The sequence below is a fragment of the Hydrogenovibrio halophilus DSM 15072 genome, from assembly GCF_000384235.1.
Lineage (GTDB): Bacteria > Pseudomonadota > Gammaproteobacteria > Thiomicrospirales > Thiomicrospiraceae > Hydrogenovibrio > Hydrogenovibrio halophilus.
In genome coordinates, this window is sequence record NZ_KB913033.1 from 576,714 (window position 1) to 685,729 (window position 109,016).

Annotated in this window: 98 protein-coding genes, 2 tRNA genes and 2 rRNA genes (1 of these 102 only partly in view); 32 read left to right on the forward strand and 70 right to left on the reverse strand. The window is 56.0% G+C overall.

What is annotated here, in order from left to right:
* A protein-coding gene (locus A377_RS12640; protein ID WP_051083136.1) for a diguanylate cyclase domain-containing protein crosses the window boundary here: on the forward strand, nt 1-646 show its 3' end. The gene continues 1,253 nt to the left of window position 1, outside the view; the window shows 646 of its 1,899 coding nt (coding positions 1,254-1,899); its start codon lies off the left edge, out of view; it ends in the stop codon at nt 644-646.
* A gap of 1 nt (nt 647) precedes the next feature.
* On the opposite strand, the gene hrpB is transcribed toward A377_RS12640, so the two are convergent.
* A complete protein-coding gene (hrpB, locus tag A377_RS0102775; protein WP_019894622.1) occupies nt 648-3,221 on the reverse strand; it encodes an ATP-dependent helicase HrpB in 2,574 nt (857 codons plus the stop codon).
* Nucleotides 3,222-3,295: 74 nt separating this feature from the next.
* Between hrpB and A377_RS0102780 the strand changes: the two genes are divergently transcribed.
* Nucleotides 3,296-3,371: transfer RNA gene (locus A377_RS0102780), tRNA-Arg, on the forward strand.
* Nucleotides 3,372-3,400: 29 nt separating this feature from the next.
* A complete protein-coding gene (locus tag A377_RS0102785; protein ID WP_157760702.1) occupies nt 3,401-4,186 on the forward strand; it encodes a hypothetical protein in 786 nt (261 codons plus the stop codon).
* Between the two features lie 31 nt (nt 4,187-4,217).
* Here the strand turns inward: A377_RS0102785 and A377_RS0102790 are convergent, their stop codons facing one another.
* The 8 genes from A377_RS0102790 to ectA all read right to left on the reverse strand — a co-directional run bounded on the left by A377_RS0102790 (nt 4,218) and on the right by ectA (nt 11,566).
* Nucleotides 4,218-4,727 (reverse strand): efflux RND transporter periplasmic adaptor subunit, encoded by a 510-nt coding sequence (locus A377_RS0102790; RefSeq protein ID WP_019894624.1) that lies wholly within the window; start codon nt 4,725-4,727, stop codon nt 4,218-4,220.
* A 22-nt stretch (nt 4,728-4,749) separates the two neighbouring features.
* Nucleotides 4,750-6,138: a TolC family protein gene (locus A377_RS0102795; RefSeq protein WP_019894625.1), complete on the reverse strand. Its 1,389-nt coding sequence runs from the start codon at nt 6,136-6,138 to the stop codon at nt 4,750-4,752.
* A 12-nt stretch (nt 6,139-6,150) separates the two neighbouring features.
* Nucleotides 6,151-6,660 carry a thioredoxin family protein gene (locus tag A377_RS0102800; RefSeq protein ID WP_019894626.1) on the reverse strand — a complete coding sequence of 170 codons (510 nt, stop codon included), beginning with the start codon at nt 6,658-6,660 and terminating at the stop codon, nt 6,151-6,153.
* 178 nt (nt 6,661-6,838) lie between these two features.
* The gene (locus tag A377_RS0102805; protein ID WP_157760704.1) at nt 6,839-7,744 is read right to left on the reverse strand and encodes a tetratricopeptide repeat protein; all 906 of its coding nucleotides are present in this window, start codon (nt 7,742-7,744) and stop codon (nt 6,839-6,841) included.
* A complete protein-coding gene (locus A377_RS0102810) occupies nt 7,732-9,177 on the reverse strand; it encodes an aspartate kinase (protein ID WP_019894629.1) in 1,446 nt (481 codons plus the stop codon). Before A377_RS0102810 ends, A377_RS0102805 begins: the two co-directional genes overlap by 13 nt.
* Before the next feature lie 93 nt (nt 9,178-9,270).
* Complete coding sequence (locus A377_RS0102815) at nt 9,271-9,669, reverse strand: ectoine synthase (RefSeq protein WP_019894632.1); 399 nt, start codon at nt 9,667-9,669, stop codon at nt 9,271-9,273.
* Between the two features lie 86 nt (nt 9,670-9,755).
* The gene (gene ectB / locus A377_RS0102820; RefSeq protein WP_019894633.1) at nt 9,756-11,015 is read right to left on the reverse strand and encodes a diaminobutyrate--2-oxoglutarate transaminase; all 1,260 of its coding nucleotides are present in this window, start codon (nt 11,013-11,015) and stop codon (nt 9,756-9,758) included.
* A gap of 20 nt (nt 11,016-11,035) precedes the next feature.
* The gene (ectA, locus tag A377_RS11690; RefSeq protein WP_019894634.1) at nt 11,036-11,566 is read right to left on the reverse strand and encodes a diaminobutyrate acetyltransferase; all 531 of its coding nucleotides are present in this window, start codon (nt 11,564-11,566) and stop codon (nt 11,036-11,038) included.
* On the opposite strand from ectA, the gene A377_RS13085 reads away from it, so the two are divergent.
* Nucleotides 11,556-11,738: a hypothetical protein gene (locus tag A377_RS13085; RefSeq protein ID WP_157760706.1), complete on the forward strand. Its 183-nt coding sequence runs from the start codon at nt 11,556-11,558 to the stop codon at nt 11,736-11,738. The two genes, ectA and A377_RS13085, sit on opposite strands and share 11 nt — an antisense overlap.
* A gap of 210 nt (nt 11,739-11,948) precedes the next feature.
* Here A377_RS13085 and A377_RS0102835 read toward each other — a convergent pair whose 3' ends face one another.
* The 13 genes from A377_RS0102835 to hldE form a co-directional block, all read right to left on the reverse strand.
* Entirely contained in the window at nt 11,949-12,230 is a 282-nt protein-coding gene (locus A377_RS0102835) for a hypothetical protein (RefSeq protein ID WP_019894636.1), read from the reverse strand.
* Nucleotides 12,230-12,901, reverse strand: coding sequence for an LPP20 family lipoprotein (locus A377_RS0102840; RefSeq protein ID WP_019894637.1), 672 nt, complete (start codon nt 12,899-12,901; stop codon nt 12,230-12,232). Before A377_RS0102840 ends, A377_RS0102835 begins: the two co-directional genes overlap by 1 nt.
* 45 nt (nt 12,902-12,946) lie before the next feature.
* Nucleotides 12,947-13,477, reverse strand: coding sequence for a GreA/GreB family elongation factor (locus tag A377_RS0102845; protein ID WP_019894638.1), 531 nt, complete (start codon nt 13,475-13,477; stop codon nt 12,947-12,949).
* Entirely contained in the window at nt 13,477-13,821 is a 345-nt protein-coding gene (locus A377_RS0102850; protein WP_019894639.1) for a DUF3392 family protein, read from the reverse strand. The genes A377_RS0102845 and A377_RS0102850 overlap by 1 nt, the downstream gene beginning before the upstream one ends.
* Nucleotides 13,822-13,911: 90 nt before the next feature.
* Entirely contained in the window at nt 13,912-16,431 is a 2,520-nt protein-coding gene (locus A377_RS0102855; RefSeq protein WP_019894640.1) for a glycogen/starch/alpha-glucan phosphorylase, read from the reverse strand.
* 162 nt (nt 16,432-16,593) lie between these two features.
* Nucleotides 16,594-18,069: a glycogen synthase GlgA gene (glgA, locus tag A377_RS0102860; RefSeq protein ID WP_019894641.1), complete on the reverse strand. Its 1,476-nt coding sequence runs from the start codon at nt 18,067-18,069 to the stop codon at nt 16,594-16,596.
* A 1-nt stretch (nt 18,070) separates the two neighbouring features.
* The gene (gene glgB, locus A377_RS0102865; protein ID WP_157760708.1) at nt 18,071-20,320 is read right to left on the reverse strand and encodes a 1,4-alpha-glucan branching protein GlgB; all 2,250 of its coding nucleotides are present in this window, start codon (nt 20,318-20,320) and stop codon (nt 18,071-18,073) included.
* Between the two features lie 4 nt (nt 20,321-20,324).
* Entirely contained in the window at nt 20,325-21,728 is a 1,404-nt protein-coding gene (gene malQ / locus A377_RS0102870; RefSeq protein WP_019894645.1) for a 4-alpha-glucanotransferase, read from the reverse strand.
* 44 nt (nt 21,729-21,772) lie between these two features.
* Nucleotides 21,773-23,500, reverse strand: coding sequence for a glycoside hydrolase family 57 protein (locus A377_RS0102875; protein ID WP_019894646.1), 1,728 nt, complete (start codon nt 23,498-23,500; stop codon nt 21,773-21,775).
* A gap of 34 nt (nt 23,501-23,534) precedes the next feature.
* Nucleotides 23,535-24,803, reverse strand: a complete 1,269-nt coding sequence (gene glgC / locus A377_RS0102880; RefSeq protein ID WP_019894648.1) for a glucose-1-phosphate adenylyltransferase — start codon at nt 24,801-24,803, stop codon at nt 23,535-23,537.
* Nucleotides 24,804-24,884: 81 nt separating this feature from the next.
* Nucleotides 24,885-25,844, reverse strand: a complete 960-nt coding sequence (gene glk / locus A377_RS0102885) for a glucokinase (protein WP_019894649.1) — start codon at nt 25,842-25,844, stop codon at nt 24,885-24,887.
* Nucleotides 25,845-25,892: 48 nt separating this feature from the next.
* Nucleotides 25,893-26,459, reverse strand: coding sequence for a D-sedoheptulose-7-phosphate isomerase (locus A377_RS0102890; protein ID WP_019894650.1), 567 nt, complete (start codon nt 26,457-26,459; stop codon nt 25,893-25,895).
* Nucleotides 26,446-27,879: a bifunctional D-glycero-beta-D-manno-heptose-7-phosphate kinase/D-glycero-beta-D-manno-heptose 1-phosphate adenylyltransferase HldE gene (gene hldE, locus A377_RS0102895; protein ID WP_019894651.1), complete on the reverse strand. Its 1,434-nt coding sequence runs from the start codon at nt 27,877-27,879 to the stop codon at nt 26,446-26,448. The genes A377_RS0102890 and hldE overlap by 14 nt, the downstream gene beginning before the upstream one ends.
* A gap of 103 nt (nt 27,880-27,982) precedes the next feature.
* Between hldE and A377_RS0102900 the strand changes: the two genes are divergently transcribed.
* From A377_RS0102900 to A377_RS11695, 3 genes are read left to right on the forward strand one after another with little or no spacing between them, the layout of a single operon-like run.
* The gene (locus A377_RS0102900; protein WP_019894652.1) at nt 27,983-28,639 is read left to right on the forward strand and encodes an acyloxyacyl hydrolase; all 657 of its coding nucleotides are present in this window, start codon (nt 27,983-27,985) and stop codon (nt 28,637-28,639) included.
* A 16-nt stretch (nt 28,640-28,655) separates the two neighbouring features.
* A complete protein-coding gene (locus A377_RS0102905; protein WP_019894654.1) occupies nt 28,656-29,612 on the forward strand; it encodes a KpsF/GutQ family sugar-phosphate isomerase in 957 nt (318 codons plus the stop codon).
* A gap of 21 nt (nt 29,613-29,633) precedes the next feature.
* A complete protein-coding gene (locus A377_RS11695; RefSeq protein WP_019894655.1) occupies nt 29,634-30,977 on the forward strand; it encodes a 3-deoxy-D-manno-octulosonic acid transferase in 1,344 nt (447 codons plus the stop codon).
* Here A377_RS11695 and lnt read toward each other — a convergent pair.
* The 7 genes from lnt to A377_RS0102945 all read right to left on the reverse strand — a co-directional run bounded on the left by lnt (nt 30,897) and on the right by A377_RS0102945 (nt 38,708).
* Nucleotides 30,897-32,444: an apolipoprotein N-acyltransferase gene (gene lnt / locus A377_RS0102915; RefSeq protein WP_019894656.1), complete on the reverse strand. Its 1,548-nt coding sequence runs from the start codon at nt 32,442-32,444 to the stop codon at nt 30,897-30,899. The two genes, A377_RS11695 and lnt, sit on opposite strands and share 81 nt — an antisense overlap.
* 14 nt (nt 32,445-32,458) lie before the next feature.
* A complete protein-coding gene (locus A377_RS0102920; protein WP_019894658.1) occupies nt 32,459-33,430 on the reverse strand; it encodes an HlyC/CorC family transporter in 972 nt (323 codons plus the stop codon).
* Complete coding sequence (gene ybeY / locus A377_RS0102925; protein ID WP_019894660.1) at nt 33,423-33,938, reverse strand: rRNA maturation RNase YbeY; 516 nt, start codon at nt 33,936-33,938, stop codon at nt 33,423-33,425. Before ybeY ends, A377_RS0102920 begins: the two co-directional genes overlap by 8 nt.
* The gene (locus tag A377_RS0102930) at nt 33,935-34,915 is read right to left on the reverse strand and encodes a PhoH family protein (RefSeq protein WP_019894662.1); all 981 of its coding nucleotides are present in this window, start codon (nt 34,913-34,915) and stop codon (nt 33,935-33,937) included. The genes ybeY and A377_RS0102930 overlap by 4 nt, the downstream gene beginning before the upstream one ends.
* A 90-nt stretch (nt 34,916-35,005) precedes the next feature.
* Nucleotides 35,006-36,436 (reverse strand): tRNA (N6-isopentenyl adenosine(37)-C2)-methylthiotransferase MiaB, encoded by a 1,431-nt coding sequence (miaB, locus tag A377_RS11700; protein WP_019894663.1) that lies wholly within the window; start codon nt 36,434-36,436, stop codon nt 35,006-35,008.
* Nucleotides 36,437-36,589: 153 nt separating this feature from the next.
* Nucleotides 36,590-37,972 (reverse strand): oxygen-independent coproporphyrinogen III oxidase, encoded by a 1,383-nt coding sequence (hemN, locus tag A377_RS0102940; protein ID WP_019894664.1) that lies wholly within the window; start codon nt 37,970-37,972, stop codon nt 36,590-36,592.
* A 124-nt stretch (nt 37,973-38,096) separates the two neighbouring features.
* Nucleotides 38,097-38,708, reverse strand: a complete 612-nt coding sequence (locus A377_RS0102945; protein ID WP_019894665.1) for a flavin reductase family protein — start codon at nt 38,706-38,708, stop codon at nt 38,097-38,099.
* A 221-nt stretch (nt 38,709-38,929) separates the two neighbouring features.
* Here A377_RS0102945 and amt point away from each other — a divergent pair, with 221 nt between their 5' ends.
* A complete protein-coding gene (gene amt / locus A377_RS0102950) occupies nt 38,930-40,747 on the forward strand; it encodes an ammonium transporter (RefSeq protein ID WP_019894666.1) in 1,818 nt (605 codons plus the stop codon).
* 18 nt (nt 40,748-40,765) lie between these two features.
* Here the strand turns inward: amt and A377_RS0102955 are convergent, their stop codons facing one another.
* Nucleotides 40,766-42,871 (reverse strand): methyl-accepting chemotaxis protein, encoded by a 2,106-nt coding sequence (locus tag A377_RS0102955; protein WP_019894667.1) that lies wholly within the window; start codon nt 42,869-42,871, stop codon nt 40,766-40,768.
* A 257-nt stretch (nt 42,872-43,128) separates the two neighbouring features.
* On the opposite strand from A377_RS0102955, the gene A377_RS0102960 reads away from it, so the two are divergent.
* Entirely contained in the window at nt 43,129-45,213 is a 2,085-nt protein-coding gene (locus A377_RS0102960; protein WP_019894669.1) for a HAMP domain-containing methyl-accepting chemotaxis protein, read from the forward strand.
* 167 nt (nt 45,214-45,380) lie between these two features.
* Here the strand turns inward: A377_RS0102960 and rlmKL are convergent, their stop codons facing one another.
* Nucleotides 45,381-47,597, reverse strand: coding sequence for a bifunctional 23S rRNA (guanine(2069)-N(7))-methyltransferase RlmK/23S rRNA (guanine(2445)-N(2))-methyltransferase RlmL (gene rlmKL / locus A377_RS0102965; RefSeq protein WP_019894670.1), 2,217 nt, complete (start codon nt 47,595-47,597; stop codon nt 45,381-45,383).
* A gap of 97 nt (nt 47,598-47,694) precedes the next feature.
* On the opposite strand from rlmKL, the gene A377_RS0102970 reads away from it, so the two are divergent.
* The 5 genes from A377_RS0102970 (at nt 47,695) to A377_RS0102990 (ending at nt 52,990) form a co-directional block, all read left to right on the forward strand.
* Nucleotides 47,695-48,921 (forward strand): lytic murein transglycosylase, encoded by a 1,227-nt coding sequence (locus A377_RS0102970; RefSeq protein WP_019894671.1) that lies wholly within the window; start codon nt 47,695-47,697, stop codon nt 48,919-48,921.
* A 4-nt stretch (nt 48,922-48,925) separates the two neighbouring features.
* A complete protein-coding gene (locus A377_RS13090; RefSeq protein WP_157760710.1) occupies nt 48,926-49,099 on the forward strand; it encodes a hypothetical protein in 174 nt (57 codons plus the stop codon).
* Nucleotides 49,100-49,625: 526 nt separating this feature from the next.
* A complete protein-coding gene (locus tag A377_RS0102980) occupies nt 49,626-51,014 on the forward strand; it encodes a CHASE2 domain-containing protein (RefSeq protein ID WP_019894673.1) in 1,389 nt (462 codons plus the stop codon).
* A 6-nt stretch (nt 51,015-51,020) separates the two neighbouring features.
* The gene (locus A377_RS0102985; RefSeq protein WP_019894675.1) at nt 51,021-51,377 is read left to right on the forward strand and encodes a hypothetical protein; all 357 of its coding nucleotides are present in this window, start codon (nt 51,021-51,023) and stop codon (nt 51,375-51,377) included.
* Between the two features lie 17 nt (nt 51,378-51,394).
* Entirely contained in the window at nt 51,395-52,990 is a 1,596-nt protein-coding gene (locus A377_RS0102990) for a M48 family metalloprotease (RefSeq protein WP_019894676.1), read from the forward strand.
* 201 nt (nt 52,991-53,191) lie between these two features.
* Here the strand turns inward: A377_RS0102990 and lspA are convergent, their stop codons facing one another.
* Genes lspA through nadD form a run of 5 tightly spaced genes read right to left on the reverse strand, consistent with a single transcriptional unit; the run spans nt 53,192 to nt 56,690 of the window.
* Complete coding sequence (lspA, locus tag A377_RS0102995) at nt 53,192-53,725, reverse strand: signal peptidase II (protein ID WP_019894677.1); 534 nt, start codon at nt 53,723-53,725, stop codon at nt 53,192-53,194.
* Nucleotides 53,726-53,736: 11 nt separating this feature from the next.
* On the reverse strand, nt 53,737-55,113 hold the full coding sequence (locus A377_RS0103000) for a GGDEF domain-containing protein (protein WP_019894678.1): 1,377 nt from the start codon (nt 55,111-55,113) through the stop codon (nt 53,737-53,739).
* Nucleotides 55,114-55,166: 53 nt separating this feature from the next.
* The gene (rlmH, locus tag A377_RS0103005) at nt 55,167-55,637 is read right to left on the reverse strand and encodes a 23S rRNA (pseudouridine(1915)-N(3))-methyltransferase RlmH (protein ID WP_019894679.1); all 471 of its coding nucleotides are present in this window, start codon (nt 55,635-55,637) and stop codon (nt 55,167-55,169) included.
* Nucleotides 55,638-56,003 carry a ribosome silencing factor gene (gene rsfS / locus A377_RS0103010; RefSeq protein ID WP_019894680.1) on the reverse strand — a complete coding sequence of 122 codons (366 nt, stop codon included), beginning with the start codon at nt 56,001-56,003 and terminating at the stop codon, nt 55,638-55,640. It lies immediately after the preceding gene.
* A 24-nt stretch (nt 56,004-56,027) separates the two neighbouring features.
* A complete protein-coding gene (nadD, locus tag A377_RS0103015) occupies nt 56,028-56,690 on the reverse strand; it encodes a nicotinate-nucleotide adenylyltransferase (RefSeq protein ID WP_245546762.1) in 663 nt (220 codons plus the stop codon).
* An 87-nt stretch (nt 56,691-56,777) separates the two neighbouring features.
* Between nadD and A377_RS0103020 the strand changes: the two genes are divergently transcribed.
* Complete coding sequence (locus A377_RS0103020; RefSeq protein ID WP_019894682.1) at nt 56,778-57,416, forward strand: DNA-J related domain-containing protein; 639 nt, start codon at nt 56,778-56,780, stop codon at nt 57,414-57,416.
* Nucleotides 57,417-57,421: 5 nt separating this feature from the next.
* On the opposite strand, the gene recQ is transcribed toward A377_RS0103020, so the two are convergent.
* The 4 genes from recQ to A377_RS0103040 all read right to left on the reverse strand — a co-directional run bounded on the left by recQ (nt 57,422) and on the right by A377_RS0103040 (nt 64,660).
* The gene (recQ, locus tag A377_RS0103025) at nt 57,422-59,266 is read right to left on the reverse strand and encodes a DNA helicase RecQ (protein ID WP_019894683.1); all 1,845 of its coding nucleotides are present in this window, start codon (nt 59,264-59,266) and stop codon (nt 57,422-57,424) included.
* A gap of 55 nt (nt 59,267-59,321) precedes the next feature.
* On the reverse strand, nt 59,322-62,462 hold the full coding sequence (locus tag A377_RS0103030) for an efflux RND transporter permease subunit (protein WP_019894684.1): 3,141 nt from the start codon (nt 62,460-62,462) through the stop codon (nt 59,322-59,324).
* Nucleotides 62,462-63,574, reverse strand: a complete 1,113-nt coding sequence (locus A377_RS11705; RefSeq protein ID WP_157760716.1) for an efflux RND transporter periplasmic adaptor subunit — start codon at nt 63,572-63,574, stop codon at nt 62,462-62,464. The genes A377_RS0103030 and A377_RS11705 overlap by 1 nt, the downstream gene beginning before the upstream one ends.
* Nucleotides 63,575-63,754: 180 nt before the next feature.
* Entirely contained in the window at nt 63,755-64,660 is a 906-nt protein-coding gene (locus tag A377_RS0103040) for a LysR family transcriptional regulator (RefSeq protein ID WP_019894686.1), read from the reverse strand.
* 128 nt (nt 64,661-64,788) lie between these two features.
* Between A377_RS0103040 and A377_RS0103045 the strand changes: the two genes are divergently transcribed.
* Nucleotides 64,789-65,622 carry a pirin family protein gene (locus tag A377_RS0103045; RefSeq protein ID WP_028485218.1) on the forward strand — a complete coding sequence of 278 codons (834 nt, stop codon included), beginning with the start codon at nt 64,789-64,791 and terminating at the stop codon, nt 65,620-65,622.
* Nucleotides 65,623-65,763: 141 nt separating this feature from the next.
* On the opposite strand, the gene coaBC is transcribed toward A377_RS0103045, so the two are convergent.
* Both coaBC and A377_RS0103055 read right to left on the reverse strand, forming a co-directional pair.
* Nucleotides 65,764-67,020, reverse strand: coding sequence for a bifunctional phosphopantothenoylcysteine decarboxylase/phosphopantothenate--cysteine ligase CoaBC (gene coaBC, locus A377_RS0103050; protein WP_019894688.1), 1,257 nt, complete (start codon nt 67,018-67,020; stop codon nt 65,764-65,766).
* A complete protein-coding gene (locus A377_RS0103055; protein WP_019894689.1) occupies nt 67,017-67,412 on the reverse strand; it encodes an acyl-CoA thioesterase in 396 nt (131 codons plus the stop codon). Before A377_RS0103055 ends, coaBC begins: the two co-directional genes overlap by 4 nt.
* A gap of 62 nt (nt 67,413-67,474) precedes the next feature.
* Between A377_RS0103055 and radC the strand changes: the two genes are divergently transcribed.
* From radC to rpmG, 4 genes are all read left to right on the forward strand, one after another.
* On the forward strand, nt 67,475-68,152 hold the full coding sequence (gene radC, locus A377_RS0103060) for a RadC family protein (protein WP_019894690.1): 678 nt from the start codon (nt 67,475-67,477) through the stop codon (nt 68,150-68,152).
* Nucleotides 68,149-68,898, forward strand: coding sequence for a lipoprotein intramolecular transacylase Lit (locus A377_RS11710; protein ID WP_019894691.1), 750 nt, complete (start codon nt 68,149-68,151; stop codon nt 68,896-68,898). Before radC ends, A377_RS11710 begins: the two co-directional genes overlap by 4 nt.
* Before the next feature lie 239 nt (nt 68,899-69,137).
* Nucleotides 69,138-69,374, forward strand: coding sequence for a 50S ribosomal protein L28 (gene rpmB / locus A377_RS12935; protein WP_083919083.1), 237 nt, complete (start codon nt 69,138-69,140; stop codon nt 69,372-69,374).
* An 11-nt stretch (nt 69,375-69,385) separates the two neighbouring features.
* Nucleotides 69,386-69,538 carry a 50S ribosomal protein L33 gene (gene rpmG, locus A377_RS0103075; protein ID WP_019894692.1) on the forward strand — a complete coding sequence of 51 codons (153 nt, stop codon included), beginning with the start codon at nt 69,386-69,388 and terminating at the stop codon, nt 69,536-69,538.
* Between the two features lie 98 nt (nt 69,539-69,636).
* On the opposite strand, the gene A377_RS0103080 is transcribed toward rpmG, so the two are convergent.
* The 9 genes from A377_RS0103080 to A377_RS0103120 all read right to left on the reverse strand — a co-directional run bounded on the left by A377_RS0103080 (nt 69,637) and on the right by A377_RS0103120 (nt 82,405).
* On the reverse strand, nt 69,637-72,264 hold the full coding sequence (locus tag A377_RS0103080) for a transporter substrate-binding domain-containing diguanylate cyclase (protein ID WP_169338005.1): 2,628 nt from the start codon (nt 72,262-72,264) through the stop codon (nt 69,637-69,639).
* Nucleotides 72,265-72,461: 197 nt separating this feature from the next.
* Nucleotides 72,462-72,794, reverse strand: coding sequence for an STAS domain-containing protein (locus tag A377_RS11715; RefSeq protein WP_019894694.1), 333 nt, complete (start codon nt 72,792-72,794; stop codon nt 72,462-72,464).
* A gap of 45 nt (nt 72,795-72,839) precedes the next feature.
* Nucleotides 72,840-73,274 carry an ATP-binding protein gene (locus A377_RS0103090; protein WP_019894695.1) on the reverse strand — a complete coding sequence of 145 codons (435 nt, stop codon included), beginning with the start codon at nt 73,272-73,274 and terminating at the stop codon, nt 72,840-72,842.
* Nucleotides 73,261-75,240 (reverse strand): PP2C family protein-serine/threonine phosphatase, encoded by a 1,980-nt coding sequence (locus tag A377_RS0103095; RefSeq protein ID WP_019894696.1) that lies wholly within the window; start codon nt 75,238-75,240, stop codon nt 73,261-73,263. The genes A377_RS0103090 and A377_RS0103095 overlap by 14 nt, the downstream gene beginning before the upstream one ends.
* A complete protein-coding gene (locus A377_RS0103100; RefSeq protein WP_019894698.1) occupies nt 75,241-76,959 on the reverse strand; it encodes a GNAT family N-acetyltransferase in 1,719 nt (572 codons plus the stop codon).
* Nucleotides 76,959-78,284, reverse strand: a complete 1,326-nt coding sequence (locus A377_RS0103105) for a phenylacetate--CoA ligase family protein (RefSeq protein WP_019894699.1) — start codon at nt 78,282-78,284, stop codon at nt 76,959-76,961. Before A377_RS0103105 ends, A377_RS0103100 begins: the two co-directional genes overlap by 1 nt.
* Before the next feature lie 9 nt (nt 78,285-78,293).
* Nucleotides 78,294-80,813, reverse strand: a complete 2,520-nt coding sequence (locus A377_RS11720) for an aldehyde dehydrogenase family protein (RefSeq protein WP_019894700.1) — start codon at nt 80,811-80,813, stop codon at nt 78,294-78,296.
* 81 nt (nt 80,814-80,894) lie between these two features.
* A complete protein-coding gene (locus A377_RS0103115; RefSeq protein ID WP_019894701.1) occupies nt 80,895-82,055 on the reverse strand; it encodes a LuxE/PaaK family acyltransferase in 1,161 nt (386 codons plus the stop codon).
* A 137-nt stretch (nt 82,056-82,192) separates the two neighbouring features.
* Complete coding sequence (locus A377_RS0103120; RefSeq protein WP_019894703.1) at nt 82,193-82,405, reverse strand: hypothetical protein; 213 nt, start codon at nt 82,403-82,405, stop codon at nt 82,193-82,195.
* 130 nt (nt 82,406-82,535) lie between these two features.
* Between A377_RS0103120 and mutM the strand changes: the two genes are divergently transcribed.
* The 5 genes from mutM (at nt 82,536) to A377_RS0103145 (ending at nt 87,601) form a co-directional block, all read left to right on the forward strand.
* Entirely contained in the window at nt 82,536-83,378 is an 843-nt protein-coding gene (gene mutM, locus A377_RS0103125; RefSeq protein WP_019894704.1) for a bifunctional DNA-formamidopyrimidine glycosylase/DNA-(apurinic or apyrimidinic site) lyase, read from the forward strand.
* A 69-nt stretch (nt 83,379-83,447) separates the two neighbouring features.
* A complete protein-coding gene (locus A377_RS0103130) occupies nt 83,448-84,005 on the forward strand; it encodes a hypothetical protein (RefSeq protein ID WP_157760720.1) in 558 nt (185 codons plus the stop codon).
* Nucleotides 84,006-84,032: 27 nt separating this feature from the next.
* On the forward strand, nt 84,033-86,726 hold the full coding sequence (locus A377_RS0103135) for a cation-translocating P-type ATPase (RefSeq protein ID WP_019894706.1): 2,694 nt from the start codon (nt 84,033-84,035) through the stop codon (nt 86,724-86,726).
* Nucleotides 86,727-86,836: 110 nt separating this feature from the next.
* The gene (locus tag A377_RS0103140) at nt 86,837-87,082 is read left to right on the forward strand and encodes a hypothetical protein (RefSeq protein ID WP_019894707.1); all 246 of its coding nucleotides are present in this window, start codon (nt 86,837-86,839) and stop codon (nt 87,080-87,082) included.
* 69 nt (nt 87,083-87,151) lie between these two features.
* A complete protein-coding gene (locus tag A377_RS0103145; protein ID WP_019894708.1) occupies nt 87,152-87,601 on the forward strand; it encodes a methyltransferase family protein in 450 nt (149 codons plus the stop codon).
* 79 nt (nt 87,602-87,680) lie between these two features.
* On the opposite strand, the gene A377_RS0103150 is transcribed toward A377_RS0103145, so the two are convergent.
* The 6 genes from A377_RS0103150 to A377_RS0103175 form a co-directional block, all read right to left on the reverse strand.
* Nucleotides 87,681-87,971 carry a type II toxin-antitoxin system RelE/ParE family toxin gene (locus A377_RS0103150; RefSeq protein WP_019894709.1) on the reverse strand — a complete coding sequence of 97 codons (291 nt, stop codon included), beginning with the start codon at nt 87,969-87,971 and terminating at the stop codon, nt 87,681-87,683.
* Nucleotides 87,968-88,240, reverse strand: coding sequence for a CopG family ribbon-helix-helix protein (locus A377_RS0103155; RefSeq protein ID WP_019894710.1), 273 nt, complete (start codon nt 88,238-88,240; stop codon nt 87,968-87,970). The genes A377_RS0103150 and A377_RS0103155 overlap by 4 nt, the downstream gene beginning before the upstream one ends.
* Before the next feature lie 91 nt (nt 88,241-88,331).
* Nucleotides 88,332-89,423 carry a molybdenum ABC transporter ATP-binding protein gene (gene modC / locus A377_RS0103160; RefSeq protein WP_019894712.1) on the reverse strand — a complete coding sequence of 364 codons (1,092 nt, stop codon included), beginning with the start codon at nt 89,421-89,423 and terminating at the stop codon, nt 88,332-88,334.
* 3 nt (nt 89,424-89,426) lie between these two features.
* Nucleotides 89,427-90,119 (reverse strand): molybdate ABC transporter permease subunit, encoded by a 693-nt coding sequence (gene modB / locus A377_RS0103165; RefSeq protein WP_019894713.1) that lies wholly within the window; start codon nt 90,117-90,119, stop codon nt 89,427-89,429.
* Nucleotides 90,120-90,143: 24 nt separating this feature from the next.
* Nucleotides 90,144-90,917, reverse strand: coding sequence for a molybdate ABC transporter substrate-binding protein (gene modA, locus A377_RS0103170; protein ID WP_019894714.1), 774 nt, complete (start codon nt 90,915-90,917; stop codon nt 90,144-90,146).
* Between the two features lie 68 nt (nt 90,918-90,985).
* Entirely contained in the window at nt 90,986-91,792 is an 807-nt protein-coding gene (locus A377_RS0103175) for a TOBE domain-containing protein (protein ID WP_019894715.1), read from the reverse strand.
* Nucleotides 91,793-91,949: 157 nt separating this feature from the next.
* Here A377_RS0103175 and A377_RS0103180 point away from each other — a divergent pair, with 157 nt between their 5' ends.
* Both A377_RS0103180 and A377_RS0103185 read left to right on the forward strand, forming a co-directional pair.
* Nucleotides 91,950-92,234, forward strand: coding sequence for a BrnT family toxin (locus A377_RS0103180; protein ID WP_019894716.1), 285 nt, complete (start codon nt 91,950-91,952; stop codon nt 92,232-92,234).
* Complete coding sequence (locus tag A377_RS0103185) at nt 92,221-92,457, forward strand: BrnA antitoxin family protein (RefSeq protein ID WP_019894717.1); 237 nt, start codon at nt 92,221-92,223, stop codon at nt 92,455-92,457. The genes A377_RS0103180 and A377_RS0103185 overlap by 14 nt, the downstream gene beginning before the upstream one ends.
* Before the next feature lie 27 nt (nt 92,458-92,484).
* On the opposite strand, the gene coaD is transcribed toward A377_RS0103185, so the two are convergent.
* The 4 genes from coaD to A377_RS0103210 are packed head-to-tail and all read right to left on the reverse strand — an operon-like array spanning nt 92,485 to nt 94,758.
* A complete protein-coding gene (coaD, locus tag A377_RS0103190; protein WP_019894718.1) occupies nt 92,485-92,961 on the reverse strand; it encodes a pantetheine-phosphate adenylyltransferase in 477 nt (158 codons plus the stop codon).
* A 1-nt stretch (nt 92,962) separates the two neighbouring features.
* A complete protein-coding gene (gene rsmD / locus A377_RS11725; protein WP_019894719.1) occupies nt 92,963-93,637 on the reverse strand; it encodes a 16S rRNA (guanine(966)-N(2))-methyltransferase RsmD in 675 nt (224 codons plus the stop codon).
* Nucleotides 93,638-93,664: 27 nt separating this feature from the next.
* A complete protein-coding gene (locus A377_RS0103205; RefSeq protein ID WP_019894720.1) occupies nt 93,665-94,390 on the reverse strand; it encodes an LrgB family protein in 726 nt (241 codons plus the stop codon).
* Nucleotides 94,390-94,758: a CidA/LrgA family protein gene (locus tag A377_RS0103210; protein WP_028485222.1), complete on the reverse strand. Its 369-nt coding sequence runs from the start codon at nt 94,756-94,758 to the stop codon at nt 94,390-94,392. Before A377_RS0103210 ends, A377_RS0103205 begins: the two co-directional genes overlap by 1 nt.
* A gap of 108 nt (nt 94,759-94,866) precedes the next feature.
* Between A377_RS0103210 and A377_RS0103215 the strand changes: the two genes are divergently transcribed.
* A complete protein-coding gene (locus A377_RS0103215; protein WP_019894722.1) occupies nt 94,867-96,216 on the forward strand; it encodes an APC family permease in 1,350 nt (449 codons plus the stop codon).
* Here the strand turns inward: A377_RS0103215 and A377_RS0103220 are convergent, their stop codons facing one another.
* Together A377_RS0103220 and A377_RS0103225 are read right to left on the reverse strand one after the other, a co-directional pair.
* A complete protein-coding gene (locus A377_RS0103220; protein WP_019894723.1) occupies nt 96,217-97,554 on the reverse strand; it encodes a M16 family metallopeptidase in 1,338 nt (445 codons plus the stop codon).
* The gene (locus tag A377_RS0103225; RefSeq protein ID WP_019894724.1) at nt 97,554-98,939 is read right to left on the reverse strand and encodes a M16 family metallopeptidase; all 1,386 of its coding nucleotides are present in this window, start codon (nt 98,937-98,939) and stop codon (nt 97,554-97,556) included. Before A377_RS0103225 ends, A377_RS0103220 begins: the two co-directional genes overlap by 1 nt.
* Before the next feature lie 357 nt (nt 98,940-99,296).
* Between A377_RS0103225 and ftsY the strand changes: the two genes are divergently transcribed.
* Both ftsY and A377_RS0103235 read left to right on the forward strand, forming a co-directional pair.
* A complete protein-coding gene (gene ftsY / locus A377_RS0103230; RefSeq protein ID WP_019894725.1) occupies nt 99,297-100,445 on the forward strand; it encodes a signal recognition particle-docking protein FtsY in 1,149 nt (382 codons plus the stop codon).
* Nucleotides 100,445-101,380 carry a DUF2914 domain-containing protein gene (locus A377_RS0103235; RefSeq protein ID WP_019894726.1) on the forward strand — a complete coding sequence of 312 codons (936 nt, stop codon included), beginning with the start codon at nt 100,445-100,447 and terminating at the stop codon, nt 101,378-101,380. The genes ftsY and A377_RS0103235 overlap by 1 nt, the downstream gene beginning before the upstream one ends.
* Before the next feature lie 60 nt (nt 101,381-101,440).
* Here A377_RS0103235 and fabB read toward each other — a convergent pair whose 3' ends face one another.
* Nucleotides 101,441-102,661 carry a beta-ketoacyl-ACP synthase I gene (fabB, locus tag A377_RS0103240; protein WP_019894727.1) on the reverse strand — a complete coding sequence of 407 codons (1,221 nt, stop codon included), beginning with the start codon at nt 102,659-102,661 and terminating at the stop codon, nt 101,441-101,443.
* 1 nt (nt 102,662) lies between these two features.
* Nucleotides 102,663-103,178 carry a 3-hydroxyacyl-[acyl-carrier-protein] dehydratase FabA gene (gene fabA / locus A377_RS0103245; protein WP_019894728.1) on the reverse strand — a complete coding sequence of 172 codons (516 nt, stop codon included), beginning with the start codon at nt 103,176-103,178 and terminating at the stop codon, nt 102,663-102,665.
* Between the two features lie 297 nt (nt 103,179-103,475).
* Here fabA and A377_RS12940 point away from each other — a divergent pair, with 297 nt between their 5' ends.
* Both A377_RS12940 and A377_RS12945 read left to right on the forward strand, forming a co-directional pair.
* A complete protein-coding gene (locus A377_RS12940) occupies nt 103,476-104,303 on the forward strand; it encodes a DUF2726 domain-containing protein (RefSeq protein ID WP_083919087.1) in 828 nt (275 codons plus the stop codon).
* A 24-nt stretch (nt 104,304-104,327) separates the two neighbouring features.
* On the forward strand, nt 104,328-104,513 hold the full coding sequence (locus A377_RS12945) for a tyrosine-type recombinase/integrase (RefSeq protein WP_083919088.1): 186 nt from the start codon (nt 104,328-104,330) through the stop codon (nt 104,511-104,513).
* 77 nt (nt 104,514-104,590) lie between these two features.
* Here the strand turns inward: A377_RS12945 and A377_RS0103265 are convergent.
* From A377_RS0103265 to A377_RS0103280, 5 genes are all read right to left on the reverse strand, one after another.
* Nucleotides 104,591-104,666 (reverse strand) — tRNA-Thr (locus A377_RS0103265).
* 104 nt (nt 104,667-104,770) lie between these two features.
* Complete coding sequence (locus tag A377_RS0103270; RefSeq protein WP_019894731.1) at nt 104,771-105,529, reverse strand: type III pantothenate kinase; 759 nt, start codon at nt 105,527-105,529, stop codon at nt 104,771-104,773.
* An 89-nt stretch (nt 105,530-105,618) separates the two neighbouring features.
* A complete protein-coding gene (locus tag A377_RS13095) occupies nt 105,619-105,762 on the reverse strand; it encodes a hypothetical protein (protein WP_157760722.1) in 144 nt (47 codons plus the stop codon).
* 44 nt (nt 105,763-105,806) lie between these two features.
* Nucleotides 105,807-105,921 (reverse strand): 5S ribosomal RNA (gene rrf, locus A377_RS0103275).
* A 174-nt stretch (nt 105,922-106,095) separates the two neighbouring features.
* A 23S ribosomal RNA gene (locus A377_RS0103280) occupies nt 106,096-108,959 on the reverse strand.
* Nucleotides 108,960-109,016: the final 57 nt, after the last annotated feature.

A 109,016-nucleotide genomic window follows, 5' to 3' on the forward strand; every position in this document is an offset into this window, starting at 1 on the left:
CCAGACGCCTTCAGGGGAAAAACTGCCCGCCTTGCAGACCATCAGCGCGGTTCGGGACAAACAGACCGAACAGATTGAGCAGCTGATTCACATTTTCAATGACATCAGTCAGCACAAAGCCAAAGAAAACCACATGAAGCATCTGGCGCACTTCGACAGCCTGACCCAGCTGCCCAACCGCGCCTCGACCATGCAGGAACTGGAGCGCCGACTGGACTCGCTGAAAAAAGGAGAAAGTCTGGCGGTGCTGTTTCTGGATCTGGACCGATTCAAGCCCATCAACGACACCTATGGCCACGAATGCGGCGATGAAATCCTCAGAGACGTAGCCAAACGTTTGAACAACCATGTGCGGCCCGAAGACTGGGTCGGGCGTCTGGGCGGTGACGAGTTTCTGATTCTGCTGACCGGCACCGACATGGCCCGCCATGCCCGGACCATTGCCCTCAAACTGGTCGAAATCCTGGAAGTGCCGTTTTCAACCAAAGAACACCAACTAAGCCTGAGTGGATCCATCGGCATCGCACTGGCCCCGCAGAACGGGAATCAAGTACGGGCACTGCTCAAACTGGCCGATCAGGCCATGTACCAGACCAAATCCAACCAGAATTCCCCGGTGGGACTGGCCGACGATCTGCAAAACTAGACTAACGTTTGATCGAACGGCCCGGCAGCGCCTGCATCGGATCTTCCGGCCAGCGATGCTTGGGATAACGTCCCCGCATCTCTTTGGCCACCTCGTGATAAGAGCTCTGCCAGAAGCCTGCCAGATCCGAAGTCACCTGAATCGGCCGACGCGCCGGTGACAGCAGTTCAAAACGCAAAGCCACCTGCCCTCCTGCCAGACGCGGGGCCTCGCGCATCCCGAACAATGCCTGCAAAGGCACCGAGACCGTCGGTGGCGACTGGGCACTGGGGTCGTAGCCAATCGGTACCGCACGCCCGGCAGGCGGTTCAAACACAGGCGGAGCCAATGCGGCCAATTGCCGGCTGGCGTCATAGCCCAGTTGCGTCTGCCAGATCGATACCCAGTCCAGCCGTGCCAAGTTTTTCAAATCCTTTGTGTCCCCCAGAAACGGGGCCAGCCACTGGTCCAGCGTCTGCATCAGGGGCTCAGCTTCAAACCCGGCAAAGCCGTCACGGTAATGACTGAGCCAGCGCACCCGATCCAACCAGGCCTGCGCCTTGTCGGGCCAACGCAATAATTCGGGCTGTTTTTGCAGGGCCTGCAGCAAGCAGGCCTGGCACTTTTCAACCGACCAGTGCGCTTGCGCCAAAGGCTGCTGACGCAAAACAATCGCCCCCAGCCGCTCCTCTTCATACGCCCGGACCCGCTCCGCCCCGGCATCAAACCGATAAACCGTCCGGGTGCGAAAGGCCTCGTCCAGAACCGCTCTCAACGCCGACTCGGTCACCGACACAGCCAGACGCATGCGCCCGGATTCGCCCGCGATTTCCGCAGCGACCAGCCATTCGGCATTGCGCAGTGGCGCATTTTCCGGCAGGCTTGCCCGTCCCCCTTGCGCCAATTGATAGCCGGTCCCATCGGGCGTCATCCGCCGGGCCACACGTTCGGGATAGGCCAGAGCCAGCAAAGCCGACAGCGCTTCGCGGTCGCCGGGGTCATCCGATGACGCCTGACGGGATAAACCCAGCGCCGAACGCAACGCCATTGTCGTTTTTTGCCAACGCCTGTGGGCCGGATGCCCTGCCACCTCACTCTGATGCCAGCCGGTCCAGTGGGTCAGAAAATCCACATCGCCACGTTTCGCACTTTGCGCGGCCAGACCTTCGGTCAAAAACGCCGCCAGTGACGCCGCCAGCGCCTGTTGCGATGCCGGTGCCCGCAACAGCATCGCTGCCAGCCTGGGAGACACGGGCAGCTTGAGCGCTTTTTGTCCCCACTCAGTCATGGCCCCTTTCGTATCCAACAAGTCCCAATCCTGCAAATGACGTTGTGCGGCCGCAAAATGCCCGGCCGGTGGTGGGGTCAGCCAGTGCAATTCGGCTGGATCCACCACGCCCCATTGCGCCAGTTCCAGACACAGGCGCGACAAATCCACCCGCTGAATTTCCGGCGCATCCGAAGCAGAAAGACGCGCCTGATCGGCTTCTCGCCAGAGGCGGTAGCAATGACCGGCTTGCAGGCGTCCAGCACGGCCGCGGCGCTGCTCCGCCGAGGCTTGAGAAAGGCATTGGGTCTGCAGGTGATCGAGGCCGGTATTGGGATCGTACAGCATCTGTTTTTGCCAGCCACTGTCGACCACGGCGGTAATGCCTTCAATGGTCAGACTGGTTTCGGCAATATTGGTTGCGAGCACCACTTTGCGCTCCCCGGCCGGACAGGGCGCAATCGCCGCCGACTGTTCCGCCGGAGGCAAACGCCCATACAGCGCGCGAATCCGGATGTGCGGTTCGTGCGCAAGCATCTCGTTCAGCCGCCCTGTCAGACGGTGAATCGCGCCTTCTCCCGGCAAAAACACCAGCACATCCCCATCGGAGTCCGTGAGTGCCCGTCGGATCAGTGCCGGCACCTGTGGCAACCAATCCGAATGCGGGGAATGGGACGAAGACAGGTAATGCGTGGCCACCGGAAACTGGCGACCACTGGCCTGACTGATGGAGACGGGTTGCTGGTAAGCGCCCAGCCATTGGGCCATGGATTCCGCCGCCAGCGTCGCCGACATCACCAGAATCCGCAGGTCCGGGCGCAAAGCGCTCTGCACCTCCAACAACAGTGTCAGCGCCAGATCCGCATGCAAAGAGCGCTCATGAAACTCGTCAAAAATCACCAGACCGATCCCGGCCAGTTCCGGGTCGGACTGTAACCGCCGGGTCAGAATACCCTCGGTCAGGATTTCCAGGCGCGTGGCCTGACTGATCCGGCGTTCGTGACGCACTTGATAACCGATGCTCTGCCCCACTGGCTGCTGATGGCAGCGGGCCAGATAAGTCGCCAGGGATTTGACCGCCAGCCGACGCGGTTCCAGCATCAGGATTTTCTGGCCGGCCAGCCAGTCTCTCGACAGGAGATAACTCGGTACCGCAGTGGATTTACCGGCACCCGGATCGGCCTGCAGCACCACATTGTCGCCCCGGGTCAGGGCGGCATCGATCTCCGGCAACTGCGCCGCAATCGGCAGCGACGCATCCCATGTCGTGTCACAAGACGTGCGCTCAATCATGGCGTCGCACTCCGTGTGTACGCCGACACAGGCCATGGAAACCACCAGGCCTGGTGGATTTTGGGGTAGAAATTTGCATAATAGCAAGTGTAGTGCATTCGCAAGCGTTGGTGCCATTCGATTAACAGGATAAATCCCGGGCCTCCTAAGCCCGAGCTGCTGGTTCGAGTCCAGCATGGCACACCATTCTCTCCTTCTTTGCAAAGGCGCGCGTCATGCCCCCATTATTCCGTTGCCACCGATGGCTCTCTCCTCTGATCGCACTGATGTGCCTGACCCCTGCCAACGCGGTTCTGGCCGAGATCGAATTCAGCGACGACCTGTCGGACCTGACCCCGGCGGAACGGGCCTGGCTGGAAGGAGAAGGGCCGCGCCCGGACCTGGCCGACACAGCGGACCCGGACGCCTCACAATCGGCAGAGGACGACTTCCCCACCCGCTTTGAAAACCACCAGATCAAATGGTTGAAACCCGAGGCGGTGCCCGATGCGTCCTATTATCTGGTCAATCGGCTGACCGTGACGTCGGATTCGTTGCGCAACGGCTGGGTGAGGTTTGAGCAGTGCCATCATCAACTGGACGCCATCAATAAAATCGAAGTGGTTTACAACAGCGAGACCACACGGGCGCTGGAAGTCACGCACACACAGGGCATTGGTCGCACCCAGACCCAGTCGGCCAGCGTGATTTTGCAAGCGGTGAGCCGCGGTGCCAGCGTCTGCATTCAAGGCCAGAGCCAGACCCTGGTGGCCATTGATGACCGGCGCTGGCAGCTCAGACGCGGTCCTTACATGCGCAAATTTTTCAATGGCTACTACCCCATGCACCTGCAGGAAACACTAAACTGGTCACAGACAGAACTGACGCTGACGCACCCCGAATCCGGGCAGCCTCTGGGACGGGACTTTGATCTCAATCCGCAGGCCAAACGCCTCAGCGCCCGCTACTGGTTTGAAGGCGAACTGCGCCCCGTCTACCAATTCCGGCAGAGGACGCCATAGTGTAAACCAGAGAAAACCGGTCCTGACCCGCTTAATCCCGCGTCAGTTCCAGCATGGGCGTGTGTTCCTTGAACACCGTGGCCCCGACCGGGGTTTTGATCGCACTGACGGTGGCGTCCACCGGAGCCTTGACCCGATAATACCCCGCCCAGCCCTGATAATAGCGCACATCGGCCCGGGCTTTCAGGTAGCTCTGTTCGGCCACATCATGCGCCACCTGAGCGGCGTCCAGTGTGCGCTTGGCGGTGACGGTCCGGTCGAACAGATCCAGCGCCTGCTCCAGTTCGATTTTGGCGTCGTCGAAACGGGCCTTGGCCGCCGCCGCTTGCGCCTTGGCCCCTTCCAGCTTGGCCCAGAAAGGCGGATGATCAATGCGCAGCAACAGCTGGCCCTTTTCGACCGTATCGCCTTCTGCGACCAGCACTTCCTCCACCTGACCGGTGACCAGTGCGCCGATCTGAATGGTCTGGGCGGCGCCCGCATTCAAGCTCAGCCAGCACAACCCCAATGTCACAACTGTTTTCCATCCCATTGTTTTCATCGCAACGTCCTTTAGTGAATCCTTATTGATACTGACTGACGGCCAGTGATTGACCGGTCAGATGATCGAGCCGTGCCCAGTCCAGCGTTTCTTCAAACCGCTGGCGCATAATGTTGTACGTGGATTGCGACAGCTTCACCATCGAATCCCCCAGATCGGTCTGCATTTCGTTTTCGTACATGCCGCGACTGAACTCGAAATACAATTCGGCGTAATCGCTGTAGCGCTCATTCTGTCGGGCCTGCGCCTTCGCCAGCTGCAAGTCGAAATACACCTCTGCCACCTGATCACGCAGCGTCTGTTCCGTCAAACGGCGCTCTGCCTGCAATGATTTGATTTCGGCCCGAACCGATTGCATCCGTGCTTTTCGGGTGCCGCCATCGTACAAGGGATAGTGCATCGACAACCCGAACTCCCAGTTGCCGTGACGCTCGTCCGGGTAGCTGGACAGCTTACCGCCCCAGGCATCGGCCCGGAAGGTCGGGGTATCGGCCGCCGATTCGCTCTGCAAACGGTGCTGCAATGCCTCGATTTCGGTACGCAGGCGTCGGATTTCCAGATTGTCTTCCACTGCGGCCTGCTGATACGCTTCAAGACTTTTCAGGGAACGTTCCGCCAGAAACGCCAGTTCCGGCATCCGCACCTTGTCCGGCAATTGCCCCGGCTGACCGGCGAGATTGGCGAGGTGTTCGCGCGTGCGCCGCTGCTCGTATTCGGAGCGGGTTCGCCGGGTCAACACTTTCTCGTACTCGGCTTCCAGTCGCAGAAATTCCACGTCCGAAATCCGACTCAATTCATGGCGATCGCGGGCCTTGTCAAAATCGATGTAGGCAACGGCCATGGCTTCGTTGTCAATCCGATACTGGAAATCGGCCAGAATGATGTCGAAGTAGGCTTTCATCGCCCGAACCCGAAATTGCCACAAACGATCCTGATAACGCAGATCCTCGGCTCCCATCAGGGTATCCTCGGCCAAAGCCGCCTGCTCCGTGCGGCCGAAATCGTACAACTCCTTGCCCAGATGCAGAGCCAGCCGGTGATGGTCCTGAGTTTCGTTCTGATAATCGCGCCACCCCAGGCGGCCTTCGATTCCGACGTCCACGCCGTTGTCGGCCTGCCTTTCATCCCGCCGACTGGCGCGCAGTGCTTTGCGGGCCTGAGCCTGAACCACCGCCGGACTCACCCGGTCCGGCAGAGACAGGACGGCAGACAACGTCAAGGGAGCAGGCAGCGTCGGAGTGGGGTCTTTCGCCGCGGCGGCAGGATTCTCCGACCCCGTCTGTGCTGCGTCAGCATCGGCCTTTTCCGCGCCCGCCTCTTGCGCTTGCGCAGGCAAAAAGCTGAGCGCGGCACACAACGCCAATGTCTCGGGTCGCCACAAACGTTTCAGGGCATGCAGTCTGGCTTTCATAGTCTGGCCTCTTTACTTCTGTGAACGCTTGTAACGGGTAAACGACATGTCTTTGTAGACGCCGTCCACCACATACTGTCCCAACAGCAGAAACGCTTCTTTGCTGCGGGTCGGACCGGTGTACCGCACCAGCGGCTTGCCTTCCAGGTCAAACACAATCATCACTGGTGTCGCCCGCACCCGATAGATTTTTTCCGACAATTCCTGAGAGGTGCCTTCGCGGCCATCAAAATTGACCATGTGATTGGACCCTTCAATGTCCATCTGATAGGTCAGGAAATGTTCGCGGAAATAGTCGATCACTTCCGGCTGATTGAGGATGGTGTTTTTCATACGGTCACAGAACGGGCATTCTTCCATATGAAAGAAAATAAAAATGCCCTTCTTTCCGGCCTCTCTGGCAATCTCAAGTTCTTCCTGCAAATCGCCAAAGGTCTCATCAAAAAAGTCCTGTGCCTGAACCGGCAGGACCAGAAAGAGAGCCAGAAAACTCCCCCAAATCCATTGCTGCGCTTTGTGCATGACAACCCTCCCGAGAAGCATTCGCTGTTAACATGGGCATTTTTTCATAAATGGACAAAAATAACTATGGATAAATCTTGCAACCCCCTTTTGTGAGGCCTTTGCGAACAAAAACACGCAGACACAAAAAAAGCGCAGACACTGCGCTTTCAATGACGTCGGGACGTTCACAGCACGGTCAGGACGTTTTTTTGTCTGACGTCCCGTCAGCGCCCTCGGCAATCAACTGCTGGAATTCGGCATTGTCCCGCAATTCGGCAAAGACCGGATCATTTTTGACCTGATCCTTGTAGCCTTCGGTGCCTTCCAGCGCCACTTTCAGATACTCCATCGCCTCGGACGCTTTGTCCAGCTGGGCGTAGGCACCGGCCAGCTGATAAAAGGCGTGTTTGTTTTCCGGGTCCATGCGCAGGGCCTGATTACACAGATTGATGGCCCATTGCGGCTCGTTCATTTCCAGCGCGGCATCGGCCTTGTAGGTCATGGCTTCCACATTGTCCGGGTCCATTTCCAGAATCTGGTCATAAATGGTCATGCGATTGCTCAGAATCTGTTCCTGGCCGGCTTTCAGCCACAGACTGTGAATGTCCTGATGTTGGGAAAGACGCTTCTGGGCACTGGTGATGCCGCGTGACTTGCGCTGCAATTCTTCTTCCAGTTTCTTCAGCCGTTCTTCGTAGGTGGCAATCACTTTGCTGACCTTGGTATCGGCCATGTCGTGCACTTTTACCTTGATGTCACGAATCGAGGTCCAGCCGACCAGCAGCAACACCGACGAAATCCCGGCAATCAGGTAGAAGAAGTAGGTAACCGTATCGGTGGCGTAACCGACCGCGCGACTGGTCGCAGTCAGTTCGCGGTTGACCACCTCTTTGGTCATTTCCACATGCATGTCGTTCATGTCCACCCGCAGTTGACGCAGTTCGTCCATCACATAGCGTTCGACAAACGGGTTGTACATGGGCTTTTCCAGCTGCTCGACGTCCTGAGTTTCCTTGTCGTGTGGCGTTGCCGCCTGCACAAGCGGTGCCCAGAAAACCAGCACCAGCAGACAAGTACCCAAACGCGCCATCAGTGTTCGCATATTGCCTTACCGTGATCGTGCACTTCAATCAGGGTGCTGTGCATAGCCTTGACCGCCTTTTCGTAATCGCTTTCGTTGACGAAAAACTGCATTTCCACCTGACGGGTATTCTGGTGAATGGCTTCCACATTGATCGCCTGATCGAAAAGCGTCTGCACCGCTTTGGCCAGCAGACCCTTGATCCGCATGTCACTGCCCATGGCCGAGACCAGCGAAACCTTGGCTGTGCTGATCGCGGCGGTCTCATAGACCGACTCCAGCTGCTCGGCCAGACGCTTGGCTTTTTTCAGTGAGGAATCCAGATACAGGGTGATGGTGTTGGCATTGAAATCTTTGGTGACCACATCGATTTTGAGGCGATCACAGACTTCCACCAGATGCTTTTCATATTTACCCTGCTGTCCCATCATCTCCTGATCGAACACTTCCAGCGCAATCAGACGCGACATGCCGGCAATGATTTCCACCTGCGGGTATTCGCTGACGTAATCCTCGGTAAAAATCGTGCCGTGGTGTGCCGGGTCAAAGGTGTTTTTGATCCGCAGGGGAATCTGGGCCTGACGAAGGCCCTGTGCGGCTTTGGGATGCACCGCTTCCATTCCCAGGTTGGCAAGCTGATCGGCGATGTCGTAATTGGTTTTGCCAATCGGCACCACATTATCCTCCCCCACCAGTGTGGGATCGGCACTGCTCAGGTGGTATTCCTTGTGAATCACCGCTTCCGTGGCCTGCAGCATCACCGCAATGCGGCTGAACGTCATTTCGCTGTAACCGCGGTCAAAGGTGTGCATCAGGTTTTCCTGACAGTGAGCGTAGCCAGTCACGATCGGCAGTTCTTTGGAAAAATCGATTTCGCCCATGTGCATCCGGATCATGTCGTCCAGCGCCAAGGTTTCGTCTGCCTGCCAGCCGGTCAGATCCACAAACCGGGCATTCACGCCTTCGGTCTGCAACAGATGCGCCAGGTTCCAGGCACTGTGAGCTTCGCCCAGACTGGCCAGCAACTCTCGCACTGTCAGCAAATGTTTCTCCAGCGAAAAGTGGCCGTGGCTGCACAGATCCTGCAGGTGGTTGAGCAACTGTTTGGTTTCCGCAATGCGCTCGTCAATGAACGCATTGGCCTGAATGCGCAACTCGTCGTTGGCAAACAGATCGGCGTTGATCTTGTTCATTTTCAGGCTGAGTTGATCCAGGGCAATGCGCCAATCGTCGTCCACATCGTCGTTGGCAAACAGCCCGTAAACGCCGGGCTGATCGGTTTTTTTGTGCTCCAGAAGATCGTTGGTGATGCCGCCATAGGCCGACACCACAAAAGCCCGCCCATAACGTTCTTCAGGGAACAGAATGATGTTGTCGCGCACGGCCGCGTAATCACTCATGGAGGTGCCGCCGATTTTTTCTACACTGAGCGTTTGCGTGTTTGTCTGTGACATGTTTCTCTACTGTTTGTCTTGGATGGTTCCCCTGAAAACGGGGCATTCATTCCAAAGTCACCGGGCTGCTAGCCTAGTGACTTTGGACTTACGTCATTCCTGATCAGGCAGTTTGTAGGAGCCGTCTTCGTCGTGAGTTTCACGTCCGGTCACCGGTGGGTTGAACACACAGACCATGCGCATGTCCACGCCTTTGTTGGCGCTGAGAATGTGCTGATCGTGCTCGTTCAGCGCGTAGATCGTGCCTTCGCGAATTTCATGCACGGTGCCGTCTTTTTTCTCGGTGATCTGGCCTTCACCGGCGATGCAATAGACCGCTTCCAAATGGTTTTTGTACCACAGGTGCAGGTCTTCGCCCGCTTTGATGATGGTGTCGTGCACGGAAAAACCCATGCCTTCATGAGCCAGCAGCAAACGGCGGCTGTTCCACTGTTTGGAATCCACATCGGCGTCGGTGCCGATCACATCGTCATACAAATTCTTAACAATCATTTTCAATTCCTTGTTATCAGAGGTGTCCCGGATAAAACACAAGCCTGTATTACCAGGCCTGGTCAATTCTCCTGTCGGAGGGCGAATTACTTGAAGATTTTGGTCAAGGCGTTGTCCAGAATGTCAAAGCCTTCGTTGATCTGGTCTTCGGTAATCACCAACGGCCCCAGGAATTTCAGCACTTCGTCGTCGGCGCCCGCAGACTCAATGATCAGACCATCCTGGAAACACTGAGCGGCCGCATCGGAGGCTTTGGCCGGGTCCTTGAACTCACAGCCCCAGATCATGCCGTAACCGCGCACATCAATGATGTGATCCGGGTATTTTTCCATGATCTGACGCATCCGTTTTTCCACCAGCGGCGCTTTTTTCTCTTTGATCTCGGTCGAGAAGCTGTCGTCGGACCAATACTTGTTGATCGCGGCCGTAGACGCCACAAACGCGTAGTTGTTGCCACGGAAGGTCCCGGTATGCTCGCCCGGACTCCACTTGTCCAGTTCTTCCTTCAGCAGCACCATCGCCATCGGATGGCCCGCGCCAATGGACTTGGACAGGGTGATGATGTCCGGCTCAATGCCCGCACGTTCAAAGCTGAAGAAGTTACCGGAACGGCCGTTGCCGACCTGAATGTCGTCCACAATCATCAGAATGTCGAAGTCGTCACAGATCTGACGCAGATCGCGCAGCCATTGCTCGCCCGAGACATTGATGCCGCCTTCGGCCTGAATGGTTTCGAGCACAATCGCCGCCGGCAACTCGGTCCCACTGGAATCGTCTTCAATGATTTTGCGCAAATAGGCGATGGTGTCGACCTTGTCGCCCAGATACTTGTGGAAAGGCACCTGATAGGTATAGCCCGGCACACCGTAGCTGGCGTCGTGGTAATACTGGTTGCCGGTGATGCTCAACGAGCCCATGGACATGCCGTGGAAACCGTTGGTGAATGACATCACCTGCTTGCGGCCCTTGACCTTGCGCGCGATTTTCAGTGCGGTTTCAATGGCGTTGGTACCGGTCGGCCCGACAAACTGCAGTTTGTAGTCCAGGTCACGGGGCTTAAGCACCTTGTTGACAAAGGCTTCAATGAAATCGCGCTTGGCCACGGTGCCCATGTCCAGCGCGTGGCCAATGCCGTCACGCTGCAGGTATTCAATCACCGCCTGATTGATCACATCGTTGTTGTGACCGTAGTTCAGGGCGCCGGCACCGGCAAAAAAATCGACGTAGCGCTTGCCGTCTGTGTCCCAGACTTCCGCCATTTTGGAGCGGTCGAACAACACGGGAAAAGCGCGGATGTAACCGCGAACGGCGGATTCGTATTTATCAAAGGTTTCGAGTGATGACATAGTATTGGTGTCCTTTGTGATCAAGTGAAAAGGGGTTTCGTCAGGTCCGAATGATCCGGTGCCTCAACGGTGTATAAATCTTCGGCCTCGTGGCCTTCGCCGCCGAAATCGGCTTCGCGAATGAACGGATCGCAGCTCAGTGTCCAGCCATATTGCTCGGCAAATGAGCGGAACAGAGCTTGCGACGCCTCGTTAGACGGGCTGATGGTACAGGTCACGCGTTGGACTCCGTGAGCGGCCTGGTTGACCACCAGCTGGCGCAACATTTTCTTGGCCAGTCCCAGCCCGCGCGCCGCTTTGGAGACCACCACCTGCCAGACAAACAGGGTGTCGGTGGCATCCGGTTGAAAATAGGCCGACACAAAGCCCAGCAACTGGCCGTCGTGCTCGACCACCAGACAGGTGTCGGCAAAATGCGACGCCTGCAGAAAATACAGGTAGCTGGAGTTCACATCCAGCGGCGGCGATGCCTTTACCAGTTCATAAATCGCATAACCGTCCTGCAGAGTCGGTTTGCGAAACGTTAATGAGTCAATCGCAATGTCAGTCATGGCATCAATCTTTGGTTGGTTGGAAAAAAGTGGCAAACGCGTCGGGCTGGCGGCCACCGGGGCCATCGACCAAAACAGATCTGCGCGCGGGGCTCACAGGAGAAAGAAAAGCGAAAAAATTCCGAGTCAGACCGGCAAGGCGAACACATTCCAGAAAGGGAAAAAGGTCTGATTGAAGAAGGCGTGACAACGCCGAAGACTGTGTCAAAACAACAGTGTTGGAAGTAATAACGTAACCTGCTTGGGCTATGAACGTAGGCATTATTATAATGAACCCTCCGCTGATTTCAAGGCCCCCATGCCAAACCGGGTCGGATGAGAGGCGGTTCTCCCGCTCCCCATCCGCGGTTTTGACCAGGCCTGGTGCCAGCCATTTGTCCGATCAGAATCGGTCTGCGCCGAACTGCCGCATTTTGTAATAATACTTCACTTTGTAGGGGTCTGGCCCCTCTTTGGCCAACATGCGCTCCATGTCTTCAAACAGCCCCGGAAACAACAGCTCGTAAACCTGTTGCAGGGTTTCCAGATCGTCGTCGGCCACCGGCACCTCAATGATGCGCAGCTTGGGACAGGAAAACGCGGTGATGTCCATGGATTCCAGATTCATACGATCCACTTCAAAATCGTAATCGTCCTCGTACATGTCTTTGATGATCCAGCCCATTATTCCTCCGAGACCGTCAAGTCACCGGAGACCGAACGATTCGCCAGATCCGATGCCATTTCTTCAAAACTCTGCTCTGCCTTGAAGGTTTGCCAGAGCGCCTGGTGCTTATTCATCGAGTTCAAGGCGGTTTGCTCGACCACCTGAGCGTAATTCACCGGGTCCAGACCCACCAGCGCATAAAGCCGTCCGTTTGGACCGGTGCGGGTTTGATACACGCGCGAACCAATCAGTTCCTGACGCACCAGAGTTTTGGTGGTCACACTGGCCACGGCATCGATGGTCTCGCTTTCACCGCGTCCGGTGCTGCCCAGATACTGTTTGACCATCTGATCGACTTGCACCTGCATTTGCGCCGCCAGCCGCCCCCGACCGTCGGCTGCCGCCAGCGTTTTCATAAAGCTGATGCCGCCGGCACTGGGTTCGGCAATGCCCACGGTGGACAGCGCCAACCCTTCCACCGGCTGGTCACAGACCCAGCCCGGGGCCGGCACATCCGATCCCGGATACACACAGGCCTGCGGGTCCACGGTCACCGATTCCACCACCGGCTCACTGACGGGGTCCTGAGCCTTCTGCGCCTCGGCTTCGGCCTCTTTGGTTTCCTGGCCGCTGCAACCGGCCAAAAGCAACAGCGACAGTGCCATCCACAAAAATGGTTTGACAGTCATTCAGACCTCCTGAAGGCGTGGTTGGAATGCACAAGCGACGCAAGCTTACTCAGGCGTTGCGCGTTTCTCCGCATCTCGATAGGATTGATTATAATAGCGAATTCGCGTGATTTCATGGTTTTTCTTCTGCCCGAGATGATCCGTCAGGGGCAATTCATCTCCCAACGACCGTCCCAGCAAGCGTTTGGCCAGTGGCGCGTCCACCGAAATCTCACCCGCATCCAGCCGGGCTTCCAGACCGCCGACCAGACGATACACCCGCACATCCCCGGCCTGATGGCTCGCGTCCGTCGGGGTCAGTGTCACCTCGGCCCCAAAAAAAACCCGCGACTGGTCTTTGGGATTGTCACGCACGACCTTGGCTCGGCTCAATCCGGCCTCCAGCTGGCGGATTTTGCGATCGGTTTCGCGCAGCTCTTTTTTGCGGTAAATGTATTCGGCGTTCTCGGAACGGTCGCCTTCGGCCGCCGCCGTCTGCAACGCCTTGACAATGTGAGGCCGTTTGCGCTGCCAGAGCTGAGCCAACTCGTCATTGAGCCGCTGAAAACCGGCCAGGGTCAGATATTGCGCCGCCATCAGAGCAGACCCTTTTTCTGAGCCAGCCAGCCGATGCCATAAAACGCCGCCACCACGACCAACCCCAGCCAGCGACGATCCAACTGGTCCAACAACGCGGTCAAAAGCGGCGCGAAAAAGCTGGTCAGCAAGCCAAAACCGACGGCACAGAACAGCACAAACAGGGTCACTTTCAGAAACCAGGCCAGAGACCCCAGCTGCTGTTTCAGCAACGCCATCAGGTCATTGCCGAAAATCACCAGCAAACTGGCCACCATGGCCAACACCAGCTGCCCCAGATAAGGGCGCAGCCACAGGGAAAAGGCGATCAATTGCTCGCTCAACCAGCCGATTGTTGCTTCCATGGGTCACCTGTCTGTTTCGCAAATGCCCCCATTTTAGCCGCCCGACCGCCAAACGCAAAGCGTGTTGACTCCTGGCAGTCAGCTGCTAGGTCAATCCTTGACCGTGATCGGCGTCAGATGCCAGATGTCTTCGTTGTATTGCTGCATGGTGCGGTCGGTCGAGAAGATGCCACTGCGCGCGCTGTTGATGATGCTCATGGTGTTCCAGCGCTCATGATCCTGATAGGCTTCGGCCACATTGGCCTGGGCATCGACATACTCACGGAAATCGGCCAAGGTCATCCAGGGATCGTGCGGGCTTTTCAGATTCTGCAGAATCTGGTCGAATAGCCCCGGTTCAAACTGACTGAAATGCCCGGACTCCAGCAGTCCGAACACGGCCTGCAGATCGTGATCACGATCAATGCAGCCTTGCGGGTCATAGTGGTGACGCAACTCACTGACCTCTTCGGTGCGCAGCCCGAACAGGAAGAAATTCTCCGGTCCGACCGCATCGTGTATTTCCACATTGGCCCCGTCATAGGTGCCGATGGTCACCGCGCCGTTCATCATGAACTTCATATTGCCGGTGCCGGAGGCTTCCTTGCCGGCGGTCGAAATCTGCTCGGACAGATCGGTGCCGGGCGCGATGATTTCCATGGCCGACACATTGTAATCGGGGATAAACACCAGCTTGAGCTTGTCGCCCACATCCGGATCGTCGTTGACCACACTGGCCACATTATTGATCAGTTTGATGATGTTTTTGGCCACCGCATAGCCAGGGGCCGCCTTGCCGCCGATGATCACCGCCCGGTTGGTCCAGTTATCGGTGTCGCCGCGTTTGATCCGTGAATACAGATGGATCACGTGCAACACGTTCAACAGCTGACGCTTGTATTCGTGTACCCGTTTGACCTGCACATCGAACAGACTGGTCACGTCCAGGGTCACGCCGGTTTTGCGCTGGATCATGTCCGCCAGGCGCTGTTTGTTTTCGCGCTTGACCGCCATCCAGTTCTGACGAAACGCCTTGTCTTTCACCAGCGGTTCGATCTGCGCCAACTGGCTCAGGTCGGTGATCCAGTCTTCGCCGATCTGTTCTTTCAATAACCGACGCAAACCGGGATTGGCACTGGCCATCCAGCGACGCTGGGTGACGCCGTTGGTTTTGTTATTGAACTTGTGCGGCCAGAGCTGGTAAAAATCGTGAAACAGGCCTTCTTTCAACAGACGCGAATGCAGTGCCGCCACACCATTGACGGAAAAACTGCCGACAATGGCCAGATACGCCATGCTCACCTGATCGTCGCCGTCAATGATCGACATCCGCTGCTGGCGAGCGGTGTCGCCCGGCCATTTCATCGCCACCTGGCGCAGGAAGCGGGCATTGATTTCGTAAATGATCTCCAGCAGACGCGGCAGCAATTTTTCAAACAGCGCCACCGGCCATTTTTCCAGGGCTTCCGGCAGGAGCGTGTGATTGGTATAGGCCATGCAACGGCTCACAATTGACCAGGCCTGGTCCCAATCCAACCGATGTTCGTCAACCAGCAAACGCATCAGCTCCGCCACCGCCAGGCTGGGGTGGGTGTCGTTCAACTGGAACACATTCTGTTCATGGAATCGGTCGAATTCACGCCCATTACGCTCCACCCACTGGGCGACCACATCCTGCAACGAGGCCGAGACCAGAAAATACTGCTGGCGCAAACGCAGTTCCTTGCCGTTTTCGCTGGCGTCATTGGGGTAAAGCACCATGGTGATGTTTTCGGCTTCGCTTTTTTTGGCCACCGCTTCAAAATAAGAGCCCTGATTGAATTCGGCCAGATCGAATTCTTCGGGCGAAGAGGCCGACCACAAACGCAGGGTGTTGACGGTGTTGTTCTTGAAACCAGGAATCGGGACGTCAAACGGCACCGCCAGCACTTCTTCTGCGTCTTCCCAGTGCACAATGAACTCCCCGGTTTCCGGGTCTTTGTAAGGGCGGGTGTAGCCGCCGAAACGCACCATCCTCGTGTATTCGGCACGCTGGATTTCCCAGGGATAGGAGCCATAGGCCAACCAGTGATCCGGCTCTTCGATCTGAAAACCGTTTTGAATCAGCTGCTTGAACATGCCGTATTCGTAACGCAGACCGTAGCCCAGCACCGGCAATTTCAGCGTGGCGCAGGAATCCATAAAGCAGGCCGCCAATCGGCCCAGCCCGCCGTTGCCCAGCCCGGCATCCCGTTCGGCCTGCTCGATTTCCTCGATCGACAGTCCCAGGTTGTAAAGTGCCTGATCGGTCTTGTTTTCAATGCCGAGATTGAGCATGTTGTTGGAGAGGGAGCGTCCGATCAGAAACTCCATCGACAGGTAATAGGCTTTTTTGGTATTGCAGCTCTGGTAAGCCTGCCAGGTCTGCTTCCAGTGAGTCATGATCCGATCGCGCACCGTGAAAGACAGCGCATTGAATTGATACCAGGCATCGGAACGCATACTGCGGCCAAAGGTGTTGTAGAGGTAATTGATAAAATCCTCTTCAATGTCTTCGACCTCCAGCCCGGTCTGCTTGAGCAGTTCGGCAATGCGCTGTTCCTGTTCCGGGGTCAGATTGGGACGAGCTTGCTCTGTGTGTCGTGCGGTCATGTTCCGATTCTCCATTAGAATGTGATGATCGTCGTTTGGGGTTTTGCCACAAGATTCATTAAAACCTTTATTGCAACGCAAAACGCCTGAATTGTGGGTGACAGCTGGATGACATTCGACCCGGTTTCAAGATCAGAAAACCCGTTTTTTACCAGGCCTGCTTTATTCAGGCACGCTTTGGAAAAGCTGCAGGTATTTCTGAGCGCTCTTCTCCCAGCTGTAGTCCTGTTGCATTGCGGTTTTCTGCAGTTTCTGCCAGGTGCGTTTGCGCCCGTACAAATACAGCGCATGCATCAAGGTGGACTTAAGCGCATGGCGACTGGGGTCAAAAAACACAAACCCGGTGGCTTTGCCTTCGGCCAGATTTTCATCGGTGGCATTGACCACCGTGTCGGCCAGCCCGCCGGTGGCGTGCACCACCGGCAAGGTGCCATAAGCCAGACTGTAGAGCTGATTGAGGCCACAGGGTTCGAACCGCGAAGGCATCAGAAACAGGTCCGCACCGGCTTCCACCCGGTGCGCCAGCTTTTCCGAGTAGCCGATGTACACCATCACTCGGTCCGGGTAATGGTGCGCCAGTTCGTTCAGCGCGTATTCAAAATGGCGCTCGCCGCTGCCGACGATCACAAACCGGGCGTCGGTCTGTTCCAGCAACTCCGGAAGCACTTCCAGCACCAGATCGATGCCCTTCTGCGCCACCAGACGCCCTACCAAACCGATCACCGGTGCTTCGGATTCGAGCACGTCTTTGGGCAGATCCCAGAAATCAAGCATGGCCGCCTTGTTGACTTTTTTGGCGGCGACCCGCCCTTTTTCCACCGAATAATGGCGTTTGATCAAAGGGTCCGTGGCCGGGTTCCAAACCGTGGTGTCAATCCCATTGAGAATGCCCAACAGTCGCCCTTCGCGTTCGCGCTGCAACAGCACGCCTTCCAGACCATAAGCGTATTCCGGGAAAGTGATTTCGCGGGCATAACTGGGACTGACGGTGCTGACCCAATCGGCCATCACAATGCCGGCCTTGAGCATGGAAAGGTGGCCGTGAAACTCCACGCCCTGCAGGCCCCACCAGTGCCAGGGCAACCAGAGGCTGTCAAACAGGGACTTGGGAAACAAACCGGCGTAGGCCATATTGTGAATGGTAAACAGTGTCCGTGGCGGAGCCACTTCCTCACTCAGCAAAGCCGGCACCAATCCGGTCTGCCAGTCGTTGGCATGCACCCAGTCCGGCTGCCAGTCCAGTCCGGCCCGGTTCATGGCCACTTCGGCCACCACCTTGGCAAAGACGCCGAAGCGTTCGCCATTGTCCCACCAGTCTTCACCGTCTGCGGCCATGTAAGGGTTGCCGGAGCGTTTGAACAGCTCCGGAATGTCCACCAGCCACACCGGCACATCAATGCCCGCGACCTTCGCCTTGAGAATCCGAGCATGCAGTTGGCGATCACAGGCCCCGACCGTGAGATCGGCGACCTCTTTGACGTGGTCGAGCTTTTCCATCACATCGCCATAGGCCGGCATGATCAAACGCACCTTCTGTTTGAGATGCGCGTAGGCATTGGGCAAACTGCCCGACACGTCGGCCAGACCGCCCGTTTTGATCAGAGGGTGGGCTTCAGAGGTGGCAAACAGTATTTTCATGTTACGAGGTCTCTCCCGAGTCTTGTGTTTGTGTTGAGCTGTGTTTGAGCACCAGTGCGCCCAGTGGGGGCAGGGTGATTTCCGCTGACACCGCGCGGTTCATCCATTCAACGGCCTGGGTTTCAATGCCCGCGCCGTTGCCCAGATTGCCGCCGCCATACATCGCAGCGTCGCTGTTGATCAATTCTTCGTAGCGCCCGGGCTCGGGCAGACCGATGCGATACCCTTCCCGCGGCACCGGAGTAAAGTTGAACACACAAATCACGGTCTCATTCTGATGGTGGCCGTCTGCGTCCACCCAACTGGCTTTGCGTTCAAAACTGATGATGGACTGTTGGTAATCGTGGCAATCGATCCAGGCAAAGCCTTCGGATTCGAAATCCTTCTGATGCAATGCCGTCTGATCCCGGTAAAGCTTGAGACCGTCTTTGAGAAAGGTCTGCACGCCCCGGTGCATGGGTTGGTCACACAAATGCCAGTCCAGGCCGATTTCTTCGTTCCATTCCCGCCACTGGGCGAATTCCGACCCCATAAACAACAGTTTCTTGCCCGGATGGCACAACTGATAGGCCAGCAGCAGACGCAGGTTGGCCATTTTCTGCCACAGGTCGCCGGGCATCTTGTCCACCAGAGAGTGTTTCAAATGCACCACTTCGTCATGCGACAGCGGCAACACAAAATTTTCGGTGTAGGCATACATCTGGGTAAACGTCAGCTGATCATGATGATAGGGCCGATAAATCGGGTCCTGCTCGAAATAGGCCAGGGTGTCGTTCATCCAGCCCATGTTCCATTTCATCGAAAAGCCGAGTCCGCCCATCCAGGTCGGGCGCGACACCATGGGCCAGGAAGTGGATTCCTCGGCCATCACCACCGTGCCCGGACACTGGGCATGCACCTGTTCGTTGAGCTGGCGCATAAAACCGATGGCGGCCAGGTTTTCCGGTCCGCCGTGTTCGTTGGGAATCCACTCGCCCTCTTCGCGCGAATAATTCAGATACAGCATCGAGGCCACGGCGTCCACCCGCAAGCCGTCCAGATGGAATTCCTTGAGCCAGTAGAGGGCATTGGCAATCAGAAAGTTGCGGACTTCATTGCGCCCGTAATTGAAAATGTAGGTGCCCCAATCCTGATGCTCACCCTGACGCGGGTCTTCGTGCTCAAACAGGGCGGTGCCATCGAACCGGGCCAGCGCAAATTCGTCTTTGGGAAAATGCGCCGGGACCCAGTCCAGATAAATGCCGATGCCATGCCGGTGCATCACATCAACAAAATAACGGAAGTCGTCCGGGGTGCCGTGACGGCTGGTGGGCGCGTAGTAGCCATGCGTCTGGTAGCCCCAGGACATGTCCAGCCCGTGTTCGGTAATCGGCAAAAGCTCGATGTGGGTAAAGCCCATCCAGTTCACATACTCGGCCAGACGGTGCGCAATCTCCCGATAATTGAGAAATTCGCCTTGATCGCCCTGCTGCCACGAACCAAGGTGCACCTCGTAAATGCTGATGGGCTCACGCTGCCAGTCAAAATCGGGCCGGGCGTCCATCCAGTCGTTATCCTGCCACTGATATTGACTCTGAAACACCATCGAGCCGGTGGCCGGGCGCATTTCCATGGCCTGGGCAAACGGATCGGTTTTGACCAGACAGTGACCGGTCTGGTAGTTGCGAATTTCAAATTTGTACAGATCCCCCGGATGCAGGCCCGGAATGAACAGTTCCCAGACACCGGAGGTGCCATTGGTGCGCATCGGGTGACGCAAACCGTGCCAGCCATTGAAGTCCCCAATCACCGAAACTCTGGCCGCAGCCGGTGCCCAGACCGCAAACTGCACGCCTTCCACGCCGTCCACGGTTTTTAGCTGCGAGCCCAAATGCTCATACAGATGCCAGTGCTGACCTTCGGCAAACAGATGCAAATCCAGTTCGCCCAACTGCGGCCAGAAAGTCCAGGGGGAAATGCCCTGATACGAACGCCCGGCTTCCTCCCACTGGACGCGGTAATGTTCCGGCAGACGCGCTTTTTGCTTGGCATCCAGCGTGGCTTCGAACACAAACGACTTGCCCACTCGTTCCAGAGGCACAAGTTCGTCCCCTTCCAGACACACCGATGCGCTTTCCGCCGTTGGCAACCAGGCTCGCACCGCCCATTGTCTGGCCGATTCCGTGAGCGGATGGCATCCCAGATACAGGAAAGGGTCGTGATGGGTGCCCGTCATCAGACGGTCGAGGTGCATTTGTGACGTCATAGTCATCCTTTTAAATTTGGGTGCGGTCGGCGGCCTGCAGATGCTGGCGGATGGTAGCGGCCAGCTCGGCATTCACATCCGACCAGTCAAACTGCCAATCCCAGTTGCTGTCCACCGTGCCTGGCACATTCATCCGGTGGCGGGCATCCAGTGCCAGAAAATCCTGCAATGGCACCACGGCGAGCCTAGCCGGTGAGGCCAGCGCCGCGTCGATGATCGGCCAGGGCATGGGGGCCTGCGCATCGATGTTGGGCGAATACTCCGCCAGCTGCGACAGAATCCACTGTTTCTGGCCTTCGTCGGTCAGCGATTGCCACCAGCCCAGGGTGGTGTCATTGTCGTGAGTGCCGGTATACACCACAGAATTCGCGACCTGGGATGCCAGCGCATGTGGGTTGTCCGGCAGGCCATTGAAGCCAAATTGCAACACCGCCATGCCCGGCAGGCCAAACGCCTCTTTCAGCGCGACCACTTCCGGGGTAATGATGCCCAGGTCCTCGGCCACCAGTTTCAAATCCGGCACTTCTCGGCGTACAGCCTGGAGCAACGCCTTGCCCGGTCCCAGCACCCAATGACCGTTCATCGCCGTTTCCTCGTGGGCGTCGATTTCCCAACTGGCTTCCAGTCCGCGAAAGTGATCGATCCGCACCCGGTCAAACAGCAGCGCCATTTCCTGCATGCGCTGACGCCACCACTGAAAATCGTCCTGCTCCATCACGTCCCAGTCATAATGCGGGTTGCCCCAACGCTGACCGGTTTCGGAAAAGTAATCCGGCGGCACCCCTGTGACCACTTCCGGCTGACCTTTGGCATCCAGCTTGAACTGATCCGGGTTGGCCCAGACATCGGCGCTGTCATAGGCCACAAAAATAGGCACATCGCCGAACAGTTCAATCCCGCGGGCGTTGGCATCGGCTTTGAGCCGCTGCCACAGGGTCCGCAGCTGAAATTGCTGGCGTTTGATCTGTTCGATTTCCGCGGCATGCGCGCGGGCAAACTCCGCCAGCGCGGCCGGTTCCCGATCCCGAAAAGGCACGGGCCAGTCCGCCCAGGACGCCTGCTGATGCGCATCCCGCAGGGCGCGGAACAGGGCATAATCCTCCAGCCAGTGCGGCGGCGACTGGCAAAAGGCCTCAAACGCCGACGCATCCACCTCGGCTTCCCAGTTTTGCGGCAACAGCGCCGGATTCAGTGCAAAGGCCGACACACTCTGATAAGGCGACAACCCCTGAACCGGTTCGCTTAGCGGCAAAACCTGCCAGACCGTCAGACCCGCCTGTTCCAGCCAGTCCACAAACTGCCAGGCCTGGTGATCCAGGCGTCCCGAAGGCAGCGAGGTCGGATGCAGCAACACCCCACCCAGACGCTCATTGGCGTCTTGCACCCGATCCGTCTCTGAAGCCGTGTGTGCCATAAAACTCCTTTTTTACCAGGCCTGGTTAATAATTGCACAGGTCTTTAATTACGACGCATGGTTCCGGCGTTTGCCATGTTGCCACCGCCCTGTGACAAAGGCTGCGACAGCGCGGCCGGTACCGGCTCACCCAGCGCTTCATACAGGCGTCGCAGATGGCGTCGGTACAAACGGTCGAAGTCGCGCACACTGTCGGAAGGGTTGTAATCCCCGAACCACCAGAACCAGTCCGAACCTTCGCAAATGGCGAGTTGTTCGGCCGCTTCCTTGGCCTGAACCTCATTCAGACGCCCGGTAGCAATGACTTGATCATACGCGCTTTTCGCCTCGACCAACAGATCCCAGGCCGCATTTTTGTCGGCCTCACCGATCCAGGTGGAAAAGGACCCGAACACCCAGCTCCCGGCCTTAAGCGTGGACAGGTGGCGCGGCCGAATCGGCGTCGCCAGCGCATCGGAAAAGGTGGTCATTTCGATCGATGAATGCTGGCTCAAGGTGTCATACAGACATTGCAGAAATTTCCAGGCATTGTCCGGGTAATATTCCCAGGCGTTTTCGCCGTCCAGAATCACCGACACCACATGGTCTTCCACGTCTTCGCCCAGACCGCGGGCAATGTTCTGCAAATGGTGGGCGAAGTTGCTGGCCGCGTCCTGCGGACCCCAGTCCTTGTACTGGAAACCGATCAGATCGGACAGGCCGTCATCACGGAAAAACAGGGCGCAATGCTGGGTTGCATGCTGCAAAGGCTGATACAGCGCTTTTTTGGACGCCACATCGTGCTGATCCATGTGCGAAGCTTCGCAGGAATGACGCCAGACGCCCTCGCCAGACGCCGTCCATTCGATCTCGTAATGGTCCAGCAAGCCGATGGCCGCCGAACTGATGGCCCCTTCCGACAGCCAGACCCCTTTGGGACGGCGTTCAAAATAATGCTGGTAGACCTCAATGCCTTTGTCCATGTGCCACTTGGCACGCTCGAACCCGTCCGGATACACCGGTGAAACCGGCATGGGCGCATGAGGCTGAGCATCGCGCATCGACTGAAAATCGATCATCAACGGCACAATCGGATGGCCGTAAGGGGTCATGGAAATTTCAATCTGACCCCGATCCTGACAGGCCTTGTAACGCGGGATCAATTGCCCGATCACATCGGCCATCACCTGCATCAGCTGTTCCCGGTCGGCCTCGGAAAAATGGCCACCGGCCTCGCCTTTCGCGATCAGTTTCCGGACACGCTTGTCACTGCGGCGCACGCTCTGCCCCATCCAGGCCAGGTGATACCACACCATCAGATCCACAAAAAACTGGTCATTGAAATAGGCCAGGCACGCCGCCTCTTCCAGCGTGGTTTTCTGATCGCAATTGGCCATGTCCAGCAATTTCTGGAAAGGCGCAAACGGGTGAATCATGGTCGGGGCAAACGCTTTCTGACACGACTGAATGATGTCATAGCGCTGTTTGATCTCGTCACCGATTGGCTCGGCCCCAGCCAGAAGATTGAGCAGACCGTCCTGCATCGGTGTCCGGTTTTCGAGCCAGTCCCGCATCTGGTCGGCGTAATCGCTGAGCTGCTCCAACAGCACCGGGGCAAAATTCACCACCACCCGTGCCTGAGGACAGGCTTCCAGATGCGCCACCATGTCGGAATAATCCTTGATCCCGTGCAGATACACCCACGGCAAACGGAAGGCGCCGTTCACGCCATCGCGGTAATGTGGTTGGTGCATGTGCCAGCACAGGACCAGCTTGATTTTGTTTTCGCTCATAAACCTCTTCCGTTTACGCGGATGGCGGTGGCCATCAGCGTGTCATATGAATGCTTTGACCCAGCATGTCCGGCGTCACCAGCACAATGCCCGATTGCGGTTCCACGTAATAACGCTCGGCATCGGCTTTGGGGTCTTCGCCAATAATGGTGCCCGGCAGAATGGTACACCCTTTGTCGATCACCGCATTCTGAATGCGGCAATTGCGGCCCACTTCCACCCGGGGCAGCAACACCGAGTCCTTGATCAGACTGTAGCTGTGCACACGACCGCCACTGGAAATGACCGAACGCTTGATCCGCGCGCCGGACACAATGCAGCCACCGGCCACCATCGAATCGATCGCCTCGCCACGACGGCCTTCGTCATCAAAAATGAATTTGGCTGGCGGCATCTGAGCCTGATAGGTCCAGATCGGCCAGTCCTCATTGTAAAGGTTCAGGTCGGGCGTGATCGAACACAGATCCAGACTGGCTTTCCAGTAGGATTCGATCGTCCCCACATCCCGCCAGTAAACCGGGGCACCGTCATCGTCCACAAACGGGTAGGCCTGAACCTTGTGGTCTTCGATCACCGACGGAATGATGTCTTTGCCGAAATCCTTGGACGACTCCGGATTGTCGTGATCCTCGATCAGTTTCTGAAACAGAAACTCACGTGAAAACACATAAATGCCCATGGACGCCAGCGCCCGATCCGGCTTGCCGGGCATCGCATCCGGGTTGGCCGGTTTCTCGGTAAAGTGGGTGATCTCCAGATCGTCATTGACAGACATCACGCCAAAACCGGTGGCTTCTTCGCGCGGCACTTCAATGCAGCCGATGGTCACATCGGCCCCGGACTCGGCATGGTCATACAGCATTTTGCTGTAGTCCATGGAATAAATGTGGTCTCCGCCCAGCACCAGCACATATTCCGGGGTATGGCGGCGCATAATGTCTAGGTTCTGATAAAGCGCATCGGCCGTGCCCTGATACCAGCCCTTGTCAATGCGCTGCTGCGCGGGCAACAGCTCGACAAATTCGCCCACTTCGTAACGCATGAACGACCAGGCCCGTTGCACGTGTCGAATCAGGGAGTGAGACTTGTACTGGGTCAGGACGCCAATTTTCCGAATCCCGGAATTGACGCAGTTGGACAGCACAAAATCGATGATGCGGTATTTGCCACCAAACGGCACCGCCGGTTTGGCCCGCCATTTGGTCAGATCTTTCAGGCGGCTGCCTTCGCCCCCGGCCAGCACCAGCGCCAGCGTCTGGCGCGTCAGGTCGGTGGCGGTTTTGGTTTCGCAATAATTCTTCATGCTCTCTCTCCTCTTGTCGCTTACAGGACGACTGATATGTATTTGCTTTGCCTGCTGCGGTCTGGCTCGAAGGCTCAGACCTTATTCTTTCGCCAGCTGCTCGGCTTCGGCCAGAGCTCCCAGCAATCCCACCGATTCGTTGACCACCAGCTTCACTGGAAACTGAGCCACCAGTGAACGCATGCGCCCCTTGCTCAACATCCCTTCCATAAAGCGCTTTGACCGCATCCAGTCCTGAATTTTCGGTGCAATGCCACCGGCCAGAAACACACCGGCCCGGGCCTCCCATATCAGGGCCGCATTGCCGACATAAGCGCCATAGACCTCGACAAAGGTCTCCAGTGTGCTCTGGGCAATCGCATCCCCCGCTTGAGCACTGTCAAGCATTTCTGCGGCCCGGATGCGCTTGCGCCCATGTCCGTGGGATTGCTGACTGTAGAAGTGGTACAGGGTTTCCAGGCCTTCGCCTGACAGCAGCCGCTCATAGGACACGTGCGACCATTTCTGACGCAGCCAGGTCAAAATCCTCATCTGGGCGTCATTGACGGGCGCAAAATCGATGTGCCCCCCCTCGGAAGACTGCGGAATGAAGCGCCCGTCGCAGTTTTTGACCGGCGCCACCCCCAGCCCGGAACCGGCCCCAATCACCAGGCGGTTACCCTGCGGGTCGATCTGACCTTCCTGCAGTGTGATCCAGTCATCCTCATGAAGTTCATCGACCCCGCGGGCGGCAGCATAAAAATCATTGACCAGCTTAACACGGGAAAAACCACAGGCGTTTTCCAGTTCGTCGGCCTCGACCCGCCAGGGCAGATTGGTCAAATCAACCAAACGGCCATTGACCGGCCCCGGAACGCCAAAGACGGCGGCGTCCATGACGGGCAAGGGGTAATCATTCTGAAACTGCTTGACCAGCGCCACCAGAGACGGAAACCCCTTGCTCAAATAACGGGCTTCGGCCAGAACCTCTTTGCTGGCGGTATCGCGGGCCTGCAACAACACTTTGGTCGCGCCCGCATCGGCGGCAAGAACAACGGACATTGGCTCTCCTCGACCTGCTTCGATTTGCCCGACCGCTTTCAAAGGCGTTCAGGCAAAATGGGTGTCCAGGCCTTCACAAATTAAATGGCTGATAAAAGTATGCGCTTCCTGAATGCGGGCGGTCTCGTGTGAGTCCACCTGAAACACACAGTGGGCCATTCGACTCAGGGGCGATTCGGCCTGACCGGTGAGGACCACACAGTAACACCCCTTTTTCATGGCCGCTTCCATGCCGCGCACAACATTGGCGCTGTGACCGGAAGTCGACAGGGCCATAACCACATCTTCCCGCTGCGCCAGGCCCTCAATCTGACGGGAAAACACGGTTTCAAAATCATAGTCATTGCTGTGCGCGGTCAGAATCGAGGTGTCGGTATTCAGCGCAATCGCCGGCAAAGGCCGACGGTCTTTGACATAGCGCACCATCATCTCTGCGGCCATGTGCTGCGCATCGGCGGCACTGCCGCCATTGCCCATCCACAGCACCTTTCCGCCCGCTTCAAACGCTTGAATGATTCTAGCAATCAGGTTTTCGATTTTCTGTGACGATTGCGTGACAGAAGCCAGGGCCCGCTGATGCTCTGCCAACGCCCTTTTCAGGTCAATCCGTGCCATCTTCTGCCCCTTCCGTGCGAACTTTGCTCACCAGCCGCGTGGTGGAATGCCCTTGCCAGAATGACAGCACTTCCACCTGACCGCCCCGGGCCAGCACACAATCGGCCCCGGCAATCTCTTCGGGGCGATAATCGCCGCCTTTCACCAGAATGTCCGGCTGCAGGCCACAGATCAGACGCTGCGGCGTGTCCTCGTCAAATGGCACCACCCAGTCGACGCAACTGAGCGCGGAAAGCACTTCCATCCGCCCGTTCAAATCCACAATGGGACGCGTCGGCCCTTTGAGCCGCTGAACCGAGGCATCGGAATTGACCCCGATCACCAGCCGGTCTCCCAACCGGGCCGCTTCGCTCAGGTAACGCACATGACCGCTATGCAATAAATCAAAACAGCCATTGGTAAACACCACCTTTTCGCCTTTGACCTGCGCCAACAGCACCAGATGGGCGACTTCGTCCTCGCTCATGCTGGCATACCCCTGATGGCTCTGCGATTGCCGCCATTGCGCCTGTAGTTCGGCCCGGGAGACGGTGGAGGTGCCCACTTTTTTTACTACCAGTCCGGCAGCTTCGTTGGCCAGCCGCACCGACTGGGGCAGGGTCATGCCACTGGCGTAGGCGGTGGCCAGGGCCGCCATCACGGTGTCACCGGCACCGGTCACGTCAAACACGTCCTGCGCCTGAGACTGCAAAGTGGTGGCGGCGTGACCGCCTTCCACCAGCGCCATGCCGTGTTCGCTGCGCGTGATCAGCAAGGCCTGAATCCCCAGCGTTTTCCGCAGGGATTCGGCTTTTTCCAGCAGGGTTTCGGTGGTCGGGCAGTCGCCGACAATCTGCTCAAATTCCGATTGGTTGGGTTTGATCAGGGTGGCCGAGCGATAACGACTGAAATCGTCGCCTTTGGGATCAATCAACACCGGCAGATCCGCTTGGTTGGCCGCGGCGATCATGCTTTCCACCTCCGCCAGACTCCCCTTGGCATAATCCGAAATCACCAGGGCGTCAAACCCGGCTACCTTCTGCGCGACTTTCTGCGCCAGAGAGTGAGCCGAAGCGGATGGCACCACCTGTTCGAAGTCCATGCGAATCAATTGCTGATGATGGCTCAGCACCCGCAATTTGCAAATGGTGCCGCAATCACTGCGTACCCAGTCGGTTGCAACCCCGGCCTGTTCGACCACCTCGTTCAATTGTGTGCCATGTTCGTCCTGACCGATGATGCCCATCAGGGTGGCTTGAGCACCCAATGCGGCCACATTCAGTGCCACATTGGCGGCACCGCCGGCGCGAACGGTCTGCTCGCCCACCTTGACCACCGGCACGGGCGCTTCCGGGGAAATCCGTTTGGCCGATCCGGTCCAGTACTGGTCGAGCATCACATCGCCCACCACCAGAATCCGGGTCTTTGAAAATTCGTCCATAATCGTGAAAGAGTTTGTTTAAAATAGTGCGTCAACGTCACGGATGTGACAACCATGTACCCATGTTACCGTATTCTGAAAAAGTCTGACAGGATTCTACTTTATGCCCTTTGTGCCACGTTCCATCTCCCAACCCTTGACCGGGTGCCTGATCGCTCTCACATTGGCGTTGCCTGCTCAGGCTGCAGACGCCAACCGTGCCCTCCTGTCCACCGCGATTGTCGGCACCCTGGCCTCGCTTGGTCTGGCCTGTTATCAGCAGAAAACACCCTGTTCTCTGTCGCAGGAACTGGCCAGTGACCGCCGCACCCTTTCCATTGACATCGGTCGTGACGACACACTGCAAAACCGCGCCTTGTGGCTGGGCATGGACTGGCAGGGACCGATTTACGAATCCAGCCGTTTTCGGGTCAACGGTCGCTGGGACCTCAACCTGCAATACTGGTACAGCAACGAATCGGACGTGCGCAATGACAGCGGTTACATTCTGGGACTGACCCCGGTGTTTCGTTATTACTACAAGACCGGCGGCGTTCTGCCTTACCTTGAAACCGGCATTGGCCCGCAACTTCTCAGCGACGTGTGGCTGGAAAACGACAACAAATCCACCCAGTTTCAGTTTGGCAGCATTCTGGGCATCGGACTGACGCACGACCAATACGAAATCGGTTACCGCTACCAGCACATTTCCAACAACGACATTCAAACCCCCAACCCCGACACGGATTTTCACAATCTGCACTTCGGATGGCGGTTTTAACCAGGCCTGGTCAAATATGAGTCAAATCAACATTCAGCAAATTGCCAAAGACGTGATCCAGATCGAAGCCGAGGCGGTGCAGCACCTGGCGCACCTGCTCGACGCCCAGTTCGAGCAGAGCGTCAAAGCCATTCTGAACACCCAGGGCCGCCTGGTCATCTGCGGCATGGGCAAATCGGGACTGATCGGCAAAAAGATCATGGCCACTCTGGCCAGTACCGGCACCCCCTGTTTCTTCATGCACCCGGGCGAAGCCTTCCACGGTGATCTGGGCATGGTGGCACCGGACGACATCTTTCTGGCGCTCTCCAATTCCGGCGAGACCGACGAAGTGATCAAGCTGATTCCGTTTCTGAAAGACAATGGCAACCGGATCATTGCCATGACCGGACGCCCGGACTCGACACTGGCCCAGAACGCCGACTTTCACCTGAACATTGCGGTGCCCAAGGAAGCCTGTCCGCTGCAACTGGCGCCCACGTCTTCCACCACCGCCACGCTGGTGATGGGCGATGCACTGGCCGTGGCGCTGATGCAGGCGCGCGATTTTCAGCCACAGGATTTTGCCCGTTTTCACCCAGGCGGCAGTCTGGGGCGCAAGCTGCTGACCCGGGTCAAACACGAAATGACCGCCGGTGCCCTGCCGTTTGTCGATGGCGAGGCCCCCATGATCGAAGTGGTGCACACCATGACCGACGGCCGTCTGGGCATGTGCATTGTCAATCAGGGCGAAGGCGTGATCACCGATGGCGATCTGCGCCGCGAAATGGAAGCCGACCCCCAAACCTTCATGCAAAAAACCGCCGCCGAAATCATGAGCGCCAATCCCCAGTGGATTCATCAGGAAGCACGTCTGACCGAGGCCGAAGAACGCATGACCGGCAAGAAAATCACCTCTCTGCTGGTGCGTCAGTCCGAATCCGGCCAGCCCAATCCGGTAGTCGGCGTGATTCAGATTTATGATCTGGCCTGATCGGCGCGGCGGAGGTCGAACATGACTCTGCGCACCTATCGCTGGTTATTGCGCCTGCTGTGGCCCCTGATCGTCTGGTCCGGTTACCGGCGCTGTCGCAAGGCCGCTCGCCGGGCGGCTGACTCACAGGACGAGCGACCAATCGAACATTGTCTGGCCGCCCGTTTCGGCCGCCATCCCGGCCCTTTCAAACAGGGTGGCATCTGGGTGCATGCGGTGTCGGTGGGCGAGACCCGTTCTGTGTTCCCTCTCCTCAACGCCTTGCACCAGCGCGCGCCCGACTGCCCGTTAACCCTGACCAGCGGCTCTACCCAGGGCGCACAGCAGGCGCTGCGTTTTGCGCCCGTGCCAATCCAACATCAGATGATCCCCTATGACTTGCCCGGACCGGTCAACCGCTTTTTGGATCAAGTACAGCCGCGCCTGGTATTGATGGTGGAAACCGAAATCTGGCCCAATCTTTACCAGGCCTGCTCTGAACGCGGCATTCCGCTGATGCTGATCAATGCCCGAATCAAACAACGTTCGTTTCGGGCCTATCAAAAATGGGGCGGCAAATTGGTCCGGCAGGCCTTGCGCCAGACAGAGGGGATTGCGGCGCAATTTCCGGTGGACAGGGAGCGTTTGATCGCATTGGGCGCCGACCCCGAGAAAGTGCAAACACTCGGCAATCTGAAATTCGATCTGGAAATCGACCCCAACCTGCCGCAACAGGCGCAGGATTGGCGTGAGGAAAATGGCTTGGACGGACGCTTTGTCTGGGTCGCGGCCAGCACCCATGAAGGCGAAGAGGCGCTGATGCTGGAAGCGCATCGGCGTTTGCGGCAACAGGTGCCCGATGCGCTGCTGATTCTGGTGCCGCGCCACAATGACCGTTTTGACGAGGTCGCGGGCCTGTTGACCGACACGCCCAGTGCCATTCGCTCTCGGCAGGACCTGATAAAACCCGCCACCCAGGTATATCTGGCCGACACCATCGGCGAACTGCTGCTATGGTATGCGGTGGCGGACACGGCCTTTGTCGGCGGCAGTCTGGTCGCGTTTGGCGGGCACAACATTCTGGAACCGGCCGCACTGGGCAAACCGGTGCTTTCCGGGCCTGACTACAGCAATCTGCAAGCGCTGTACGACACCTTCCGGCGGGACGAGGCCATTCAGGTGGTCGAGTCACCCACTCAGCTGGGCGACACCCTGACCGAGCTGGCTCAAACCCCGGACCAACGGCACCGACAGGGACAAAAAGCGCACCAGTGCTTTCAGAGCCAGACCGGCGCACTGCCCAAATTACTGGCTTTGCTTGCGCCCTGGCTGTCTGACAACGGACCGACGAAACCGCCAGCCGATACCGATCAACAACACCAATAACGTACCCAGCCACAAGGGCGTATGGCCCCAGCGCACAAACGGGGTTTCGCCCTGATAGGGCTGAATCTTCTCCCGCAATACCCCTGGTCCATACAGGGGCAACTGCTCCCGCACCAGCCCGTCAACGCCCACGATGGCGGTATAACCGGTATTGGTGGCGCGGGCAATTTCACGGCCCAATTCCAGCGCCCGCATCTGCGCGTCCTGCATCTGTTGTGCCGGTTCCAGGGTGTGCGCAAACCAGGCATCGTTGCTGACCGTCACCAGAAAATCCGCGTCTCTGGCTCCGGGGGCCAACTCGGTGCCAAACGCCATTTCGTAGCAGACCGACAAAGCCACCTTGTGCTCTCCCAGCTGCAACGGTTTCTGGCCGATGCCACCGGCGGTGAATTCCGAGAACGGAATGTCAAACCAGCCGCTGATCACCGAAAGCAGGTCGTAAAACGGAAAAAACTCGCTGAAAGGCACCAGATGGCGCTTGTCGTAAAACTGTTCCGGATTGCCCGCGTTCACAATGGAATTGAAATAGGCGTCGTTTGCGCCGTCACGTCGGATCACGCCCATCAGAATGGTTTTTTCCAGCAGCTGGGCATCGCGGACAAACGAACGCAAGGCACCGCGTTCGACCACATCAAAATAACCGGGCACCGCCGTTTCCGGCCACACCACCAGATCCGCGCTCATGTTCTCCCGGGTCATCGACACATAGCGTTCCAGCGTCGGCCGCAACTGATCGCCCTGCCATTTCTGCTCCTGAGGCACATTGCCCTGCAACAGGGCGATGTCGACCGGCTGGCCTTTGGGCGTGACCCAGACCACGCGGTCGAGCAAAAAGCCGCCGCCCCAGATCAGAACCAGCGCCGCACTCGCCAGCACCCAGCCCCGGGTTTTGAACAGCCACAGCAACAGCCCGGCGGTCAGCGCCACCAACCAGGACACGCCCATGGCACCGATCACCGGCACATACCCGGAAAGACTGGTGTACAAATGGCTGTTGCCGGTGACCAGAAAGGGGAAACCGCCAAACAGCGAGCCGCGGATCAACTCGGCCAGCACCCAGACCGCCGGCATCAGCCCCAGCCAATACCAGGCCTGGTCAAATTGGCCTTCGACCGGACGCCTGAGCCAGCCCACCAGGGCACCGGCCAGCATAAAATACAGACTGAGAAAACCGATAAAGATCAGCACCGCCAGCACCGCCAGCGGCAAAGGCACTTCGGCGTAAAGGTAGATACTGGAAATGAGCCAACTGACGCCAATACCGAAAAAACCGAACCCGAACCACATGCCCTGTTGCACCGCGCGGGTGACGGTGGGCGCCTGTTGCCAGAACCAGAAAAGCCCCATCAGCGCGATCAACGCCAAAGGGGCAATGCCAATCGGCGCATGGGCAAACACCATCAGCCCGCCCAGACCGAACAGCGCCGCATCCTGTCGTTTGGGGCGGAAAAAAGCCAGAAATTTCATCAGTGGTCCGGTCCTTATGACTGTGAGGTCGTATCCCGTGATGGCGAATCCTGTTGCGCCTGTTCTGCGGCGGCCTCATTCGCCGCCGCCGTTGCCGCCTGGACCGCTGCATCTTCCGCTGCGGCGTCATCGGCTTCGGCCTGATCCCGCTCCTGAGCCTGCTCCAGCGGCTCCACCAGATAACTTTCCACCCGGCGCTGATCGGCCTTGAGCACGGTCAAACGCAGGGGCGGCAGATCAAAAGCTTCGCCCTCTTCGGGAATCCGGCCCAGCGTTTTATTGACCACCCCACCGATGGTTTCCAGCATGTCGTCTTCGATCTCGGTCTCAAACGCGGCATTGAAATCCGCCAGCGGGGTGATGGCCCTGACCGCATGGCCGCCACTGATGTGTTTCTGGATGTTGTCTTCGTCTTCGTCGTGTTCGTCCTCGATGTCGCCGACAATCTGCTCCAGCACGTCTTCAATCGTGACCAGACCGGCGACTTCGCCGTATTCGTCCACCACCAGCGCCATGTGGTTGCGGCTGTTCTTGAACTCGCGCAACAGCACGTTGAGGCGCTTGCTTTCGCTCACCATCACAGGCGAACGATAGAGCTCGCGCAACTGATCCTTGTCAACCAACTGGCTTTTGACCACGGCCTTGAGTACGTCCTTGGCCAACAGAATGCCGATCACTTCGTCGGTCTCGGCCGACAGCACCGGATAGCGCGAATGCGACGACGCCATCATGGTGTCCAGAATCTGCGACAGTTCGTCCGCTTCGTCCACACACACCATCTGCACTTTGGGAATCATCACGTCGCGCACTCGGGATTCCGACACCCCCAGCACACCCTGAATCATCAGCATCGCATCACGGTCCAGCAGATCCTGAGATTGCGCCAATTCCAGAAACGCGTCCAGGTCTTCGCGGGTTTTGGGTTCGTCCGAAAAAAAGCGGCCCAGCTTTTCCAGCCAGGGTCTTCGACTGTCACTTTCACTCATCGGTCTGTTCGACTCCATCGTGCAACCATTGATACGGGTTTGCCACGCCCAGTTCTTTGAGCAACGCTGCTTCGAGCGTTTCCATTTCTTCGGCGTCTTCGGCATCCAGGTGATCGAACCCCTGCAGATGCAGACAACCGTGCACCACCATGTGCGCCCAATGCGCCATCAGCGGCTTGTTCTGTTCTTCGGCTTCGCGCGCCACCACCTCGGCACAGATCACCAGATCGCCCAGGTACGGCAGCGCCTCGCCCAAATCTTCCAGGCCTGGTGGGTTTTCAAACGGAAAGGAAAGCACATTGGTGGGCCGGTCTTTGTCCCGGTAAGCGTCGTTGAGGGCGCGGCTTTCTTCCGGCTTGACCACGCGCACGGTCAGTTCGGTTTCGCCCAGCCGCCAGGGATCGCGCAGGGACGCGGCGACCCAGCTCTGAACCTGATCTTTCTCGGGCAATGCCCGTTTGCACGGGTCCTCATCGTCCAGTGCGACCTGCCAGTCCAACGTAATCACAAGGCTTCTCCCGGGTTGGTGTGACGTTTGTCGTATTGATCGTAAGCGCGCACAATGTTCTGCACCAGCCGGTGACGCACCACGTCCTGCGACTGGTAAAAGGTAAAGCCGATTTCGGGCACGCCTTCCAGCACTTCAATCACATGCCGCAGTCCCGAACGCTGATGTTTGGGCAAATCACACTGGGTGATGTCGCCGGTGATCACCGCTCTGGAGCCAAAGCCGATACGGGTCAGAAACATTTTCATCTGTTCGGTGGTGGTGTTCTGGGCCTCGTCCAGAATCATAAAGGCTTCGTTGAGGGTGCGCCCGCGCATGAACGCCAGCGGCGCCACTTCGATCACGCCCTTTTCCATCAGCCGCTCCACCGTTTCAAAGCCCAGCATTTCAAACAGGGCATCGAACAGCGGCCGCAGATACGGGTCGACTTTCTGGGTCAGGTCGCCCGGCAGAAAGCCCAGCTTTTCGCCCGCTTCCACCGCCGGCCGGGTCAGAATGATCCGACGCACCTCGTCCTGCTCCAGTGCCGCCACCGCCGCCGCGACCGCCAGATAGGTCTTGCCTGTGCCCGCCGGACCGATGCCGAAACTGACATCGTAATCGGCTAGGGTGCGCAAATAGTGCGCCTGATTGGCATTGCGGCTTTTGATCACCTTTTTACGGGTTTTGATCAATTCCTGCGCGCTGTCAACCGACTGAGCTTGTTCGTGCCCCATCGCCTGCAGCGCCAGATGAATTTTGGGCGGGTCCAGCGGCTCTTTCAGCGCCTGCGCATACAGATCGCGCAGAAACTGTTCCGCTGCAACCAGCCGTTCCGGCAAACCGGTGACGCTGAATTGAAAGCCCATGTGGTTGATTTCCACGCCCAGACGCAACTCCAGTTGCGACAAATGCTCGCTCTGGTATCCGCACAGATTCAGCAGCGCGTCATTGTTTTCCGGGGTGAGCACAAATTGTATGGTGTTGAGTGTGGTCAAAAACCCTTCCTGTGGTAATAGAGAACATCTGTCAGTTTACACAAATCCGTTTCGCTCGTCAGCCAGGCTTTTGTGACAAGTCGAACCTGATTACAAGGCCACAAACTGACGCGGCTCAAACCGATCCGCTTCCGGCATGGCCACCAGCGTGCCTTTGAGCGAATTGGGATAGGCCTCGTCAATGCGCACCTCAACAAACTGCCCGATCAGATCGGGCGAACCGGCGAAGTTGACCACGCGGTTGTTTTCGGTGCGCCCCGACACCTCGTGCACACTGTTGCGTGACAAGCGCTCCACCAGCAGGGTCTGGGTGCTGCCGATCATGGCCTCACTGTGGGCGGCGGTCTGCTCATTGAGCAGGGTTTGCAATGCCTGCAAGCGGCGCTTTTTCATGTGCATTTCCACGTCGTCCGGCAGGCTCGCCGCCGGTGTGCCCGGACGCGGGCTGTAGATAAAGCTGAACGAGCGGTCGTAGTTCAGATCTTCGACCAGCTTCAAAGTCTGTTTGAAATCGTCGCAGGTCTCACCCGGAAAACCGATGATGAAATCGCCGCTCAAACTCAGGTTGGGGCGCAATTCACGGATTTTGCGGATGGTGGCTTTGTATTCCAGCGCCATGTGGTTGCGCTTCATCATCGCCAGCACCCGATCCGAGCCGGATTGAATCGGCAAATGCAGATGCGAAACCAGCTCAGGCACCTCGGCGTAGCAATCGATCAGGCTCTGGGTCATTTCATTGGGGTGCGAGGTGGTATAACGAATCCGGTCGATCCCCGGCACCGCGCGCACGGCATGGATCAGCAACGCCAGATCGGCGACATCGCCATCGGGCATCTCGCCCTGATAGGCGTTCACATTCTGACCCAGCAGATTGATTTCGCGCACGCCCTGCCCGGCCAGGGATTCGACTTCGCGCATCACATCGGCGTAAGGGCGGCTGAATTCTTCGCCGCGGGTGTAAGGCACCACACAAAACGTGCAATATTTGGAACAGCCTTCCATCACCGACACAAACGCCGAGACGCCGCTGGATTCGGGTTCGGCCAGATTGTCGAACTTTTCGATTTCCGGGAAAGAAATGTCGATCACGGCGCGTTTTTTGAGCTTTTTGTCAGCGTCGGTTTGCGCCCGCAACGCCAGCGCTTCGTCCATCATCGCCGGCAGTCGATGCAACGTCTGAGGCCCGAAGATCACATCCACCAGCGGCGCGCGCCGGCGAATTTCCTCGCCTTCCTGCGAGGCCACACAGCCGCCGACGCCGATGATGCGATTGGGTTTGGCCGCTTTCCATTTTTTCCAGCGCCCCAGTTCGTCAAACACTTTTTCCTGGGCTTTTTCGCGCACCGAGCAGGTATTGAGCAGCAGCACATCCGCCTCTTCCGGCGTCTCGACCATGCTCAAACCGTAGGTTTTTTCCAACAGCTTGGCCATCCGGTCCGAGTCGTACTCGTTCATCTGACAGCCATAGGTTTTGATCAGTAAACCGCCTTCAAACGGGCGTGATTGCGAAGTCTGGGCCATAGAAATACTCGTGAAATCCGATTCTCGATTCAGGTTTGACAGAAAAGCCGACCATTATAGCACAGCCATCCGAACACTTTCACAGTGGAAACAATCGATTAGATCAGGCCCCTTTTTGACCAGGCCTGGTCAAAAAGGCAGAAAGCACTTGGGTTAAATGACTTTGGAAAAACGGTTGGGCAGTTTGTCCTGCATATAGGCATCAAAGACCATGCAAATATTGCGGATCAGCAAACGCCCAGCGGCGGTCACATAAATGTCCGAGTCCGACAGCGTGATCAGGCCGTCTTCCACCATCGGAGCCAGATTTGCCAGTTCTTTGGCGAAATACTCGGAAAACACAATGCCCCACTGCTGACTCAAACGCTCGAAATTTAAATGGAAATGGCTCATCAAACGCGTGATCACATCCCGACGCAACTCATCGTCTTCCGACAGGGTCACGCCGCGAAACACCGCCAGCTCCCCCGAGTCGATCGCGGCGTAATAGTCATTGAGCGACTTGTGGTTCTGGGCGTAGGTGTTGTTGAGCAGTGAAATCGAGGTCGCGCCCATCCCGATCAAATCACACTCGGCATGGGTGGAATAGCCCTGAAAATTGCGATACAGGGTTTCTTCCCGTTGCGCCACCGCCAGCTCGTCATCGGGCTTGGCAAAGTGATCCATGCCAATGTAGATGTAACCGGCCTGCAGCAGACGTTCGGTGGCCGCATGCATAATCGCCAGCTTTTCGTCCGGCCCCGGCATCGCCGACTCGTCCATCTTCTTCTGGGTAGGGAACATGGCGGGCATGTGGGCGTAATTGAAAATCGAGAACCGATCCGGGTTCGACTCCAGCACCCGGTCCAGGGTTTTGAGAAAGCTCTGTTCGGTCTGATGCGGCAGGCCGTACATCAGGTCGATGTTGACCGACATGAACCCGCTTTCGTGGGCGGCTTCCAGTACCTCGAAGGTTTCGGATTCGGTCTGAATGCGATTGACCGCTTTCTGCACCCGCTCATCAAAATCCTGCACCCCCAGACTCATCCGGTTGAAGCCCAGTTCGCGCAGGCCCAGCACCGATTCGCGGCTGGCTTCCCGCGGATCGATCTCAATCGAGTACTCGCCCGAATCGTCGTCATGCAGATTGAAGTAACGACGCGTGGTTTCCATCAACTGATGCATTTCATCCTGACTGATGAAAGTGGGCGTGCCGCCGCCCAGATGCAACTGGTCCACTTTGCGCGCCGGGTCAAACAGACGCGATTGCAGTTCGATTTCCTTGAACAGCCGCTTGAGATAAGGCGTGGTTTTTTTGCGATCACGGGTCCAGATTTTGTTGCAGGCACAAAAAAAGCAGACGGTGTCGCAAAACGGTATATGAAAATACAGCGACAACTGACGATTGGAGTCGTTGCTGCGTTCGGCAGCCGCCTTGTAATCGGCCACCTCAAACGCCTGATCGAACTCCAGTGCGGTGGGGTAAGAAGTGTAACGCGGCCCACTCTGGTTGTAGCGCTTGATCAATGCCTCATCAAATCGGATGGACTGTTCCATATACCCTGTCTCTGCTGTGGTCAAAACCGCCATTCTACCAAAGCCGGGCGGTTTCGCCAGCGGGATTCCACTCTCTTTGCCTTAAGGTGCGACAAGGTTCGTCTTCAGAAGGATCGATCCAAAATCAGCTCTCGGGCTGCAGCAAACGACCCAGTTGCGCGTAATCGCGACCGCCCAATCGGGCCAGCGGGTCCATGGCCAATGGATCGATTCCCTGATCGGCATCCAGAATCGCATCGTCGACGTGCATCGCCATCACTTCGCCGTAAATCACTGCCTGGGGCGCATGGCCAACTTCGTCCAGCCGGTGCAGGCGACAGGCCAGTGCCACCGGGCAGGCTTTCAGCCGAGGCAGGGCAAAACCGTCAAACGGCACGGTTTCCAGCCCCAGACGCGTCAGCTCCGATTCGCCATGCGCGAGGGTCGCGGCCGAATCCTGCACCGCATTGATCTGATCCGTGCCGGGCAGGTGAATCACAAAATCCTTTTGTTCAAGAATGTTGCGCCGCGTGTCCTTGGGCTCACCCGCTTCTTCACCGGCGGCTTTTTTGCCCGCTGAAATCAACACCAGCGGCGGATCGCTGCAGATGGCGGTAAAAAACGAATAGGGGGCCAGATTATGGCCGCCACTCGCTCCGTTGGCCGTCAGCACCCAGGCAATCGGTCGCGGAATGATCGCCTGCGCCAGACACTGGTAACGCGCCATGGGCGTTAATTGTTCAAAATCCCACTGCATGGTTTGGTCCCTTTTTCTTCTCGATGTGAAAGCGCAAGTATAACCAACCCATGGCGGGCAACAAACACCCTTTTTGCACCATATTCGTTCAATAACATCAAAGCACATCGACCGACGGTAGCTCACAAAACCATTACTCACTCATATAAAGGCGCTTTTTTTACCAGGCCTGTTTCTTGCTTAAATTTATTACTACAGTCTCAGAAAAGGGCTCGCGGACCATGACCATGATCGACTCCCTGTGGCTGCTGATCAGTGCCATGCTGGTGGCATTGATGCAGCCGGGCTTCACCGCGTTGGAAGCGGGCATCGCCCGCAGCAAAAACTCCATTTCCACCGCCATCAAAAACCTGAGCGATTTCCTGATCTCGTTTCTGATTTTTGCGGTGTTTGGCGCAGGCATTCTGCTGGGCCCGTCCCTGAATGGGCTCTGGGGCCAGGACATTGGCTTTTTCTATCTGAACAATGCCGATCAGCTGGTACAGGTGCTGTTTCAGGCCATGTTTGCGTCCACCGCGGTCACGATCATTTCCGGGGCGATTGCCGAGCGCGCCAAATTCACCACCTATTTGATCATCGCGGTGGTGGTGTCGCTGTGCATCTACCCGTTTCAGGCGCACTGGGCCTGGCATGATGATGGCTGGCTGGCACAGCTCGGCTTCATCGATTTTGCCGGCTCCACCGTGGTGCATTCGGTGGGTGGCTGGGCCGCTTTGGCCGCCGTGATTCTGATCGGGCCGCGGTTCGGCCGCTTTGATCAGTCGGAACCCACGGTGTTTGAGCAGGCCAACCTCTCTTCCAGTGTGCTGGGCGTGTTCCTGATCTGGATCGGCTGGATCGGGTTCAACGGCGGCAGCGTTCTGGCTTGGGAGGCGGCGGTGATGCCGGTCATTCTCAACACCTTGCTGGCCGGGGTTTCCGGCGGACTCAGCAGCCTGGTTCTGGGCTATCAGCGCTATGGCTATTTTCACGTGGTGGACCTGATCAACGGCGTGCTGGCGGGACTGGTGGCCATCACCGCCGGGGCGCATCTGGCGTCGCCCACGGGAGCGATGGCCGTGGGCGTTCTGGGGTATCTGGCCTACTGGTTGGGCAAGGCCGTTCTGGAAAAAGCCAAACTGGACGATGTGATCGAAGCGATCCCGGTGCACCTGTTTGCCGGTGCCGCCGGTACCCTAGCGGTGGCCGCGTTCACGCCTGACCCCTTGCAACAGTTTCTGATTCAGCTGATCGGGATCGTCAGCATTGGCGGCTTTGTGTTTCTGGTCAGCTGGAGCCTTCTCGCTCTGGTCAATCGTTTCTGGCCGTTGCGCACCTCCCACAGTGATGAAATTCTGGGGCTCAACATCAGCGAGCACAATGCCCGCGCCGCCATGTTGGACCTGGTCAGCGGCATGAACGAGCAGGCCAAAAAACAGGATTTTTCGCAAAAAGTGCTGGTGGAACCCTTTTCCGATGCCGCCGTGATCGCCAACTTCTACAATCAGGTCACCGAAGCCTTCAATCAACTCTCATCCGAAAAGGAAGCTTTGATAAAGGAATCCCTTTACATCGCCAATTACGACCAGCTGACCGGCCTGGCAAAACGCCGCCCCCTGCTGATCGAGCTGGAAAAATGCCTGTCCGCCAGCGCCGGGGAGGAATACGCGCTGCTGTACATGGATTTGGACGGCTTCAAAGCGGTCAACGACAAACTGGGCCATCAGGCCGGGGACGCATTGCTCAAACAGGCCGCCGACCGGATCAAAGCCACGCTCTCGCATCACGACTTGGCGGCACGCTTTGGCGGGGACGAATTTGTGATCCTGTTGCAGCGCATCGGCTCCCAAAGTCAGTTCGCGCAAACGGCTCAAGCCATGGTCGAGGCCATCGGCCAACCCTATTGGCTTGAGGATCAGCAGGTATCGCAAGTCAGCGCTTCCATTGGCGTGGTGGTTTTTTGTCCCGGCCAAAGCAAGGTCGATCCCCTGCTGCAACGCGCTGACAAGGCCATGTACAGCGCCAAAAAGCGTGGCAAAAACCAGTGGGTGATCGGCTGATGCCTGCGATCAGGCCAATCAGGCCTGAGAAACCAGCCGCGCTTCCAATGCATCGATGGCTTCAACGGTCCGTTCTGAGGCCTGGGCAATTTGATCCAACAATTCGGCTTTGTCGCCCAGCATCGCCAGCTGTTTCTGCTGCAGGGCCTTCAGCATCCGCCCCAGCCGGTGATGAAAATCGGCATGCGCGGCCACCAGTTTCTGAAATTCCGGTATATCCGCCAGTTCTTCCTGGCATCTCACCAGCCATTGTCCCAACTCACATTGGTCCGACGCGCTGGCCTTGTCAGGATGGACGTCTCCCAACTGTTCGCTGTGCAAAATGTAGGTCATTCGGGTCACCCAGGCCAGATGCGCGCGCCGAGCGGCCGCAAATTTGAAATCCCCGGTTTCCAATGCGTGACCCAGATGCAGGGTGCTGACATCAAAGGTAAAGCGTCCGACCACATCGATCAGCGTCTCGGCGGTGTGAGCCAGAGCTTCGTTTTCCTGAAAATTGGCTTCGACCTGCTGGGCATTGCTCTGCACCCCAGTGTCCACATCGGCCATCGCCTGGGCAATCTGACCGATGCCCTGTGCCTGTTCGCGCGCAGTGGTGGCCAAGTCTTCGGTGTGCGAACGCACCTCATCGGTGCCATCTATCAGAATCTTCAGGCTGTCGGCGGCACGGGTCACATGCGCCGACCCCTCTTCGACTTTTTTGAGCGTGTCTTCAATCAGGCGATTGATGTGTCTGGCCGCATCGGCCGATTTCTGTGACAGGGTGCGCACCTCACCGGCCACCACCGCAAAACCACGCCCGTGCTCTCCGGCGCGCGCCGCTTCCACCGCGGCATTCAGCGCCAGCAGATTGGTCTGGAACGCAATCGAATCGATCATGCCGGTGATGTCGGCCACCTGTCTGGAGGCGTCCTGAATTTCGTGCATGGATTGCAGTGCCGCATCCATCACCTGGCCTTCCTCATGCACGGTCTGATGCAGGTTTTGTGTGAGTGTCAGCACCTTTTGCACATTGTCTTCCGACTGCTGAATGGTGGACTGAATTTCTTCGGTCGACGCAGCGGTTTCCTCCACCGCAGCCGCCTGTTTTTGGGTGGCGTCATTGAGCAGGCTGTTGCGTTCTCTCATCGACTGACTGCGATTCTGGTTCTGGTGGCTTTCGTAATCAATCTGGGCAAACATCGAAGCCACATTGAACAAGGATCGGTTGATGATCGACTGCATCACCGCCAGAGATCCCTGATATTGACCCTCCACGCGCGCATTGAGGTTGTAATTGGACAGCCCCAACAAACTGATCTCGAATTCTTCAAATGCCTCGCGCAGATCGTTGTTGGCCCGGTTGAACCCATCACGGATCTGGGCCAAATCGCCCGGCACTTCCAGTCCGGTGGGTTTGGAAAAATCCGACACCGCCATACGCTGGGCCAGATTGGACAAACGCCGCACCGACTCGGCCAGCTGTTGACGGGTCTGCGCCAAATGCTGCAAACAGTCTTTCCACTGCCCCTGTGCTTCCGGCAAGGGCGGCTCGGAAGAAAAATCGGCTTCGGCCAGCTCTTTCAGCCCCGCAATCAGTGTTTGCGTGACCTGACGGGTCTGATGCTGGGTGTGATTGATGTGTTGCTGCATCCGCGCAAACACGCCACAGAACTGACCGCTCACCTCCGGGGTAAAGTCGCCGTGGGTTTGTGCCTGCAGCACGGTTTCGATCTGCCCGACGCTGCTTTCCAGATTGTCCATCAGGGTGTTGAACTTCTTGCCGATGTGCTGAATTTCATCGCGGATCGGCTGGTGCGGATAACGCACGGTCAGATCGCCCTGCTCCACCACCTTGACCATGGCCGCATCCATGCGCTTGATCGGATTGACCACGCGATAAACCAGATACCGATCAATGGCGACAATGATCAAGCCAATCGCCACCAGATGCACCAGAAACGACAACACAAAATAATCCGGCACCGGCTCGCTTTGCGCAATCGCCGTCTGCACCTGCTGGCCGACCCAGTTGTCATACAGGCCCAGTCCGCCCACAGACACCACAAAAACCCCGACAAAAAACAGAAAAAAACGCCCGCGAATCCCGCCAATGCGACCGGGTTGATGACGATAGACACCCATAAATACCACTCCCAGTAAAGACTTTGATTCCGTCAACGTCCTCACATTTAACCTTTCAAAGACTGGGGTTTGGGTGTCTGTTTTAAGACATCTGTTTGACAGCCCGGTGACAACCACAGCCTGATTGTGGCTTTCATCCGCCCCGCCAGCCAGCCCTCTGAACCAAATCAGCCCGGGCTTATGTGTTCGAAGGCTGGCCTGCTGTTTGCTACACTGCCAAGTCACGGATTTCAATCATTTTTAAACGGAGGTTCTTCATGACCATCAAGTTACGCCTGATCCTTCTTTCGCTGGTTTCCTTTGCCTCCATATTTCTTGTTGTCGCCATAAGCTTGTGGGGCGAAAACAAGCTTCATTCCACCATTATTGACAACAACCAGTTGAACGAGATCGAAGGTCTGGCCTCCTTTCAGGAAGTGTTGCTCAATGCGCACAATCAATTTGTGCTGACATTGCAGCATGACCCGGCCAGCCCGGAAATTGTCAGCATGCACGACCATCAGATCACAATGCATTTTGACAACATGGAAGGCCTGATGACCCAGGCGCGTGAACAGCTGGCCGCACTGAAAAGCCACCCCGCTTCGTCAAGATTCCGCAGCGACATTGAGCAGATGGACACCCAAATCGAAAACTACTTTTCAATGACCGAACAAGGCATTGAGTATTATGCCAATGGCGAATTTGAACAAGCCAACCACCATTTTCTGACCCAGATGAACCCCACCCTGGCAAGCATCATGAAAAACGTCAGAGCATTTGGGAAACGGATCACAGACCGGTCCAAACAAGCGCAGGTCGAAGCGGCCGAATTTTCCGACTTTCTGTTCAAATTAATCATGATTTCCGGGCTGATCTTCCTGGGCATCATTGGTGCCATCTCCTGGATGCTGACCCAATCGATTCGCAAGGGCATTCAGTCGTCGGTCAACGACGTGCTGGATGTGGCCAACGGCATGAACTTTGACCGCACCTTGCCAGCACGCAAAGACGAGTTGGGCGAGGTGGCTTCGGCTCTCAACAAAATGTTTGGGGCCATCAAGACCAGTATTTCCGAAACCAATCAGGTGGTTTCCGCCATCGCCGAAGGCGACTTCAGCAAACGGATCGACTCCCCTCAGAAAGGCGATCTGGACGCGCTCAAACAAGGCGTGAATGCGTCCGCTGACAGCGTCGATTTCATGATGAACGAGCTCTCCAAAATCATGACCGCTCTGCAGCAGGGCCGATTCGACGTGCAAATGGACGAAAAAGTCCCCGAGGCTTTCAGCCAGCAGGTCGATGACGCCATGCACAGCATCAACACCGTGATGGTGGAAATCAATGATGTGATGGCAGCCATGAACCAGGGCGAGTTCAACCATCGGGTCAAGGTGTCCGCCAGAGGCCAGCTCAAAGAACTCAAGGACAACGTCAATCAATCCATCGACTCGCTCGAAAGCGCCATCGCCGACATCAAACGCGTGGTGGTGGCCCAATCCGAAGGCGATTTGACCCAAAGCATCGACAACCACTATGAAGGCGAACTGGCGGTGCTCAAAAAAGCGATCAACCAATCGATCTCGGCACTGGACGACATCGTCTCCATCACCATCGAGACGGCCAACACCGTGTCCACCGCCGCCGACGAAGTGGCGCAGGGTTCGGCCGATTTGAGCCAGCGGGTACAGGAACAGGCCGCGTCAATCGAACAGAGCAGCGCCACCATGGAAGAATTCAGCGCCGCTGTGCAAAACAACGCCAAAAGCGCGTCGGACGAGACCGAAATCGAGCATCAGGTCGAATCCAAAGCCAAAACGGCGGCGGATGTGATGTCAGAGACCATTGAAGCCATGACCGCGATTCAGGATTCCAGTCACAAAATCTCGGAAATTGTGACCCTGATCGACGGCATTGCCTTCCAGACCAACCTTCTGGCGCTCAATGCGGCGGTCGAAGCGGCCCGTGCCGGTGAACACGGTCGCGGCTTTGCCGTGGTCGCGGGCGAAGTGCGCGCACTGGCACAAAAATCGGCCGACGCAGCCAAAGACATCACCTCGCTGATCAATGAAAGCGTGAAACGGATAGATCACGGTACCAAGCTGGCCACGGAATCGGGCGAGGTGATTCAGGAAATCACCCAGTCGATCGACAGTGTGACCAAAATGAGTGATCAGATATCGCAATCGTCCGGTGAACAGGCCAAAGGCGTGGCCCAACTGGAAACCGCGATTTCACAGATCGACGAAGTCACGCAACAGAATGCGGCGCTGGTCGAGCAAACCTCGGCCGCTGCCGAAAGCATGCAGGAACAAGCGACCCGACTCAGTCAGCGCATGAGCTTTTTCAAAACCAAGCGCTGATACCACTGCCAGGCCACCAGGCTTGGTAACTTTTACCAACAACCCTACCTGCGACAACGTCTGATGAGCGGTGTCCACCAACAACGGCATCATCACCATGCTGGCTTTTTTAAGCATGCTGCTGTTCCAGCTGGCCATCCACTAGTCGTTCACTCACCGCACACCACCTACTTCGACGGCGAAAACCACCAGGCCTGGTGAATTTTGGGGCTGCGCTCGAAATCTTTGGGCAGGGTTTTTCGGGTGATGTTGGTCATCGTCCAGTCGTCGGCAAAAGCGCTCTGATCGAGTTTGAACTGCCGCAGGTTGGTGGAAAACAGCAATTGCCCCCCTGGCTTGAGCAGACTCAGCGCCTGTTGGATCAGACGCACATGGTCACGTTGCACGTCCAGCGTGTCTTCCATGCTTTTGGAGGTGGAAAACGACGGCGGATCGAGAAACACCCAGTCAAACAAGGCTGGGCGCTGGCCGGGCTCTTCCTGCATGGTTTGCAGCCACTTGAGCACATCCGCACGTTGCAACTGATGCGCGTCCTCATCGATCTGATTGAAGCGAAAATTCTTCTGCGCCCAGCTGAGATAGGTTTTGGACAAATCCAGACTCAGACTGCTTTTGGCTCCGGCCACCGCCGCGGTCGCGGTGACACTGGCGGTGTAACAGAACAGGTTGAGCAGACGATTGCCCGATGCCTGCTGCGCCAGCCAAGCGCGCACATCGCGGTGATCCAGAAACAAGCCGGTGTCGAGGTAATCGGTGAAATTGACGCGCAACCGGGTCTGGTTCTCGGTGACGGTCAAAAAGCGTTTCTGCTCGTCCAGTTTTTCGTACTGGCTCTGGCCTTTTTGCCGGTCACGCACTTTGAACACAATCTTTTCCGCCGGCATCTGCAGTACCTCGGGCAGCGTCACCAGCGCTTCGTGCAAGCGGCGGCGTGCCTTGCCCGCATTCACGGTTTTGGGCGGCGCGTATTCGGCGACCACGCACCAGCGGCCGTCTTCGTTGGTGTCATAGACATCAATCGCCAGCGCGTATTCGGGCATGTCGGCATCGTAAGCGCGGAAGGCTTCTATCTGGTTTTGTTTGCGCCAGTTTTTGAGCTGCTTCAGGTTTTTGCGCACCCGATTGGCAAACATTCTGGCCCCGTCGGTTTCGGCCAGTTCCGGGCGAACGGCCTGCAACTGCGCCGCCAGATCCGGCGTGGTCGGCAAGGCGGCCTGACGAAAGTTTTCCTGAGTGACGTCAAAACGATAGAGGCGACATTCCATCGCCCCATTGTTGACGCTGTGCCAGCGCTTGGCTTTCAACCCCACCGCTTTGGCCAGTTCGTCGTGACAGGTCAGAATCGCGGCCTGCCAGCCCTCGAATTCGGCTTTGAGCAGATCGCCCAACTTGGTATAGAGCGGGCGCACCGCTTCGATTTCGCCCAAACGCTCGCCGTAAGGCGGGTTGGAAATGACCAGGCCTGGTTGCCAGTTGCCCCAGCGATGCGCCTGTTCCACCGCCATGGGTTTGAGTTCGATCACATCGTCAAAACCGGCGGCGGCAATCGCTTTCTCGGCCGCCTGAATCGACTTGTGCGACACATCCGAACCAAAAAACGCGCCCAGCTTGCGCAGGCCTTCGGCTTCGCGCTGTGCCGCCTCGTCCAGCAGTCGCTGCCAAAGCGCCGGATCATGCCCCCGCCAGCGGGTCAGCTGCATGCGCTCGGCGCTGGCCAGTCCCGGGGCCATGTCGGCGGCCATCATCGCCGCTTCGATCAGAAAGGTGCCCGAGCCACACATGGGGTCGTAGCAGTCACCGCCTTTGGCGGCGATACTGGGCCATTGCGCCCGATACAACAACGCGGCGGCCACGTTTTCCTTCAAGGGCGCGGTCACTTTGGCGTCCTCGCGATAACCGCGCTGATGCAGACTGTGGCCGGTCAGATCGAGGTTGATACGCAGGCTTTGCCGGTTCAAATGCGCGTGGATGCGCACATCCGGAGACTGGGTGTCCACCGACGGACGACGGTCATAACGTGCTTGAAACGCGTCCACCACGCCGTCCTTGACCTTGAGCGCACCGAAATGACTGTGCTCGATCCCCAGGCCTTTGCCGGTAAAAGACACCGAAAAGGTGCCGTCCACCTCAAAATGCTCCCACCATGCCATCTCGGCCACCTGTGTGGTCAGCTCTTCCTGATTGGCCAATTCCATCTCGACCAGTTCCAGAAACACCCGGTTGGCCACGCGCGACCACAGGCAGGCCCGATAGCCGACTTCCATGTCGCCTTCAAACGCCACCCCCAGCGGCTGGGCTTTGGCATTAACCGCTCCCAGCTGTTCCAGTTCTTCGCGTAAAATCTCACTGAGCCCCGGTGGCGACGTTGCAAAAAAGCGACACATAGAAAATCCTTGTTCTAAAACCGCCATTTTACTGCATCCGGGCGGGTGGCTTTTGTAAAATAGGCCTTCTTTCAGCCTTTCCCAACAATGGACAACCATGGTTTCGACTTTTGCTTTACGTTTGCTACTGGGCCTGACACTGTCATGGCTGGCTTTGGGTGCGCAAGCCTATACTCCGCCCCCCCAATCCAATGACGACTTCCAGCAATGGCTGCAAACCTTCAAGCAGAAAGCCGCGTCCGAAGGCATTAGCCCGGCCACGCTGCAGCAGGCCTTTGCAGGCGTGCGCCTGAACAAACGCGTGCTGGAACTGGACCGGCGCCAGCCCGAATTCACCCGCACCTTCTGGCAGTATTTTGACTCGGCCATCACCGACTGGCGGGTCGAAAACGGGCGCAAGCTCTATCGCAAATACCGCCCCCAGCTGCACGAAGTCACCGAACAATACGGCGTACCGGCCAGATTCATCATCGCTCTGTGGGGGATGGAAACCAATTACGGCGGCTACACCGGCAACACCCCGATCATCGAATCGCTGGCAACGCTTTCCTACGACCCCCGGCGCTCCGGCTTTTTCCAGAAACAGTTGATTGCGGCCCTGACCATTGTGGAACAGGGCCATGTGGCGCCCGATCAGATGCGCGGTTCCTGGGCCGGTGCCATGGGGCAGTGTCAGTTCATGCCCACCAATTACCTCAAATACGCCGTGGACGCCGACAACTCCGGCAAGGTCGACCTGTGGAACAGTCTGGACGATGTGTTTCATTCCATGGGCCACTTTCTACAGGAACTGGGCTGGGAACGCGGCGAAAACTGGGGACGCGAAGTCGCTTTGCCCGAAGATTTTGATTACAGCCTGGCCGACGGCAAAACCCAGCGTTCACTGCAGGCCTGGTCAAAAATGGGGCTGACGCTGGCGGACGGGCGAAAATTGCCGCAAGAAGCCATGCAGGCCGCCCTGCTGCTGCCTTACGATCATCGTGGCCCGGCGTTTCTGGTGTATGACAATTTCAACGTGATCAAGCGCTGGAACCATTCCGACAACTACGCCTTGGCCGTCGGGCATCTGGCCGACCGGATTGTGGGCCGCGCCCCTTTGAGCAAATCGCCACCGGAAAACGACGAAGCACTCAGCCATCAGCAAACCCGCGAACTGCAGGAACGTCTGGGCGCGGCTGGCCTGGCGGTGGGGCCGGTGGACGGCGTGATCGGCAGCAAAACCCGTGAAGCCCTGCGCCATTATCAGAAGCAGCAAAACCTGCCCGCCGACGGCTACCCGTCCTATCGGATGCTGGAAATTCTGCGGGAACGTCAGGGGGACTGACCCAATGCCTCACGACATGACCGATGAGCATGCAAGCACCCTGTTGAACCGGCCTCTGACCGAACGCCGGATCAACCACAGCGCCTATTTGTTCTGGAAACTGCAATGCCACCTGGCCAAAATGCTGCTGAAACACACCGGCCATCAGGCCAGACTGAGACGCCAAAAACCAACCTGACCGTTAGCCGGGATTGACCGCCAACGGTTCCTTGAGTGCCAACGTGGCCCCACAACGTTGATATGGCCAAAACCATCAAATCGTGCCAAGCACTTCACCAAGTCGCAACAACGATTTTCCACTGCACAGACATCACCCTCACGACGCAAATAATGCGCATTTCATCTAGCAAAAGACTTTTACTTGCGGTAGTATTCATGAAGACACTGATCTTCAGTTCTGAAGATATTCTCTGCAAAGCAGGTTGACCATGTAGTCACCGTGCTTCGTTTGAAGTTGGCGGTGGGTTTTTAAAAAATTATTGCTGGACTAAAAAAAACCTAAAAATTGAATTATGTGATGACCGGGTTGGTGCAGAAGTCTATAAGTGGGTTTAGCATCAAAACCAAAGAATCAAACTGAACAACTGGGAGCATGACCCACTTAGACATGGTAATCATTTCGCAATAGGTATTGCAACATTTGACACCTGAATTCAGGAGTTCATATAGGGAAAAACTTTCAAGTTAAAACAACCTGGGGAATTATGTTAAATAAAACCAAAGATAGCTTATGTTTTTATTGGACTGCACTTCCTTTTTGGGGCAGGTTGTTGGGGCGCAGTATTATCTTTGTTTTTTTGGGTGTTCTAGCTATGGAGTTCAACCCACTAGGTTTAACTGAAACTGCAGATGAAAAATCAGAGGAAGAGGTGTCAAAGATTCTTTCACCCTTTTATCCTTTTAGCGATGAAAGGCATGATGAAAAAATTGTTATTTTATTAATTAACGATTCAGCTCTTGATTTGGTGTCTCAACTCCCTGAGCCAATGCGAATTACTTATGCCAATGAATGGCCGATTCTATATAAAGACCATGCCAATGTCCTAAAGACAATTGCATCTAACTCCGATCCCAAACAAATTTTTATTGATATTGAGTTCCAAAAAATCCGTAATACGGATGATACGTTCAACTATTTAACAAGAACACTTAAAGCGTTGAATCAAAAAAAAGAAATAAAAATATTACACGCAACGGGAAGTATAAAAGAACATATAGATGATGAAATAAACAACCAGCTATCAATTTATAGCACCCCTGTTTTTAACGCCTGGTCAAATAAAAATGAAATGCCTTTATATAAAAAATTTAAAGATAAATACATATACTCACCTGCCTTAAAGATGTACGAAAACTTGAACACATATGACACAACACTAACTAACTTCAATGAAAATATGTTTGTTTTCTGGAGTGATAATTTTAATAAAAGATTATATAGTCAAACCCTTGGAAAAGAATGCGAGGATCGATCCAGTTTTTTTAATAATTTGAAGCGTAGTACCATTTATTTTGCAGAGTATCTTCCATGGTTCCAGGCTGAAAGTAGATACTGCTATGCGCAAAGAGTGATCTATTTGGATGAACTTCAGAAAATGTTAAATAAAGGGGCAGTGGGCAAAGAAAAAATAAAAACGATTTTTGATGACGCAACCATTTTGTACGCTGCTGACTACATCGCGTTGGGTGACAAGGTATACTCTCCGGTACACGGTACGATTCCTGGTGTCTTTTATCATGCTATGGCTTTAGAAAATCTTTTAGATTTTAAAGGAAATTATTTCAGGTCATTAGGTAAGGTTTATGATTATTCTCTATGGGCCATATTTGCAATAGCTTTGGCCTTTATCATGGCAACAAAAGAAAAAAACAATTCTTCTTATATTCTAGGCGAATTGAAGGCAAGTCGAAAGCTTGCAGTAATTTTGCTCTTATTAGCATACATCATTTTTATTGCTGTTTTAACCGTTCTATACCATGTGGCACCGGCAAATATCATTAATGCAATTGGCCTAATCCCATTGGCTTGGCTACTTTTCAAAATAGAAGAAGATTGTTATCAAAAAAAGTGTTTAAAAAAAGATAAGGAGTAATGTCTGATGAAGAAAGTGCTGTTTACAGGCTTGATCGCTTTTTCCTTAACAGGAGCAGCTTCAGATTCTGAAATTGTGGAGTTTGGTGATCCTGAGTTAATGGATATTTATCCGACACCAGAAGCGGACATGCCGATGAAAGATGGGATTTCCTTACCAGAACCGCCGGTCAAGATTGTTAAGGAATCGGGGGATCGATACGCGTTTCATATTGGTACTAAAACTTACTGGGTAAGTGGCGTAGATGTCGAAACGTCAGACAGAGTTCAAATTGAAAGCTTATGTAACAGCACCCAGTTAGCAACAGACTATGAAACCAGTCACTTCGGCATTCGAGGTGCGGGGATTGGATGTAAGAAATGATTAGGGACTCTTCAAAAATGATGAAAACTCAAAAATTAATAGCTATAACGACCCTACTGGCTAGTGTCAACTTAACAGGCTGTAACCCTATTAAATCTATGAACCAGTCGGCAAGTGCAGAAGCTGAGAGTAAACCCTTCACTGCTTCTGATTATTCAAGTTTAGAGCTGAAACTTGATCCACAAGAGGATCGACTGGAAGCTAAAAGAAGCTTGATGCCCTTAGTTGACCTACCAAGGCTTGAAGGTTACCTGAATGGCTTATTAGAAGATATTATTGTAAAAAATGAGCTTAGAAGTGCTTTTATCGAGGATAAACCTGAAATTAAAGTGAGTGTTGATACCGCATTCAATGCCGTTACTCTTCCGAATGGTTTGATTGTTATCAATACCGGGATGCTTACCCAGCTTGAAACAGAAACCGAACTGCACTCGGTAATTGCTCATGAATTAATGCATATATTAAATGGTGATCACACCAAAGATAATATGCAGGAGGTAACGGACAAGGGACTGAAAATTGCTGAAGCCAGACTGGCTGCAAAGATGGCGAAACTGCCACAAAGCGAGTTGCTAGAGGGGCTACCATCCATGCTTGGTCAGCAGCTTCTGGACGACACCATCAATGCGGTTGCTTTTACAAAATGGAATCGTGAGCAAGAGCAGGATGCCGACCTGTCTGCGATTCATCTGCTTCACAACGCCAATTTAAACGAGAAGTATTTCCTGAAGTTTCTCAAAAAGAGAAAAGAATTTGAGGAAAACAACCCTGGTTTGTTCGTGGCTCAGAATAATGAAACATCCAAGGTCATGGATTCGATGAAGACCATGATTGGAGATGCCGGAGAGTTTTTTTCGTCCGAGGGAGAAGCAGAACAGACAGCTCAAGAACGGTCAAAAGATTCGATGACCGGTAAATATTTTTCGGCTCATACACGCATTAAAAAATCAAAAGATCTTCTTATTAATGAAATTGGTAAACAGAACTTAAACAGAAAAGCAAGGTCACCTGAGCTAGGTCTTGTCATGCCGGATTACCGTCTGTTAAAAGATTTGTATCGAGTAAACGAAGTGAATACTTTACTCGAGCAGAAGAAATCTTCTCAAGCACTTAGAGTTTTAAGAAAAGCGATGCGACAAGGGTTGGAAAAAAGCTCCTATTTGAGAATGGTTATGGCCTCAATTCGAGATACTCAAGGTTTTCAGAAAAAAGCTCAGTTAAATCGTGAAATGGCCTTGAAAGACCCCAATGCTACGTTAAGTGTATACAGCAATGTGATCGCTTATTACGACGCGCAAGGCGATAAGCAAAAAACACTGGCTTTGGTCGAAAAAATAAATAAAGAACTTGATTACCCCAACGCTTATTTGCCGATTACAATCAAGTTGAAGAAAAAATACGGGGCTTCAACGAAAATGGAGGAAGTGCAGTGCGTAAGAACCGTTGATGTAGATGTAATGAGAGGATGTCAAAAGGCTTTAGGGCGTCACCTGAACTTAGATTCAAAAGCAATCCTGAGCACTGTAGCCCAAAATGAGACAGATTCTACTATGACAGATAATGCAGAAGCTGAGTCGAGTGGTTCAGGTATCCGATCCTTTCTTCCATTTTAAAACTCGCGGTTTCAACTTAAAATGCAATTTCTGTTTTGCAAATGCTTGAGTGGACAAAATCGGGAGGGACATTACACCCAAACCACCGCTCATGCTATGTTGGAAGAATGAATGATGTCAGAATCGATTGATTCTGTCTTTATTCAGCTGGCGGCATCTCACAAATATCACCAGTAATCAAATACCTGAAAATCTCAACGGTTAGGCCTGATCGTCAGATACCTGCGCCCGTTTTTTGGCTCGCGGTTTCAACCAGAATTCGGAGAGGATCAGCAGGAACGCGCCCAGGCTGATGGCGACATCGGCCACGTTGAAGGTGGCGTAGTGCCAGTTGCCGATGTAAAAGTCGATGAAATCGGTGACGCGCCCGGCTTGAATGCGGTCGATCACATTGCCAATGGCGCCCCCCAGAATCAGGTTCAGCCCTACCACTTCCGCGGTCCAGCGCCGGGGCAACCGTGCCAGCCAGACGATCAGCACCACACTGACCACCAGCGCCAGCCCGCTGAAAAACCAGCGCTGCCAACCGCTTTCGTCCGCCAGAAAGCTGAACGCGGCCCCGTAATTGTAGGCCAGCGTCCAGTTCAGATGCGGCAGCACCGATACCGGCTCGCCCACCATCAAATAAGTCTGGGCCCAGGCTTTGGTCACCTGATCGGCCACCAGCCAGATCAGTGCCAGCCACAGACTGGGCAAGGCCGTGGCGCTTATCCGTTTCCAGGCAAATGCGTTCATTGCGGTTCCTCTCAGGATTTGGGCACAGGCAGTACCCGGTTTTTACCGGCATGCTTGGCTTTGTAGAGTTGGCGATCCGCCGCCTCGATCACTTTCATAAAATCCGGGTGCGATTCAAACTCGGCCACCCCGATGGAGCAGGTCACCTTGATCTGGCTGCCCTGCTCCAGCTCAATCGGCCGCTCGGCCACTTTGAGACGCAGCGCTTCCGCCACCGAGCAGGCTTTGCTCAAGGCGCATTCGGGCAGCACCACCATCAATTCTTCGCCGCCATAGCGGAAGGCGTAATCCGTGACCCGAATCTGACGGGTCACCACCCCGGCCACCTGAGTCAGCACCTTATCCCCGGCCAGGTGACCGTGGGCGTCATTGATCACTTTGAAATCGTCCAGATCAATCATCAGCACACTGTAGGTTTTGTTGATCTTGAGCGCCAGCTGGGTTTCTTTCTGCATGATCGGCACCATAAAGCGCCGGGCCACCAGCGCGGTCAGGTCGTCTTTCTGTGACGCCGAGGCCAGGTTGCGGTCCGCAATGTGGGTGAGCAGATAGGAAATTTCGTTCAGATGCCCTTGCAGCCCGTCAAAGCGCTCGGACAGGTCCGCCTCGTCCATCGGTTGCCGGGTCAGTTCGTCAAAGGCTTTCAGACTGTTCTGAAGGGTCTGGGTGGCCGACGCGTCCCCGGAGATCAACGGCAGTTTGTGGATCAGCCAGAGTCCGGCGTCGTCCTGATAAATGCTTTTGGGCAGACGTTTGTGCTTGAGGGCCACGTCCGACACATAATGGGTGAACCAACTGAACAGACCGGATTTGACCCGTTCAATGTCCACGGCAATGTCGTGGGCGGACGTGTGACTGCGGTACTCCTGACTGACCCGCTCGCTTTCGACCAGACCGCCCAGATAGGCTTCGTCGATCAGGCTGAGACTGGCCATCAGAATGGTATCCACCAACGCCACCAGCTCGGTCTGGGTCTCGCGCGGCAAGTCACTGTGCAGAATGGCGCGGAACAGATGGTGCTTGATAATGAAAATCGACGAATCCACCAGCGACATGGGCACATCGATGCGCGCATGCACTTCGCCGATTTTCAGTTGCAACGCAACCACTTCCGGCACTTCGGCGGCCGTTTTCGACGACAGCGTGGTCAGAATCCATTTTTTCAGTTCGGATTTGAGCCGGTTCTGCACCAGATCGGTGGTCAGATAGGCCGCGGCTTTGGGCGTGGACATCAGTTGGTCGTAAAACTTGTCCACCGCTGCCCCGGCTTCCTGTTCAAACAGTTCCCGTCCCTGCGCCAGCAACGCATTGTGGGCGTCGGTGTACAGATTCTGCAGATAAAACTGCGCCAATCCACTGGTGTTGTGTCCCTCTGTCATCAGATGCATGATGGTCCTTTGCTGATTCTGTGCCGTGCTTTTGTGTCGGTCAATCGCTACGATTAAGGTCGGTGATACGGGTGATTCTGTAACAGGCTCCAGGCCCGATAGAGCTGTTCGGCCAGCAACACCCGGACCAGCGGGTGCGGCAGCGTCAATGGCGACAGACTCCATTGCCATTGGGCCTTGGATTTCACTGTCGGGTCCAGACCGTCCGGCCCACCCACAATCAACGCCACATCCTGACCGCTTCCCAGCCAGTTGTCGAGTCTGTGGGCCAGTTTCTGTGTGGTCGGGGACTCACCTTTTTCATCCAGCACCACCACCGTGGTCCCTTTGGGAATCGCCGCCTCAATCCGTTTGGCCTCTTCGGCCAGTGCCTGAGCAGGCGACGACGTTTTGCCCCGGTGCGGCATGGGCAAAGCCACCAGTTTCAGTCGGCACTGGTTCGGCAGGCGTTTGGCGTAGTCGGCATAGGCGGTCTCTACCCAGTTCGGCATCTTCTGGCCGATCGCAATCAGGTGAATCACCATTTACAGCAGCTCGGTCGGGTCCACTTTTTCCCCGGCACGCTGAGGCGGCATGTCCCAGAGCTTTTCCAGCTGATAATGGGCGCGGGCCGATTCGGTCATCACATGCACCACGGCCTGCCCCAGATCCACCAGCACCCAATCGGGGTTGGGGCCGGATTCCACGCCCAAAGGCGGCTCGCCGGCTTCCTTGAACGCCTGACTCAGTGCATCGCCTGTGGAACGCACATGGGTGGTGGAGGTGCCGGTCGCCACCACCATCAGATCGGTAAACGAGCTGATTTTGCTGACATCCATCACCTGAATGTCTCGGGCTTTGGCGTCGTCCAGACTGGTTTCAATCAAGCTGCGGGTTTGCGCTAAATCCATGCGGGGGTTTCTCCTGATGCGTCGTTATGACGGGTAATAAAGTTGATGGGTTTGAATGTAATCGGCCACGCGTTCCGGAAGCAGAAAATCGGGCGCGTGGTGCGCGGAAAGGCCTTGGCGAATCTGGGTCGCACTGATCGCCAGTTGCGTCACCCCCAGATCCAGAATCTGGCCCTGGGGCTGGGTCAGGCAGTCCACCTGCCGCGCTTCCAGCAACGCCTCCGCTTCGCCATCTTCGGGCAACGTCTGTCCGGGGCGATGAGTCACCACAAGGTTGGCCAGCGCCAGAATGCCTTGCCAATCGTGCCAGTGGGGAAAATGGGCAAACGCGTCCATGCCCATCATCAGCACCAGCGCCGCGTCCGCAAAATCGGTTTTCAGTGAGGCCAGGGTATCGACCATATAAGACGGGCCGCCGCGATCGACTTCACGCCGGTCCAGACAGAACAACGGCTGGCGCTCAATCGCCAGTTCCACCATCCGGCAACGATGCTGCGCGCTTTGACCGGGTTGCCCCCTGTGCACCGGCTGGTAGACGGGCACAAATCGCATCTGCGACAGCGCCAGGGCTTCGGTGACTTCCAGCGCGGGCCGCAAATGGCCGAAATGCACCGGGTCAAAGGTGCCGCCATTGATGCCGATCACCCGCTCTACCTGCCCGATTTTCTGATAAATGCTCTCTGGCACAGCCCCTCGCTGTCGGCGAATGTGTGAATGGTCGCGTCCTGTGATCGCCCTTTGATTTTGAACAAAGAACTCTGCTACATTATAGCAATGTTGCCCCGACAAACTCCAACTTCCGACCTGCCCCCGATTCCGCCCGCGTTCGAGCAGACGCTGCTGGCGCTTTTGCAGACCACGCCCAAACTGACCGAGCATCAATTGATGCTGCATCTGGTCGAACAGGGGTTCGAACAGTTTCGTCCCAGTCTGGACCCGCTGGTGCTGTTCCAAACCCATTTCATGCTGTTTCACCTGCTCTATCGCCTGCAGGATCACTGGCTGCAGCACGGCAAAGGGCATTTGCACATCCACACTCTTGACCTGCATCTGGCTCCGATGCCGGATTCGACCCGTTTTTCACCAGGCCTGGTCAAAAACGACCCTTTGCGCGCCTATTATCTGGATTTTGACGAATACCGGAACACACAGGAAGACGATGTGATCGATCTGCTCACCGATTTCTGGCAGCGTCTGGCCGCCGGGCCGGTGCCGACGACCGCCAGTGAAAAAGACATCGAGCAGGCCAAACTGACATTGGATTGGCCGCAGGACGCCGAACTAAGCGAACGCTCCATTCAGCAGCAATACCGCCGACTCAGCCAAAAGCACCACCCGGACAAAGGCGGCGACGCCGAAGCCTTCCACGCCATCACCCACGCCCGAGCCGTGCTACTGCAACAGATCGGCTGATCGGATCAAAACGTGCGCAGGCACTGCAGAAATTCGAAGCCGTACTGGGCCAGTTTGCGTTCGCCGATGCCGGGAATGGCGAGCAGGTCGCCGTCGGTTTTGGGCAGGTGTTTGGCCATTTCAATCAGCACCGCATCACCGAACACCTGATAGGCCGGACGGTCTTCGGAGTCGGCGATCTCTTTTCGCAGACTGCGCAGGGTTTCAAACACCTCGCGCTGCAACGTGCTCAGCTCGTCTTTTTCGGTGCGCCGGGCCTGTCCGCGGGCCTTGCCGGTCGCTTTTTTGGGCAAGGCCAGTTCGACACTGACCTGCCCCTTAAGCAGTTGCCCCGATTTTTCGGTGAACTGCAGCACCGAGTAGTTGCGAATGTCCTGCACCAGAAAGCCCTGATGAATCAACTGGTGAATGATCGATTCCCATTCCGCAGCGGAAAATTCCTTGCCGATGCCCCAGGTGCTCAGGGTCTGATGATTCAGATTGCGGATGCGCTCGTTTTCCTGACCGCGCAGGATTTCGACCACATAACGCACGCCATAGCCCTGCCCCAGACGATAGACACAAGACAACACTTTTTGCGCCGCTTCCAGCCCGTCAAACACGCGGGGCGGATTCAGACACACATCGCAGTTACCGCAGGGCTGGCCGTCACGCTGGCCGAAGTAATTGAGCAGCACCATGCGCCGACAGGACAGGGCCTGGGCAAACTCGACCATGGCCGAAAGCTTGAAACTCTCGATCCGGCGCTGCTCTTCGTTGGTGTTCTGCTCGATGAAATAACGCGCGGTATTGATGTCGCGCCCACCAAACAACAGCAAGGCCTCGGCACTGAGTCCGTCGCGTCCGGCGCGCCCGGTTTCCTGATAGTAGCCTTCGATGTTCTTGGGCAGATCGTAATGCACCACAAAGCGCACATTGGGCTTGTCGATGCCCATGCCGAACGCCACCGTGGCCACCACAATCCGCACCTCATCGCGCAGAAAATTCTGATGCACCTGTGAGCGGTGATCGCCCGGCAAACCGGCGTGATAGGCCTTGGCCTGATAGCCCAGATCCTGCAGTTGCGCCGCAACCTCTTCCACCCGTTTGCGGCTCAGGCAATAGACAATGCCGCTGTCGTCCGGGTCACGGGTATCAAGAAAGCTTTGCAGTTGCTTAAAAGGGGTGCGTTTTTCCTGCACGGTGTAGCGGATATTGGGCCGGTCGAAACAACCGATTTCAATCCGCGGTTGCTGCAATTGCAAACGGGTGACGATGTCATCGCGGGTCGCCTGATCGGCGGTGGCGGTCAGGGCCAGAAACGGCACCTGCGGAAAATGCGGGCGCAAAGCGCCGATACGACTGTATTCAGGGCGGAAATCGTGGCCCCATTGCGACACACAGTGCGCCTCGTCAATCGCCAGCATGGCAATGGGCAGCGACTGCAACTGGGCAATGAAATTGGGCATCAGCAGGCGTTCGGGCGAAACATAGAGCAGATCCAGCTCGCCCTGATGCAACTGGCGCAGCACCTGTTCCGCGGCCATGGGGTCCAGCGAGGAATTGTAGAATTCGGCCCGAATGCCCAGTGCCTTGAGCGCGCCGACCTGATCCTGCATCAGCGAAATCAGCGGCGACACCACAATCGCGGTGCCGGGTCGCACCAGCGCCGGAATCTGATAACACAGGGATTTGCCGCCGCCGGTGGGCATCAGCACCAACGAGTCGCCGCCGGCCAGCATGTGCGTGATCACCGCTTCCTGGCCGGGACGGAATTCGTCAAACCCGAACACCGACTTCAGCACCGTTCTGGCCTGAAGGCGGGTCTCGTCCGGGGAAGGGGCAAATGGCTGTTCGGGCGTGGCGCTCATGCGTGTGTCATTCCGCTCACTGAAAACCGCTCACCCTACTGCATTTTGGGTGCGATCACAAGCGTTCTGAATGCGGTGCTCCCGCCTCATCCAACGAACGTTCCAGCTTCTGGGCGCTGTATTGCGGCGAATGGGTGTTGCGCGCCAGCAGGCGATAGGCCAGCGGGATCACCAGCAGGCTCAACAGGGTGGACAGGGCCACCCCGAACAGCAGCACCCAGCCCAATACTTCGCGGGTTTCGGCCCCGGCACCGCTGGACAGAATCAGCGGCACCGCACCAACACAGGTGGTGAGCGTGGTCATCAGAATCGGGCGCAAACGCAAATGGGTCGCACTGAGCAGGGCCCGATAAAAGCCGATGCCTTTGTCGCGCAACTGGTTGGTGAACTCCACAATCAGAATCCCGTTTTTGGTGGCCAGTCCCAGCAGCATCACCAGCGCAATCTGCGAATAGATGTTCAGACTGATCCCGAACAGCACCATCGCCCATACCCCGCCGGCAAACGCCAGCGGCACCGTCAGCATGATCACCAACGGCTGGCGGAAACTCTCAAACTGGGCCGAGAGCACCAGAAAGACCACCACCAGACCGAACAGAAACACAAACAGGATCGAGTTGGACGAGGTCTGGAAATCGCGGGACTGGCCTTTGTAATCGATGGTGGCTTCCTCGGGCAAGACCTCGCGGGTCAGATCGTTCAGATAATCCAGCGCGGCCCCCAGCGAATAGTCCTCGTCCAGCTTGGCGCTCAGGGTAATGGACCGAATCCGGTTGTAACGGTTCAGTTCAGCCGCTGTGGCCCGCTCTTCCAGCGTGACCAGACTCGACAGGGGCACCATCTGCCCGTCTGCGTTCAGATAAATCTGCCCCAGGTCTTCCGGGGCCATCGCCCATTTGGGATCGGCTTTGAGCAGGATGTCGTATTCTTCGCCATCGTACTCAAAGGTGGTCACGCGCTTGGACCCCAGCAAAATCTGCAGGGTTTCGTTGAGCTCGCCATGGGTCACGCCCAACGCTTTGGCGCGGTCGTAATCGATGGTCAGCGCCAGCTCCGGTTTGGTGGGTTCGTAATCCCAATCCAGACTGTTAAGGCCGGGATTGTTTTCGGCAATGGCGTCGCTCATTTTGGCTTTCCATTGCGCCAGTTTTTCATAACTGGGGCCGCCGATCACAAACTGCACCGGACTTTGAATGCGCCCGCCGATGCTGGAGCGCATCACCGGAAAGGCCCGAACCCCGCTCAGCCCCGACAGGCTTTCGCGCACCGCCTGCATGATTTTAAAACCGTTGCGCCGCTCGGCCCAGTCTTCCATCACCGCGATCACAAAGCCGGAATTGAAAATTTCGCTGGAACCGAACGAACGCGGTGCCCGCACAATCAGGCGCTTGACCTCGCCGCTTTCCACCAGCGGCATCATCCGGCTTTCAATTTCTTCCATGTAGCTGCGCATGTATTCAAAGGTCGCGCCCTCCGGCCCTTTGACCATCACAAAAAACACGCCGCGATCTTCTTTGGGCACGTATTCCCGCGGCAGGGTCTGGGCGGTCTGCACCAACCACACCACCACCAGCGCAAACACGGTCAGAATCACCCAGGGATAGCGCAGGTTCTTGATCAGCAGTTTTTTAAAGCCGTGTTTCGGGGCCGGTCGATGCCTTTTTGACCAGGCCTGGTGGTTCTGGCCGTCGGTGGCGACCCGTTTGACCGTGCCTTTGCGGTTTTTCAGAATTTTGGAAGCCAGCGCCGGCGACAGGGTCAGCGCCACCCAGCTGGAGAAAATCACCGCCACCGCCAGCGTGACCGCAAACTCGGAAAACAATCGTCCGATCTGGCCTTCCATAAAGCCAATGGGCAGGAACACCGACACCAGCACCGCCGTGGTGGCCATGACCGCAAAGCCGACCTGGCGTGTGCCCAGATAGGCCGCGGCATTGGGCGGATACCCCATATCCAGATGGCGCTGAGTGTTTTCCAGCACCACAATGGCGTCGTCCACCACCAACCCGATGGCCAGCACCATCGCCAACAGGGTCAACAGATTCACCGAGAAGCCCAGCATCCATAAAACCCAGAAGGTCGCCATCAACGACACCGGCAACGTCACCGCCGGCACCAGTGCCGCGCGCCAGTTTTTCAAAAACGCCAGCATCACCAGTATCACCAGCCCCAGCGCAATGCCCAGTGTTTTGAACACCTCGAAAATGGCGTTTTCCACAAACACCGAGGCGTCGTAACTGTCGCGCAGCTCCAGTCCGGGCGGCAGGGTTTTGTTCACCAGTTCTTTGCGCGCTTTGGCCAGACGCGCCACTTCCAGCGTGTTGGCGGTGGACTGTTTGATGATGCCGATGCCCACCATCGGCTTGCCGTTGCCCTTGAAGTAACGCCGTCGTTCCACCGCGCCCATGTGCACTTCGGCGACCTGATCCAGCCGCACTTGTCCGGTCTGGCCGCTTTGTTTGACCACCAGCCGACGAAAATCTTCGACCGTGGCCAGGGGTTTTTCGGCCTTGAGCGTCAACTGAATGTGTTCGCCCTGAATCGCCCCCACCGGCAGTTCCACATTGGACTCGCGAATCCGCGCTTCGATGTCGCCCGGCGTCAGGTCGTAGGTGGCCAGCTTGTTCGGGTCCAGCCAGATGCGCAGCGCAAACGACTGACCGCCGCCGACGCGCACCCGGGCCACGCCATTGAGCACCGAAAAGCGATCCACAATGTAACGTTCGGCGTAATCGGTCAGCTCGGGAATGGTTTTGTCGTCACTGGCCAGGTTGAACCACATGATGGGGCTGTCATCGCCCTCGCGCTTTTCCACTTCCGGTGGATCGGCCTCTTCCGGCAGATTGTCCAGTGCCCGCGATACCCGATCGCGCAGGTCATTGGCCGCCGAATCGATGTCGCGATCAATGTCGAACTCCACGGTGATGTCCGAGCGTCCGTCTTTGGACGTCGAAGACACATACTGAATGCCCGACACCCCGGCAATCCGGTCTTCCAGTAGCTTGGTAATCCGGTTTTCCACCACCGATGCCGAAGCGCCGGTGTAATTGGTTTGGATGTTGACGATGGGCGCATCCACATCCGGGTATTCGCGCAGCGACATCCGCTCATAGGAAATCAACCCCAGCGCAAACAGCAGCAGTGACACCACCCCGGCAAACACCGGGCGCTTGACGGACGTGTCCGACAACCACATCAGCGTTGCCCCTCTGTCTGCGTGTCTGTTTTGGTGTTTTCAGGGGTGGCAACGGGATCGCCCTTCAGCAGCACACGCTGCGAGCTTTCCGGCGTTTGCCAGTCCTTGATTCTGACCGGTTTGCGCACCGAAGCCCCCATCACGCCCTGAGCGATGATGACATCGCCCGGAGACAGGCCGGACAGCACCTCAATGGTCTCCGAGCCCCGCTGGCCGGTTTCAATGCGCACCCGTTCCACTTCATAGGCTTCGCCCGTCTCAAAGTCTCCGTCCGGCTTGAGGCGGTAGACCGTCGTAAAATCGCCTTGCATCAACACGGCGCTGTTGGGAATCCGAATCTGTTCGGCTGTGGTCAGCGCCAGAGTGGCCTCGACCATCATGGCGCTTTTGAGCAGTTGGTCCCGGTTGTTGTTCACCCGTGCCCGCACCGGCAACATGCGGGACACGGCGTCCATTTCCGGCGACAACGCAAAGACTTCGCCCTGAAAAGGGGTATTGGGATACGACAGGGATTGAATGGCCACGGATTGACCTTTGAAAACACTACTCAGGTAACGCTCGGGAATCAGCAAATCCAGATCCAGTTGGGCGATGTTCTGGATCGACACGATCTCGGTGCCCACCTGCACCAAAGCGCCTTCGCTGATGCGCTTCAACCCCAGGCGACCATCAAAGGGCGCGGTCAGCTGGCGGTCGGCCAGTTGCGCTTCGGCCACGGTGAGTCTGGCCTGAGCGGTCTGCCATTCGCGGTAGCGTTCATCCACCAGGGCCTGAGTGACATTGCCACGCCCTTCGACTTCTTTGGCGCGCTCGTATTGCGCTCTGGCTTCCCGAACGGTGGCCTGAGCTTCCAGCACTCTGGCTTCTTCCTCCCGGTCACGCAGCGAGACCAGCAGGTCGCCTTTTTTCACCGTCTGCCCGTCTTCAAAGTGAATGCGGTCAATGGTTTCGGTGACCGTCGCGGTCAACATGATCGTGTCTTTGGCTTTCAGCTCCCCCAGCAATGTCAGGGTCACATCCATCGGCTCTTTGGTCACCTCTGACACAATCACCGGAACGGCTGGGGCGGACTTGGTCGACTTGGCGTCATTGGCCGCTGCGCCCGCCGCCAAAAACAACAGGCCAGCGGCCCACACTCCGGGTCGGAAAACACGCGCAACACCGCGCGCAAAACCTTGGGGAAAACAAAAGGAAACAGGTGGCAACATGGGCATCATCTTAATTTGAAAGATTTTTTTAAAATTGAATGCAAACGATTATCTTTTTTTCGGCAGGCCCACATGATGCAATAATCATGAATCCGCCCCAGCAGCGGCCTGCTCAAACCAGTCCACCAGAAAATCGATGAACGCCCGCGCCTTGGCCGACAGATAACGGTTTTGCGGGTATACCGCATACAGAGCCAGCTCCGGAAAACGGTGGTCCGGCAACACCCTTTCCAGCTTTCCGCCCTCCAGCGCCTCTCTGACAATGAATTCCGGGGCCACCGTCAGACCCAGCCCAGCGCAGGCCATTTCCATCAGAAACTGGCCGTTATTGGCCATCATCCGAACCGGTTGCTGCACCGTCACCCACTCGCCGTTCGGGGCTTGGAGCGTCCAGGCCTGGTGGGTTTCGCCTTCGTAGCGCAGCACCGGATGCGCATCGAAATCGTCTGTGCTGTCAAGCGCGCCGTAATGCGCCAGATAATCGGGGCTGGCGACCATCAGCAGGCGAATCGGGGCCAGTTTTCTGGCCTGAAGGTTGGACGCCTCCAGCTCGCCGATGCGCAAGGCCAGATCAAACCCCTCTTCGATCAATCCCACCTGACGGTCGGAAAAATCCATCGACAGTTTCAGTTGTGGCCAACGTTCGGCAAAGGTCTGCAACGGCTGGGTCAGATGCGCCAGCCCGAACGACAAAGGCAGGGAAACACGCAGGGTGCCCGTCAGCTCGGCCTGATCCGGGCTGGCGGCTTCTTGCAAAGCGTTTACCGCCTCTCTGACCGCCAGCGCCTTGTCGTAAACACGCTGACCTTCTTCGGTCAGGCGCGACTGGCGGGTGTTGCGGTGCAGCAGTTTCACCCCCAACTGGCTTTCCAGATCGGCCAGACGGCGGCTGACCGCGGACTTGGCCACATCCAGCTGCTCCGCCGCCTTGCCAATGCCACCGGCTTCCACCACCCGGATAAACACCTCAATCTGTTCCAACTGCGCCAAAACCGACTCCCGACGGCCTTTCGGCCTGTTCCAAAAACCACAACAGAGTATTGCCCATGCAGGCATTGGTCTGTGTGCCTGCCTGAGCTAAGATTATCAAACATTCCATGGTGCAAGGAGAAAAATCCATGACTTCGCTCGCATTGACGCAAAAGACACAGGGACAGGCCGCCACAGATGGCGCGGGCGTCAAACTGACCCGCCTGCTGGGCACGCCCGATTGGCCGGACGCCGACCCGTTTCTGATGCTGGACCGTTTTGCCACCGACGAGCCCCAGGATTATCTCGCCGGTTTTCCACCGCACCCGCATCGGGGCTTTGAAACCGTCACCTACCTGATCGAAGGCCGGATGCGCCACGCCGACAATCAGGGCAACGAAGGCGTGATCGAATCCGGCGGTGCACAATGGATGACCGCCGGAGCTGGGATTGTGCATTCGGAAATGCCGGAACAGACGCAGGGTCGCCTGCACGGCTATCAGCTCTGGTTGAACCTGCCCGCCAAAGACAAACATCAGCCAGCCGACTACCGCGACCTGAAACCCATTGACCTGACCGAATGGACGGATGCGCAGCAACGCCGTTTCCGCCTGGTGGCAGGCGAACTTCTCGATGGCGAACAACGTTATCAAGGGCCAATCCAACGGGCGGCCACAGATGTTCTGTTTGCCGACATCACCCTGCCCGCACACCAGGCCTGGTCATTTTTGGATCAACCGGAACGAACCACCCTGCTGATCATGATTGAAGGCGACCTGACCGCACCATTCGCCCTTTCAACCGGCGAAGTGGGACAGATAAAAGGCAACGGAGAAATTCAGGCGGGCGAACAGGGCGCACGGTTTCTGCTGATCGGCGGCCAACCACTCAACGAACCCGTCGCCCGACGCGGCCCGTTTGTGATGAATACGCAAGAAGAACTGGAACAGGCCTTTGCCGACTACCGAGAGGGGCGATTTTAGCCCCAACGCTTAAAAAAAGTCCTGTCACCCTGAGCGAAGTCGAAGGGTCTTTCAATCACCGTTATGCCCTTAAGAGATGCCTCCGCTTCGGTCGGCATGACAAGAGATTTGATGCACGCAATATAAACCTCTAAGCGGAAATCAAAACTTCAGATCGGCTTGCCATTCCAGCAGTACTTGCAACAGTTGACGGGCCTGATCCGCTTTGTCTGATCGGGTTAGGTGGCGAGTGTGTTCTGCTGTGATTAAGGTCAGGGCGTTGTCCGGCTGATCGAAGCCTAGTTTGTCGCCGACTTGGTTGGCGCAGATCATGTCGAGCTGCTTGGTTTGGAGTTTGGTTCGGGCGTGGGCTTCCAGATTTTCGGTTTCGGCGGCGAAGCCGACCAGGATCGGGCCTTTACCGCCGTTCTGGGCTTTCTGCTCTCCGGCCCAGCCGATTATGTCAGGATTTTTGATCAGTTTGAGGGTCAGTTCATCGGCGTCCGGGGATTTTTTCAGTTTCTGCTCGGCCGGTTCGGCCACCCGATAATCGGCCACGGCGGCGGCTCCGATCAACACATCCGTCTGTGCAAACTCGGCCTGTACGGCATCAAACATCTGCTGGGCGGTGGCCACATCGACACGCCTGACGCCTGCGGGCGTGGGCAATGCCACCGGCCCGGCGATCAGGGTGACGTTCGCACCGGCCTCGGACGCGGCCTGCGCCAGCGCAAAGCCCATGCGCCCGGAACTGCGATTGCCCAGAAAGCGCACCGGATCAATCGGTTCCTGCGTGGGTCCGACGGTGATCAACACCTGCTTGCCTTGCAAAAAGGCCTGGGTTTTTAACCAGGCCTGGTCATTTTTGGGTTTGGATGAACCAGACAGGGCGGATTGGACGGATTCGGTTGCGGTCACAATCGCGGTTTCTTCCGCCAGCCGCCCTTCACCGGTTTCGCCACAAGCCTGCTCGCCTTCGCCCGGCGGCACCACGGTAATGCCTCGTGCTTGCAAGGCTTGCAGATTCTGCTGGGTGACCGGCTGCTGCCACATGACCCGGTTCATGGCCGGTGCCACCACCAGCGGGCGATCACAGGCCAGCACCAGTGTGGTCAGCAGATCGTCGGCCAATCCGGCAGACAGTTTGGCCAGCACATTGGCGGTCGCCGGAGCAATCACCAGCACATCGGCCCATCTGGCCAACGCAATGTGGTCCATCCCGGCTTCCTGTTCCGGATCGAACAATTCGGTCCGCACCGGGTGGCCGGACAACGCCTGAAAACTGAGCGGGGCCACAAAGGCCTGCGCCGAGTCGGTCATCACCACTTGCACCTCGTGCCCGGCCTTGCGGTACAGACGCACCAGATTCAGCGCCTTGTAGGCGGCAATGCCACCGGTCACGCCCAACAGAATGTTCATGATTTTGCCTCGTCAAACGCTGCGGTCAAGGATTCTGGCAGACGGGCCGGTCGCCCGTTGCGGGTATTGACGCCGATGGTGCGCGCGTCCACCATCAACTTGCCGTCGTCGCGCACAATCTGCTGCTCAAACACCGCTTTTGTCCGCCCTTCCGCCACCATGCGCACAGTGACCTCAAACCGGTCATTGGGCTTGAGCGGTGCTTTGTAATCCAGTTCGGCACGAATCAACATCAGATGCACGCCTTCGGTTGCCAGCGCGGCAAAATCAATGCCCTGCTCATGCAAAAACGCATGACGCGCATGCTCCAGATAATTCTGATAAACGGCGTTATTGACTACGCCTTGCAGATCGCACTCATAATCACGTACCTGCATCGATACTTGAAACATTGTCACTTTCCCAAACTTGCTATACGATACGTGTATTCTAGCAAAACAAACCGGAACCCGGCATGGCCATTTGTCACTGGCATGAAAACGACCGCCCCAGAGAAAAACTGCTGAAATTCGGCGCAGACCAACTGAGCGACGCCGAATTGCTGGCGATTTTTCTGCGCACCGGCGTCACCGGTCAAAGCGCGGTGGAGTTGGCGCAGACCCTGCTGGACCAGTTCCAGAGCCTTTCGTCCCTGCTTGCTGCCTCTTATGACGACTTCTGTCAGGGCAGAGGGCTGGGGCAAGCCAAATACGTGCAGCTGCAGGCGGTGCTGGAAATGTCGCGCCGCCATTTTCAATCCGGTCTGCAAAAAGGCAAGGCCCTGACAGAGCCGGAGACCGCCGCCCATTATCTGCAACACCACCTGACCCATCAACCCCGCGAAACCTTCGCCGTATTGCTGCTCGATCAGCAACATCGATTGATCACCTTTGACGCCCTGTTTACCGGCACCCTCAATCAGGCCGCCGTGCATCCGCGCGAAGTGATCCAAAGCGTGCTCGACCATCAGGCCGCAGCCGTGATTCTGTCCCACAATCATCCTTCCGGCGATCCGGCTCCCAGCGACAGCGACCACCAACTGACCCAACGCCTGAAAACGGCGCTGGCGACCATTGAGGTACGCTGTCTGGATCACATCATCATCGGCGACCGCGGTCGCTGGCATTCCATGGCACAGGCAGGCCAATTATGAACCAATTGATTCAAACCGTACGCTTCATTCTAGGCAGTCTCTGGCTGTTGCTCAGTCTGTTTGTGGCCGTTGGGGTCGTTTGGTGGGCGCTGGCCCAGGCGCATTTTTTGTACCCGGTGTGGCACGACCATGCCGGCATTGCCGACACGATTGAGCGCCACGCTCCCGACAACCATTTCAAGCCGGATTTCGCTCACACCTCAGCCGACACCCGTTATCAGCTGTTTGCCGGCATCGTCGCTGCCCTTCACCAACGGGGCGAGGGATTGACCCAGCTGACCTATCAGACCCCGGAGCAGACCGTGCCGCTGTTGCGTCCGGCCGAAATCGAGCATCTCAAAGCGGTGGCGACGGTGGTGGAGCGCGGGACCGAACTCTGGTGGTGGGGGCTGCTGGCCTGGGCATTGCTGACCGCCATGCTGTTGTGGCAGCGCTGGACCCCACCGCCCGGGCAGGCCTGGTGGCTTTTGCTGGGGTTGGGCGTGGTCGGTGGACTGGCGTGGCTGACCGTCGGGTTTGAAGCGGCCTTTTACGGCCTGCACGAAGCGCTGTTTCCGGCATCGCACCAATGGTTTTTCTATTACGAGGAATCGCTGATGACCACCCTGATGCAGGCACCGGACCTGTTTGCCTGGATTGGCGCGACCTGGCTGGGCCTGACACTGGTGGCCTTTGCCATGACCGCCCACGCGATGAAAGCGCTGGAAAATCAACTGGTCGACAAGCACCCGCCCTATATGGTTTAAAAAAGAGGGTTTAAAAGAGGCTTTGGGAATGTTTGAAGCGGCTTACGCGGCTTCCGCAAAGAAATCCACAGGCAACGCTTGCTTTTGTCCGGTTTTTCCTCCATAATTCCGCTTCTTATTTTTCATCACTGGGTCAAGTCATTGACCGGTCTGTGGAAATCTAGAAATATTCGAATATTTTTAATGGCCCGTTTGCACTGCCCAGGCAGGTAAACAGGGTGTTTGAGAGGACTAGAGAAATGTCGAAAGTATGCCAAGTCACAGGTAAACGACCTGCCGTCGGTAACAATGTTTCCCACTCTCATCGTAAAACTCGTCGTCGTTTTCTGCCAAACCTGCAAACACACCGTTTCTGGGTAGAGAACGAAAGCCGTTTCGTCAAACTGCGTCTGACCACTGCTGGTATGCGCATCATCGACAAAAACGGCATCGAGTCAGTGCTGGCAGAGATGCGTGCACGTGGTGAGAAGGTTTAAGGAGAGCCATCATGCGCGATAAGATCAAACTGAAATCGACTGAGAGCGCCTATTTTTATACCACGGATAAAAACAAGCGCAATATGCCCGGAAAATTCGAGATCAAAAAATACGATCCGTTTCTCCGCAAGCATGTGATCTTCAAGGAAGCCAAAATCAAGTAAATTGCAGATTGGCTTTTTTGCAGCAAAAACCCGGCCTCGGCCGGGTTTTTTTATGTCTGTCTTTTTCGCTTCTGCCCGATACCAGGCGTTGCCGCAGCTCAGGCCATGCGAACCCGATTGCGCCCCTGATCTTTCGCCAGATACAGCTGCTCGTCCACACGGTGATAAATTTCATCGGCTTCGAACGCTTCCTCCGGGTCACAGAACACGGCCCCGACGGACAGGGTCAGAATGCCCTGTGGCGCTTCCGGGTTGGCAATGGCGCAATCCGAGACCGCGCGACGCAGATTATCGCAATGCTCATAAAACACCTCTGCGGTCGGCATGGTGGTCACCACCATAAACTCTTCGCCACCCATCCGGAAAATGTAATCGCCACTGCGAGAAAAACGTATTTTCAACAGGTCCGCTACCTGCACCAGCACCTGATCACCATGCTGATGGCCAAAATAGTCGTTGATCTGTTTGAAGTAATCCAGGTCCAGCATGGCCGCACACAACGAGCTTTTCTCACGCTGATGGCGTCTGAGCTCTTTGGGAAACTGCTGATTGAAAAAACGACGGTTATACACACCGGTCAGCTCGTCTTCAATCGAGAGTCGCTCCACCTTTTTACGGTCGGTGATGTCGACCCGGGTGGCCCAAACCTGCCGGACCTCGCCTTTCCAGTCGCGCACCGGCGAGAACGTCAGTTCCACCCAATACAACTGCCCACTTTTTTTCCGACCCTGAACTTCGCCACGCCAGCGCTTGCCCTCCAGCAACAAGGCCAGAATCTTGTCCTGACGACGGCTGTCAATCTGATCGGTCGACAGGTCGAGATAATTCATGTCGGCCAAATCGTCACGACTGTAACCGGTCAGGCGCAAAAAACTGTCGCTGGCTTTGATCACGCGCATGGTTTCCAGGTCAATCAGGGTGGCATACGTCAGTTCGTGAATCTGATCGATGTAGGCCTGCTGACGCTTTTTCTGATAACGATACACCACCGCCAGAGCGATCAGGAACAAGGCCAGCAGCGCCACGGCTCCGGCCAGCTTCCACAGCTGCCTGCTGTCGAGTTGATTGACCACTTCCAGCCGAATCCAGCGATTGAAGATTTCCTGACGCTCCTGCTCGGTGATCGAATGCAGGGTTTTCTGAATGATGCTGAACAGAATCGGGCTGTCACGACGCACCCCCATGGCCAGTTCAAAACGCTGCTCCGACTGGCCGATCACATGCACCCCGGTCAGACCGTGCTGATTGATCGCATAATTGACGGCCCCCAGATTGCCGGAATAGGCGCGGGCCCGACCATCAATCACGGCTTCAATGCCTTCTTTGACCGAGCCCACTTTCAGAACACGGATGTCGGGAAAATGCTTTTGCATGGCTTCTTCCGACCAGTAGCCTTCTACCACGGCCACGGTTTCGTGATTCAGCTGGTTGTAGTCCTGAATATAGGACATGTCTTTGAGCCCCACCAGCACCATTGGAAACGACAGATAAGGCTGGGTAAAACGCATGTATTTCTGACGTTCCGGCGACCCTACGGCGCAGGAATACATGTCCACTTCGCCGCTTTTGGCCATGGACACCACTTCTGACCAGGCCTGGTCCTTGACCGGCTCGAATTTCACGCCCAGCCGATCTTCGAACAATGCCAGATACTCCGCCGCAATGCCCTGATAGCGTCCGGCCTCATCAACGAATTCAAACGGCTCCCAGTTAATGTCATTGCCAATCCGGATCACCGGGTTATGCATCAGAAACGCCTGCTCCTGAGGGGTCAGGGTCAGGCTGCTGGGCTGGAACATAAACGCTTTCCACTCAACACTGCGATAAGTGGCTTCGGTGATCAACCCGGCATCTCTGGCGCTGGCGGCCGTGGCCTTGACCTTGGCCACATCCACATCGCCAATCGGGGTATTGCCACTCTGCACATACTGGCGGGTCAGTTTGGCTTCCGAAAGCAGCGCGTCCCGGGATTTGATCACATCATAATGCGCCATAATGTAATCCACAACCAGCTCGGGGTTGTCCAGGGCATACTGCCAACCCCGAGCCGTGGCATCGCGAAACGCCTGCACCCTGTCCGAATGCTGGCGGGCAAAATAGCTTGAGGTGACCACCATGTCGCCATAGCTCTGCGAACCGTAGGATTTGGGATCAAGAACGTGGAATGGCACACCTAGTTGCTTGAGGCGATAGGGTTCGTTGGTCATATAAGCGGCGTACAGATCCACTTTGCCCTCGATGAAATCTTCCAGACGCCCACTGGCGGGGACCTCGACGATGGGCTGAGGGCTGAGTTTCTGAATCTGGCGCACCAGATTCATCACCTGCATGTTCTGCTGGTGCATCACCGTTTTGCCACCGGCTTCGGACAGGTCGGTAATGGGTTCGTGACTGAGCAGAATCATGGGCGAATACTGAAAAGCGCTCATCACCAATCGAATGGGGGCGCCTCGGGCAAAGTCGGCCACCAGCGTGCTGTAGCCCACCGCCAAATCGGCCTGCTGGGATTGCAATACCTCCGTCGGAGTCTGACGAGGATTCCAATTCTGAATCTCTACTTTCAACCCCTGATCCCGGTAAAACCCCTGCATTTGCGCGGCATAGAAGCCGGCAAACTGAAACTGGTGATGCCAGTTCAAACGCAAACGCACCGTCTGCAGCGACGACTCGTCTGCCACGGCCTGCGGTGCCTGAGCCGCCATACCCGGCTTTATCCATCCCAACATGACCGAGACAAGCAGACCAGTGACCAGCAACCATCGGGGTATGAAAGAACGCATCAGATTCATCAATATTTTCAACGAGCCAGGCACGTAACGTTCCAATGGCTCTGCGCTATCCACACATTCATAGTATTTTCCAGAAAAAAGCAACTCGGCAAGTTTACCAAATCCACGCAGGGATCACCCTAATTAAAACGGGTTTATGATGCCTGCTCCACTGTCAGAAAGGCCAGAAACCCACTCATCTCAAGTACCTGATATACCGGAGGTTGCACCTTCACCAAACGCAAAGATTCCCTGCGCTCGTCCAGACGCTTGGCCAGTCGCAGAATCATGCGCAACCCTGCGCTGGACATATAAGCCACCTCTCCCAAATCCAGAACCACGTCCGATTGATCAGCCAAAGCCAAAACCTCTGATTCCCATTGCGGCACACTCACGGCATCCAGGCGACCACTCAGTGCAAAAACAGAGGATTTCTGCCCATTGCCTTCAGGGTTTGCCGCGTCGTTTTCAATTTCTGACTCGCTCATTGGTTTTCCTTTTGTATATTGCAAACATTGCCAATCCTGTCAGTTTCAATCCGAATCTGTCAGGGCTTTCCACAAGGTCAGAAGATTGCATCCATTCTGATAACGCCAACGCCATTTGGTCACGCTTTTTCGTACAAAATGCAATCCCAACCCACCAATGGTCCGCTCAGAAAGCCCCTCTTCTGTCGGTACCGGCGGCTGTGCTGTGGGGTCAAAAGCCTCGCCCGGATCACGCAATTCAAACCAGATACACCCATCTTCCAATCCGCTCCGAATCCGAAACGACGCTGGCGAACCGGGATGATCCACGCCGTTGCGATTGTGCATAACACTGTTGGTAAACAGTTCATCGATTGCCAGTTCCAGCTGCTGCCGGGCACGCTCGCTGCAACCACTCTCCTGACATCTCTGAGCAACAAACCCAATCACATCCGGCAAAGCCTCAAGCTGCCAGGGAAAGTATTGCTCAACCATGGCCATCTGATCTGTTCCCGATATAAGCCAAACACAGCAACGTACGATCATCCGACACCGGCGCCCCTTTGATAAAACCACTGACAGACTGAAGCACTGTCAGCGCCATCTTATCCGGTGCCACCTGCCTGAGAGACTGACTCAGATCCATCAGCCGACCTTCGCCAAATGGCTCCTGACTGGCGTCAAAGGCTTCTGTGATGCCATCCGTGTACAACACCAGACGATCCCCCTGCGACAGGTTCAATGAATGGCATTCCCACTCAAGGCCTTCAAGCATCCCCAGCACCGTACCCCGAGCCTGATCCAGCCAGCGACCAGTGTCATCGGCCTGCAGCAGGAGCGGCGGATTGTGCCCGGCACTGGCGTAAGCCAAGTGGCCGCTATCAACCGCCAGCACACCCAGAAAAACGGTTACAAACAACTCAAGCGGGTTTTCCTGCAGCAACCGCTGGTTGACGCGATGCAGAATGTCTCCGGGAGTGGCCTCTGCACCCAGTTCAAATGCCGCATTCTGGATTTCGGTACGGCAAATGGCCATGAAGAAAGCCGAAGGCACTCCCTTATCGGAGACATCGGCCATCACAAGCACCACACGATTGTCGTCGATCAGAAACACATCGTAAAAATCCCCGCCCATTTCTCTGGCCGGTTCCATGGCCGCCGAAAACGCCAGCCGCCCTTCAATATCCGGAAAGCTTGTGGGCAATATCGCTTTCTGAAAAGTACGGGCCACATCCAGTTCCTGCGTCATGCGGTCGTTCAGGGATACTAATGCCTGGTTTTTCTGTTGCAGCAACCGGGTTCGCTCCTGCACTTTTCTATCCAGGTCCGCCTCACGCTCGCCGACGGTTGCCGCCATCTCTTCAAATACCTGCGACAGGCGGCCAAATTCGTCGTTTCGTTCGGCCAGCCCCTTCATATCAACGAGATCATAGCGCCCTTTGGCAACCCAGGATAGGGCTTCATTGATCACTGCCAGCGGCCGTGTGACGCGCCGGGACATAAATGCGGCCAGCAACAGGGCCGCCACAAGCACAACCAGCGTCACCCGTATTACGCTGTGAATCAGCGCAACCTGTGCCTGCTCCAATCGCTCTACCGGCAAATGAAGCAAGGTCACCCCCTGCAATCCGGAAACAGGATTGACCAGAGGGGCACCAACCACCAGCACATGATCTTGCATTCGCGTCCGTGTTGTTTTGCTTTGATAAATGGTTTCCAGCCAGTCCAGCGTCTCCGAGTCCAGCGCCATTTCTTCTTTTGCGCCTTTGATGCTGCCTGACGCCAGGGTTTTCATATTGGGGGACAAAACCCAGATGGCATTGAGCTTGCCCTGCCCGACCAGCTTCTGCACCATGTATTCCAACCCGACCTGTTTTTTCAGAGCGTGCAGAAAATCGGCATTGAGGCCGACCTCCACGATGCGTGGTTGATCCACCCCTGTAACCCCCACGTATTTAAACAGTTTCTGATCCAATTCTCTGGGCTGAGCTCTTTGCACCACTTGAGCCACATCATTGGTCAGCAGCGGCCAGAAGGCATGGGCCTGAGGCTGTTTCTCAGGGTTTGGATCAAACACAAACCCTTCTATGCCTACCGAATTATAAACCGCCTCGCCGAAGCTGTCTGTGACCCATATCTCATCAATCACGCTCCGCTCGGTCAGGGTTTTCAGCTCGGCGTTAATCACATCCTTCCCCAATTGTGCTGTTTCAGCCGTTGCCATCCATTGCGCAACAATCTGGGCTTGAGCCAACATTTGATCGCCCAGTATCGCTTCCACTTTCTGGGGGATTTCATCGGCCGCTGCCGCACTGCGGGAAAGCAGTTGCGCGATCAACTCTCCGTCCTTTCTGGCCTCATCAAGCACACTGCTGCGTGCCTGCCACCCCACAACCAGAGACACTGACAGTACAGACACCAGCACCACGGCCGTCACAAACAAAAGCACTCGATTACGATAATGCATTCAGTGACCCACTCCTGCTGTTGAAGATCCGTATTGCGACAGCATCAGTTGTTCAATCAAGGCCTGTTCTGCAAACACCCGATTTTTAAGCGTTTCAAAGGCGTCGCTCGCCGCCGTCACGCTGTGCGGAGGAATCTCAACGTGGTTTAAATACTGCAGGGACAAGGTCATTGGCCAGGGCGACATTGGCATCCAGCCGGACACGAAAAAGCCCAAGGTTTCCGCCACCGCAATGTTTCTCGGCGCTTGAGGATCGGCCAGATTGATTTGCAGATAAATCACATCCACCTTTTCGGAACTGAGTCGATACAACTCACGACTGAGCAATGCCACCAGATCGGCTCCCGCCTGCTGCAATTCAATCTGCGCAATATTCAAGGCCGCATTCAAATGCGATGACAATTGCGAGTTTGACCAGGCCTGGTGATTTTCAGGCGCGCCCGCCGACAAGACGCTCTGGTGTGCCAGTCGGCGTTGCGCCGCTAACTGCGATATTTCCTGCACCGCATTCGGGTCATCGGCCAACGCCTCATCAGAACCCACCACTTGAATGTCATCCACCTGCAAGTCATGAAACCCTGCCATTAAGGTTTTCAACCAGGCCTGGTGCCAAGCGGGAAGATACACGCGCTTTTCGCGAACCGTTTGAAAAAAACGCATCGAAATATAGGTGCTTTCACGATGCTGTGCCGACTCGTCCAACTGCTTGAATTTAATCGCTGGGGCAAAGCCCAGCTGTAAGGCGGTCGGCTGAAAACCGAATTCCAACGCCGTTTTTTGGGTATAGGGATGAATGGCCACCGCATGGGCAAACGCGACCTGAGCGTTCGATTTGCTCAACGCTTGCATTAGATGACGCACCATGGTTTTCATTAAACCGCGTCCGCGAAGACGCGGACTGACCACCGCCATGCCCCACTCCACCAACGGGTCGTCCGGTTTGGCGCGCATCAAGGCAATGTGCCCCACCAGCTCGCCCGAGGTCTCGCCAGCCACCACCCAACTGTCCAGTGTCTCCGAGGCAATCGCCTTGCGAATGCCATCGGGATAATAAAGGGTGTCATCGACATAGGTGTAGCCATAACTGCGGTACACCAGCCGCGACACCTGGATTTCCTCACCGGCATACAGCCGCCGCACAGGCGACAAGGGTTCGTCGGATACGCCGGACGCCTGTGTTTCGCTGTCGGTGACATTCTCATTGTCGGCATTGTCCGTTTCCAAAGCGCCTTCCAGGGTGGCAATATGTCCACCGGCCAGACGCCAAGCCAGTTCAATCGACACCCCCTCCTTGCCCAAATTCGATAACTGATACTGATCCACCACTTGTTTGAGCAAAAACGCTGACAAGCCCTCATCCAGCGGCGTGTTCAGCAAATCGGACTGGTGCGCCTGTCGCGGGTCATATTCGGGAATCATCGACCAGTTAAACGGCAGGCCACGGCTATTGAGCCGGACTTTCAAAAAGCCGTCTTCCAGCCGAACGTCCAAGCGAAACACCTGCGAATCGGCGTCCGTTTCGTCCAACGAAAACCGTAAAACCGTGGTCACCAGCTCTTCCAGTGCCAACTCCAGCTTAAACTGCTGTTGCACCGGAAAAGCTTGGCGTCCGGCAAATTCGGTCAAGGTCGCCTGAATGGTGAGCAAACTGTCCAAGCAGGCGGGCAATTCCAGTTTTAACCAGGCCTGCTTAGATGGCAACAATGCATTTTCAGGCATCAGGCATTCGACTCCGCACGGCGATCCACCACCCGCAGCAATTTGCCGGTACGGGGGTTGGTGTGCATGGCCTCCAGACCGATCCATTCCACCTCCAGCGGGCGCAACAGGTTTTGCCCCACCAAACTCGGGTAGAGTGTACGTTGCCGGTAAAACTCATCCCGCACTTGTAAACCCTGTTCGTGTGTCATCCCCTCGGGTTCGGCCACGGCCAAGCGCAAACAGCCGCCATCTTTTCGGTCAGCATGATCCACCACCACCTGAAAATTGATCACCTGTTGCGGTAAAGCCGCCTCATCCAGAATTTTCTGGATGTCTTCGATGTACACACTCACCGGCCCGATGCGCGCCACTTCCTGACTGCGCCCCAACAAACGGAAACGCCGCGCCGGTGTGCCGGGTTCATCCAACCATTCCGCACGATCACCGACCGGGTAACGCACCACCGGCATCAAACGGCGATTTAAGTTGGTCATATACAGAAAACCGGCTTGACCAGTGGCTTCGATGGGCTGCAAATCATCATCGAGCAATTCCACCTGAGTATGACCATCATACAAACGATGCACCCCGCGCTCGCAGCTTTGATCGACAAAGCCCAACTCACCGTAATCCACACCGGCCACGCCAATGGATTCGACTCGGCACCCAGGCAGCACCGCCTGCACCGCCGCAACCTGGTCGGGCTGCATGGGTTCGCCCCCATAAATCACTCGTTTGATAATGCGTTTTTCCGGCGGCATCTTGGCGAATGCAGGCAGCAATTTCATCATGGTCGTCGGCACCACTGCCAGGGTTTCAATCTTGAAAAATTCAATCGTATTAAAGATTTCTTCTTCGCTGGCCAGGCCGGACACCGGAAACTGCACCCCGACCCCCGCTTCTTCCATGCTGCGGGCGATGAACATAAAGGAGGCGTACAACTGACCACCGTAAAACAGGTTTGCCACCCGCTCATCCTTGCGCATTCCGGCACGCTTTAAGCCGTCGCCAAAGACTTGGCAGAAGGCTTGCCAATCATCATACGAAAAATACGAGTATTTTGGATTGCCCGTGGTGCCGCCACTTTTAAACACCACCGTTTCCGCCAGGTCTGCAGTCAGTACGCGATTGTGTTCAAACAGATTCGCTTCCCAAAAGGCTTTGGAATCCACCACCGGCAAATCGGCCAGCGCAATCGGCTGACTGGCATCCGGCCAAGCGTCCTGCCACAATTCGCGATAATACTGCGAATGCTGACGCACAAAGCGCAAATGCGCTAACAGGCGATCTGAAAAAGGGGCAAGCTCTGTCGTTTGCTGCGAGTTGTGTTGTGTTTCAGACATAATCCTTCCTTATCGATAATCGCACACTGGGCGAATTTTGCCACTGGCGCGCACGGTGTCCATTTGTTCGCGTGGCATCAACGCCACCGACACTTCCGTGCCCAAACCGGCCTCAATCATATAGTTGAGCACCTCATAATCGGCCACCAAGCGGTTTCGAACCGCCTCCGCTTCCAGACCGGCGTTGTCGAGCAAACAGACGCGAATTTCATTTTTCTGGTGACTCGGGTGAATCTGAACCTGCACCGGCCCGATGTAATCAAAGCCCTGTTCCAGAATGCGCACAAATTCACGGTAATTCAAAAAGGGACCACCCGCCTTGAAGAAATCCCCGGTACGGCCAGTGAGTTCAAACTTGGGATCCGTGCGTCCACAGGCGCAGGGTTCGGTGATCCAGCGCCCGGTATCCCCGACTTCATAGCGCTCAATCTGAGGCTGAATGCGATCTTTCGGGGTAAAAATCAGCCGTCCGATCTCGCCTACCGGCACCGGTTCATTGGAATCCATTGCCACGATTTCCAGCGACTTGGCGGCCGACAGCAAATGGTGTTGCGTGCCTTCACACGCCCAGCATTGATACCCCATGGGCCCAATATCGTTGGAACCATAGGACGCTGAACGCACCACCGTCACCCCATGCGCCTTTAAAAACGCCACTTGCGAGGCGGTCATGAGTTCGCCGCCGTAAAACACTTTTTTCAAGGAACCGTTTTTCAACCGCTCGCCACCGCGCTCAAACAGCGCAATGGCAAACGACGGCGGCGCGACCATCGCGGTGGCGTCAAAGCGCTGGATGACGTCAATCACTTCATCGTAATAATCGCCAAGACACATCGGCAGCTGCGGCACGCGCAACGTTTCCAGAATCGTCCAAAAGCTGATAAAACTGCCGTACATCTGTCCGGCCGCAAAAAGATTGATGACCCGGTCGCGCTCCGGATCCAAACCGGCGGCCACGATGCCATGGGCGGCAAAGCGCATTTGCAGATGGTAGTCGTCCCAAGTGAATTTTGACCAGATGGGTGCCCCGCTGGAACCGCCGCTGCGAAACACCAGGTCTGGCTGTTCAAAGGCTTCGGCCAAGGCGCGAAACTCGGGTTTGCCAGCAATGGGGGTCTCCGGCGTCGCGGTTGGGCGTTCAACGGGAGACGCCTCCAGTTCGGCCAAACGGCCGACGCCGCTTTTCGCCAACAGGTGTGCTGGGGCATCCACCGTCACTCGGCGGGTAAACCGCTGCAAGGCATAAACGCCGTCGTGCGGCGCACCCTGATAACCGCCCATCATTTCACCCGGGCGGGCAATGCGCGTCACTCCGGAACCCAGCAGATAACGGGTGACTTCCGTCAAGGAACCCTGCCCGCAAGCCAAGCCGCACGATTGCAACCAGGCACGCATCGGGCGCAACAGCATCGGAATCTGCCGGCGTTCAATCGGTCGAATCCATAAGGTACGATACAAGGGCGACGGGGTCAGGCCTGGGCGCTCGTCCAACAACAACCGCCAGGGCGATTCGTTATTATCCGATTCCCATACCTGCGTCACCCCAAACGCCTGCTCGGCTTTGGCAATGGTGGTCACGGTGGTGATTTCCGCCTGTTCCGCCAGGCCTGGTATTTTCGTGGGTAAGGTGTGCGCCTTGGCTTTGAGCGCCGCGGCCAGGTCTTCCGCCACTTGGTTCAAACGCGCGCGGTCACCTTCCACCCACAAGGATTGCGGGCTGGAGCAGGCCTGCTGGTCCAGCCGACACATATCCAGCATCGTGCCCTCAATCGCCTGCTGATAGGCCGTTTCGTCAGCAAACAGATCCTCAGCGAAATAGTTAAAAGAAATTTTATGCCCCCAGGCAATCACGCGCGTGCCTTCGCCGGTCATGTCGCGCACGGCGGCGACCGCCTTTTCCCCACCCCAGACGGACACCGCATCCGACTGATCGAAAAAGGTTTGCAATAAGTCCTGATCGGACGACGACACGTGCACCACCGCCACATACTGCTGCAAACGCCCGCCCGGGTCAGCCTGACACAAGGCCTCGGCAAACAGCGCGGCAAACGCCGAGTCGCGCGCGCTGAGCTTGACCACATTCAGATTGCCCGCCAGCAACGATTCCACCAGCCCCAGCGCGGCCACCAGAAACACATTCGCCGGCATAACGTGCGTCACCAGCCCAACCGGGTACCAGGCTTCAAATTGCCGGTCGGGATAACGACGCTCCAAATCACCAGGCCTGGCGGTTCCCAGTTCGCTGAGCAGTTTTTTCTGCAAAGTGGCCTTTTGCAAATCCGACGGCATGGCGCGAATCATGTCACGCGCTTCCTGCGCATCCATATCCGTTGCGACCGCCGCCACCAAGCTGTCAAACAAAGGCGAGTCGGTGCTGAGATCCGCCGCCACCCGTTCGCAGGCCTGGTAAAAATCATCATATGGAAAAGGCGCGTCCAACGCCGCCTGAACCACGTCCGGCAACTGAGCCGCCTTGTCCGCCAACTGGGCGTGATCGAGCCACGTCCCAAACCAAAAATGCTGTGCCATCTTCTGTTTTATCCCCGTTTTTTTGTCGTCTTAGACGTCTTGATCGCCTTAACCGTTTTGATTACGTCCGATCATCACCGTTCACTTCAACATTTCCGCAGCGGCCACCGCGCAACTCTTGTTGGCCGATACCCCGGCGCGCCCCAGTATTTCAAACCAGGGCGTCGGCGGTTCTTCGGCATCCGCCAGATCCGGCTGGTGCCAGACCGCCATATCGCCCATCACAATACTGTGCGCGGGCACAGAGGTAATATAAGGCGACACAAACGACAAAAACCCTGGTTCACCAGGCGGTAAAGGTTGCAGGGTTTTCACATCCCGAATCACCACCCGCGACCAGATCGGCTGGTGCAAACGGTGTTGACGAGAGGTGACGTAAGGAATGCTGTGCTCCACCGAGCCGAAACTCTCAATCACCGACGTCTCAGGAATGCCCAGCCAGTGCGCAATCTGGGCGCGCATGTCTTCACGGGAAATGGCCTGATCGGCATGGCCTTTCCAACCACCGCCGAACATCACCCAACTGCCTTCCGGCAGCCGCAGCGGCGCTTCGTTCATGGACGCCATCCGTTGCAGAATAAAATGCAAAAACGCCGGAAAACCGATAATCCGCACAGGGGTATCGCCCTGCGCCCATTGCTTGAGCTTGTTGATGGCACCGAAACCGTCAAACTGATGACCTTCCGCGCCCAGATAGCGCAGCGCCCAAAACTGCTCTGCCACCGGCGCAAACTGCATCAGAAACTGGTTGGTGTTGGAGGTGCCGACCTTTAGCCCTTCATACGGCTCATAGGCGTTGACCAGATAATGCGCGGGTTGATCGGACATGACGCCACGTTGTTCCATAATGCGTAGCACCATGTCACGGGCGTGACCCAAAGTGAATTCATCAAAAAACATCTGACTTTTCTGCCCGGTGGTACCGGAAGAGGTGAGGGTTTTCAACTGCCCCTGGTCAGGCAGAGACAACACCTGATTGCGTTTGAAGAAATTGGCGTGAATCGGCGGCAAGGCCAGCACATCATCCATCGTTTGAATCTCGGCGGCTTCCACCCCGTTTAATTCGGCAAAACGCCGATACCAGGGGCTTTGCTGCTGATGCCAATGGGTGATGTCACGCATGGCTTGAATAAAAGGCTGATCCGTTTGCGCATTGGGCAAATAAGGCTCTCTGCGTTGGCAGAAAGCGGCAACGGATTCGGGGGCAGGCGACAGGGGTTCAGAATCAGACTGGCTGAACATGAAAGGATCCTTATGATTACTTAGCGTTTAGTGAAATATAATCATACATTTTTTAAGGACCGTTTTCATGCAAGTTTCATGTAACTTTTCAGGTCCGAGTGCGCACCTTGCCAGTCGGATTTAAAAAGGGGATCAAATCAAGCCTGCGCGGCGGACGTTTCAGACATCTGTTCACGCCGCCAGCGCCGAAAGGCCTGCGGCGTCATTCTGTGAAGCGGCAGGTTTTCGCGCAGAGTCTGCAAAGCCTCAAAGGCGTCTTCCAGTCCGGCAAACAGAGCGACCGATCCTTTTGCGCCGACAATGTGATAGCCGCATTCGTCTTTTTCGAGGCAATAGTGTTGCGTTTGCATAAGCGTCCCTCCTAACCTCTTTATCGGCCAATTGGCCGATTTGTGTACCGATATTCCCGCAGCAAGGTTCGCGCCATCGGTGCCCTGTTCTATAATGAGTGCTTTGCCGCTACCCTTGTCGAGTCGTTTTATGCCTGAATTACCCGAAGTGGAAACCACCCGCCGCGGCATCGCGCCCAGCCTGACAGACCGGACCATCACCCGGTTCGTGCTCCGTCAGGGCTCTCTGCGCTGGCCGGTACCGGCCGAACTGACCCAATTGTTACCAGGCCTGGTGATTTCCGGGATTCAGCGGCGTTCCAAATACCTGTTGCTGACCCTGACCCGCCCGCAAGGAACGCCTGTGGGCACTTTGCTGATTCATCTGGGCATGTCGGGCAGTTTGCGTCTGGTGTCAGAGCAGACGCCGCCGCGCAAGCACGATCACATTGATCTGGTGCTGGACGAAGGCACCTGCCTGCGTTACCACGATCCGCGACGCTTCGGGGCCTGGCTGTGGACCACCGAACCTCCGGCACAGCACCCGCTGCTGAAAAAACTGGGACCGGAGCCGCTCAGCGACGACTTTGACGGAACGGCCCTGTTTGATGCGCTGTCGCGCCGAAAAAGCGCGATCAAGACCTGCCTGATGAACGCCCAGATTGTGGTGGGGGTCGGCAATATCTACGCCAATGAAGCCCTGTTTCTGACCGGCCTTCACCCGCAAACCCCGGCCCACAGCCTGACACTGGCGCAATGTGACGCTCTGGCCGGGCGGATTCGTCACGTCCTGCAAGCGGCGATTGATCAGGGCGGCACCACCTTGAACGATTTTCTGTCCCCGGATGGCACCCCCGGTTATTTTGAACAACAGCTGTTTGTGTATGGCCGCGCAGGCGACCCATGTCGGCGATGCGCGCAGCCGATTGAAAAACGGGTCCTCAGTCAGCGCGCCACTTACTTCTGCCCACATTGCCAGCCGGAAGCCTTATGACCAACACGCGCTTGTACTCCCTGCGAGGTTTCACTAATATAGAGTTCTTCGCACCAGGGTCAGATTGCCATGCATGATTTTGTACGCCGCCCACTAAGACAATCCTTACTCGGCCCCTTATGGTTTTTGTTGCTGACCTTGACCATCCTGACAACAGGGCTGGCGGGCTGTTCTCAGCAAAACGACGGTCCCGCCCCCACGGTCTGGCCGATGCAGAAAGACTGCGATCTGCGTCAGGACGTTTGCACGGCCAAAGCCCCGGAACGTGTGACCCTGGCACAGGTGCCCGGTCAGATACCGGAACCGACACAGAGCGTGACCCTGTCGCTGAGTCCCCGACCGGTCAAGGTGGCGCGCAGCCTGAATGCGAACGTGCGCTTGAGCGGCTTTTCCCATGAGACGATTCAAACACTGGAACTGGATGTGGCCGGGCTGAATATGTACATGGGGTATAACCGCGTCACCCTGCAACAGCAGTCAGAAAAACGCTATGCCGGACCGTTGATGCTGGCCTTCTGCACCAACGACGAAATGCGCTGGCAGGTCACGGTCCTGATCACGCTGACTGACGGGCGCGAAATTCAGATTCCTTTTCAACTGACCACCTACAACCAACAGTCCGACTGACCCGGACACCGACAAACAGGAAACCGTATGAACTGGCACCAACTGTCATCCACCGATGTGCTGAAAAAACTGGAATCCGATTCGGAAAACGGACTGAGCCCGGACCAGGTCGAGGCCAGACAGGGCGAATACGGTCCCAACAGTCTGCAACAGACCAGACAAACATCGGCTCTGATGCTGTTTCTGTCGCAACTGAAAAACCCTTTGCTGGTGATTCTGGCCGTGGGTGCCGTGCTGTCTTTTATGACCGGACACCACATTGACGCCATCGCCATCAGCGTGATCATTGTCATCAACGCCATGATTTCGTTTGTGCAGGAATACAAGGCCCAGAAATCGATTGATGCGCTCAAAAACATGGCCGCACCCAAGTGTCTGGCCATGCGTGATGGCGAATGGCAGAAAATTCCCGCCAGCGAACTGGTCCCCGGCGACCTGATCAAACTGGCCAACGGCGACATCATTCCCGCCGACGCCCGCCTGCTCAAAGCCGACAGCCTTCAGATCGACGAAGCCGCGCTGACCGGCGAATCCGAACTGGCGCAGAAACAGGCCCAGGCCTTGCCCGAAGCCGACCTGGCGCTGGGCGACCAAAGCAATCGCGTGTTTATGAGCACGCCGATCAATCGCGGCCAGGGCATTGCCGTGGTCACCGAAACCGGCATGCAGACCGAAGTGGGCAAGATCGCCGACCTGATGCAAACCACCGAATCGCGCCTGAGCCCGTTGCAGCGCCGCATTCAGGAACTGTCACACGCCCTGATCTGGGCGGCGTTTGTGGTGGTGGCGCTGATCGTCGCGCTGGGCATTTATCAGGGACTGACGGCGATGGAACTGGTCACCACCACCATTTCACTGGTGGTGGCGGCGATTCCCGAAGGCATGCCCACGGTGGTCACCATCGTGCTGACGCTCGGGGCCAAGCAGATGATGCACCGCCACGCTCTGGCCAAGCAGCTGGCATCGGTGGAAACCCTGGGCGCGACCTCGGTCATCTGTTCCGACAAAACCGGCACCCTCACCCAGAACAAAATGCAAACGCTCAAACTCTGGGCCAGCGGCGAAATCTACGACATCAGCGGACAAGGCTACGAACCCAAAGGCGACTTTACCGACCCGAATGGCCATGTGGTCACCCCCGAACACCATTTTCATCTGACCCGAATGCTCGGCTTCTCGGTACTCTGTTCCGACACCGAGCTGGTGGAAGAAAACGGCCAGTATCGGATTCAGGGGCTGCCGACCGAAGGCGCGGTGGTGGTCGCGGCGGCCAAAGCCGGTATCACCGCCAAAACGCTGCAAAAAGATTTTTCCGTGGTGCGCACCCATCCGTTCGATTCCGGGCGCAAGATGATGAGTGTGGTGGTGCAGGACGACCACGGCCAGCATCACCTGATCGTCAAGGGCGCGCCCGACGTGGTGGCCCGCCACAGCGATGCCATCGACTGCGGCGACAAACGCCTCGACATCGTCAGTAACGAATCGATCATCACCGAGGTGGTCGAAGCCTTCGGGCGCGAAGCTCTGCGCACCCTTGCCGTGGCTCACCGCCCTTTGCAGGACAATGAAATCGATCTGCCAGCGGAAAAACTCGAACACAGTCTGGTCATCAATGGCATCCACGGCATCATCGATCCGCCACGTCCCGAAGCCACCAAAGCGGTGCATTCGGCCCACAAGGCCGGGGTGCGCGTGGTCATGATCACCGGCGACCATGCGGTGACGGCCAAAGCCATTGCCGCGCAAATGGGCATTGTCAAAGACGAAAGCGCCGATGTGATCACCGGCCCCGAACTCAACCAGATCAGTGACGAAGAACTGATTACCCGCGCCGCCAACGTCAGTGTATATGCCCGAGTCACACCCGAGCACAAATTGCGCATTGTGCAGGCGCTGCAAAGCAATGGCGATGTGATTGCCATGACCGGCGACGGCGTCAATGACGCCCCGGCTCTGCGCAAGGCCGACATCGGCATCGCCATGGGCCAGGGCGGCACCGACGTGGCCAAGGACTCCTCCGACCTGATATTGCTGGACGACAACTTTGCCACCATCGTCAATGCGGTCAGCGAGGGACGGCGCATCTACGACAACATCCGCAAATTCATCCGCCAGGCCCTGACCGCCAATGTGTCCGAAGTCTCGGCGATTCTGTTTGCCTTTCTGGTCATCATCGACGAACCCATGCTCTCGCTCGCGCCCCTGATGATTCTGTGGATCAACCTGGTCAGTGACGGCATCCCGGCGCTGGCGCTTGGGTTTGATGCCGCCGAAGACGACGTGATGAAACGCCAGCCGCGCGCCTCCGGTGAAAGTTTTTTTGCCGACCATCTGGGCACGCGGATTGTGGCCCGCGGGCTGGTCATGGGCGGCATGACCTTTTTCATGTTTTTCCACGCCCTGTCACTGGGCGAATCGGTTGCCTATGCGCAGACACTGGCCTTTATGACCCTGATTTTCGGGCAACTGGTACACGTATTTGATGCGCGCACCTTCACCACCCTGTTTCAGCGCAACCCTTTCAGCAACCGCATGCTGCTGGGTGCGGTGGCACTGTCCGCAGCCCTGTCATTGTTGATGGTCTATACCCCATTCGGGCAACTGGCCATCGGCACCGAAGCCCTGAGCAGTCCGCACTTGCTGATGGCGCTTTTTATGGGTGCTTTGCCGACGCTCGCCCTGTCCTCGCTCAAACAGGTGTTTGGCTTGCGCTGGCTCTGACACGGAAACCGCGACAGCTTGGCACAGCACCATGCCGGCCGAACAAGCTTTTTCACCAGGCCTGGTGGTTTTTGTGTTTTCTGTGCCCTTGGTTACGAAAGGATCGCAATATGGCCGACAAAACCAACCAACGCAACCGACTGACCAGGCATCTGCTGGTCGTGGGTTTTTGCGCGGCGCTGCTGTACATCGCCTACATGATCCTGATCGATGGCCAGATCCCAACCCGATTCAACAACGGATACCATTCGTTTGACGGCATCGAGCGGATTCTGGGACTGGTGCCTTTGACCATTGGTTCCGGCGTGCTGTACCTCTGGCTGAAAAACGTGATCAGAACCATCAGGCCTGGTTAAATGTGCAGGCAGTTTGTCGCCGTGAACGAATGGAACCAGCGAAACCACGGATAAGCAATGATCAATCGAATGCGCCGATTAAAACACCCGTTCATCTCTTATGATGGACTGGTCAGCGTCCAGTTTGCGGCCCTGGGCGGTTTGCTGGTGACAGGCCCCTGGCTGCTCACAAGCATTGGGTTGGTCTGGCAGATTCTGGGCGTGGTGCTGGGACTGTGGGCGGTGCAGACCATGCACCTGGGGCATTTCAATATCGTGCCCGACCCTCGCCCGGACTCAACGCTGGTGCAAGCCGGGCCTTACCGCTGGATACGCCACCCCATGTACACATCTCTGCTGCTGTTTTTCGCCCCGCTGGTGATCGCCACACCCTCGCCACTGCGCTGGGCACTTTTGGGCGCATTGATTCTGGACCTGCTGATCAAACTGCACTACGAGGAATCACTCCTGCGCGAACGCTTTTCCGACTACCCAGACTATCAACAACGCACCCACAAGATGGTGCCGTATCTGTTCTGAACACTCAGCCAAGAAATCCATCAGGGCATAAATGACCAGGCCTGGTCATTCAGGACCATCGCTGGTCTTTGGCATGCGTTCACAATGAATCGCGTTCGCCTTCGAGAGAATGCCAGACTCGCAAAATAATGATCGTATCGGCATGGACCGAATAACGGACAATGTATTGACCAAAGATAATGTCTCTCAGTGATGCCGGGTCCGGTGCCTGTCTCACTGAAACGCCCAGTTCAGGAAAGTCTGGTAACAATTCGATCTTATTCACGAGCTCAGAAGCCATTCGAGCTGCAGCATGGGGATTGTGAACGGCAATGAATTCGCGCAAACGAATCAAATCTGCCACCGCGTCTTCTGTGTACACCAGTTTCACTCAGCAGGCCCCGGTGCGCTCAATTCCTTTTCAGTGCCCCAGCTTTTCAACCACTCATGCACCTCACTGGCCTCAACCACCTTGCCTGCCGCAGCGGACTCCATCGCTTCCAGTGTCTGCTGCCAACGAACATGCTCCTGCTGTTGCTTCTCGATGTACTCATTCAGCGCCTGATTAATGATCCAGTTTTTGCTTCGATGCAGCTTGTTTGCCATCGCATCAAGATGCTGCTCAACCTCTGCCTGAAGACGAACGGTCGTGACACTCATAAGGATTCTCCGTTGATTGACTACAGAGTATTACATCATAGTCCAACCAAGCCATCAATTTTCGAGAAAAACCGGGAGATCCTTTTGCTTTTTAACGGTTCAGCGCCACGGTTTTGATCAAGGCAAAAACGACCAGGCCTGGTGATAATTGCAGTCGTTGCGCGGAGTCGTGGGTGACTTCGGCGAAGAAAGTTTGTTCGTCGGCCAATTTCAGACGCACCAACAGGCTGTGATCGTCCTGATCGATCAATTCCGCCACGGTGGCGACCAGATGGTTGCTGGTGCTGATTTTGTGCGGGTCTTCCAGCGCCAGGGTGACGTCGCGCGCCAGAATGCGCACCCGTGATAACTGGCGCTGAGAGGGGCGCGCCCCTTTTGTCGCTCTGGAGCCGGGCAACGACAGCGTCTGGTCGGCCACCCGGACCTGAGAAACGCCGCCGCTTTCGAGCGGGTGGGTCTGCAGCACCGACACCGCGCCCTGATGATCGAACAAAGGCGAGTCGGCCCGATTGAGCAACTGGGTCAGCGGCTCGACCGATTGGATCCGGCCGTCCGCCATCACCACCACCTGATCGGCCAGCCGCTCGACTTCCATCGGGTCGTGGGTGATGTAGAGCACCGGCAGTTGCAGGCTTTCGACCAGCTCTTCGATCAGAGTCAGCAATTCGGCCTTGGCGCGCCAGTCGAGCGCGGACAGCGGTTCGTCCATGCACAGCAATTTGGGTTGCATCAACAGGGCACGGGCAATCGCTACCCGCTGGCGCTCACCGCCGGACAGAAAGCCGATGTCGCGGTCCAGCAAATGCGCCACGCCGACCCGCTCTACAATCTGGTCGAAATCCGCAGGGGCTTTGCCTTTGGGCAGGCGCTTGATGCCGTAGTCCAGATTCTGGCGCACGCTCAAATGCGGAAACAACGCCGCATCCTGAAACACGAACCCGATGTCGCGCTCGGCGGTGGGCCGATGTTGTTTGCCTGCCTGCCAAACCGTGTTGGCAAACGAGAGCTGACCGTGCGTGCGTTTGTCCAGTCCCGAGATGGCGCGCAGCAAAGTGCTTTTGCCACTGCCGGAGCGACCGAACAGCACCGTCACACCCGACATGGGCAGATTAAAATCGCCGCTGTTGAGAGCAAAGCCGCCAAGGTCCAGGGTCAAATTTCCTTTCAGATGATTGGTTTTCATGGTTTAGCCCACCTTCACTTCAAACTTACGGTTGAGTCCGTACACCAGCATCAACACGGCCAGCGAGAACACCAGCATCATCGCCGAGAGCAAATGCGCCTGGGCGTATTCCAGACTTTCGACGTGATCAAAAATGGCAATCGAGACCATGCGGGTTTCTCCGGGAATGTTGCCCCCCACCATCAACACCACGCCGAATTCGCCCACGGTGTGCGCAAAGCTCAAAGTGGCCGCAGTCAGAAATCCGCGTCGCGCCAGCGGCATCACCACGGTACGAAAGCGATCCAGAAAGGACGCGCGTAAGGTGGCGGCCGCATCCAGCAATCGATTGGGGATGGTTTCAAACGCGTGCATCAGCGGTTGCACCGCAAACGGCAGCGAATAAAACACCGAGCCGATCACCAGCCCGGTTTTGCTGAAGGTCAGCTGGCCCTCATAGCCAAACCAACTCAGGGTTTCGGTGACCATGCCATTGGGGTTCATCGCAATCAGCAGATAAAACCCCAGCACCGTGGGCGGCAACACCAACGGCAAGGCCACCAGCGCTTCCAACAGGACTTTGTTGCTCGATTTCATTCTGGCCATCCACCATGCCAGAGGCGTGCCCAGCACCAACAGCACCACCGTGGTCATGGCGGCGATTTCCAATGTCAGCCAGATCGGCTGCCATTCCACCTCGATTCCAAATAATTGCATAACTCAATCCATTTCCAAGGTTGATTAGGGCGCTTTATAACCGAACGATTCGATGATGCCAATGGCCTGTTCGCTTTGCATAAAGTCCACGAAGGCGGTGATGGCGGCATTGTCCTGTCCGCGTTTGAGCACCACGGCCCCCTGATTGATGGGCTGATAGGTGTCCTGCGGCACCACCCAGTATTCCCCTTTTTCAAAAATCGGGCTTTCCGGGTCCACAATCTGCGACAGAGCCACAAACCCAATCGGTGCATTGCCGGTGGCGACGTACTGAAAGGCATGGGCAATGCTTTCGCCGGACACAATTTTCTTTTCCACACCGTCATACAGGCCCGCGCCCTTCAAAAATTCGACCGCACGATCACCGTAGGGCGCATTTCTGGGATTGGCGACGGCCAGGTGTTTGAAATCGGCGTTTTCCAGCACCGATCTGGCCTGGGTTTTGACCGGATACCGATCGCTGTAAAGCGCAATCTGTCCCTGGGCGTAAACAAAATACCGATCGGCGACGCCGATGCCATCCTCAATCGTTTTCTGGGGACGTGCTTCATCGGCGCCAAAAAACATGTCAAACGGCGCACCGTTGCTGATCTGTGCGTAAAGCTTGCCGGTGGGGCCGAACGAAAATTTCAATTCGTGCCCGGTTTCCTGTTCAAAGGCTTCGCCGATCACCTCAATGGTTTTGGTGAAATTGGCGGCCACCGCAATGGTCGCACTCTCGCTGAACGCGGGCAGGGAAAACGCCGCAACGGACAAGCCAAACAGGGCTTTGGCAAAAAAACGCTTAATCAAACTCATAGAAACACTTCCTTTATTACCTTTTATACATATCGAAAAACAAAAAATTTTGAGCCCTGTGCGGATGTTTAGTCGGCCACCGCCAGCAACACATGACTGGCCTTGACCAGTGCACAAAAGCGAGCGCCTTCGACCACCCCCAGCGTCTCACGACTCTGGTTGGTGATCATGGCCGAGACCTGCTGCTGACCGCCCAGATCGAGCGTGACATCGGTGTTGACCGCGCCTTCCTCCACGCGGCTGACCTCGCCGCAAAAACGGTTGCGGGCACTGGTTTTGATGCCATCGTCCTCGGCCAGTATCACAAAACTGGCCTTGATCAGCGCGTAAACCTCACTGCCCTCGGCAATGCCCAAACGCTCGAGGCTGGCCGGGGTGATCTGTGCCACCACGGTCAAGCCGTCGCGCACCTGCAAGGTCACATCGCAATTGACCGCCCCGGTTTCAATCTGGGTTACGGTCCCAAAAAACTGATTGCGTGCACTGGTTTTCATCGACATTCTCCTTATCAAGTCCAATTGATCCAACATCTCCGGCGGCTGTTGAGACAGCGTTTCCAACCAGGCCTGCATCTGCTGTTCAAACAACCGATAGGCCTGCAACAGCGACTGCCCGGCCGGTGTCAGCACCATCCCCCCGCCGCCGGCTCCGCCTTTCTGGGTATGCACCAGCGGCGTGTCGACCAACTGATTCATCGCCTCCACCGCCTGCCAGGCGCCCTTGTAACTCATGCCACAGGCTTTGGCCGCCGCGTTCAGCGAGCCCAGATGTTCGATTTTGGCCAGAAGCGTCAAGCGACGCTGGCCCGAACGCGACTGCTTGGAGCCCAGCAAAAACGATTGCACCAGTTTTTCCGGTTGCGCTGTGTCAGTCACGTTATTCCCTTTAGTACATAACGAGAAAATTTTAGTCTTCTATCACTTCGTTTGCAAATATTTTTTCAATGCTCGATTCAAAGAAACGAATCTCAAAAACGAATCCACCTGCGTTCTGCTACAATTATGTAGTGACACTGTAACTACCGGAGTTTGCATGCAGTTTGAATGGGATGAACAAAAAAACCAACAGAACATTCTGAAGCACGGCATTGCATTCTCTCAAGCAAAAAAGATTTTTCAGGATCCTTTTCAGCTTTGCCTTCTGGATAAGCGGTATTCTTATTTTGAAGAGCGTTGGATCACGCTAGGGGCCACCCGAGAGAGCAGAATCCTAGTGGTCGCCAACCTTTTCTTTTCGGATCAAGGAGAAGAAATTATCAGAATCATTTCTGCTCGGCCAGCCAACACCAAGGAGGTTAAGGCTTATGAGAACAGTTGAAGAACGTGCACAACTGGACGATTATGAGATAAAAGATCACTATGATTTCTCAGAAGCGGTGCGTGGACGCTTTTATCATGCTAAAAAAGTCTCCACAACTTTGCGCCTGGATAATGATGTCTTGTTGTTCTTAAAAAAGAAAGCCAATGAAGAACACATCGGTTATCAAACGCTGATCAATGCGTTACTGAGAGATTACTTCAAGCAATCGACCAAAGTGTAAAACAACCAGGCCTGGTCAAAAAGGGGGTCAGCGTTTTTCCTGCAGAGCCTGGGCCACCACCGGATGCACAAAATCCGACACATCGCCGCCGAGCGCGGAAATTTCGCGCACCAGTGACGAGGAAATAAAGGCGTATTGCTCGGCCGGGGTCATGAACATGGTTTCCACTTCGGGCGCGAGTTTTCGGTTCATGGACGCCAGCTGGAATTCGTATTCGAAATCCGACACCGCGCGCAGTCCCCGCAACAACACATTGCCGTGTATGCGTTTGACAAAATCCACCAGCAGGCCATCGAACCCCACCACTTCCACATTGGGCATGTGCGCGGTGACTTCCTTGGCCAGCGCCACCCGCTTTTCCAGTGTGAACAGCGAGGTTTTGTTGCGGTTGTCGGCCACCGCAATCACCAGGCGCTCATAAAAGCGGGCGGCGCGCTCGATCAGGTCAAAATGACCACATGTAATCGGGTCAAAGGTTCCCGGGTAGACGGCGGTGATCGACATATCAGCTTTCCTTTTTTGCCAGTCCAAAACGAACCTGGGCGGTGGTTTTTTCCTTGACGACAGACCAGCCTTGCGGCAGTTCGGGCCATTCGGCGTCTTTTTCCTGTTCCAGATACAACCAACTCCGGTCATTGACCCAGTGCCCGTTCAGCAAAGCGTCCACGGCCGGTTGCATCAGGCCCTGACCAAATGGCGGGTCCAGAAACACGCCATCATACACGGTCTGGTCAGGCACCGGCGTCCGGACCAGCCAATTGAGCGCATCGGTTTCGACCAGTGTCGCCCGATCCGGTGCCGGTGCCAGCCGCTGCAGATTGGCCTGCAACTGCCGCGCCGCCTTCGAGGCTGCCTCCAGCAGTGTGACCTGTTTTGCTCCGCGCGACAGCGCTTCCAGCCCCAGTGCGCCGGTACCGGAAAAGACGTCCAGCACCCGTGCGCCCGGTATGTCAAACTGCAACCAGTTGAACAGGGTTTCGCGCACCCGGTCGGAGGTGGGGCGCAAACCGTCTGCGCTCAGCACCGGCAGTTTGCGTCCGCGCCAGTCACCGCCAATCAGACGGATCTGACCGTCACCCTGACCGCCTTTCTGACCGTTCAGGTGACCACCTGAAGCTGAGTGCGCCGTGTTTCTGGCCGCCGATGGGCGACGTTGTGAAGATCGGTTACGTTTTTTCATCCACAAACTCTGTTAAGGGGCCTGAATTCAGGGGGCCCAATAGGTGATCCAGGGCAGCAGCCAGGCGGTGGCAATGCCCGACAGCGCCATAGCCAGACCGGAAAACGCGCCCATCAACGGCGACAACTGAAACGCGCGTGCGGTGCCTATCCCGTGCGCGGCTACGCCCATCGCCAGCCCCTGCAGGCGTTCATCGCGACAGCCCATCCAACGCAACAGCCAGGGGCCAATCAAAGCCCCCACCACGCCGGTCAGCACCACCAGCACCGCGGTCAGGCTGGGCACACCGCCGATTTGCTCGGAAATGCCCATGGCAATCGGCGCGGTCACGGATTTGGGCGCCAGCGTCATCATCATGGGCCAGTCGGCCCCGGCGAACCAGGCCAGCAGGATGGCGCTGGTCGCTCCGAATATCACACCGATGCCGACCCCAAAGGTGATGGCTCGCCAGAGTTCACGCAAATGGGCACGCTGCTGATAGAGCGGAATCGCCAGCGCCACCGTGGCCGGTCCCAGCAGAAAATGAATGAACTGGCCGCCAGCGAAGTAGTCGCTGTAGGACAGGTCCGTGACCTGCAAAAACGCCACCAGCGCCACAATCGACAACAACACCGGATTCAGCCAGGCCGGAGAACCAAAACGCTGCCCCAGCCACACAGCCCCGCTGTAGGCCACCAGGGTCATGGTCAATCCGGTCAGAGGCGTGGCAGCCAGATACACCCACAATTGTGCCAGTGGCAGGGATTCCGGCATCAGTCAGCCCCTCTGGTTCTGGCCGAGGGTTTGCGCTGCGTTTTCTGCGCGACCCAGGCGGTGACGATCAGGGTCAGCACCGTGCCCACCGTCAGCGTCAGCGCCACCGCCCAGGCATGGGTCAGCAGTTCTTCGGCATACACCATGGCACCGACACCGGCGGGCACAAACAACAGGGACAGATGGGTGAGCAGCCCCTTGGCGGTCTGGTCCATCGCCGGCGGGGTGTCGCCGCGCCAGAACAGCCAGCCCAACAACAGCAGCATCCCCACCACCGGGCCCGGCACCGGCAGATGCAGCAGGCGCACGCTCATTTCGCCCAGCAACTGAAACACCAGCAATCCGGTCAAGCCATAAATCCAGGCCATGTTGCTCCTCTTATCTTCACCCGGCACCATTTTGACCAGGCCTGGTTGTGATTGCATTCAATGGGCGTTATTTTAACGTCATCCCGGTATGGAACGAAGGATTTTGCCATGACCCAGTTTGACTCGCATCCAACCCGCAAACAGAAAAGCCCGCATCGGCATCGCGACAAAAGCCTGGGCACGCCCGAACTGATCGCGATCGCACTCGGCGGCATGGTCGGTGGCGGCATTTTCACGGTGCTGGGAATTTCGGTGGGCATGATCGGGGTGTTTACGCCTCTGGCCTTTCTGATCGGCGGTGCGGTGGCCCTGCTGGCGAGCTATTCGTATGTCAAACTCGGGGTGTATTTCAAGGACGAAGGTGCCAGCTACGCCTTTTTCAAAAAAACCTTCCCCGGCTCGCATTTTGCGGCGTCACTGATCGGCTGGTACGTGATCTTCGGCTTTATCAGCACCCTCGCGATTTACGCCTACACCTTCAGCGCCTATTTTCTGAGCAGCTTTGATTGGGACGCACCGACCTGGGCCAGACAGCTGGTGGCGATTGCCATGCTCAGCGGGTTTGCGCTGATCAACAGCTGGAGCGTCAAAGGCATGGGCAAACTGGAAGATTTTCTGGTCTATGGCAAATTGGTGATTCTGGCGATCATTGCCTTTGTCCTGATCAATTACGCCGATGCGTCCCTGCCCGAGTTATTGCCCGACACCGACCAGCCGCTGGCCTTTGGCTTTCAGATTCTGATTGTGGCGGCGTTGACCTTTGTGGCCTACGAAGGCTTCCAGCTGGTGGCCAATGCGGTCAATGAAATCGACGATGTGGAAAGACGGTTGCCGTTAGGGATGTACAGTGCGATTGTGATTGCGGCCAGCATTTATTTTCTGATCGCGCTGGGCGCGGTACTGGCGATTCCGTTTGAACAGATCATCGAAAACAAGGAACACGCGCTGGCCGCAGGCACCAGCGAAGCGCTGGGCAAATGGGGCTTATACTTGATGATATTGGGCGCGCTCATGGCCACCAGCAGCGCGGTCAGTGGCACCTTGTTCGGCGCTTCGAGACAGATGGCGGTGATTGCCGAAGATGGTTATTTTCCAGAGCCGTTGGCCAAACGCTCCGGCCGCCATATTCCCGTCTATGCCGTGATCACCATGGCGACGGCGGCCTCGGTGCTGATATTGGTCGGCAACCTGAAAATGCTGGTGGAATTTGGCAGCATCACCTTTTTATGGGTGTCGCTATTGATGGCGGTGGCCAACTACCGGATTCGACACCTGACCAAAGCCAACCCAACGATCACGATCAGTGCCATCGTCGGGTTGGGGCTGGCCAGTGTGTTGATTTTGTATTACGAAGTCCGCCACTCTCCGGCCACCGTCTTTGTGATTATCGGCCTCTATCTGGCACTCACGCTCAGTGCCTGGCTTTACGCCCGCTGGCACTGCCGAAAAAGCAAATGACTACTGCGGTTGGCCCACCAGAATGCGGGTGGCCTGATCAAAGTCCATGCGTTTTTGCCAGGCCTGCAAGACCTCGGCCTTGCTCAGCGCACGGATTTTTTCCGGGAACCGGTCCAGATAGTCCAGCGGCAAATCATAAAACCCGATCATGGAGATGTAACCGGCGATTTTGGCATTGCTGTCCAGCCGCAGCGGAAACCCGCCAATCAGGTTGCTTTTGATCGCGTCCAGTTTTTCCTCGGAAAAATCCTGCATAAAGCCTTTCAGGGTCTCTTCAACCACATCCAGCGCCTCATGGGCTTTGGCGTTTTGCGTCGACAGACGGATCACAAAAGGACCGGCGGCACGCATCGGGCGAAAACCGCTGGAGACCCCATACACCAGCCCGCGTTTTTCACGCACCTCTTCCATCAACAGGGAAGCAAAGCCGCTGCCGCCCAACAGGTGGTTGCCCAGAAACAGCGCGTAGTAATCGGGATCGCCACGTTTGACGCCCAGCGTCGCCAGAACAATCTGGGTTTGGGTGGCATCAAACTCGGTGACCGCCTGGCCGGTTTGTGCCACCTTGTTCACCGGGGGAATCGGTTTGGGTATCTGACCACCGGGCAATCGCTGGGTCAGGCGCTCGGCCAGACGCTCGGCCTGCGCCCGGCTCAGATCGCCCACAATCGTGACCTGCGCATTGCGAGCCACATAATGTTGCTGATAAAAATTCCGAATCTTGTCAATCGTCAATTGATCCAACGTTTCCAACGTCCCTTCGGTCGGGTGCGCATAAGGGTGGTCGCCATACAAACGCGTCCACATGGCCTCTGACGCCAATGACTGTGGCTGGGTGGCCTTCTGCTTGATCGCCACTTCCAGCCGGGCCTTTTCGCGTTCCAGAATGTCGGGACGGAACACGGCTTCGACCAGACTCTGTTCAAACAAATCCACGGCCTGTTCGTACAGGCTTTCACGGGTCAGGGTGCGCATGGAAAGACTGGCGCTGTCGCGCCCCACACTGACCCCAAACTGGGCACCAAGCCGATTGAACCCTTCTGAAATGGCACGTTCGTCCAGTTTGGGCGTGGCGGTTCCCATCAGTTGACTGGTTATGGCTGCCAGACCGAACGCCTGACCATCGCGGGCGGAGCCCGCATCAAAGCGCACTTCCACATCCACCATCGGCAATTGTTCGCTGCCCACGAAATACACATCCGTGCCTTTGGCGGTCTGCCAGTGTTCAATCTCGACACTGGCCTGAACCGAAGCGCTGAACAGCCACCAGATCAGCCCGACCAGCAATGAAGACAACCCGGTTGTCCGTTGAGTGAAAGAGTGATTCCAGACTTTCATTAATGCATTCCTCCGGCCGGTGGTGCGGTTTTCTGAACGGTTTCACCATTGGGGTAAAGGTGAGCGTAAGTCGCCTTGTCGGCTTTCAGGTATTTCCGGGCAACGGCCTGCACCTGCTCAGGGGTGACCTTGCGCAGATTGCTCGCCCAGTTGTCATAGGTGTCCAATGGCAGTTCCAGACTGGCGAGCATGCCCAGCAGTCGCGCCTGTGCCTGAATCGAATCCTGATGATAAATGTGTTGTGCTTCGGCCTGAGCCAGCACCCGATCCAATTCATCCTGGCTGATCGAGGAGGCTTTCAGGCGCTCAAGCTGGTCCCACAAAAGCGCTTCAACCGCTTCCAGTGATTGGCCCTGCTTGGGTGTCGCGTTCAAGGTCAGCAAGCTTTCCCAGCGACTGGTGCTGTCGTACCAGCTGGACGCCGAATTCAGTTTGGACTGGTTCACCAGTTCGGTGGTCAGACGCGCACTGTCGTCGCCATCGAGAATGTGATTAAGCACGGCCAGGGCATAAACTTCGGATGCGTCTTTCGCTGTGACCAGAGAAGGCACATGAAAGCCCATCAACAGTTCCGGCGTGTGGGTGGCGGCTTTCAGGGTAATGCGGCGTTCGCCCTGTTGGGGCATTTCCGTCTGTGGTTTGGGCGGCGCAATGGCTTCCGGGTCGTGGACGCCATAATGGGTTTTTGCCCACTGGTAGACCTGTTCTGGGTCCACGTCGCCGACCACCACCAGTGTGGCGTTATTGGGGGCATACCAGCGCTGGTACCAGGCCTGAACATCTTCCAGCGTCCAGTTCTGGATGTCGCTCATCCAGCCGATTACCGGATGGTGCTGGGGGCTGTTGACAAAGGCGGTGGCTCGAAACAGTTCATACAGTTTGGAACTGGGACGGTCTTCGGTGCGCCAGCGACGCTCTTCGGCCACCACATCGCGCTCGGTCTGAAAATGTTCGTCGGTGATCGCAATGTTGCGCATGCGATCGGCTTCGTGCTTCATCACCGTGGGCAGATGCTCGGCTCCCACCACTTGATAATAGGCGGTGTAATCGCGTGACGTGAACGCGTTTTCCTGACCACCCAGCTTTGACACGATGTCTGAAAACTCGCCCGGGGCCAGGGTTTCCGTGCCTTTGAACATCATGTGTTCCAGCATGTGCGACAGCCCGGTGCGGCCGCTGTGCTCAAAGTTGGACCCGACCTTGTACCAGACCTGCTGCACCGCCACCGGCGAACGATGATCGGGCTTGACCACAATCTGCATGCCATTGTCGAGTTCGTAGGTGCTGATCTCGGCCTGAACCGGCCCGCTCATGCCCATCATCATCACCAGCCAGCCCCAAAACCACCAGGCCTGGTTAAAATTCCTGCGCGTCCCGACCATCATCAAAGCTCCTGCATCCTGTGATTCCCAAGTGATTGGTTTATAATACCGGAAAACTTTGTTTCAACCCTAAAGGAACCTCTGATTGAATCGGTTTGGCTTCTGGCAACGCCAGGTTTTTCAGATCAAGGCGTGGCGTTGCAGTCATGTCCAGACCTTACAAAACGTCACAACGTAGAGCTGGGAAACTTGGCTAAGCCCCTTCGGGCGGGGCTGAAAGCCCACTTCTTCGTTGTTGTGGCTCTTGCCCTTAGAATGACTAAGGCCAGCGAGCCTCGCCTGGAATAAGCGGGCTTTCAGTCCCGCAGAAGCTCAAACCGATTCAATCAGAGGTTCCTTAAAAACGCTGGAAACACATCAATGCTGAACCTGTTTAAACGCAAAAAACGTCCGGACAACCCAAACGACACGGAATCCGCCGACGCGCAAGTGCCAGCCGAACAGTCCCTTGAGGACACCGGTTCCCAGCCTGAAACTGAAACCGAAAACGCTTCGGCCCCTGCCGGTGCGGAAACGGCGGCCCAAGCCGAGCAGGCCAGTACCACCGAAGCGGGCTCCGATGCCCAGCCCACCAAGTCGAGCAAGGGCTTTTTTGCGCGGCTGAAAGCCGGTCTGGCCAAAACCCGCAAAGGCTTCAGCGACAGTCTGGCCAGTCTGGTACTGGGACGCAAGGAAATTGACGACGACCTGCTGGACGAGTTGGAAATGATTCTGCTCAGTGCCGACATCGGCATCGAGGCCACGGATGAGATCATTGAAAACCTGACCGATCAGGTCTCGCGCAAAACCCTGAAGGACCCGCAGGCTCTGATCGACAGCCTCAAGGCGCAATTAACCGAAATGCTGGCACCGGTCTCAAAACCGCTGACCATCCCCAACTCAGACAAACCGTATGTGATTCTGATGGTTGGGGTCAATGGGGTGGGCAAAACCACCACCATCGGCAAACTGGCCAAGACATTTCAGGACGACGGACGTTCTGTGATGCTGGCCGCGGGCGACACTTTCCGCGCCGCCGCTGTGGAACAGCTTCAGACCTGGGGTGAACGCAATCGGGTGCCGGTCATGGCTCAGAAAACCGGTGCCGATTCCGCCGCCGTGATTTTTGATGCCATTCAATCCGCCACCGCCAAAAACATGGACATCCTCATTGCCGATACCGCCGGGCGTCTGCACACCCAGTCCAACCTGATGGAAGAACTGAAAAAGGTCAAACGGGTGATGCAGAAGGTGGACGCAACCGCACCGCACGAAGTCATGCTGGTGCTGGATGCCGGCAACGGACAGAATGCCCTCAGTCAGGCCAGACAGTTTCATCAGGCCGTGGATGTCACCGGCCTGACTCTGACCAAGCTCGACGGCACCGCCAAAGGCGGCATCATTGTGGCCCTGTCCAAACAACTGGGGCTGCCGGTGCGCTTTATCGGCGTGGGCGAATCCATGGACGATTTGCGGCCCTTTGACGCCGAAAGCTTTGTGGACGCCCTGTTCGCTCGCGATGACGGCTGATGCGACTGCCAGACACCGAAAACGCGCACGAGCTCTATGCCTTCAAAAAAGGCTATCGCACCGCCAAATCCGGGCTGTCACAGAGCTCCATGCCCAGCCAGATACGCTATGACCAGACCCTGAGAGCGTTTTTTCAGGCCGGGTTTGAAGCCTACGAGACCGATCTGGCCGAAACCCTGCTCGCTGGCAAGCAGCGTCCCTGGCGTCAGAGACTGGCGTGGTGGGTCATGATGGCCCTGGCCGGCATCGCCACCGCCAGCCTGATGGTACACAACATCGAAACGGACCAGCCAGTCGATACCCTGGCGAAAAAACCAAGCGCAGAACCGGAAACACGGGCCCCGGAAGCCGCAACGCCGAAAGTGCCATCCCAGCCAGACATGTCCCTGCTGGCAAATCAGACATTATCAGAGCAACCGCCCGTCAGCAAAAACGACGCAGATGTGGAAACCGATCAGGCATCACCGCCTGAACAAGAAAAAACAGAATTGAGTCTGATCAGTGACCAGGCGCGTAAAGACCTGATGGCGCGCAAGCAGGATTACGCCGATCTCCGCGCCAATGACGCACCGATCCCGGCCGTGGTCTCATCGCCCATTGAGATCAAACGGATGCAGCTCACGCGCGAGGTTCAACAAATGGAACCCACAGAACGACTGAACAGCCCGATCCCCAAATACGTTCGGCAAGTCACTTTTTTCACCGAAATCGAAGGGGCCAAAGGCCAGACGCTGAGCCACCACTGGTATTATCAGAACCGCTCGATGGCGAAAGTGCCATTGACGATTGGCAGCGACGATTTCCGAACCTGGTCCAGCAAACAACTGAGCAGTGCCTGGGCCGGACACTGGCGTATCGACATTGAAAACGAAGAGGGCAAGGTGATTGACCGCTTCGAATTTGATTACATTTCCTCAACCAAAACGGCTGACTGAGGCCTCAAACAAAAAAGCCGCTGAAGCGGCTTTTTAAACATCCTGACAATCCGAGCGGTATCAGTCGGTGTATTTTTCAAACACCAATGAGGCATTGGTGCCGCCAAAACCGAAGCTGTTGCTCATCATACGGTTCAGACCCGCATTTTCGACCAGTTCGGTCACAATCGGCATGCCTTCCACTTCCGGGTCCAGATTTTCAATGTTCACCGACGGGGCAATGAAATCGTTTTCCAGCATCAGGAGGCTGTAGATGAATTCATGCACCCCGGCCGCGCCCAGTGAATGGCCGGACAAAGACTTGGTGGAACTGATATTGGGCACCTGATCGCCATAAACTTCGCGAATGGCCGCCGCTTCCTTGGTATCGCCCACCGGGGTCGAAGTCCCATGCGGATTGATGTAATCAATTGGGCCGGAAATGTTCTGCAGGGCCATTTTCATGCAACGCACAGCGCCTTCACCGGACGGGGCCACCATATCATAGCCATCGGAATTGGAACCGTAGCCGGTGATTTCAGCATAAATTTTGGCACCGCGCGCCAGGGCGTGTTCGAGTTCCTCGACCACAACCATGCCACCACCGCCAGCGATGACAAAACCATCACGACCGGCATCGTAAGCACGTGAGGCTTTTTCAGGTGTGTCGTTGTATTTGGTGGACAGGGCACCCATTGCATCGAACAACACCGACATGGTCCAATCCAGCTCTTCACCGCCACCGGCAAATACCACATCCTGCTTGCCCAGTTGAATCTGTTCAACGGCCGTGCCAATACAGTGGGCCGAGGTGGAACAGGCTGAACTGATGGAGAAGTTGACGCCCTTGATTTTGAAAGGCGTGGCCAGACAGGCGGAAACCGTGCTGCCCATGGTACGGGTCACCATATAAGGACCGACACGTTTGACGCCGCGTGTTTTTGCGGTTTCCACGGCCTTGACCGACTGGGCATTGGAACCGCCACCGGAACCGGCAATCAGCCCGGTGCGCTCATTGGAAACCTGCTCTTCCGTCAGGCCGGCATCTTTGATGGCCTGATCCATGGCAATGTAGGTATAAGCAGCCGCATCGCCCATAAAACGCAAGGTTTTACGGTGAATGTGCTCGGACAGATCCAGGTTTTTGATGGAACCATGCACTTGAGAACGCAGCCCGTTTTCTTTGTACTCTGGTGCAAATTCAATGCCGGAACGCCCTTTTTTCAGCGACTCGGTAACGGCTTCCTTGTCATTGCCCAGGCTTGAAACCACGCCCAGACCGGTGATAACAACTCTTTTCATTTTAAAAATTATCCGTGTTGGTAAACAGTCCGACCTTCAAATCATCGGCCGAGTAGATTTCGCGCCCATCCACATAAAGATGCGCTGTGGCGATGCCCATATATAATTTGCGTTTGATCACGCGCTTCATATCAATGACATACTCGACCTTTTTGGCTTTAGGCAGTACCTGACCATAAAACTTGACCTCGCCTGCGCCCAGTGCTCGACCGCGTCCGGGACCACCGCTCCAGCCGAGAAAAAAGCCAATCAACTGCCACATCGCATCCAGCCCCAGGCAACCTGGCATCACCGGGTCATTGTTGAAATGGCATTCAAAAAACCACAGGTCCGGTTTCACATCCAATTCGGCACGCATCTGACCCTTGCCGTAGGCACCGCCTTCGTCCGAAATATGGGTGATGCGATCGAACATCAGCATCGGGGGCAAGGGCAACTGGGCATTGCCTGGCCCGAACAATTCACCATGCCCGCAAGCCAGAAGTTCGTCTTTGGTGTAGCTTGATTGCTTTTCCATTCAGTTTCCAGATAATCAAAGATTTCAAGTATTATAACAGCTGTACAAATTTCATTACAATCAAACCGGGCACGACCGCCACAGACAAAAAAGCCCGCATTCCGAATGGAAGGCGGGCTTGGAATCTGGTGCCGAAAGAGGGACTTGAACCCCCAACCTACTGATTACAAGACCTTTGAATAAGGCCCACCCCCGCATTCTCAGGCGCAAATTATACATTAATTGCCCCTGATTTCGACCTCTTGTAGTAACCCCATCACTTTACAGAATTTTGCTAACTTGATAATATGCTGATTCATGGATTCTTTCTTTTCAGTTATCTATTTCTTTGCTGCCATTCTGGGAATTTTGTTCCTTGTCGCTTTGTCGGTTCTGTACCTCCCTGACCTTATTCGCCATCTTTTTGGTATAACTCACCTAGACTTTACTAATGGCTATTCTTCAAGGACGCGTTTTCAACCCAACAAAAGGCGGACGAATCAAAAACGTAATGGCAACCAAAAGACACCGGTTCAAAAGAAACAGACACACAGGTCGTATTCACAAAATAGACGGATTAATCAAGTACAGATCAAAAAAAAACAGAAGGCGTCTCAGAGACCTTATTTTCTAGAATATCTATCCAAGCACAAAAAGTATTTTTATTCATCTGCGCACAAATCTTTGTCTCATCTTATTCCTCATGAACAGCGGAACAACGTTCTGTATCCATTCCTGAAACCAAAGCCTATTTTTACTGATGCCGAAAATGATTTCTATTACTTTTTGCTTGAAATTACTAATGGAAAATTCACAATCATGGGCAGTGTCCGCCTTCTTGATCTTATTGATATAACTTTTTATAAACGGATTGATAAATCCCTTCATGATTCTCTTTTTCACAAAACGAAAAGCAAGCATATTGATTTTTTATTGGTAGATAAGAGTTTAAAAATCGTTTGTGCCATTGAGTTGAATGATTCCAGTCATGACAGATCAGATCGTATACAACGTGATGCATTTGTTGATGATGTATTATCATCAGCTGGTGTTCCTATAGTTTGGGTCCCCTTTGCCTGGTACTATGATCGTGAAACAGTGATTTCTAACATAATTTCTACTATCTACCCCACCAGATCATCTTGATTTTGGGGTTTTACCCCAGGGCAAATGTCACACGTTCTTAGACACACGTTCGCCAGTTACTTCATCATGGGCGGCGGTCATTTGCTTACCTTGCAAAAGATACTTGGCCACACTGTCATAAAAATGACCATGCGCTATGCCCATCTGTCTGATGATTATTTGAGCGAAGCCTTAAAATTGAATCCGATTACTCAAATTACTACAGGGTAGTAATTCGTTGTGGTAATTCTGAGGTCTGAATATTTTTGCCGGAAATGAAAAACCCCCATGAATGGGGGCTTTGAAGGTGGTGCCGAAAGAGGGACTTGAACCCCCAACCTACTGATTACAAATCAGTTGCACTACCAATTGTGCTATTTCGGCGGAATGACGCGTATTATAGTGCCTCCAGCTGCTATGTCAAGACCCTGAAAGCTCTGAGAAAACGTTTTTTATCATGGCGTTTTTAGGCATGTGTTACACGAGCATTAACCCGCCTCTATCACTTTTACCATGCCCAGCAGCGTCAAGTCTTCTATGTAGTCAAAATGGCGATCCAGCATCGATTGTATCGTGGGAAAGTCGCCACCTGTGCCAATACAATCAAACTTGCGTCCTGTCTCGGACTCCATGTCATTGACCAACTGGTTGATGTAGGCAGCGACCATATAAAGGGTCCCGCCCAGCACACCGTTTTCTGTGTCTCTGGCGAGCAAGGCATCTTCTTCCTGAGACTCTGACGCCTGTTTCAGACTGGCCAGTTTTACCTGGGCAGTTCTGTCAAACAAGGTTTGTCGCATCAACGACAGTCCCGGCACGATGAAACCGCCCTGATGCACACGATCCTCGACCACGTCGACGGTCAAAGCGGTTCCGGCGTCGACAATCAGCACCGGCCTGGCACTGCCATCGGTGGCACCGATGATGGCCATCCAGCGGTCCACACCCAATTGTTCAAATTGATGGTAACCACACTCAATCCCGGCACTCTCATGCTGAGTTGTCAGCATAGTGGGGTAACACCCAAACGCGGCTTGTACCTGCTGAATGAACAGAGAGTTCATATCCGCGCTGGCGACCGAACTGAGAAATACCGCTTCCACCTCAGCATTTTGCAAATCAAATTCCGAGACAAATGTGGCCTTTTCTACGGTCTTATTCGGCACCCGTCCCAGATAGTCGTACTCGCCCCTGACAAGAACGGCGGCCTTGAGCTGCGAATTTCCCAGTTCAAAAAATACTTTCATAATTCCCTAGTTTGCCTTGCGCGAGCCAATCCATCCTCGCCCACGGCTCATTGTAGATTGCTGATCTTTGCGTGTGACCATTAATAGCCTTACGCGCCCGACACCAAGCATTCCGCCAGTGTACAAGCGCCGTTATCATACACAATCGCACCATCATTTGGCGTAAAAAATCCTGTTTTCACCAGGCCTGGTAAAAAAGGGATAAAAAGGGGATTCGCCTGAGTTTCAGACATAAAAAAACCCATGAGGCTTTCGCACTCACGGGTTCAGGATATAAGCTTGGGGATGACCTACTCTCACATGGGACCTCCCACACTACCATCGGCGCTGAGACGTTTCACTTCTGAGTTCGGCATGGGATCAGGTGGTTCCATCTCGCTATGGTCCCCAAGCAATTGGGTACTGACAACCAGTCTTTCAACTCGTTGTCGGAATTTGGAAAAATCTCTTGGTTTCAATCTCGACTCGGTAACAGTCTTTGTGTTGTTTTTGACTCTCAAGCTGTCAGCCTAACCTCAGCCAACTCAAAACCGTCTCTTTAAAAGACCAAGTTTTCTTTGAGTTGTATAGTTAAGCCGCACGGGTAATTAGTACTGGTTAGCTTCATCCATTACTGAACTTCCACACCCAGCCTATCAACGTTGTCGTCTTCAACGGCCCTTCAGAGGGCTTAAAGCCCAGGGAGAACTTATCTCGAGGCAGGTTTCCCGCTTAGATGCTTTCAGCGGTTATCCTTCCCGAACATAGCTACCGGGCAATGCCACTGGCGTGACAACCCGAACACCAGAGGTTCGTCCACTCCGGTCCTCTCGTACTAGGAGCAGCCCCTCTCAATTCTCCAACGCCCACGGCAGATAGGGACCGAACTGTCTCACGACGTTCTAAACCCAGCTCGCGTACCACTTTAAATGGCGAACAGCCATACCCTTGGGACCGACTTCAGCCCCAGGATGTGATGAGCCGACATCGAGGTGCCAAACACCGCCGTCGATATGAACTCTTGGGCGGTATCAGCCTGTTATCCCCGGAGTACCTTTTATCCGTTGAGCGATGGCCCTTCCACTCAGAACCACCGGATCACTAGAACCTGCTTTCGCACCTGCTCGACGTGTCTGTCTCGCAGTCAAGCACCCTTTTACTCTTGCGCTCAATGCACGATGTCCGACCGTGCTGAGGGTACCTTCGCGCTCCTCCGTTACGCTTTGGGAGGAGACCGCCCCAGTCAAACTACCCACCATACACTGTCCCTGATCAGGATTCACTGACCGAGGTTAGAACCTCAACACTACCAGGGTGGTATTTCAAGGGTGGCTCCACTACGACTGGCGTCGCAGTTTCATAGCCTCCCACCTATCCTGCACAAGTAGGGTCAAAGTCCAGTGTAAAGCTGTAGTAAAGGTTCACGGGGTCTTTCCGTCTAGCCGCGGGTACGCAGCATCTTAACTGCGATTTCAATTTCGCTGAGTCTCGGGTGGAGACAGTGTGGCCATCATTACGCCATTCGTGCAGGTCGGAACTTACCCGACAAGGAATTTCGCTACCTTAGGACCGTTATAGTTACGGCCGCCGTTTACCGGGGCTTCGATCAAGAGCTTCGGACAAGTCCTAACCCCATCAATTAACCTTCCGGCACCGGGCAGGCGTCACACCCTATACGTCATCTTACGATTTAGCAGAGTGCTGTGTTTTTAGTAAACAGTTGCAGCCACCTGGTCTCTGCAACCCCTAATAGCTTACGCAGCAAGTGCTTCACCATCAGGGGCACACCTTCTCCCGAAGTTACGGTGTCATTTTGCCTAGTTCCTTCACCCGAGTTCTCTCAAGCGCCTTGGAATTCTCATCCTGACCACCTGTGTCGGTTTGGGGTACGATTTCCTATTACCTGAAGCTTAGAAGATTTTCTTGGAAGCATGGCATCAACCACTTCACTCGCAATGAGCTCGTCATCGGTTCTCGACATTGAACGCCCGGATTTGCCTAAGCGTTCTGCCTACCACCTTAAACTTACACCATCTGTAAGCTGGCCTAGCCTTCTCCGTCTCTCCATCGCAGTAATAAAAAGTACAGGAATATTAACCTGTTTCCCATCGACTACGCCTTGCGGCCTCGTCTTAGGGGTCGACTAACCCTACGTCGATTAACGTTGCGTAGGAAACCTTGGTCTTTCGGCGAGGGAGCTTTTCACTCCCTTTATCGCTACTCATGTCAGCATTCGCACTCGTGATACCTCCAGGAAACTTCTCAATTCCCCTTCGCAGGCTTACACGACGCTCCTCTACCACTCTTAAAAGAGTCCACAGCTTCGGTACACTGCTTAGCCCCGTTAAATCTTCGGCGCAGGCCGACTCGATCAGTGAGCTATTACGCTTTCTTTAAAGGATGGCTGCTTCTAAGCCAACCTCCTGACTGTCTGAGCCTTCCCACATCCTTTCCCACTGAGCAGTGTTTAGGGACCTTAGCTGGTGGTCTGGGTTGTTTCCCTCTTGACACCGGACGTTAGCACCCGATGTCTGTCTCCCATGATTGCACTTGCCGGTATTCGGAGTTTGCAATGGGCTGCTAAGCCTTGACGGCCCGCTAGACCATAACAGTGCTCTACCCCCGGCAGTGAGACATGAGGCTCTACCTAAATAGATTTCGAGGAGAACCAGCTATCTCCGGGCTTGATTAGCCTTTCACTCCGATCCACAACTCATCCCCGCATTTTTCAACATACGTGGGTTCGGTCCTCCAGTACCTGTTACGGCACCTTCAACCTGGCCATGGATAGATCGCCCGGTTTCGGGTCTACGCCACGCTACTAGTCGCCCATTTAAGACTCGGTTTCCCTTCGGCTCCCCTATTCGGTTAACCTCGCAACATAACGTAAGTCGCTGACCCATTATACAAAAGGTACGCAGTCACCCAACAAGTGGGCTCCTACTGCTTGTACGTACACGGTTTCAGGTTCTATTTCACTCCCCTTCAGGGGTTCTTTTCGCCTTTCCCTCACGGTACTGGTTCACTATCGGTCGGTAGAGAGTATTTAGCCTTGGAGGGTGGTCCCCCCATGTTCAGACAGAGTTTCACGTGTTCCGTCCTACTCGTTTTCACATAAAAAAGGTTTTCGCATACGGGACTATCACCCTGTACCGTCCCACTTTCCAGAGGGTTTTGCTAACCTTATCTATGCTTAAGGGCTAATCCCCGTTCGCTCGCCGCTACTTGGGGAATCTCGGTTGATTCCTTTTCCTCCGGGTACTTAGATGTTTCAGTTCTCCGGGTTTGCCTCCTGCAAGCAGGATACTCAGTAAACTGAGTGGGTTTTCCCATTCGGAAATCTCCGGGTCAAAGGTTATTTGCCACCTCGCCGAAGCTTATCGCAGGCTATCACGTCCTTCATCGCCTTCTACCGCCTAGGCATCCACCGTGTACGCTTAGTCACTTAACTATACAACTCAAATCAAACTCGGCCTTTTGTTTCGAGTTATCAACTTTGAGTCATACA

Coding starts and splice junctions, on each gene's coding strand:
- A377_RS0102945 (WP_019894665.1), bottom strand. CDS start 38,708: ATGCAGTGGGATTTTGAACAATTAACGCCCATGGCGCGTTACCAGTGT.
- A377_RS0102905 (WP_019894654.1), top strand. CDS start 28,656: ATGAGTCAAATCAACATTCAGCAAATTGCCAAAGACGTGATCCAGATC.
- lspA (WP_019894677.1), bottom strand. CDS start 53,725: ATGAACGCATTTGCCTGGAAACGGATAAGCGCCACGGCCTTGCCCAGT.
- A377_RS0102800 (WP_019894626.1), bottom strand. CDS start 6,660: ATGCACAAAGCGCAGCAATGGATTTGGGGGAGTTTTCTGGCTCTCTTT.
- modA (WP_019894714.1), bottom strand. CDS start 90,917: ATGAGTTTGATTAAGCGTTTTTTTGCCAAAGCCCTGTTTGGCTTGTCC.
- A377_RS0102890 (WP_019894650.1), bottom strand. CDS start 26,459: ATGGCACGGATTGACCTGAAAAGGGCGTTGGCAGAGCATCAGCGGGCC.
- A377_RS0102900 (WP_019894652.1), top strand. CDS start 27,983: ATGCCCTTTGTGCCACGTTCCATCTCCCAACCCTTGACCGGGTGCCTG.
- A377_RS0102985 (WP_019894675.1), top strand. CDS start 51,021: ATGAAGAAAGTGCTGTTTACAGGCTTGATCGCTTTTTCCTTAACAGGA.
- mutM (WP_019894704.1), top strand. CDS start 82,536: ATGCCTGAATTACCCGAAGTGGAAACCACCCGCCGCGGCATCGCGCCC.
- rsfS (WP_019894680.1), bottom strand. CDS start 56,003: ATGGATTTAGCGCAAACCCGCAGCTTGATTGAAACCAGTCTGGACGAC.
- glgA (WP_019894641.1), bottom strand. CDS start 18,069: ATGAAAATACTGTTTGCCACCTCTGAAGCCCACCCTCTGATCAAAACG.
- A377_RS0103045 (WP_028485218.1), top strand. CDS start 64,789: ATGACTTCGCTCGCATTGACGCAAAAGACACAGGGACAGGCCGCCACA.
- lnt (WP_019894656.1), bottom strand. CDS start 32,444: ATGAAATTTCTGGCTTTTTTCCGCCCCAAACGACAGGATGCGGCGCTG.
- rlmH (WP_019894679.1), bottom strand. CDS start 55,637: ATGGTGATTCACCTGATTGCGATCGGCCAGAAGATGCCGAACTGGGTA.
- A377_RS0103140 (WP_019894707.1), top strand. CDS start 86,837: ATGGCCGACAAAACCAACCAACGCAACCGACTGACCAGGCATCTGCTG.
- A377_RS0102855 (WP_019894640.1), bottom strand. CDS start 16,431: ATGACCGCACGACACACAGAGCAAGCTCGTCCCAATCTGACCCCGGAA.
- A377_RS0103095 (WP_019894696.1), bottom strand. CDS start 75,240: ATGCATTATCGTAATCGAGTGCTTTTGTTTGTGACGGCCGTGGTGCTG.
- A377_RS0103210 (WP_028485222.1), bottom strand. CDS start 94,758: ATGGCCTGGATTTATGGCTTGACCGGATTGCTGGTGTTTCAGTTGCTG.
- rsmD (WP_019894719.1), bottom strand. CDS start 93,637: ATGAAAAAACGTAACCGATCTTCACAACGTCGCCCATCGGCGGCCAGA.
- amt (WP_019894666.1), top strand. CDS start 38,930: ATGACCATGATCGACTCCCTGTGGCTGCTGATCAGTGCCATGCTGGTG.
- glgB (WP_157760708.1), bottom strand. CDS start 20,320: ATGACTATGACGTCACAAATGCACCTCGACCGTCTGATGACGGGCACC.
- A377_RS0102955 (WP_019894667.1), bottom strand. CDS start 42,871: ATGGGTGTCTATCGTCATCAACCCGGTCGCATTGGCGGGATTCGCGGG.
- A377_RS0103090 (WP_019894695.1), bottom strand. CDS start 73,274: ATGGCCATGGTTGAGCAATACTTTCCCTGGCAGCTTGAGGCTTTGCCG.
- A377_RS0103205 (WP_019894720.1), bottom strand. CDS start 94,390: ATGCCGGAATCCCTGCCACTGGCACAATTGTGGGTGTATCTGGCTGCC.
- A377_RS0103185 (WP_019894717.1), top strand. CDS start 92,221: ATGAGAACAGTTGAAGAACGTGCACAACTGGACGATTATGAGATAAAA.
- A377_RS11715 (WP_019894694.1), bottom strand. CDS start 72,794: ATGAGCGAGTCAGAAATTGAAAACGACGCGGCAAACCCTGAAGGCAAT.
- A377_RS0102795 (WP_019894625.1), bottom strand. CDS start 6,138: ATGAAAGCCAGACTGCATGCCCTGAAACGTTTGTGGCGACCCGAGACA.
- radC (WP_019894690.1), top strand. CDS start 67,475: ATGGCCATTTGTCACTGGCATGAAAACGACCGCCCCAGAGAAAAACTG.
- A377_RS0102785 (WP_157760702.1), top strand. CDS start 3,401: ATGCCCCCATTATTCCGTTGCCACCGATGGCTCTCTCCTCTGATCGCA.
- ectB (WP_019894633.1), bottom strand. CDS start 11,015: ATGTCATCACTCGAAACCTTTGATAAATACGAATCCGCCGTTCGCGGT.
- A377_RS11710 (WP_019894691.1), top strand. CDS start 68,149: ATGAACCAATTGATTCAAACCGTACGCTTCATTCTAGGCAGTCTCTGG.
- rpmB (WP_083919083.1), top strand. CDS start 69,138: ATGTCGAAAGTATGCCAAGTCACAGGTAAACGACCTGCCGTCGGTAAC.
- A377_RS0103155 (WP_019894710.1), bottom strand. CDS start 88,240: ATGAGTGTCACGACCGTTCGTCTTCAGGCAGAGGTTGAGCAGCATCTT.
- recQ (WP_019894683.1), bottom strand. CDS start 59,266: ATGAGCGCCACGCCCGAACAGCCATTTGCCCCTTCCCCGGACGAGACC.
- A377_RS0102790 (WP_019894624.1), bottom strand. CDS start 4,727: ATGAAAACAATGGGATGGAAAACAGTTGTGACATTGGGGTTGTGCTGG.
- A377_RS13090 (WP_157760710.1), top strand. CDS start 48,926: ATGCCTCACGACATGACCGATGAGCATGCAAGCACCCTGTTGAACCGG.
- A377_RS0102980 (WP_019894673.1), top strand. CDS start 49,626: ATGTTAAATAAAACCAAAGATAGCTTATGTTTTTATTGGACTGCACTT.
- A377_RS0102835 (WP_019894636.1), bottom strand. CDS start 12,230: ATGGGCTGGATCATCAAAGACATGTACGAGGACGATTACGATTTTGAA.
- A377_RS0102970 (WP_019894671.1), top strand. CDS start 47,695: ATGGTTTCGACTTTTGCTTTACGTTTGCTACTGGGCCTGACACTGTCA.
- malQ (WP_019894645.1), bottom strand. CDS start 21,728: ATGGCACACACGGCTTCAGAGACGGATCGGGTGCAAGACGCCAATGAG.
- A377_RS0103030 (WP_019894684.1), bottom strand. CDS start 62,462: ATGTGGTTGTCGGACACGTCCGTCAAGCGCCCGGTGTTTGCCGGGGTG.
- A377_RS0103220 (WP_019894723.1), bottom strand. CDS start 97,554: ATGAAAGTCTGGAATCACTCTTTCACTCAACGGACAACCGGGTTGTCT.
- A377_RS0103000 (WP_019894678.1), bottom strand. CDS start 55,113: ATGCATCTGATGACAGAGGGACACAACACCAGTGGATTGGCGCAGTTT.
- A377_RS0103055 (WP_019894689.1), bottom strand. CDS start 67,412: ATGTTTCAAGTATCGATGCAGGTACGTGATTATGAGTGCGATCTGCAA.
- hrpB (WP_019894622.1), bottom strand. CDS start 3,221: ATGGCCTGTGTCGGCGTACACACGGAGTGCGACGCCATGATTGAGCGC.
- A377_RS12945 (WP_083919088.1), top strand. CDS start 104,328: ATGTCACACGTTCTTAGACACACGTTCGCCAGTTACTTCATCATGGGC.
- A377_RS0103020 (WP_019894682.1), top strand. CDS start 56,778: ATGTTGCCCCGACAAACTCCAACTTCCGACCTGCCCCCGATTCCGCCC.
- A377_RS0103105 (WP_019894699.1), bottom strand. CDS start 78,284: ATGTCTGAAACACAACACAACTCGCAGCAAACGACAGAGCTTGCCCCT.
- rlmKL (WP_019894670.1), bottom strand. CDS start 47,597: ATGTGTCGCTTTTTTGCAACGTCGCCACCGGGGCTCAGTGAGATTTTA.
- rpmG (WP_019894692.1), top strand. CDS start 69,386: ATGCGCGATAAGATCAAACTGAAATCGACTGAGAGCGCCTATTTTTAT.
- A377_RS0102815 (WP_019894632.1), bottom strand. CDS start 9,669: ATGATTGTTAAGAATTTGTATGACGATGTGATCGGCACCGACGCCGAT.
- A377_RS0102840 (WP_019894637.1), bottom strand. CDS start 12,901: ATGACTGTCAAACCATTTTTGTGGATGGCACTGTCGCTGTTGCTTTTG.
- A377_RS0103135 (WP_019894706.1), top strand. CDS start 84,033: ATGAACTGGCACCAACTGTCATCCACCGATGTGCTGAAAAAACTGGAA.
- A377_RS13085 (WP_157760706.1), top strand. CDS start 11,556: ATGTCAGTCATGGCATCAATCTTTGGTTGGTTGGAAAAAAGTGGCAAA.
- A377_RS0103235 (WP_019894726.1), top strand. CDS start 100,445: ATGCGACTGCCAGACACCGAAAACGCGCACGAGCTCTATGCCTTCAAA.
- A377_RS0102850 (WP_019894639.1), bottom strand. CDS start 13,821: ATGGAAGCAACAATCGGCTGGTTGAGCGAGCAATTGATCGCCTTTTCC.
- miaB (WP_019894663.1), bottom strand. CDS start 36,436: ATGGCCCAGACTTCGCAATCACGCCCGTTTGAAGGCGGTTTACTGATC.
- A377_RS12940 (WP_083919087.1), top strand. CDS start 103,476: ATGGATTCTTTCTTTTCAGTTATCTATTTCTTTGCTGCCATTCTGGGA.
- A377_RS0103270 (WP_019894731.1), bottom strand. CDS start 105,529: ATGAAAGTATTTTTTGAACTGGGAAATTCGCAGCTCAAGGCCGCCGTT.
- glk (WP_019894649.1), bottom strand. CDS start 25,844: ATGTCCGTTGTTCTTGCCGCCGATGCGGGCGCGACCAAAGTGTTGTTG.
- A377_RS0102920 (WP_019894658.1), bottom strand. CDS start 33,430: ATGAGTGAAAGTGACAGTCGAAGACCCTGGCTGGAAAAGCTGGGCCGC.
- coaBC (WP_019894688.1), bottom strand. CDS start 67,020: ATGAACATTCTGTTGGGCGTGACCGGTGGCATTGCCGCCTACAAGGCG.
- A377_RS0103115 (WP_019894701.1), bottom strand. CDS start 82,055: ATGTTCAGCCAGTCTGATTCTGAACCCCTGTCGCCTGCCCCCGAATCC.
- hemN (WP_019894664.1), bottom strand. CDS start 37,972: ATGGAACAGTCCATCCGATTTGATGAGGCATTGATCAAGCGCTACAAC.
- modC (WP_019894712.1), bottom strand. CDS start 89,423: ATGAAAACCAATCATCTGAAAGGAAATTTGACCCTGGACCTTGGCGGC.
- A377_RS0102960 (WP_019894669.1), top strand. CDS start 43,129: ATGACCATCAAGTTACGCCTGATCCTTCTTTCGCTGGTTTCCTTTGCC.
- A377_RS0103100 (WP_019894698.1), bottom strand. CDS start 76,959: ATGCCTGAAAATGCATTGTTGCCATCTAAGCAGGCCTGGTTAAAACTG.
- A377_RS0103130 (WP_157760720.1), top strand. CDS start 83,448: ATGCATGATTTTGTACGCCGCCCACTAAGACAATCCTTACTCGGCCCC.
- A377_RS13095 (WP_157760722.1), bottom strand. CDS start 105,762: ATGTCTGAAACTCAGGCGAATCCCCTTTTTATCCCTTTTTTACCAGGC.
- A377_RS0103225 (WP_019894724.1), bottom strand. CDS start 98,939: ATGATGGTCGGGACGCGCAGGAATTTTAACCAGGCCTGGTGGTTTTGG.
- A377_RS0103145 (WP_019894708.1), top strand. CDS start 87,152: ATGCGCCGATTAAAACACCCGTTCATCTCTTATGATGGACTGGTCAGC.
- A377_RS0103120 (WP_019894703.1), bottom strand. CDS start 82,405: ATGCAAACGCAACACTATTGCCTCGAAAAAGACGAATGCGGCTATCAC.
- ftsY (WP_019894725.1), top strand. CDS start 99,297: ATGCTGAACCTGTTTAAACGCAAAAAACGTCCGGACAACCCAAACGAC.
- A377_RS0102875 (WP_019894646.1), bottom strand. CDS start 23,500: ATGAGCGAAAACAAAATCAAGCTGGTCCTGTGCTGGCACATGCACCAA.
- A377_RS11695 (WP_019894655.1), top strand. CDS start 29,634: ATGACTCTGCGCACCTATCGCTGGTTATTGCGCCTGCTGTGGCCCCTG.
- glgC (WP_019894648.1), bottom strand. CDS start 24,803: ATGAAGAATTATTGCGAAACCAAAACCGCCACCGACCTGACGCGCCAG.
- A377_RS0102990 (WP_019894676.1), top strand. CDS start 51,395: ATGATGAAAACTCAAAAATTAATAGCTATAACGACCCTACTGGCTAGT.
- A377_RS0103215 (WP_019894722.1), top strand. CDS start 94,867: ATGACCCAGTTTGACTCGCATCCAACCCGCAAACAGAAAAGCCCGCAT.
- fabA (WP_019894728.1), bottom strand. CDS start 103,178: ATGGAAAAGCAATCAAGCTACACCAAAGACGAACTTCTGGCTTGCGGG.
- hldE (WP_019894651.1), bottom strand. CDS start 27,879: ATGGACGAATTTTCAAAGACCCGGATTCTGGTGGTGGGCGATGTGATG.
- modB (WP_019894713.1), bottom strand. CDS start 90,119: ATGCAATTATTTGGAATCGAGGTGGAATGGCAGCCGATCTGGCTGACA.
- A377_RS0103180 (WP_019894716.1), top strand. CDS start 91,950: ATGCAGTTTGAATGGGATGAACAAAAAAACCAACAGAACATTCTGAAG.
- A377_RS11720 (WP_019894700.1), bottom strand. CDS start 80,813: ATGGCACAGCATTTTTGGTTTGGGACGTGGCTCGATCACGCCCAGTTG.
- A377_RS0102805 (WP_157760704.1), bottom strand. CDS start 7,744: ATGCGAACACTGATGGCGCGTTTGGGTACTTGTCTGCTGGTGCTGGTT.
- A377_RS0103080 (WP_169338005.1), bottom strand. CDS start 72,264: ATGTTGGGATGGATAAAGCCGGGTATGGCGGCTCAGGCACCGCAGGCC.
- A377_RS0102845 (WP_019894638.1), bottom strand. CDS start 13,477: ATGGCGGCGCAATATCTGACCCTGGCCGGTTTTCAGCGGCTCAATGAC.
- fabB (WP_019894727.1), bottom strand. CDS start 102,661: ATGAAAAGAGTTGTTATCACCGGTCTGGGCGTGGTTTCAAGCCTGGGC.
- A377_RS0102810 (WP_019894629.1), bottom strand. CDS start 9,177: ATGTCACAGACAAACACGCAAACGCTCAGTGTAGAAAAAATCGGCGGC.
- coaD (WP_019894718.1), bottom strand. CDS start 92,961: ATGTCGATCACCGCCGTCTACCCGGGAACCTTTGACCCGATTACATGT.
- ectA (WP_019894634.1), bottom strand. CDS start 11,566: ATGACTGACATTGCGATTGACTCATTAACGTTTCGCAAACCGACTCTG.